Origin of the sequence: Paraoerskovia marina, from assembly GCF_900105445.1 — a bacterium.
Taxonomy (GTDB): Bacteria; Actinomycetota; Actinomycetes; order Actinomycetales; family Cellulomonadaceae; genus Paraoerskovia; species Paraoerskovia marina.
Genome location: NZ_LT629776.1, coordinates 1,078,203 through 1,193,545 on the forward strand (window position 1 = coordinate 1,078,203; position 115,343 = coordinate 1,193,545).

Here is a 115,343-nt window from a genome sequence, read left to right on the forward strand (position 1 = left end):
TCGACGACGTCGCGATCGGCGAGCTGGCCCTCGCCCGTGCCCGCGTGCTCTCGCCCGCCGGCCGGGACGCCGCCGCGCAGCGCTGGTACAACGGCGACCACGGGCCGACGTCCCGCGGCTCCCGCGCCAGCGCGCAGGCCTGCGGGTCGTGCGGGTTCCTCGAGCTGCTCCAGGGTTCGCTCGGTCAGGTCTTCGGCGTCTGCACCAACGCGTGGTCGCCCGACGACGGCACCGTCGTCAGCATGAACCACGGCTGCGGCGCGCACTCCGAGACGGACGCCCCCGAACGCCCGACGGACTGGCCCGAGCCGTCCGCGATCATCGACGAGGGCGCGATCGAGGTCGTGCGCACCACGCCGTCGGTCGAGCCGACGCCGGTCGAGCCTGTCGAGACCAAGCCCGTCGAGACCGGTTTCGACAAGCTCAACCAGCGTTCGTCGGTCGAGTCGAAGTCGTCGGTCGAGCCTGTCGAGACCAAGCCCGCCGACACCACCGAGGCACCGCCGACCCCGTGACCACCGACCTGCTGGGCGCCACCGAGCTCCGGCAGTCGGTGCTCGACGCGTGGCTCGCCTCCCCGACACGCTTCCGTGAGGACGCGAACCTCGAGGAGGACCACGCGCGCGGGCACTACCGCGACCGGGTCGTCGTCGAGCTGGCGCAGAACGCCGCCGACGCCGCGGCCGCAGCGGGAGTCCGCGGTGACGTCACGGTCGAGTTCCGGCCCGACGACGCCGTCCTGGTCGTCCGCGGGCCGGGGGTTCCGCTCGACCGCGCTGGTGCGGCGGCCCTCGCAGGGATGCGGGCGTCGGCCAAGCGCGACGGCGAGTCCGTGGGCCGGTTCGGGGTCGGGTTCAGCGCGGTGCGCGCGGTGGCCGACGAGGTCACGATCGCCTCGGGCGCCCCGGCGGCTGAGCCTGTCGACGCCCCGGAGGTCGAGCCTGTCGATACGGGTCTCGACGAGCTCGACCGGCCGGCGGTGGTTGAGCCTGTCGAAACTGGTCTCGACGAGCTCGACCGGCGGGCGGTGGTCGAGCCTGTCGAGACCACCGCCCCCTTTGTCGGTCTGACCTTCTCCCTCGCCCGGTCCCGTCAGCTCCTGCACGACGTCGCAGCCACCGGTGGCCCCGGCGGCGCCCGGTTGGCCTCGGCGGTCGACGAGCGCGACGGCGACCTGCCGGCACTTCGCCTCCCGTTCGCCGCCGCGCCCGAGGACCTCGGCGACGACGTCCCGGCACCGGGCGAGACCGTCGTCGTGCTCCGGCTGCGCCCGGGCTCGGTGCCCGCCGTCCGCGCGGCGGTCGAGGCGATCGACGACACCCTGCTGCTGGCCCTGCCCGGGCTCGACTCCGTGACCGTGGTGGAGGACGGCGTCGTGCGGCGGTTTGCCGACGTCGAGGACCGCTGGATCGTCGTGCGCGACGGCGGGGATCTGCCCGAGGCCCTGGTGGCGGACCGCCCGGTCGAGCAGCGCGGTACCCGCTGGTCGGTCACCTGGGCGTTGCCGCGCGAGGGTGCCGCGCCCTGCGTCATCCATGCCCCGACGCCGACCGACGACGCCTCCACGCTGCCCGCGCTGCTGGTGGCGACGTTCCCGGTCGACCCGGGGCGCCGTCGTACCACCCCGGGGCCGGTGACTGATGCGCTTGTTGCGCGCGCCGCGGCGTCGTACCCCCGGCTCGTCGCGCGTGCCGGAGAGGCCGGGCGGCACCCGCTGGACCTCGTCCCCGTCGGACTGCCCGGCTCGGAGCTGGACGCACGCCTGCACGCGGCGATCGTGGCGGCGGTGCGGACGGCGCCGGTGCTGGTCTCGGCCGGGGTTCGCGTCGCGCCACAGGACGCCCGCTGCGTGCTCGGCGGCATCGGCGAGGACCTCGACGCGCTGGCGCTGCTCGCCTCCGGGACGCCCGACCTCGTCGCCGTCCCTCCGCGCTGCCTCGCCGCGGCGCGGACCTGCGGTGTGACCGTGACGGACCTGGCGGACGCGGTCGGCGCGCTCCCGGACCGAGACCCCGCCGCATGGCGTGCGGCGTACGAGGTGCTGGCCCGCTGGGTGCACGAGCCCGGCGCACCGGAGGCGATGGCGACCCTAGGGGTGCCGCTGCGCGACGGTCGGACGATCCACGGGCCGCGCGGGGTGCTGGTGCCACAGGGTCGTGCGGCCGAGATTCCCGGGGTCCGGCTGGTGCACCCCGATGCTGCGCACCCGCTGCTCGAGCGGCTCGGGGCGCGGCCGGCGGACGCGTTCGACGCGTTGAACGAGCTGGGTCTCGAGGGGCTCGAGGAGTTCGATGGTCTCGACGGGCTCGACCGGCGGGCGTTGGCTGAGCCTGTCGAAGCCGGTTCTGGTCTCGACGGGCTCGACCGGCGGGCGTTGACTGAGCCTGTCGAAGCCGGTTCTGGTCTCGACGGGCTCGATGGTCTCGACAAGCTCGACCGGCGGTCTGGTCTCGACAAGCTCGACCGACGAACGCCGCTTGACCGACGAACGCCGCTCGACCTCGTCGCCGCCGCGCTCGCCGACCGTCCCGACCTGGACCCGGCCGACGCCCCGTTCTGGTGGGGCGAGCTCGAGGTGGAGTCCGACGACGGCCCGCTGCCGGCTCGCGACTGCCTCCTGCCGGGGTCGTGGGCGGACGGTGTCCTCGACCTCGAGCCGGTGGCCGCCGAGGAGGTCGACCGCCGCGGTCCCGACCTGCTGCGGATGCTCGGCGTCGCGTCGGACGTCGCGGTGCTGCGCGTGCCCGACGTCCTGACCCCGGACAGCGGCCCCGACCTCGCGGGTCTCGACGACGCCGAGAACGGCCCGGCCGACTGGCTCGACCACTGGGCCGAGTACCTGGAGATGCTGGCCGAGACGCTGGGGGAGAGCGTCGCGCTCGGCACGCTCGAGGCCGTGGCGGATCTCGACGTCGCGGAGCTCGGCCCGATGATGGCCCGGATCAGCGAGGACGAGCGTGCCCGGGCCGCGCTCTTGACGACCTTGCGGGCCCCCTCGACCGGAGGCCGCGCGCCGTCGTACACCGCCTGGTGGGTGCGGGACCATCTCGGCCGGCGGTTCGCGCTGCCGGGGCAGAGCGTCCCGCTCCTCGGCCCCGCGCCGGAGTTCCTGGAGGGTCTCGACGACGACGTTCTCGTGGCGTGCGGGGGAGTCTCGTCCCTCGCGGACCTCGACGATGCCGACTGGCGGGCCGTCCTCGAGGACCTCCCGCCGGTGGGCCGGTCGGTGCCGCCCGACGTCGCCGCGGAGATCTGGGACGGCCTCGCGGAGATGGGGGACGGCGTCGTGATCGACCGCCTGCCCGCCCAGGACGGCGACCGGCTCCGCATGGCTGCGCTGTCCGCCGTCGTGCCGGCGAACCACGTGTGCTGGGCGGCCCTGGGTCCGGTGATCCCGGCGCGGCTCGCCGGCCCGCTGGGGCTCGACGTCGTGGGGGACCGTGAGCCCGACGGCGCGGGGGAGCCCGAGGAGGTCGACGCGGCCGTGGTGCGGGTGACTTCTGGGCTCCCGACGACGTGGTGGGCGCACGACGAGCTGACGGTCGGCGGCGTGGACGTCGACTGGTGGATCGCGGACGGGCGGGTGCACGCCGCGACGACGGCGGGCCTCGCGGCCGGTCTCGCGGCGGCGGCAGGCCTCTGGGCCGACCGGCACCGGATCGAGCTGCTGCTCTCCGAGCCCGAACGGGCCGAGCTCGACGCCGCCCTGGACGCGTGGGTCGGGCCTGAACCGAGGCAGTAGAACGGCCGCGCACCAGGTATACATGGATCATGTCGTTCACCCAGCAGCGCCCCGCGCACGCGGCGCCGTCGCGAGGCAGGCCCGCGCCCCGCGTGACGTTCGTCGGGGTCCTGGGTGAGCTGATGATCACCGCGGGCGTGATCCTCGGGCTATTCGTCGTCTGGCAGCTGTGGTGGACGTCGGTGGAGGCAGACGCTGCCGCCGAGACCCAGCTCGAGGAGTACTACGAGCAGGACGTGATGACGCCGGTGGTCCGCGAGGTCGCGGAGCTCAACACCACCGACCCGCCGCCCGTGCCGGAACCCGTCGGGTATGGCGAGATGATGGGCGTGCTGATCGTGCCCACCTGGTACGGCAAGACCAACAACACGATGCCGATCCTCGAGGGCACGGGGCTCGACGTCCTCGACGGCGCCAACGCCGGGCACTACACCGAGACCGCGCAGGTCGGCGACGTCGGCAACTTCTCCCTCGCGGGGCACCGCCGCACCCACGGCAACTCGTTCCTGTACGTGCCCGACCTCGTCGAGGGCGACCAGGTGATCGTCGAGACCGCCGACACCTGGTACGTCTACGAGGTCACGACGCACGAGGTCGTGTCCCCGAGCCAGGTCGACGTCGTCGCGCCCGTCCCCGGCGACCCGACGGCCGAGCCCGTGGACCGGCTGCTCACCCTGACCACGTGCGACGACCCCGTCCTCGGGGCGTACGGCAACTCCACCCGCTGGATCACGCACGCCGAGTTCGTCGGATGGATGGACCGCGCCGACGGCATGCCCGAGCAAATCGTCGACGACCCGGGAGTCCTGTGATGTACGGCTGGATCTATCGACACCTGCCCGGACCCGCCGCACTGCGGGTGTTCATCATGCTCGCCGCGGCGGCGGGCGTCGTCGTGCTGCTCTTCGGGTGGGTCTTCCCCTGGGTGTCGGCGGAGATCGACTACTTCAACCCGGAGCTCGGGTAGTCACGAGGCGTTCGCTCGGCAAGGACGGATAGTTACCCAGCGCGCAACTTCTGGCACGATGTCGCGCATGGCGACGAGCACACAAAATCCACACCCCACCCAGGGTTCCTCCACGATCGACCGGTTCTTCAAGATCTCGGCCCGTGGATCGACCGTCGGCCGCGAGATTCGCGGCGGCATGGTTACCTTCTTCGCGATGGCGTACATCGTCGTCCTCAACCCGCTGATCCTCGGTACGACGCCGGACGGCACCGGTGCGTTCCTCGGCGGCGACGACGGCCTGGCCAAGATCGCCGCGGCCACCGCGCTCGTCGCCGGCCTGCTCACGATCCTCATGGGTGTCGTCGCGAACTTCCCGCTGGCGCTCGCAGCCGGGCTCGGTCTCAACGCGGTGGTCGCCTTCTCGATCGCCTCGATCGAGGGCGTGACGTGGGCCGACGCCATGGGTCTGGTGGTGATCGAGGGTGTCATCATCCTCGTGCTCGTCCTGACCGGGTTCCGCGAGGCGGTCTTCAGGGCCGTGCCCGTCGAGCTCAAGACGGCGATCAGCGTCGGCATCGGACTCTTCATCGCGCTCGTGGGCTTCGTCAACGGCGGATTCGTCTCGGCCGGGAGCGGCACGCCGCTGCAGCTCGGCACCAACGGGTCTCTGGCCGGGTGGCCGGTCTTCGTCTTCGTGATCGGCCTGGCGCTCGCCATCGTCCTTTCCGTCCGCAAGGTCCGCGGCGCGCTCCTGATCGCAATCGTCGCCGCGACGATCCTCGCCGTCGTCATCGAGGCCGTCACCAAGATCGGCCCGAAGGTCGGCGCGGACGGCACCGTCAACCCGGGCGGGTGGAACCTCAACAGCCCCGACCTGCCGGACCAGTGGGTCGCGATCCCGGACTTCTCCCTGATCGGGCAGTTCTCCCTGCTGGGCTCGATCCAGAACATCGGTGCCGTCTCCGCGATCCTGCTCGTGTTCTCGCTGCTGCTCGCCGACTTCTTCGACACGATGGGCACCATGGTGGCCGTCGGTGGCGAGGCGGACCTGCTCGACGAGGAGGGCAACCCGCCCAACACCCGCCGCATCCTGGTGGTCGACTCGATCGCCGCCGCGGCCGGTGGCGCCGCCTCAGTCTCCTCCAACACGAGCTACGTCGAGTCTGCGACCGGTGTCGGCGAGGGTGCGCGCACGGGCCTCGCCTCCGTCGTGACGGGTGTGCTCTTCCTGCTGACGACGTTCCTGTCGCCGCTGGTCGCGCTCGTCCCGTACGAGGCTGCGACGCCGGCCCTCGTCTTCGTCGGGTTCCTGATGATGACGCAGGTGACCGGGGTCCGCTGGAACGACTGGGAGATCGCCATCCCGGCCTTCCTCACGATCGTCCTGATGCCGTTCACCTACTCGATCACCGCAGGCATCGGCGCCGGCTTCCTCGCCTTCGTGCTGATCAAGATCGCCGTCGGCAAGGCGAAGGTGGTGCACCCGCTGATGTGGCTGGCGGCCGCTCTGTTCGTCGTCTACTTCACGATCGGCCCGATCGGCGACCTGCTCGGGGTTAACCTCTGACCCTATGACCGTGTATCGGCTCGAGAACGCGCTGCAGCGCTACGACTGGGGGTCCACCTCGGCGCTGCAGGGCGTTCTCGGGCTTCCGGTCGACGGCCGGCCGGCCGCCGAGCTGTGGCTCGGAGCGCACCCGCAGGGCCCGTCGGTCGTTCACCTGCCCGGTGGGCGCGACGTCGGTCTGGCGGAGCTGATCCGCGCCGACCCGTACGGCGTGATGGGTGCGGGCGTCGTCGACGCGTACGGGCCGCGCCTGCCGTATCTGCTCAAGCTGCTCGCGGCCGACCGCGCGCTCTCCCTGCAGGTCCACCCGCAACCGCACCGGGCCCGTGCCGGGTTCAACGCCGAGAACCGCCGTGGCATCGCGCTCGACGACCCGCAGCGGACTTACCGCGACGACCAGGCCAAGCCCGAGATGGTCGTCGCGCTCAGCCGATTCGAGGTGCTGAGCGGGTTCCGCCGCCCGCAGCGCATCCTCACCCTCCTCGACGGGCTGCCGGGTGACCTCGTCGCCAGCATCCGGGCCGCCCTGCAGTCCCGTCCGACGGCGGCCGGGATCAGCCAGGCGTTCGCGCTCGCCGTCCGCGCAGGGCAGTCATCCGACGGCGCCGCGGATCTCGCGCTGACCGTCGCCGCGGTCGCTGACCGGTTCGAGGCGGGCAGCGACTCCCCACGGGCCGACGAGACCGTCGTGGCTCTGGCGGAGCAGCACCCGGGTGATCCCGGCGCCGTGGTCTCGCTGATGCTCAACCGGCTGACGCTGCGCCCGGGGGAGGCGATGTTCGTGCCGTCCGGGCACGTGCACGCCTACCTCTCCGGGTGCGCGGTGGAGGTGATGGCGAGCTCCGACAACGTGCTGCGCGCGGGGCTGACCCACAAGCGTGTGGATGTCGACGCCCTGCTCGACTGCGCCGACTTCCAGCCTGGCCCGGCGGCGCGCCCTCGCACGGTGCCGCTCGGGGGTGATCTGGTCAACTATCGGGCCACGACGCGCGAGTTCGGGCTGGTCGTCGGTAGGCCCGGGGCCGACTCGACGACGCTGCCGGCACGCGGGCCGCGGGTCCTCGTCGTCGTCGACGGCGAGGTCGAGGTGACGACGTCGGGCGGGGTTCAGAAGTTTACGTCGGGCGAATCAATCGTCGTGCCGCATTCGGCTGGGTCGCTGACCGTGCGCGGTGGTGGTTTGCTAGCACTGTCCTACGTTCCGTGACTTTTCACGTAGTGGACAAGTGTAAGAAGTGCTGTGCGTAGCGCTAAGATACGAGGGCCGCACTGACGGCCATGAGGCCGACGTGGCTCGCGAAGACGCTTGGGGACACCGTGGAAAGCAAGGTTGCAACGCTGCGACGCGCTGCATGGCATCTGCGGACCGGTGGCATGTCCCAATTGCGCACTTTCATCCGGCGTCTAAAGGTTGGCGGACCAACAGCGACCGCGCACGCGTTCGAGGGTACGGTTTCGTTCGATCCTTGGCCCGTCCGTCCACAGGATCCTCGCCGGAACCTCCGCGTCGGGGTGATTCTCGACGACTTCTCGCGACTCGCATTCGGCTATGAGTGGGATCAAGTGCTCCTCGCCCCCGAGACGTTCCAGGAAGTGCTTTCGACTCGGCCCGTCGACCTGCTCTTCGTCGAGTCGGCATGGAACGGCAACGAAGGGGTCTGGCAGTATCACCTCGCCGGCCCGTCGGCACCGCGTCCGGCGCTCGTCGAGCTTGTCGAGACGTGCCAGAGCCTCGGAATTCCCACGGTCTTCTGGAACAAGGAAGACCCCGTGCACTTCGACGACTTCTTGGACACGGCACGCCTGTTCGACCGGGTCTACACGACCGACGTGAACCGAATCCCCGCGTATGTCGAAGCACTCGGGCACGACAGGGTCGGGGTCCTGCCATTCGCCGCGCAGCCGGCGATCCACAACCCGATCCGCTCGCACGGTGGCGGTCCGTCGCGCGACGTCGCGTTCGGCGGCATGTACTTCGCGCACAAGTACCCCGTGCGTCGCCAGCAAATGGATCTGTTGCTCGGCGGCGCCCTCGACGTCTCGCCGAAGATGCAGCACGGTCTCGAGATTTTCTCCCGGTTCGCCGGTGGTGACGAGAAGTACCAGTTCCCGTCGCCCCTCGACGAGCACGTCGTCGGGTCGCTGAACTACGAGCAGATGCTCACGGCCTACCGCGAGTACAAGGTCTTTCTCAACGTGAACTCCGTGGTCGGGTCGCCCAGCATGTGCGCACGCCGCCTGTTCGAGATCAGCGCTTGTGGCACACCGGTCGTCACCACGCCGAGCGAGGCGATCGGTGAGTTCTTCCCGCCGGACGAGGTCTTCGTCGTGGACTCCCGCGAGACGGCTGGCCACACCGTCCGTGCGCTGGTGAACTCGGCCGAGCTCCGCGACCGCGCCACACATCGCGCCCAGCGGCGGATCTGGCGCGAGCACACCTACGGTGCGCGCGTCCAAGGAGTTCTCCACGACGTGGGCCTGGCGAGTTCGGCCGAGCTCGAGCGCCCAACCGTGACGGCCATCGTCTCGACGAACCGGCCGCATCGGTTGAACGACGTGATCGAGACCGTCGCGTCGCAGGTGGACGTCCGGGTGCAACTCGCGCTGCTCACGCATGGATTCGAGATCGACGCCGATGACGTGCGTCTGCGCGCGAAGACGGCCGGCCTGGACGACGTGGTTCTTCTACATGCCGACGCCGATGTGCCCCTGGGCGCATGCCTGAACCGGCTGGTCGATGCGGCTGGCGGCGACGTCGTCGCCAAGATGGACGACGACGACTTCTACGGCCCCCATTACCTCGCAGACCAACTCGATGCACTGATGTACTCGGGTGCCGATGTCGTTGGCAAGCAGGCCCACTACATGCATCTCGATGGATCCGACGCGACACTGCTGCGCTTCGCCGAGCGGGAGCACCGGTACACGGATTTCGTGATGGGCCCAACGATCGTGGCACGACGTGCGGTGGCCGCGCGCTGCAGATTCGTTGAGTCGCGGTCGGGGGAAGACACTGGCTTCTTGCGACGTGTGTCTGAAGCGGGTGGGGCGATCTACTCGGCCGACCGCTTCAACTTCGTTCAACGGCGCTCCGACGATGGTGCGCACACATGGATGGTGAGCGACGCAGAGGTCCTCGCGACCGGCATCGTCCAGTTCTATGGGCCTTCAAACGTCCACGTCACATTCTGAGGTAGGAGAGTATGTCCATCAGTACTGTCGCGGTCATCGGACTCGGATACATCGGACTGCCGACCGCTGCGATCTTGGCGTCAAACGACGTCAAGGTCATCGGAGTGGATGTCAATACGGCGACAGTCGACGCAGTCAACCGAGGCGACGTTCCATTCGTCGAGCCCGATCTGGCTACCTACGTGGCAGGCGCCGTAACCCATGGAACGCTCCGGGCGACGACTACGCCCGAGCCCGCTGACGCTTTCATCGTTGCTGTGCCGACTCCCTTCACGGACGACATGAAGCCTGACCTTACGTACATTGAAGCCGCAGCCAAATCGATTGCCCCATGCCTTCGCGGCGGGAATCTCGTGATTCTTGAGTCGACGTCCCCGCCGAAGGCGACCGAGAGAATGGCGGCGTGGATTCTGGAAGAGCGTCCGGACCTCAGCCTCGACGGTACTGACAACAGGCCAATCATTCACTTTGCCCACTGCCCAGAGAGAGTTTTGCCGGGGCGCATCATGGTTGAACTGGTGACCAACGACCGCGTCGTCGGTGGCCTCACGGTCGAGGCCGCAGAAGTCGCACGCAATCTATATCGCGTCTTCTGCCAGGGTGAGATCCTACTGACTGATGCGACCACTGCTGAGATGACCAAACTCGCAGAGAACACATTCCGTGACGTCAATATCGCGTTCGCGAACGAACTCGCATCGATCTGCGAGAAAGTAGACGTCGACGTTTGGGAACTGATTCGTTTGGCGAATCATCACCCTCGGGTCGAAATCTTGAGACCTGGGCCAGGAGTTGGCGGACACTGTATCGCAGTCGATCCATGGTTCATTGTCGATGCTGCACCGAAGAGAGCTCGTCTAATTCGGCGAGCACGGAAACTTAATGACAGGAAGCCTCGGCAGGTTGCGAAAACCATCGCGCACGCGTCTATGCAAGCGAATGCTCAAAAGATTGCTTTGCTTGGCCTCGCTTTCAAGCCAGACATCGACGATCTCCGCGAGTCGCCCGCGGTACAGGTTTTGGAGAATCTCAGGACGCTTTCGCCACTTCCGATCCTCGTGATTGAGCCGCACATTGACCGTTTGCCAAACTCTCTCGCGAAACTTTCAAATGTACAGCTCGTGACTATTGATGGCCTGGAGCACGCCGATGTGGTAGCTCGGCTCGTCGCACATCACGAGTTCGATGACCTCCCACACGCCCTCTCCCATGCGAGTATAAGCCTCGATTTCGCAGGGCCAAGAAATTGGCAGCGATCTTGAGCCAGTGGCGCACTCCGCGCTGGATTCGGATTCTGCGGCACCGGGTCCTCGGGGCGCGAACTCGGAACCGCGTGAGTGTCGTGATGCCCTGCTACAACGCGAGCGCGCACGTCGAGTCAGCGGTACGGAGCATTCTGAACCAGAGTCATCGAAACGTAGAACTTATCGTCGTAGACGACGCGTCGACGGACAAATCACGCGAAATACTCACCGAGCTTGCACACCGCGACGTCCGGATAAGGCTAATCGCAAACTCAACGCGAAGAGGCCCTGGATTCTCAAGGAACATCGGCATCCAACGATCAACCGGAACGTACCTTGCGTTCTGCGACGCCGATGACAAGGTTCTGCCGAATGCATACACGAAGATGATTGAGACGCTCGAGGGATCAGGTTCGGACTTCGTCATTGGTGGATACCGTCGTCACGGAGAATCTGACGGGCATCGACCAGGGGTCGTTAAGCGCGTCCACAGAGAGCGTCTCGTCGGTATGAACCTGGACAAATTTCCACACATAATCGATGAGCCGGTCATCTGGAACCGGCTCTATGTACGGCAGTTCTGGACTACGTCAGGCGCAGTGTTTCCTGAGAATCTTAACTATGAGGACCAACTCCCCGCGCTGCGGACGGCACGAGTTGGGACATTCGATGTCCTCCAGGAGGACGTTTACTCGTGGCGTCTGCCTGATGGCAGGAACACACGATCCAGGGGCCGCCAATTGACCCGGAACCTCGTCGATCGGATCGAGATGTCTCGTCGGCTACGTTCTGAGGTGGCGCAGTCTAGCGACGACACGCGGAATTTCCTTGAACGGCGAATTAATTCTACCGACATGATGCTTCATGTTGAGGCCATACCGGCAGCGAATGACGAGTTCTTTAGGATAATCAAAAGCGCTCTTTCTGGGCACAGGTCCGGACACGATGAACTTAGATCCCTTGGCCTTCCCTTGAAGGCTCAACTGGCCTTATGGGCTGTTTCATCAATGTCCCGCCTGGACGTAGAGAGATTGCTTGGATTCTGGCAGGAGAATACGGGCAGCATTCCTGTCAGCGAGGACGCGAATGGATTCCTTGAGGTTGATGGATCGTGGATACGGCGCCTTGATCTCGACATACCGTCAGATGTTCGCAGAGTACGGGAGGAACAACTCCGGCTGAAAACCCGTTTCCTCTCATCGCGTAGAGTGGGACGAAAAATTGAGATCCGATTTAGCGCATATGTGGACGGGCTGCAGATCGGCGAGAATAGAGAGGTTCTCGTCGTGTCACCAGCAGGTGCCTATGTAGCGCGGACGGCAGAACCGGATCACGTGGTCAACCTGCACGCGGGAGACCCTTGGCGGGACTACTCAAATTCTGTCTTTACGGCAATAGTTGATGATGCTTCGGTTGCCGAATTGGCGCTACTTGTTCGATTCAAGAGCGCACAGATTGTGTTGGAGGAGCGCCTTTACCTGCCGAAGCCAATAGTTGATCTAGCCGTGAAGTCCTCGACAGCCGGGTCGCTGGTGTACGACGACGATACTGCGCCCCGAGCTATAGAGGTAGTCTACGGGGAGATTTCTAATGGATCCGTGCGATTGGGACTCCGAGCGCAGATTCCGCCATCAAGACTCGTCCTGAAGTCTCGATCACTACATAGGGTTTCTGAGTCCCCCCAATTGATTCGCGATGGCGAGTGGTACTACGAGTTCAGGTCAGAGCATCGGGCGCTCCCTAGCGGCGCCTTCTATGTTCATGCGGTTCCCAAAGGACGTGATAGTCACACGGCTGAGCGAGTCTCAGCTGCTCCAATTCTCTCATTAAGACCTATGGATGAGGTCAGTGAGTTCATGCGGCTAGCGGTTTCGGCCGATGCTAGAGGATCGGTGACCGTGTCTATCGGCCCCCCACTATCGTCGTTCGAACGCAGCCGATTCGGCAGACGGGTGCTCATGGAGAAAAATTGGGGAGTGCTCCGGCCCTCCATTTTCTTCGAGAGTTTCAACGGCAAGTCGATTTCGGACGTGCCTCTTGCCATATACGAGTCACTTACCTCGATTTCCCCAGGAATCGACACGCTTTGGTCGACTTCAGACTACGCACGAGATCTTGGCAGTGTGAGCAAAATCGTCTGTCAAGGTACGGAAGCCTGGTATGAGGCATTGGCTAGTTCACGAGTTCTCGTAAACAACAATCACTTTCCGGCCTCGTTCAGAAAGAATCAAGACCAATTCTATCTACAAACCTGGCACGGTACGCCCATTAAAAGGTTGCTGGGGCATATGAATGCGAACGAGGTTCCGCTGACGTATAGGCGAATAATGGAACGTGAGTCGAGCGATTGGGATCTACTTCTCGCCGAATCGGCATTGGCGGAGTCGAACCTGCGAACTGGTCTCGCCTATGCTGGTCCGGTACGGCGGATCCCTGATCCGAGGGCAGTCCTCCTTGATAGCGGGCCCGAGCGCGAGGAATTCCGCGAGCGCCTAGGCGTTGCGCGGGAGGAAATCGTCATCTTATACGCACCGACGTGGCGAAATGAAAGCGAATCTGGCGAGTGGCTTGTGGATACGAGACAATTGTCGGCTGATGTGGGAGTTCCCGTTCTCTTCAGGGCACACCACATGACCGCTCCAATCGACGCTTCTCAGGGCAGCTCAATCGATGTGTCAAGCGTCTCGCCGGTGGAGAAATTGATCAGTGCAGCGGATATTCTCGTCTCGGACTATTCATCCATTATCTACACGTGGGCCTACACTGGGAAGCCCATTTGTTTGCATCTACCTGATATTGATGCATACCGTTCCGATCGCGGTTTTGTTGTTGAATGGCCACCTCAAGAGTCTTGTGTCTCGCTGGACTACGACTCCCTTGTATCGAACTTGAACACTTGCGTACAAGAATTGCGAGGCGGCGCGCGACGGGGAGCAGTAGAAATGGCGGATGACGTGCGGTCGTCACTAGATAGCCTTATTCGCGATGTTATCGTCCCCGAACTAGTTGGTTTTTAGCACGAGTCCGACTCTGTAGCAGGGGCCGCAACACAGATTGATTGTACTGATTCATTTATTGGGCATGAACGAGAGAGGTGAGACTATGTCTTACGGAGCCAGTAGTCTTCTCGCGAAGTTAGGCCGGTTTCTTGAACGTAGTGCTAGGTACAAGCTTGCGAGACGCTTCTATCTCATGGCTGAACGGGTCTCCGGCGCTGGAGTCGCGTGTCTAGATTTGCCAAATATGTATTACAAGATTGGGGAGTTCAATGCCGCGGTGGAACTGTTTAGGTGTCGGATCGACACTTCGACGGATCCGCAGATGCTAAATAGATACGCGATTTCACTTGAGCGTAGTGGAGATTCTCAAGCCGCGATCGCAACATACCGGGGCGTGGTGGATATTGACCCCGATTCGGCCGAAAGGTGGCGGCGATACGCAGGGGCACTTGCACGGGCGGGCCACACGGCTGAGGCTCATGCAGCGTTTAAGACGGCCTATTCAATCGAACCTTCGAATAGCCTCGGGGAAGAGATTCTGCGGACGATCGACGTAGCGGCTCCAGCTTGGAAGCGCGCCGATTGCTTGTCATACCTTGAGCCGTTTCGTCGTACTGATCTCGAGTGGCTTAGAAACTATGCTCGAGTGCTTGGTAGCGCTGGAAGGAATCGCGAGAAATGCGAAGCTCTTCGCGCCGTCGCGGCCCAGTCCAAACTGTCCGCGGATCTTTTTGAACTTGGATACGCGCTAGACGAAATTGGCGCCACCGAGGACGCTAAGGCTGCTTATGAAGACGCTCTCAGTGTGACTCGGAACGCCGAGGCAAAGAAATGGGGGCTCGGAACGCTCCACGCGAAGGCTGGTAGGCCTGATCGTGCTGTCGCAGCATATACGGCTAGCGCGAAAGAGACATCTGAAGTTTGGAGGCAAGCTGGACTGTGGTTTCGGGCAGGCACATCCGCGGTCGACTATCTTGATTTCGAAAACGCGAGGCAGTGCTTTAGACGGGCGTGCTCGCTTCGGCCAGGATATACGTCCTGGGCTATCTCGGCGGGTGCGGCGGAGGAGCTCGCGGGTGAATATCAGAGTGCGCTAAGTTGGTATCAGTACGCAGGAAGGTTCATTGGGGACGTATCGTCTGAGTCGCTACGCGTGGCCATTGCACGCTGCCTCAATCGTCTCGGACGATTCGAGGAGTCGACTAGGTCAGCTTTGCCAGCCGAACCCGCGACGCGGGGGGCAGAATTGGGCATCGCCACGTCTGGTCCTGAGTGGAGTCCGTCCACGGAAACTCTAGACATCTTCGACGACTCGTCCAGCGACTACAAGGGCCTTGTTCAGCGCGCACGCATTGCGCAGGAAATTGAGTCCTCGTTGAAGGCCGCCAACTACTTTGATCGCGCGTTCCTTGTGGGGTCGAAAGCCGATGCGGCAGACGTGATGCAGTACGCACGACTGTTGGAATCGCTGGGTAGGTACGAGCGGGCATCAGAAGTCCTGCTATTCCACTCGGGCGACGACGGCCTGCGTGATTCCGCGGTTGCAGACGTGAACTTGACTAGCTATCAAGCACAGGTAGCTCGATATCTCGAGTGGCGGCAGAATATGTCGGTCCATGATGGGGTCGTTCTCTATGAGTCAAACCTCGGTCTCTCAGTTGATTGTAATCCGCTAGAGGTGTGCCGCGCGGCAATTTCAGAGTTCGGCCAGAGACTCACACATATTTGGGCGGTGAAAGGCTCCCAGCCACTTCCGGACGACCTCTTGCAGGCTGGGAACGTCTTTGTTATTCGAAAAGACTCTGATGCCTACGTGCGGCTCCTCGCAACTGCGAAATACTTGGTAAATAACTCGACCTTTCCGACCTATTTTACAAGGCGCTCAGGTCAGACGTACTTGATGACTTGGCACGGAACTCCCCTAAAGACGCTTGGCAAGAGGATGCCCGAGATTCTCCCCCATGCAAACATGGCGCGGAACATGCTTCAGGCCTCTGCCGTTGCGCTACCGAACCAGCACACGTTCGATGCACTCGTTGGCGATAGCGACATTGCAGATATCCTAGCGGACCGCTGTTGGATTACGGGCCATGCACGCGTGGATCCCATTATTCGTGTAGTCGACGATCGCGGTGCAGTGCTCGTGCCCGGTTCCCGCATCTTGGTTGCTCCAACTTGGCGGGAAGACGCTGCGATCGGCGAACAGGTTGACAGCGTGATCGGGATCGTCCAAGTGCTTGAAGGGGCTGGTTTGGATGTAGCGATACGTGCGCACCATTACGTCGAGGATCATCCAGCTATGCATGCACTCCGTGACCGCTTGGTGTCCCGACGCGTGCCGACGAACGATCTCTTGCCGGTGTTCGATGCGCTGGTGACGGACTATTCGTCGATCTACTTTGACTTCGCCGCCTCACGGCGTCCGATCTTCTTCTACATCCCGGACTGGGAGCAATACGTCAAAGCGAGAGGCACGTATTTCGGACAAGAAGAGCTTCCCGGAGTCGTCGCCCACGACCTAGCGGGGCTTGAATCGGCAGTGCTTGACGCATTTGATGCTCCGGTGATTCCTAATCAGGCATTCATCGACTCGTTCCTGCCGATGGAGGACGGTGAGAGCTCCCGGAGAACGCTTGGCTTGATCTTTCCACACGTCGCCCTTGACTGCGAAGACGCGCGACCTGTTGCGGAACTGCCGAAGCACCCAACGGTGATCATTCGGCAGAGTATGATTCCAAATGGAATGTCGAGTTCAATGCTCAATCTCACCCGTGAGCTAGCACAGAGTTGTTCGGTAAAGATCCTGACCGAAGCTGGCCCTTTGAGGTCGGAATCAAGTCGCCAAGAAACACTCTCAAAACTAGATCCGAAGGTAGGAGTGATCGGCCGCGTTGGTGCCATGCCGCGCACGCGGACTCAATTCTACGCTCAGAGGCTCGTGGACATGGGACTGCCTGAGAGCCAGGGAATATCCAAGGAGCTCGACTCGGCTTTTCGTCTAGAGGCTCGGCGGGTACTTGGTGAACATTCATACGACTTGGTGCTTGAATTTGATGGCTACTCAGAGTTCATGGCGCGCCTCGTGCTTGGAGTACAGAAAACGCGGTTGCGCGGTATATACCTGCACAATGACATTCAATCAGAGATTGAACTTCGTATGCCAGAACTTCGACCAATCGTGAGAATACTTGATCGTTTCGATTCAGTGATTTCGGTCTCTGCTGGCCTGAACGAGCGCAATCGAGAGCGTCTCGGCCGAAGGTATGGAATATGCACTGACGAATTCACCTTCGCGAGAAATGTTGTCGATTCGGCGACGCTCATCGAGCGCTCAAAGGAGGAACTTCCTTCTTACCTAGCGGAGCGCATGCACAAGGCGGCTCTCTCGGCCGTACACGTTGGTCGATTTTCACCGGAGAAAAACCATGTGTTTCTCTTGGATATTTGGGCGGGAGTCGTCGCGGTCGAGAGTTCGGCATTGTTGATTTTGTTGGGCGACGGGCCACTGTTCGGAGAAATGAAGGCTAAGGCCGACGCTCTTGGCATTTCGTCCAATATTGTTTTTATGGGTCGTTTGGATAACCCGTGGTCAATCATGTCACATTGCGACGTTCTCCTGCTTCCATCTCTCCACGAGGGTCAGCCAATGGTGATCCTTGAAGCACGAGCTCTTGGCGTTTCCGTTGTGGGTTCCAGTATCCCCAGTATTCGGGCGATGGGGGGCGCGGGTGCGGATCGGGTCCTTCCTCTGGTTGCGGAGGAATGGGTGTCAACTATTGTTGAAGGTCGTTGGGGAGGCGCGACGAAGAGCTTCGACGTGGGGGAGTATAATCTGGATGCGCTCGACGAATTCTATCGCGCAGTTGGCTGGACGACGATTGGCAGGAATTAGATTTGCGCCCCGTTGCATGCGTCTCGCGTTTCGCTCTGGAATTCGTTTCCGCTCTATAGTCGTATTTCTGAACTCTGTGTGGAGGTATTGTGCCTGTTTTCGTCAAGGGAGATCGTGGACTTTTGTTCGCCCATATCCCGAAGACTGGTGGTTCGTCTATAGAGAAGCATCTGCAGCGTGGTGGCTGGAAGATGTACCACCACGACGGTCGAGTTGGAAAGGGGACTAGCAATTATTTTAATTGGTGCACCCCGCAGCACATGCATGGTGAGATGCTAGAGCAGAGCTTCCGTCTAGCACGCTTTTCAGCGCGATTCGCTGTAGTTCGTAACCCGATTGCGCGATTTCAGTCCGAGTACGCGTGGAGGCTGGGCCGTGGCGTTGATGTTTCGAGCGATGCTGTAGAAAAATGGGGGTATGGTGTCCTAGATCGGTTCAACTCCAATCCGTTTATATTAGGCAATCATATTCGCCCACAAGTTGAATTTCTAGTCGGGGACATGGAGGTCTATCGGTTTGAGGATGGCTTGGACGGGGCGATGTCGAGATTGAATACTAAGTTTTCCCTAAACGTAGGTTCGTCTGTCGGGCGGGAACGCACGAGTGATGACTCCAGCGGTGTTTCAAGTTCTGCTGTTGAAGTCTCTCAGCGGCTTGAGGATAGGCTCCGAGAGTTCTACAAGGCTGACTTCCAAGCGTTTGGATACTAGTTGGCTCCGCGGGCGCTGCTCCTTGATTCGAGCGTCTTGTTGATTATGCGGATGTTCGTTGTTTGAGTTGCGTTCGTGGTGTGCAACGTATTGTAGTGTCCTGGCGACCGATTGGTTCTGAAGGTCTCGATGTTGGGGACTGCCCCGGATTCGGTTGACTCCTATCCTGTGAGGACTGCGGTCTGTGCTGGAAGAATGCTCATCGGGCCTCAAGCGTTCCTGGGAGAGTTCCGTGATGACGTGGTCGCGATCGCCCGGAAGGGTGAGCTGCCGATACGGCAGGTCGCGAAGGACTTCGGTGTGTCCGAGTCGTGTCTGCAGTGCTGGTTGAGGATCGCCGACATTGAGGACGGCAAACGTCCCGGCGTGACTGCGTCGGAGTCTGAAGTGTTGTGCGAGCTGACGAAGCGCAACCGTGCCCTCGAGCAGGAGAACGAGATCTTGCGCCGGGGTGCTGGGTACTTCGCCCGCGAGCTGCCCTCCAAAATGACGTACCCGCTGGTCCTTGACCTTGCCGACGACGGTGTCCCCGTTGCGGTGACCTGTAGGGTGCTGGGCTTTTCGAAGCAGGCGTTCTACACGTGGCGGGCCACCCCGGTGACCTGCCGCGACGTCGCCGACGCCTACGTGATCCACGCGGCCCTGCGGGCCATGACGATGATCCGGAGTTCGGGTACCGGTTCATCACCGTCGAACCCAACGCTGCTGGTGTGAGCGCCGGTCGCAAGAAGGTCGCCCGGCTGTGTCACGGGCGGGCGATCGTCTCGACGATCCACCGACGTCGCCGAGGCGCCAAGCGTCCCGGGCCCGCGGTCCACGGCGACCTCGTGAACCGTGATTTCGCCGCCGAGGGCCTCGATCAGGTCTGGCTGACCGACATCACCGAGCACTGGACCGACGAGGACCGCCTGGACTTGTGCGCGATCAAGGACGTGTACTCGAACAAGATCGTGGGCTACTCGATCGACTCGCGCACGACGTCGTCACTCGCCGTGAACGCCCTGGCCGACGCGATCACAGCCCGCACGCCCGAGCAGACGATCGTGCACCCGGACAGAGGATCTCAGTTCCGATCGCACGCCTACGTCGAGGCTCTGACCGCGGTAGTGCTGCGCGGATCGATGGGCGGCGTTCCCGCCACGGGCGACAACGCGGCGAGGCAGAACTTCTTCGCGCTACTGCAAAAGAACGTCCTGAACCGTCACCGCTGGACTACACGTGACGAGCTACGCCACGCGATCGGAACCTGGATTGAGAAGACCTACCACCGACGACGACGCCAAGAACGACTCGGCAGACTCACCCCGGTAGAGTTCGAACGCCTGACCCTGGCCCTCGCGGCCTGAACCACTCAACCCCGCGAGTCAACCGAATCCGGGGCAGTCCCTACAGTCCAACACTCGTACGCTCGACAAACGCTTGGGCCTCCCGCAAGTGTGGCACTACCGGACGGCTCAAGCCTGCCTGGCAATCCACGACCACGTGCGCGCGAGGCCCAAGCACTAACCCCGATACCGTCTAGAAGGCTGCGTTGGCGCGTTCGAGGTCTTCGTCGAAGTCGACCTCGACGGCATAGAGGTCGGAGATGTCGACCGGGGTGACCTTCAGCCCACCCTCACCGATACCGATCTCCAGACCACGCTCGAAGTAGTCCTGGTCACCGACCTCGCCGAGCTTGTCCACCAGCAGCGGCTTGTCCTGCGGGGCGATGTAGTTGATCCCCACCGCCTCGCCCAGCGCGACATCCGTCGGAACCTGCTTCGACAGGTCCTTGATGAACCCGTCCTCGTCGACCGTGTACTTGACCTCTTCCTCAGCCACAGACGCCGTGTTCACACAGACGAACGACTTCCGCTCGGCGACCAGCGGCTCAACGCGGCGCAACACGTCCGGGTGGAAGACGACGTCGCCGTTCATCCACAGCACACCCCGGTCCCCGGTCACCCGCAGCGCCTTCAGCAACGACTTCGACGTGTTCGTCTGGTCATACATCTCGTTGTAGGCGAACGACACGTCCGGAACGGCCTCCATGACCTGCTCCAGCTTGAAACCGACGACCACCAGGACCTCGGCGTACTTGCCGAACACACTCCGCACGTTGCCAAGCTGCTGGGCCATGATCGTGCGCCCGTCCTTCAACGGCGTCAACGGCTTCGGGAACGGACGCCCCAGACGCGTCCCCATCCCCGCCGCCAGAACCACAACCTGCACACTCATCTTTATCTCCACATCTGACCAGTTGCTGTGCTGCGATTGGCCGTCTCGATCTTGGAACTTCTGCGCTCGGCTACTTGAAGTAGCAAGCCGAAGCGCTACTGGTCGCCTGTCTCGCGTAGTAACGTGCCGCTCGCTCGTGCATGCCGTGGCCGGTGCGCCAGCGGCTTCACGGGGGCTTCAATTAGCACGCTCGTGGCCTTCTTCTCGGCTAGTGCCGTGTCGATGATCGCTTTCGCACGATCGGGTTTTCCCTTCGCGAGCGCCCAGGCGTACTTGCGATAGCGGAGGGCGACATCCTCTGCCGACCCGTCTAGGACCAAGCGGCCGTGATTGAGCCAGAGCGCGCGGGTGCACGTCTCTTCGATGGTCTGCGCAGCGTGTGAGACGAGGAAAACCGTTCCAGCATTCTCACGAAGACGTTCCATTCGTTTCTCGCTCCGCTCCTTGAACGCGGCATCACCTGTCGCTAGCGCCTCGTCGATGAGAAGGATGTGGGGGTTGGCTGCTGTCGCGATGGCGAATCGGAGCCGCGACCCCATGCCAGAGGAGTAGGTCTTCATCGGCCGGTGAATGGCCTTCCCGAGCTGTGCGAGTTCGATGACATCAGGGATCGCTTCGGCTGTCTCGTCGGGTGTGAGGCCCATGGCAAGACATCCGAGTCGGACGTTCTGGGCGCCAGACAGATCGGGTTGGAGCGCCGCGTTGACACCGATGAGCACGGGCGTGCTCTCGGCAAGAACCTGGCCCTTGGCTGGCTTCTCCAGTCCGGCAATGACGCGCAGCAGCGTGCTCTTGCCAGATCCGTTTTGCCCGACGAGACCGATCTGCTCCCCCGCCCTCGCGACGAACGAGATGCCCGACAGGGCTCGCACGACGACCTGTGGTTGCTGACCCAGGGCTGCGCGCGCGACGCGTGCGATTCGACCGGAGGTCCGAGCGCCATCGTCATCGGCTGGGGTCTTGTATCTCACGGTCACGTTCTGTACGGCGACAGTGGACTCGTCCAGAATATCAAGCGCGCCCATACGACTCCTCCGCCCGCCAGAAGACGACGTATCCGACAGCAAGCATCCCGAACGCCCAAGAGCCCAGGACGAGCCAGCTCGTGGTATCTGGAGTGACGCCATAGAGCATGCAGTCTCGGGTCATGTCGAGGACCCGAAACATCGGGTTGGCCTCCATCAAGTTGAGGACTGTCGGATGAGAAAGGAATCGGTCGTACGAGAAGAAGACGGCTGAGCCGTAGAGCCAGAGCCGCATTGCGAACTGCACGATCACCTTGACGTCGGGAACAGCGGCCGTCCACCGGGCAAGTAGCAGCGCGAGCCCCGTGCAGAAGATGACCTGCAGGGCGAAGATGAGAGGTACCAGCGTGACGCGCCACGTGGTGATCTCAGGTTCCGGAAGCGAGTAGATCAGGACGATCATGGCGAGGAAGACCCACACCATGTTGATGAGCTCGCGCAGAATCACGGCGATCGGTAGTGACGCCCGAGGGAACGCGAAGGCTCGAATCATGTTCCGTCCGGTCGCGATGGACTGCGCACCACCCGTCACGCAGCGCGAGGTGAACGAGAACATGAAGACACCGATGACCAGATAGCCGAGGAAGTTCCGGATCCCACGGTCAGTCTGGAGCAACAGGCCAAAAACCAGGTAGTAGGTCAGCCCGTCGAGTACTGGCTTCAGGATGAGCCATGCGGTGCCCAGGAGCGTCTCGCGGGTGCCAGCCGTGACCTTTGCCCGAGCCTCGGCGACGAGAAAGTGCCGCCGTTGCCACAGTTGGCGGGTGTACTCGTTCAGTGACGGGCGTTCGCCGACGGGGCGGAGTCGCCCGGTGGACACGACTTCTGTGCGAACGTCGGGACCGTCGAACAGGACGTTGAACAGGTCGCTCGTTGCGGCCGGGGAGGCATCTCGGGGGAGCATCGGAGCGGACATCACTTGAATCCTATGGTTCGTTCACAGGTTCCGCTGATCTGTTCGGCGAGACTCCGGTAGTCGGCCTCTGTGTAGTGGAACGGTGCCTCGCTCCATTGGTGTGTCGAGCTGGCGCGAGGAGTGACGACAGTCGTCGCGGGTATTGGAACAAGGTGGGCGATCGCTGCGAGGTATGGCTGTGCGAGCATGTTGAACTCAGACGCGTCCATCCCGAAGCTCGTCGGCGTTGCGTGACCCAGCTCGTTGTGTGTTGCCCACGGCACGGCAATCGGGACGACGCGAGCCAGGAGTCCTGCTGACCTGAGGTGTCCGACGAAGAGCTCGACGGCGCTGAGCCACTCGGCGAAGTGTTCCGAGGAACCAAAATGCCGAAGTGGATACTTCGCGGACAGTCGTTCCGGTGCGTCGGTGCGTAGGAGTTCCACCGTTCGGGTCAGGTGGCTTCCGTCTGGCCCGCACCAGGTACCCAGTCGTTCGTCGGTGATGTCCCAGAGGAGCAGGTCGATGTTGGCCGGCTTCGCTCTGGCGATCCGTCGTATCAGGTTCGAGTTCTTGTCGCCGTGCAGCATCCGCTGTTGGAACTTCGAATCGAACCCCGCGCGGGGTGCGTCTCCGGCCCAGGGGGGCGTCATGGCTGAGATCAAGGATTGGCGAGCAACGTAGTCGACGAGGGTGAATCCGTCGCCCAGGTACTCGAACGTGTCGCGGCTGACGCAGCTGCCGTAGATGAAGGTGCGAATCGGAGTTCTCATAAAGATCGGGCCGATACTAGACAGTTGTCGTAGACCTTGCGGTACGTGCCCGCGGCGCGGACCCACGTCCGGTCGTTCGCGATCAGGTGGCCCGCGGACACGAGACGATCTCGAAGGACCGGGTCGCGGAGGATCTCCTCGAGGCGATCGGCCCACTCGCGAGGATCGCCAGCAGAAGCCACAAGAGCGGCATTGGGACCCTCGGTTGTAGTCGTGACCTCGCGCAATGCAGGAAGGTCACTCACCACGACAGGTCGACCGACGGCCATCGCCTCGACAGGTTTGAGTGGGGTGACGAGCCTCGTCACTCGGTCCGCGCGACGAGGTACTGCGACCACGTCGAGCGCCGCAACGTATCTCGCGGCCGTGGCGCGATTCACTCGACCCGGGAGGTGCGCGACGCCTTGGAGTCCAAGCGAGCTCACGAGCCGAAGGAGATCCGGTCGGGCGACTCCGTCGCCGACGATCAGTGCGCCGACATCGAGGCCGCGAGATCGCAGCATCGCGACGGCACGAAGGGTGGTGTCGAGGCCCTCGTAGCCGACCAGGCTCCCGACGCTGCCGACGAGGGGGCGGTCGGGTGGGAGTCCGAGGGAGCTCCGCGCCCCGGACGGGTCGGGCAGGCCGGCGAGAGTGTCGACGTCAACGCTGTTCGCGATGACCGCGATGCGATCGGCGTCGACGCCGCGTGAGATGAGCTCTCCCCGCATCGTTGCGCTGAGCGTGATCACCGCATCCGCGGTGGCTGCGAGTTCAGTTTCCTTGTCCCGGATGAGGCGGTACCGGGTCGATTGCATGGCTGCGTCACGTCGTTCCACGGTTTCGTGGGAGGCAGCCCAGGTCTCCTCGGGTAGCCCGCGGACCTCGTGCACCCAGGGGAGCCCGAGGCGTGCTGCGGCGAGCCTGCCGGCCTCGCCGGTGGTCCAGGGAGTCGTCGTTTGGACGATCTGGCTGCCCGCCGCGGTGATCCGAGCGCAGAGGAGGTCTACCTCTGAGGCGAGGCGCTTGCGGTGATCCGGTTGAAAGGTCCAGGGGACGAGGCGCTCGTAGCGGATCGCATCGACCGTGTCTGAACCGGGCGCCAGTGGGACTCCGATGGTCGCGGGATACCCGAGACGCGTCGACACGCTGAGCTCGATCCCGGCTCGGCGCTGCGCGGTGAGAACGGAGTGAGACCGCTGCGTGTATCCGCTCAGCGTGTGCGGGAGCGAGTTGGTCAGGTGGTGATGGACACGGAGCGGTTCGCGGGGTGCGCTCGCACTCGACCGGGGATGTGCGGGCGCCGATCGGGCACGGAGTAGTTCCACCTGCTCCGTGACTCGAGCCTGGACCCGGGCCGCGGCGCGCGACGTCGCCACGGCATCGACGACGGCGGAAGCGTCTCCTCGAGCCCAGGCGGCCCGCAGCGACGCGGCACCGGCGGGGTCCTTCTCCTGGGAGACCCTGCGCTCCAGCCATCGGGCAGGTCGGCCCAGGACCGGACGAAGTCGCGACGGCGCGCGTTGGACGGCGTTGAGCATCAGCCATGCCGGGTCGTCGAGGACGGTTCGGGCAGCGAAGCTGAGAGCCAGGCTGAGCGACCGTAGACGCCCGGTCACAGCCCGCCGATCTCGTCGAGCGCCGTGAGGTACTGCTGCGCGAGCTGGTCGGGCTTGGCGTTCGCTTCCACCCATGCGAGCGCGCGCGTCGACGGCTTCGGGAGAACGCCCGCGTCGGCCCACGCGAGCCAGGCCTCGGCAAGAGCCTCCGAGTCCTCGGGAGGGACCACGACCCCGGCGTCGAGAGACTCGACGATCTCGGCGGCCTCGCCCGCGGCGGCCGCGGTCACCGGGTTCCCGGAGGCGATTACCTCGTACAACTTGGACGGGACCGTCCACTTCAGCGGCTCCCAGTCGCGCAGCGAGACGATCGACGTGTCGGCCCACGCATAGAGATCGACCATCTCCTCGCGGGAGACACGGTCGTGCAGCGTGACCGGCGCGTCGAGCGACTGGATCTGACGGCGCAGGGCGGGGACGTCGGCGCCGGCACCGACGATCCGGACCTCAAGCAGCAGCCCACGCTCAGCGGCGAGGGCGGCTGCCTCCACCACAGTCCCGAGACCCTGCGCCCGGCCGATCGTCCCGGCGTAGACGGCTCGAAGCGGACGATCGATGCCGGGACGACCTGCGGTGGGAGGCGGAGAGACTTCCGTCCAGGTGGTGCCGTTGCGGACAACCGCGACCTTGCGGACGCCCCGCTCGTGAAGGATCTCCGCGAAGCTCTCGGTGGTCGTCACGACGAGGTCGGCGCGTGACTGCAGGCGCGAGATCGAGCGGTGAGCGAGCGCCGTGATGTAGGCCTTGACCCTGCTCGGGCGCCGGCTCTCGAGAATCTTGCTCGGTTGAATCAGGTCGGGCCACGCGTCGCGCATCTCGACGACGAACGGCACCTTGAAGCGACGGGCGATGGCTGCTCCGGCGAACATGCTCGGGATACCGGGGACGGTGGCGATGACGACACTGGGCGGGGGCCAGGAGATGTCCCGGGATCGTTGGACGCTCGACCAGGCCGCGACCATCTGGTCGATCGTCCGCGACACGAGACGGGGCGAGTGCGGGCGGTACGCGACACGGACCACGCGTTCGCCGTGCTCGCCGCGATGAGACATGCCGGGCTGCTGGAGCGGGTTGTCCGTCTGCAACTGTCCCGTGGGGTAGTGCGGGGGCGGGGTCAGGACCGAGAGCGTCACGCCGGCCGCCGCGAAGTGCCGTGCCAACTCGTTCCACCGCGACTGTGGCGCGCCACGCTCGGGGGCGTAGTGGTGGGTCACGAGGACCACGTGACCCCGGCGGGTGGCGACGGTGCTCAAGAGAAACCTCGTGAAGAGTTGGTGGACGTTGTGTTTCGCGTCAAGCGTCCTAACGGATCGGCCCTAGACTACGCCACATGTCACAGACTGGCGGCGCAGAGCCGCGCCCTGACGCCACCACCGACGCCGCCCTTCGCCACGCGAAGAGCGACGGGAAGTCCGGGGCAACCAAGGCGCTCATCGGGTTGGCCGTTCTGCTGGGTGTGCTCGTCGCAGGTGGCGCCGCCGCGTACTTCTGGTTCCAGAACTCGCTCGCCAGCAACGTCGAGACGATCCCGGACCCCTTCGCCGGGGTCACCGATCGCCCGGAGGCTGCTCCTGTCGACGAGGAGTCGGGCGAGGAGCCGCTCAACTTCCTGGTGCTCGGCTCCGACAGCCGGATCTCGGCGGGCGATCCGTCGCAGTGGGAGGCCGGCGCGCAGCGCACCGACTCGATCATGCTCGTGCACCTCGCGGGGGACCGTGAGAGCGCCGAGGTCATCTCGATCCCTCGTGACTCCTGGGTCGAGATCCCGGGCTACGGGTACAACAAGATCAACGCGGCGTTCTCGTTCGGCGGCCCGACGCTGATGATCCAGACGGTCGAGGACCTGACGGGCGTGCGGATCGACCACTTCGCCGTCGCCGACTTCGAGTCGTTCGTCGAGCTGACCGACGCCCTCGGCGGCGTGGACATCCGGGTGGCCGACGGCGCCTCGGACGGGCAGGGCGGCACCTACGAGGGCGGCATTCAGCACATGGACGGCGAGGAGGCGCTCGCGTACACCCGTGAGCGGCACGACCTGGCCAACGGCGACTTCGGCCGTGTGCAACGCCAGCAGGCCTGGATGCGCGCCATCATGGCCGAGGTGAACAACAGCCGGGACGACCTAGTGACGATGACGAAGTTCCTCACCGCGGTGAGCGAGTCGGTCGCGGTGGACGAGGGGCTCGACATCGGTGAGATGCGGGACATCCTCGTGAGCTCGCGGAACATCGGTTCGAGCGACGTCGACTTCATCACGATGCCGTACGAGGGCACCGGGCGGAGCGCCGACGGGCAGTCGATCGTCGTGCTCGACGAGGCGAAGATGATTCCGCTGATGGATGCCGTCGCAGACGACACGGCGCACGAGTATGTCCAGGAGAACGCAGAAGAACTGAGCGTGCTTTCGCCCACCGTGAACTAGCCCACTCACCCTTTCTTTACGCAAGGTAATGACCTAGAGTCATTGCCATGACGACGAATGCTCCCACCGACCTTCCCGACCTCGCGGCAGAACTGCGCGTCGGCGTCGGACGGCTGCACCGGCGTCTTCGTCACCAGCGGGGGACCGTCGACCTGCCCGACCACCTGGTCGCCGTCCTCGGCCTGCTGAACCGGGCCGGAGCCCTGACGCCCGGCGCCCTGGCCGAGCACGAGTGCGTGCGCCCGCCGCAGATGACACGGTCCGTCAACGCCCTGGTCGAGTCCGGGTACGTCGCCAAGATGCCGCACCCGAGCGACGGCCGGCAGGTGGTCGTCGAGATCACCGACGCCGGCCGCGACGAGCTCGTAGAACTGCGCCGGCGCCGGGACGAGTGGCTGGCGGCGCAGCTCGCGACGCTCGACGACGCCGACCGGCAGGTCCTCGAGCAGGCGGCCCACATCTTGCAACGCATGGCGGGTGGCCGATGAGCGCCACCTTCGCCTCCCTGAAGTACCCGAACTACCGGCTGTGGTTCGGTGCTGCCCTCGTCGCCAACGTCGGCACGTGGATGCAGCGCGTCGCGCAGGACTGGTTGGTGCTGACGGTCCTCACCGACAACTCCGGGACCGCCGTCGGCATCACGACCGCGCTGCAGTTCCTCCCGGTCCTGCTGCTCTCCGCGTGGGCCGGGGTTCTTGCCGACCGGCTGCCCAAGCGCGGACTTCTCATCGCCACGCAGACGGCACAGGGCGTGCTCGCGGCCGGTCTCGGAGCGCTCGTGCTCTCCGGTGGCGCCGAGCTGTGGCACGTCTATCTCTTTGCTCTCGCCCTCGGTGTGGTCTCCGCCTTCGACGGCCCGGCCCGGCAGACGTTCGTCGCCGAGCTGGTGCCCCACGAGAAGCTGCCGAACGCCGTCGGCCTGAACAGCGCGTCGTTCAACGCCGCACGCCTGATCGGCCCCGGGATCGCCGGCCTGCTGATCGCCGCCGTCGGCACCGGGTGGGTGTTCATGATCAACGCCGTCTCGTTCGGCGCCACGATCATCGCCCTGCTCGCGATGAACACCTCGACGCTACGGACCATGCCACGGTCTCCGCGGGGCAAGGGGCAGATTCGCGAAGGCATCGCGTACGTGCGCAACCGCACCGACATCATGGTGATCATGGTGGTGATGGGCGTCGTCTCGATGCTCGGCCTCAACTTCCAGCTCACCTCGGCCATGATGGCGCGCGTCGAGTTCGGCAAGGGTGCGGGGGAGTACGGGGTGCTCGGCTCGATCCTCGCGATCGGCTCGCTGACCGGGGCGCTCCTCGCCGCACGGCGGGAGAGACCACGCGTGCGGCTCGTCATCGGTGCGGCGTTCGTTTTCGGCCTGTGCATGACGATCCAGGCGTTCTCACCGAATTACCTCACCTACGCACTCCTGTGCATCCCGGTCGGGTTCTCCTCGCTCACCATGCTGACGGCGGCGAACGCCACCGTGCAGACCTCCACCGACCCTGCGATGCGCGGGCGCGTCATGGCCCTGTACATGGTGGTGCTGCTCGGAGCGACACCCATCGGGTCGCCGATCGTCGGCTGGATCGCCGAGGCGTGGGGGCCACGGTGGGCCGTTGGCATCGGCGGCGTCGCCTCGATGCTCGTCGCACTGGCCGCCGCGCTCTGGGCCAAGCGGTCCTGGCAGTTCGAGGTGCACGTCCGGCGGCACAGCCGCCCGCACCTCGTGGTCATCCACCCCGAGGAGCAGCGGGCCGAGGCGGCGGCCCGGCTCGAGACGCAGGACGCGTCGCAGAAGTCCTCGACCGCCTGAGCCGATGGCCGGGCCGAGAGGTACGGTCAGGTCATGGTTGAAGAGTCCCGTGCGCTGAAGGTCATGACCGTCTACGGGACCCGGCCGGAGGCGATCAAGGTCGCCCCCGTCGTCCTGGGCCTCGAGGCCGACGACCGGTTCGAGTCGGTCGCCGTCGTGACCGGCCAGCACCGCGAGATGCTCGACCAGGTCAACGAGCTCTTCGGCATCACGCCTGACTTTGACCTCGACGTCTTCGAGCACGGCTCGAGCCTCTCGACGATCGTGGCGCGCGTGCTCGAGCGCCTCGACCCGATCCTGGTCAGCGAGGCACCCGACGCCGTGATCGTCCAGGGTGACACCTCGACGTCGACCGCTGCGGCGCTCGCAGCCTTCCACCGGCAGATCCCGGTGATGCACCTCGAGGCGGGCCTGCGCTCCGGGAACATCGACTCACCGTTCCCGGAGGAGGCGAACCGTCAGGTCACCACGCGACTGGCCGCGCTGCACCTCGCGCCGACCACGACGAGCCGCGACAACCTGCTCGTCGAGAACGTCGACCCCGCCCTCGTGCTCGTCACCGGCAACACCGTGATCGACGCCCTGCTCACCACCGTGGACAAGCACGTGCCGTTCACCGACCCGCAGCTCGAGGCGCTCTCTGACCCGGGTGCCCGGATCCTCCTCGTCACCACCCACCGGCGCGAGAACTGGGACCACATGGGGGCGATCGGCCGCGCCGTCGCGCGTCTGGCTCGCCAGTTCCCCGACGTGCAGGTGGTGCTCCCCGCGCACCGCAACCCCATCGTCCGCGAGGCGGTGCTGCCGCCGCTGGCCGGGCTCGACAACGTCACCGTCGTCGAGCCGCTGGCCTACGGCGAGTTCACCCGGATGCTCGCCATGTCGTCCGTGATCCTCACCGACTCCGGTGGCGTGCAAGAGGAGGCGCCGTCGCTCGCCAAGCCCGTTCTCGTGCTGCGCGAGAACACCGAGCGGCCCGAGGCGATGGAGGCCGGCACCGTTCGACTCATCGGGACCGACGAGCAGCGGATCGTGGACGAGGTCAGCCGGCTGCTCGCCGACGACGCCGCGTACGCCGAGATGGCCAACGCGACCAACCCGTACGGCGACGGCCACGCCACGCCGCGGATCCTCGACGCGATCGAGAAACTCCTCACCGGGCGCTGACGCGCGCCGCGCTCACGCCAGGGCGTCGACCACGTAGTCGATGCAGTCCGTGAGCGCGCGCACGTCGTCGGGGTCGATGGCCGGGAACATGGCGATGCGCAGCTGGTTGCGGCCGAGCTTGCGGTAGGGGAAGACGTCGACGATGCCGTTTTCCCGCAGCACCCGGACGACCTCGGTGGCGTCGATCGCCGCGTCGAGGTCGATGGTCCCGACGACGGCAGACCGCTCCTCCGGTGTCTCGACGAACGGCGTCGCCCAGTCGCGCGACTCGGCCCACGCGTAGAGGTGGGACGAGGACTCGGCGGACCGCGCCATCGTCCACCCGAGGCCGCCCTGGGCGAGCATCCACTCCACCTGGTCGGCGAGCATGATCAGCGTCGCGACCGCCGGGGTGTTGATGGTCTGGTCCGCGCGCGAGTTGGTGACTGCAGTCGTCAGGGACAGGAACTCCGGGATCCACCGGCCGCTCGACTCGATCTGGGCGGCGCGCTCGATCGCGGCGGGCGAAAGGACCGAGAGCCACAGCCCGCCGTCGGACGCGAAGGACTTCTGCGGCGCGAAGTAGTAGGCGTCGGTCTCGCTCACGTCGACCGGCAGCCCGCCCGCGCCCGACGTCGCGTCGATGACGGTCAGGGCACCGTCGCCCGGGACGCGGCGCACCGGGGCCATGGCGCCGGTCGAGGTCTCGTTCTGCGGCCACGCGTACACGTCGACGTCGTCGGCCGGCTGCGGGAGCGCGATGGTGCCGGGCGTGGCCGAGATGATCTGCGAGTCCGCCAGGAACGGCGCATTGCTCGTGGCCGCGGCGAACTTGCCGCCGAACTCCCCGAAGACCGCGTGCTGGGCCTTCTCGCGAACCAGGCAGAGCGTGGCGACGTCCCAGAACGCCGTCGACCCGCCGTTGCCGAGGACCACCTCGTACCCGTCCGGCAGGCTGAACAGCTCGGCCAGGCCCTCGCGCACGCGCCGGACGAGCGACTTCACGGGAGCCTGACGGTGGGACGTGCCCATGACCGTGGTGCCGGCCTCGACCAGCGCGTCGATCTGCGCACGGCGGATCTTGCTCGGGCCGGAGCCGAACCGGCCGTCGGCGGGAAGGAGACGGGCGGGGATGACGAGGGGCGTGGTCACCCCGTCACGATAGCCCGAGCGAGGTAGGCATCGACGAGGCTGCTCACGTCCGGGCGGATCTCGCGGATCGACTCGGCGGCCCGCTGCAGTGCCTCGATCGCCGGGGTCACGCCGTTCGCCGGTCGGAAGTCGTCGACCGGCTCCGCCGTCAGCGCGGACAGCAGGGTTTCGAACCCCTCGACCTGCACCGCGCTGTGCGCCCGAGGCTGGTACCGGTGCCGAGCCGGGTCGATCTGCTGGAGGAGACCAAGGTCCTGGAGAGCCTGCGCGGGGTCGGCGACGTGTCGCTCGTAGAGCTGGTGGACGGCCGCCTGCCGATGCTCCGCCGTGATCGAGCCGTTCGCATGGAGAGCGTTCATCGCCGCACGCATGTCTGCACCCCCGGGGAGCTCTGCATCGCCGGACCGCTCGGCCGCGTCGATGAAGTCGGGCAGCGTCACCGTGCCGTTGTGGAGCATGCGGAATCGCTCGTCGGAGAGACCGGGCTCTGCCTTTCCGTCAGGGTCGACTGCGTCTGCCACGCGAAGACGAATGCTGAGTCCAGGCCGGATGCACGGGCGGCCGCTCGTGCTCCCGTAGAAGTACGCCGAGTTCTTCGGCTCGTCGACGTGCCCGAGCAGATGGAGGAGGGTGAGGTCGTCCGCTCCGAGCCGGGTCTTGAACCACTGCCGCCAGTGTGCGCCCTCCGCGCTCACCGCCTCCATGGGCTGCAGCTGGACGGCCTCGACGTCGTCGTCCACCTGCTCCAGGGCCTCGCGGTCCACGGCGAGGCACTCGTCGACTGCGAGATGAGCGAGCCAGGAGGACCACGGCAGCGGGGCGAGAAGTACGCGGACCACGTTTGCGTTCGCGTTCTGCCGGACGGCGAGCTTGCCCGGGCGGCTTCCCTGCCAGTAGCCGTCGAAGCAGCGCACGAGCGTGACGCACGGCCGCTGGTCGAGGAACTCCTCGACCTCGGGCGACGGGGCGTCGAGAAAGACGAACATGTGGTCGGCGCCCGAGGAGAGATTGCCCTCGACGAAGTCGCGGACCGCGGCGAGCGGGGCGCTGATGGTGGACACGGTGTAGAGCACGTCTTCAGGCTACTGCGCCTGATGCGAACGGTCGGAGCCGTATCAGGCTCCGGGCACGGTCGTCCGGTCGATAGACTGGACGCTGGCCCGCTGGGGCACGACGGCGACGATGCGACAGGAGCGCGACGTGACGGACCTGATCGACACCACCGAGATGTATCTCAAGACGATCTACGAACTTGATGAAGAGGGCATTACCCCCCTGCGCGCGCGCATCGCCGAGCGCCTGGGGCACTCCGGCCCCACGGTCTCGCAGACCGTGGCGCGGATGGAGCGGGACGACCTGGTCGTGGTCACGGGCGACCGCCACCTTGAGCTGACCGAGACCGGCTGGACCAAGGCGCGTCGCGTCATGCGTAAGCACCGCCTCGCGGAGCGGCTGCTCACCGACGTGATCAAGCTGGACTGGGAGTTCGTGCACGTCGAGGCGTGCCGCTGGGAGCACGTGATGAGCGAGCTGGTCGAGCGTCGGCTGACGGAGCTGCTCGACCACCCGCACCACGACCCATATGGCAACCCGATCCCGGGGCTCGCGGAACTGGGGGAGCAGTTCGAGGACGTGAAGTTCCTCGAGGGCGTCACCGCACTTACCACGCGGGCGAACGGCCTGGCCGAGGGTGCAGACCCCGTCGAGCTGACCGTCGAGCGTCTCGCTGAGCCGCTGCAGACCGACGTCGAGCTCCTCGCCCGGTTCGCCGGTGCGGGGATCGTTCCGGGGGCGCACATCGGCGTCGAGCGCGTGGGGGAGGACTACGCCGTGAGCGACGTGAACGCCACCGACGGCGACGGCCTCGTGCTGCCCGAGGACCTCGCCCGGCACGTCTTCGTGACCACACGCTGAACGAGTTTTCCGCAGAATCCTCCTCTTCGGTGTCATGTGCGTGACCGGAACGTGACATTGAGGGGTTGGGTGATGTAGGTTCAACCTGCTTCGTCGGACAACCCTCTGATGAAGCCCTTGGACAGATGCTCAACTCTGTCGCTGCCCGAGGTACACGACGACCCGCATGACAGAGGCGGGGGACCCACTTCTGGGCATCTTCGGATGTCCTTGGGGTGAAGCCAGAAGGGCCTCGGCCCGGACGGCCGGATGTGACTCCCATCCGAACCCGACAGCTGACCCCGTAGGCGACCAAGGAGAGGCCACGCTGTGACCGCTAGCCAGACCCGCGCCCGCCACCGCGCCGCGCGCCGACCAGTTGCATCGCTCAGCAGCGCTGTAGCCGGCAACGTCTCATCGTTCAACCGCCGTACCGCCGTGGTCGCCGCATCCGGAGGCCTGCTGGTCTCGATGCTCGGTGTCGCCGGCCCGGCGAACGCTGCACCCGTCGACCAGGACTCCGGCAAGCTCAACGCCGTCGACACCTCGAACCTCACGGCTGAGGCTCGCCAGGCGCTCGAGGCTGCCCCTGCCGTGACGGTCGACAAGGACCTCAAGTGGGACCTCGAGACCGCCAAGGTCCAGGTCACCGCTGCGCCGGAGCCCGAGCCGGAGCCCGTCCGCGTCGAGGCTGCGGCCAGCCGCACCGAGGAGCGGACCGAGTCCACCTCGACGGCCGCTGCGACGACGACGAGCACCACCACCACCGAGACCGCTGCACCGGCAGAGGAGTCGACGGCCTCCGAGGCCCCCGCCTCCTCGGCAGGTAGCTCGATCATCTCGATCGCGGGCCGCTACGTCGGCACGCCGTACGTCTACGGCGGTACGACGCCGTCCGGCTTCGACTGCTCCGGCTTCACCAGCTATGTCTACGCACAGGCCGGGATCACCCTGCCGCGTACGTCGGGTGCCCAGGCCGCAGCGGGTACCACGGTGTCCCGCGCCAACGCGCAGCCCGGTGACCTGATCTACTCGCCCGGACACATCGCCATCTACGCCGGCGGCAACACGATGATCGACGCCCCTCGCCCGGGCAAGACCGTCCAGTTCCGCCAGATCTGGATGTCGAACCCCCAGTTCATCCGCATCTGATCGATGCTGTGAGCGAGAGCCCCGAACCGTCTGACGGTTCGGGGCTCTCGTCGTTCCAGGGCCCGGTGCGTTGGGCGCAGGGCAGGGGTGTGGGTAGGTTGGACCCATGAACAGGAAGAGCTGCTCATGAGCCGGCCGACGACCATTCTCGTGGGGGTCGACGGCTCCGCGCCGAGCCTCCACGCACTCGACTGGGCGATCGCCCACGCGCGGCGCATCGGCTGGTCCGTGCACGTGGTCTGCTCCTACGCGCTCCCGTCGTTCACGGCGGCCTCGCTCGACGGTGGGTACGCGGCTCTCGACGACGCGACGATCCAGGACGGCGCCCGTGCCGTCCTCGACGAGGCGATCGCGCGTGTGAAGGACTCCGGGGTCGAGGTGACGGCCACCCTCACCACCGGTGACGCCGCGGGCGTCCTCGTCGAGCTCAGCAAGGAGCACGGGCTCGCGATCGTCGGCACCCGTGGACGCGGGGGCTTCACGGAGCGGCTGCTCGGGACGACGTCGTCCGCGCTGCCCGCCCACGCCTACTGCCCGACGATCGTGGTCCCGTTCCGCGACGAGGCGGGCGAGATCCCGTCCGACGTCGACTCGATGCCGCCGGTGCAGCCGCTCCAGCGGATCGTCGTGGGGGTCGACGGTTCCCCGTCGGCGGAGCTCGCGCTGCAGGAGGCCATCGACGCAGCCGCCGCATGGAACGCCGAGGTCGTCGCGGTCGCGGGGGTCCCGGTCGGTGCCGGGGCCGGACTGCTGGCGTGGCTGCCCGCATCGATCGACCACGAGCAGGTGCTCGCCGACGTGGCCGAGGGCCTCAACGTCATCGTCGACCGCTTCGAGGCGGAGCGCCCCGGTCTGAAGGTGCGGCGGATCGTCCTCGACGGCACGGGCGCAGAGCTGCTGACCGAGTTCTCGCAGGCCTCGGACCTCCTGGTCGTCGGATCCCGGGGTCGCGGCGGTTTCGCGGGGCTGCTGCTCGGCTCGACGAGCCAGGCGGTGCTGCACCACGCACGCTGCCCGGTCATGGTGGTGACCAAGCGATGCGCGGACGAGCCTGACGCGGCAGAGGCCGGCTAGGACCGGTTCCGGTACAGCCGCATGGTGACGGGCGAGAGGATCGCGGTCATCGCCACGGACGCCACGAGCACCCACGCCACGCTGCTGAAGCTGGCCGACCCGCCCATGAGCTCCCGGGACGCCGTGACCAGGTGAGAGACGGGGTTGACGTTGACGAACCCCTGCAGGAAGTCCGGCATCGTCTCCGGGTCGACGAAGACGTTCGACGCGAAGGTCAGCGGCATGAGCACCATCATCGACACGCCCATCACGGCGTTCGGCGACCGCAGGACCAGGCCGAGGATCGTGAACACCCAGCTGAGCGCGAACGCGAAGATGAGCAGCAGCAGCACGGCGAGGAGCACACCGACGACGCCGCCCGTGGGGCGGAACCCGAGGATCAGCCCGAGCGTGAGGGTCACGGCCGAGGCGATCGTGTACCGGACGGTGTCGCCGAGCAGAGCGCCCACGATCGGGGCGGGTCGCCAGATGGGCAGGGATCGGAACCGGTCGAACACCCCCTTGGTGATGTCCGTGTTCATCGTGTACCCGGTGTAGACCGTGGTGAACAGGACCGACTGCACCAGGATCCCGGGCAGGAGGTACTGCAGGTACTGCTCGGTGCTCCCAGCGATCGCGCCGCCGAAGAGGTAGACGAACATCAGCGTGAAGATGATCGGCGAGACGGTGACGTCGAAGAGCTGCTCGGGAACGTGCTTGATCTTGAGCAGGGCACGGTGCGCGAACGTCAGCGTGCTCGAGACGGCGGACGGGCGGGTCGGACGCTCGTCGAGTGCGACGGCCTCGCGAAGCGTCGTCGCCTCCGGTGTGGTCATGCCGCTCGTCGCGGCGCTCGGCTCGGCCATCAGGCCACCTCCTCCGTCGATGTGTCGGCATCGTCGACGGGCTGACCCGTCAACGCGAGAAAGACCTCGTCGAGGCTTGGCTGACCGAGCGACATCTCGGGAACGGCGATGCCGGCGTCGACGAGGGCCGGGAGCACCCCGGCCACGGCGTCGGCACCCTCCTGAGGGACCCGTGCCGAGAGGCCGGTCGAGTCGTTGTCGAGCACCACCGGCGTCCCGAGCGCGCGCTCGACGATCTCGGCTGCCTCGGCGCGGCGGGCCGGGTCGGCCACGTGCAGCGAGAGAGCTCCCTCGCCGACCGAGCTCTTCAGCTCGGGAGCCGTGCCCTCCGCGATGACCTTGCCGCGGTCGATCACGGCGATCCGGTCGGCGAGCGCGTCGGCCTCCTCGAGATACTGCGTCGTCAGCAGGACGGTCGCCCCGTCGTCGACGAGGACGCGCACGATGTCCCAGACCTGGTTGCGGCTCCGGGGGTCGAGCCCCGTCGTCGGCTCGTCGAGGAAGAGGACGGACGGGCTCATCACGAGGCTGGCCGCCAGGTCGATCCGGCGGTGCATGCCGCCCGAGTAGGTCTTGACCGGCCGCGCCCCCGCGTCGGAGAGGCCGAACGCATCGAGCAGCTCGGCCGAGCGGGCACGCGCGCCGGCCGCCGAGAACCCGTAGAGCCTGGCGATCATCACCAGGTTCTCGGTGCCGGTCAGGTCCTCGTCGACCGAGGCGTACTGCCCGGTGAGCCCGACGGCGGAGCGCACCGCGTCGGCGTCCTCCACGACGTCGTGCCCCAGCACTCGGGCCGTGCCAGCGTCCGGGCGCAGGAGAGTGGCCAGCATCCGGACCGCGGTCGTCTTGCCCGCACCGTTCGGTCCGAGGACGCCGTAGACCGACCCCTGCGGAACCGCCAGGTCGATCCCGTCCACGGCGCGGGTCACGCTCTTGCGCGTGGTGAAGTGCTTGACGAGGCCCTCGGCCTCGACGGCGAGCTCGGTCACGATGTCCCCTCCGACGTCGACTCTCTACCCAACCATCATCGTCCGAGCCGGTGACATCGCACCCGGAAATCGCGCCGTCGTGCGGTTCGCTACGGGCGCGAGAGCGCGTCCCGGACGAGCTCGACCGCGTCGGCGACGTCCGTGGTCCCTGCGTCGATCGTCAGGTCGGCGTCGGTCGGCGTCTCGTACGGGGACGAGATTCCCGTGAAGTCCGGGATCTCGCCCGCACGTGCCTTGGCGTAGAGGCCCTTGCGGTCGCGTGCCTCGCAGACCTCGAGTGACGTGTCGACGTGGACGAGGACGAACTGCGCTCCGGCCGCGACGGCCATGTCGCGGATCGACGCCCTGCTCGCTGCGAAGGGCGCGATCGGCGCCGCGATCGCCGTGCCGCCGTGCGTCGCCACCAGGGAAGCGACGTATCCGATGCGCTCAAGGTTGAGGGCACGGTCGTGCTGGCTGAACCCCAGGCCCGCGGACAGGTGCTGGCGGACGACGTCGCCGTCGAGCAGGGTGACCGTGCGCCCGTCCGACTCCAGCCGTGAGGCGAGCGCCCGGGCGATGGTCGACTTTCCCGAGCCCGACAGGCCCGTGAACAGGACGACTGTGCCGGCGGACGCCGACGGCGTGGTCGCGGCGAGAAGCTCCTGCGCGGAGGCCGGTGGATACAGGTCCGTGACGAGCGTGTCGCGTCGTGCCGACAGCGTCGTGAGGGCCTCGCGGGTCTCGGCGCTCCGGGCCTCGTCGGCGTCGACGACCCGAGTCAGGCCGTACCCGGCGAGGATGTCTTCCCCGCCCTTGCCGCCGTCCTGCCGTCGCGTGGGGGAGGGGAGGACGAGGACGTCGACCGACCCGTCGACGTCGGCGGCGAGCGCCATCGCGGCCCGACACGTTGCGTTCGCCTGGGCCTGCCCCGCGCCGCGCGTGACAGGAACGACCAAGATCACGGCGCGCTCGGTCGCCAGCCCAGTGACGACGCGCCGCTCGTCCCAGGTGGGTGGGCCGTCCAGCACGACGGCGGTGTGCGGCGTCTGGGCGTACTGCGCTCGGACCTCGTGCGCCGGGCGCCGGAGTCGCGGGTCCCAGACCGGCGTGGGCTCGACGGCGAACGGACGGTCCGGCGTCAGCGTGCTGCCGTCCCACGTGGCGAGGGGTGTGTTCTCCGCGTCGGTGAGGACCGTCCCGGGGGAGATGTCGGCGTCGAGCGCGCGGACCAGGTCGGCGTGCGCGACCGCTCCGCCGAGGGCGAGCTCCAGAAGGTCCAGGGCGTGGTCGTCGAGAACTAGTCTGGAGGGCGTGGCGGTCATGGCGTGCTCGGTCCGTTCGGGTCGGGGGCGGAGGTCTTGTCGGCGGCCGCGGCGGCCAGGCTCCGGCGGACGTAGAACCAGATGACGTTCCCCAGGACCAGAGCGGCGAGGGCCGCGGCGAAGACGAACCAGGTGGGTGCGCCGATCAGCTTGAGGCCGGAGGCCAGGAGGAGGATCGCGAGCGCACGGCGGATGATGCCGCCCGGTGCCCGGGAGGAGACCTGGGCTCCCGCCCAGGCGCCGGGGATCGCGCCGATGAGCAGCGAGACGGTGAGGCCGAGCGAGAAGTCGCCGTACAGCAGGTGCCCGACCGAGGCGGCCGCGACCAGCGGGATCGCCTGGACCAGGTCCGTGCCGACGACCTGCGAGGCCTTCAGCGCGGGGTACATCAGGAGCAGGATGACGATGATGATCGAGCCGGCGCCCACCGACGTCATCCCGACGAGCAGGCCCGCGACGGCGCCCAGGATCACGGTCGCGGCGCGGCGGACGACGACGTCGGGAGCGGTCGGCACCGCGGGTCCCTCACCGGTGGGTGTGCGCCCGCGGGTCATCTGCAGCACCGCGCGGACGACCAGACCGGCGGCGGCCAGGAGCAGTGCGCAGCCGATGACGATCTTGAGCGCGTCGTCGAGGCTGTCGCCGAAGGGGAGCTTCTGGATCAGCAGCGCGCCGCAGAACGCGGCCGGCACCGAGCCGATGCACAACCAGAGGACGAGCTGGAGATTCACAGTCTTGCGGCGAAGGTGCACGATTGCCCCGGCCGGCTTCATGAAAAGGCTTGCAACGACGTCGGACGACACGGCGACGAGTGGATCGATCTTGAAGACGAAGATCAGCATCGGCGTCATGAGTGCTCCGCCGCCCATGCCGGTCAGGCCCACGACAAAGCCCACGAGCAACCCACCGACCACCAGGGCGATGTCGATATCCACGGTTCTCCCCACCGTTGTCTGAGACTTTCGGTCCCGTTGTTCCTACGCTGAAACGGAAAGTTCTTCGGCCCACGCGGAATGGTACGTTGAATCGCCCGTCGCCCCCTTGACGCCCATTCCGAGGACTCTTGTAACGATGACACCTGTCCGGTCAGAACTCGACGACCACGAGCTCGCCGTTCATCTCGCGGAAGGTGCAGGAGCCGTCCTGCTCGCCCTGCGCGCCGAGGTCGACGCCTCCGGAGGGGTCTTCGACCCTCGAGAGCTCAAGGACGAGGGCGACCGCCGCGCACAGGCGTGGTTGGCGGCGGAGCTCGCTGCCACGGCCGGCGACGACGCGGTGCTCTCCGAGGAGGCTGTCGACGGGGCCGCGCGCCTCGACGCCGACCGCGTCTGGATCATCGACCCGCTCGACGGGACGCGCGAGTTCGCCGAGCGCGCGGAGTCGGGCGAGTGGCGGGACGACTTCGCGGTCCACGTGGCGCTGTGGTGTCGTGGTTCCGGGCTGTGTGCCGGTGCGGTGGCCCTGCCGGCGCGCCGTCTCGTGCGGTCCACGAAGGACGCGGAGGCGGTCGATGCCGAGCGCCTGGCCGACGTCGCCGCCGGTCGACGGCCGCTCCGGATCGCCGCGAGCCGGTCCCGGCCGCCCGAGTTCGTGACCGACCTCGCCGCACGGGGCGACGTCGAGCTGGTCCCGATGGGATCGGCCGGCGTCAAGGTGATGGCCGTCGTCGACGGTACCGTCGACGCCTACGTCCACGGGGGTGGGCAGTACGAGTGGGACTCCGCCGCGCCCGTGGCCGTCGCACGGGCCGCGGGGCTCGAGTGCACCCGGCTCGACGGCACTCCGCTCGAGTACAACCGCGAGAACCCGTGGCTGCCAGACTTGTTCGTGACCCACCCGGTGCTTGCACCGCAACTGCGGGCGGCGTTGACTGCCGTCGGCGTTGACCAGAAAGGTTCTGTCTAGTGAACAACCGCGTGTTGAGCCAGCTGCGCTCTCTCGAGGCGGAGAGCATCCACATCTTCCGCGAGGTCGTCGCCGAGATGGAGAGCCCGTGTCTGCTCTTCTCGGGCGGCAAGGACTCGATCGTCATGCTGCACCTGGCGGCCAAGGCGTTCGCCCCGGCGCGGATCCCGTTCCCGATCATGCACGTCGACACAGGGCTGAACTTCCCGGAGGTCCTCGCGTGTCGCGACCGCTGGGTGGAACGCCTCGGGATCCAGATGGTCGTCGCCTCCGTACCCGACGCGATCGAGCGCGGGTTCGTCCAGCAGGAGCCGAACGGCTCGCGCAACCGGATCCAGACACCGGTGCTGCTCGACGCCGTCGAGAAGAACGGGTTCACCGCGCTCTTCGGCGGCGGTCGACGCGACGAGGAGAAGGCCCGCGCGAAGGAGCGGGTGTTCTCGTTCCGTGACGACTTCGGCCAGTGGGACCCCAAGAACCAGCGCCCGGAGATCTGGAACCTGTACAACGGCCGGGTTCACCAGGGCGAGTCGATCCGCGTGTTCCCGCTCTCCAACTGGACCGAGCTCGACATCTGGTCCTACATCGCGGCCGAGAACATCGAGCTCCCCGAGCTCTACCTGGCGGCCGAGCGCGAGGTCGTCGAGCGCGGCGGCATGCTGTTCGCCGTCAACGAGTTCACCCCCGTCGGTGAGGGCGAGACGTCCGAGATCCGCTCCGTGCGGTACCGCACGATCGGTGACGCCAACCTGACGGCCGCGGTGCCGTCGACGGCGTCGACGCTTCAGGCCATCGTCGAGGAGACCGCCGCCGTGCGGATGACCGAGCGTGGCGCGACCCGCGGTGACGACAAGGTCAGCGAGGCGGCAATGGAAGATCGCAAGCGAGAGGGCTACTTCTAAATCATGGCTACTGATCTGCTTCGTTTCGCGACAGCGGGTTCCGTCGACGACGGGAAGTCCACGCTGATCGGGCGACTGCTCTTCGACTCCAAGACGATCTTCGAGGACCAGCTCGAGTCCGTCGAGAAGGTCTCGAAGGCTCGCGGCTCGGACTACACCGACCTGGCGCTGCTGACCGACGGGCTGCGGTCCGAGCGGGAGCAGGGCATCACCATCGACGTCGCCTACCGCTACTTCGCGACGCCGAAGCGCAAGTTCATCATCGCGGACACCCCGGGGCACACCCAGTACACCCGCAACATGGTCACGGGGGCCTCGACGGCCGACGTCGCGCTGATCCTCATCGACGCGCGCAAGGGCGTGCTCGAGCAGTCCCGTCGGCACGCGTTCCTCGCGAGCCTGCTCGGTGTCCCGCACATCGTCGTGTGCGTGAACAAGATGGACCTGGTCGACTACTCGGAGCAGGTCTTCGAGGACATCCGGGCCGAGTTCACCGAGTTCGCCGCACGCCTGCGCGTCAACGACCTGTCGTTCGTCCCGATCTCGGCCCTGGCCGGGGACAACGTGGTGAACCGCTCCGAGAACATGGACTGGTTCGACGGTGCCCCGCTGCTCAGCAAGCTCGAGCGCATCCACGTCGCGAGCGACCGCAACCTCGTGGACGTCCGCTTCCCCGTGCAGTACGTGGTGCGCCCGCACCAGCACGAGCACCGGGACTACCGCGGGTACGCCGGGACCATCGCCTCGGGCGTCATGAAGCCGGGCGACCCCGTCGTCGCGCTGCCGTCAGGCCTGGAGACGACGATCGCGTCGATCGACACCGCCGACGGTCCGGTCGACGAGGCGTTCCCCCCGATGGCGGTCACGATCCGGCTGGCCGACGAGATCGACATCTCCCGCGGCGACATGCTGGCGCGTCCCAACAACACGCCGGCAGCCGTGCAGGACGTCGACGCGATGATCTGCTGGATGGACGAGAGCGCGGCCTTCGTGCCGGGCAAGAAGTACGCCATCAAGCACACCACCAACTGGGCGCGGGCCGTGGTCAAGGGCATCAACTACCGCGTGGACGTCAACACGTTGCACCGGGACGAGGAGGCCACTCAGATCGGGCTCAACGAGATCGGCCGCGTACAGCTGCGCGTCACCAAGCCTCTCTTCGTCGACTCGTACCAGCAGAACCCGCAGACGGGGTCGTTCATCCTCGTCGACGAGAGCACCAACAAGACGGTCGCCGCCGGCATGATCGGCACGCTGCCGCACTCCGCATGACCCGAGCGGGGTGACGCCGTCCGCGCGTCACCCCGCTCGGCCTCGGTGCAGGTCGTAGGCTTCCCGGACCTGACCACCGTCCCGGGAGGCCCGCATGCCCACGACCGTCACCGTTCTGCGCAACGCCCGGATCCCGGGCCGTGACGGCCTGGTCGACGTCGTCCTCGACGAGAGCTCCGTCGTCGCGCTCGTCCCGACGACGACGTCGGTGGTCACCGGCCCCGCGCCGATCGTCGTGGACGTCGAGGGTCGGTGGGTGATCCCCGGCCTCTGGGACGAGCACACGCACATGCTGCAGTGGTCCCTCGCGCAGGCACGCGTCGACGTCTCGGCCGCGCAGAGCGCCGCCGAGGTGGCGCAGGCGATCGGGTGGCACCTGGGAGTCCTCCCCGAGTCCGACGACGGCGCCGAGCACGTGCGCGACGTCGTCGTGGGCTTCGGATTCCGTGACGCGATGTGGCCGGACCGGCCGACACGCGCGCTGCTCGACGAGGTGGCGGGGCCCACACCCGTCGTGATCGCGTCCGGGGACGGGCACTGCGGGTGGGTCTCGACCGCCGCCGCGGAGCTGCTCGGTGCGGACGTCGACGCGTCCGGGATCCTGCGCGAGGACGACTGGTTCGACGTCTCGCGCCGGCTCGACCGGCAGGGCGAGAGCGACCTCGACGGACTCGTCGTCGTGGCCGGAACCTACGCGGCCGCGCGGGGGATCGTCGGGGTCGTCGACCTCGAGATGGCCGACAACACCCGCGCCTGGCAGCGGCGCGTCGCCGCCGGCGCCACCTCCCTGCGGGTCGAGGCCGGGTTCTACGCCGACCGCCTCGACGAGGTGATCGCGGCGGGCTATCGCGCGGGCGACGTCGTGCCGGACACCGGAGACCTGGTGCGGATCGGGCCGCTAAAGATCATGTCCGACGGGTCCCTGAACACGCGCACCGCGTTCTGCCGTACCCCGTACGTCGTCGCGCCGGTTGCGCCAGTCGCTACGGAGGTTGAGCCTGTCGATTCGGGGGTTGAGCTTGTCGAAACCGGCGACACGGAGGTTGAGCCTGTCGAAACCGTGGTCTCGACGGGCTCGACCGGCGTGTCCTCGACAGGCTCGACCGGCGTGGTCTCGACGGGCTCGACCGGCGGGGGCACGACCGCCGACCCCCACCACGGCGCCCTCGACGTCGACCCGGACGAGATGAAGCAGCAGATCGTCCGCGCGTTTGACGCCGGCCTCGACGTCACGGTGCACGCGATCGGCGACGCGGCGGTGCACCTCGTCCTCGACACGTTCGAGGAGATCGGGCGCGGCGGCCGGATGGAGCACGCCCAGCTCGTCGACCCCGCCGACCTCCCGCGCTTTGCGGCCCTCGGGGTGACTGCCAGCATCCAGCCGGAACACGCGATGGACGACCGCGACGTCGTCGACGCCTACTGGGAGGGAACGAGCGGCATCCCGTTCCCGGTCCGCTCGCTGGTCGACGCGGGGGCGACCGTGCGGTTCGGCTCCGACGCCCCGGTCGCGGCGCTCGACCCGTGGGCGACGATGGCCGCGGCCGTCCACCGCAGCCGCGACGACCGCGACCCGTGGCACCCCGAGGAGACCGTCGACGCTCGAACTGCCCTCGCCGCGCACGCCCGCGGCCGGGACGAGGTGCGTGCCGGGGACGTCGCCGACCTCGTGGTCGTCGACCGCGACCCGTTCGCTCCCGGGGAGCCGCTCCGTGACATGCCGGTCTGGGCGACGATGGTCGGCGGCCGCTGGACCTACCGGGCCTGAACGGACGCCTGAACGAGCGCCCGGACCTCGGCGGGGACGTCACCGTGCGCGTCGCTGTCCGGCACCGGATCGCCGAGGACTCGTCGCACGGGGACGTGTCCGCCCCAGATCCCGGCTGCGACGTCCTCCGGCTCGTCGTTCGGACCCCCGGACCGGACCTTGACCGACGCCTCGCGCAGCGGGACCGCGAGGACGGCGGTCGCCGCGAGCTCCTTGCGGGTGGACGGCCGCAGAGTCGCGGACCGGCCGGGGATCATCTGGTCGACGATCGCGTCGAGCGCGCGGTCCCGTTCTCCGACGTCGGTGACGTCGCGGGCGGTGCCGAGCACGACGGCGGAGCGGTAGTTCATCGAGTGGTGGAAGCCCGAGCGCCCGGCGACGAGCCCGTCGAGCTCGGTGACGGTGACGCAGACCGGCTGACCCGCCGCGCGGAGCCAGGGGGAGGCGACGGAGCCGTGCAGGTAGAGCGAGCCGCCGTCGTCGGGCCCGTCGAGGTCCACGCCGAACGCGGAGGGCAGCACCAGTGGGCCGTGCGGCGACGCGACGCCGACGTGCACGAGCAGCGCGTCGGCCAGCAGGGCGTGCAGTACCGCGCGGTCGGTGACGGCGCGCTTGCGGTTGCGGCGGACGGTCGAGCGATCGGTGGGTTCGAGAGTGTCCATAGCGGTAGCCTGGACGCCGAGTGGCCCGGTGTCATGGGCCAATCCTCGTCACTTTGTCCAGGCCACCGGAGGATCCGTGCACCCGACCCTGCCGATCGTCCTCCGGCGCGACGACGCCACCTCGCTCGGCACGCAGCTCGCCGGCCAGGTGCGAGCGCTCGTCACGGACGGCACCCTCGCGCGCGGTCACCGCATGCCGAGCAGCCGGGCGCTCGCGGCCGAGCTCGGGGTGGCGCGGTCCGTCGTCGAGCAGGCCTACGCCCAGCTGGTCGCCGAGGGGTGGCTCGCCGGACGGCACGGGGCAGGGACGTTCGTGGCCGCCGACGCCGCACCGGTGCCCCGGACCCGGACCTCACCACCAGAGGACGAGGCGCCGACGGTGCAACGACTCGGCGTCGGCGACGTCTGGTTCGACGCCGGGGCCCGCGCCGGGTGGCGGCGCGCCTGGCGCGAGGTGTCCGCAGCGCGCCCGCCCCGGGGGTACGACCACCCGCAGGGGCTCCCCGCGCTCCGGGCGGCGGTGGCCGAGCGCCTCGCCCGGACCCGCGGTCTCGCCGTCGACGCGTCCGAGGTGATCGTCACGGCCGGGACCACGGGGGCGCTGCGGCTCCTGCTCGCCGCGCTGCCCGCCGGTCCGGTGGGCGTCGAGGACCCCGGGTACCGGGCCGCGGTGGCGACGGTCCGGGCGGGCGGGCGCGACGTCGTCGACCTGCCAGCACTCGACCCGGCACGCGGCCTGCGGCCCGGCCTCGCCGCGTGCTACGTCACCCCCGCGCACCAGCACCCCCTCGGGCACGTGATGTCCGCCGCGCACCGGCTCCGGCTCCTCGACGCCGCACGCGTGCACGGGACGCTCGTCGTGGAGGACGACTACGACTCCGAGCTGCGGTACGACGTCGCGCCCGTCCCCGCGCTCGCCACGCTCGACCGGGACCAGGTCGCCTACCTCGGGACGGCGTCGAAGTCGGTGGTCCCCGGCCTGCGCCTCGGGTGGATGGTGGTCCCGCCGGACCTGCACGACGACGTCGTGGGCCTTCAGCACGTGCTGCACGACGTCGGTGCGTGGCCGGCCCAGCAGGCGATGCTCGCGCTCCTGCGCGACGGGTGGCTCGACACCACCGTCCGTGCGGCGCGGCGCGTGTACGGCGAGCGGGCGCTGCGGGTGGAGGCTGCGCTGGCCCCGTACGGGGTGCCCGCCGCGACGACGGCGGGCATGTACTCCACGTGGCTGATGCCCGCCGAGCGGGCCCGGGCGGCGCGCGACGGCGCGGCCGCGGCGGGGTTCGACCTTCCGCTCCTCGCGGACTACTGCCGCAGCGCCGAGATGACCGGCGTGGTGCTCGGGTTCGGCGGCGTGGACGACGAAGCCCTCGACCGGGCGCTGGAGGCGATCGGTCGAGGGCTCGCTGGTTGAGCTGGACCGCCGCTGGTTGAGCTCGTCGAAACCGGGGTCTCGACAGGCTCGACCCCCGCTGGTTGAGCTCGTCGAAACCGGGGTCTCGACAGGCTCGACCCCCGCTGGTTGAGCTCGTCGAAACCGGGGTCTCGACAGGCTCGACCCCCGCTGGTTGAGCTCGTCGAAACCAGGTCTCGACAGGCTCGACCGACGCTGGTCTCGACGGGCTCGAACGACGGTGGGCTCGCCGGGCTCGACCGGCGGTGGCTGATCTCGACCTACGCGAGCGCGGCCTCCGCGGCGGCGAGCAGCACGCACGTCGCCACGCCGTCCATCGCGACCTTGACGTCCTCGAGCGGCGGCATCGTGGGCGCGAGGCGGATGTTCCCGTCGAGCGGGTCCTTGCCGTAGGGGTAGGTGGACCCGGCCGGGGTCAGGGCGATGCCTGCCTCCTTGGCCAGCGCGATGACGCGCGCGGCGGTGCCGGGCACGACGTCGAGGCTGACGAAGTATCCGCCGGTCGGTGTGGTCCACTCGGCCACGCCGGTGCCGCCGAGGCGCTCGGTGAGGATCTGCTCCACGGCCTCGAACTTCGGCGCGATGATCTCGGCGTGCTGGCGCATGTGGGCGCGGACGCCGTCGGCGTCGCCGAAGAAGAGGGCGTGCCGCAGGTGGTTGACCTTGTCCGGCCCGATCGACTGGACGCCTAGGTGCTTCGTGAACCAGTCGAGGTTCGCGGGGGAGGCGCCGAGGAACGAGACGCCGGCGCCGGCGAAGGTGATCTTGGAGGTCGAGGCGAACAGCAGCACGCGGTCCGGGTTGCCGGCCTCGGCGGCGAGGCCCAGTGCGTCGGCGCTCGGTGTCTCGACGTCCGTGAGGTGGTGCACGGCGTAGGCGTTGTCCCACATGATCCGAAAGTCCGGGGCCGCGGTGGGCATGGAGACGAGGCGGCGCGCGACGTCGTCGCTCACGGTGGCACCGTCCGGGTTCGAGTGGGTGGGGACCACCCACATGCCCTTGATCGTGGGGTCGGACGCCACGAGCTCGGCGACGGCCTCCGCGTCCGGGCCCTCCGGCGTCATCGGGACGGTGATCATCTCGATCCCGAGCTCCTCGCAGAGCACGAAGTGGCGGTCGTAGCCGGGGACGGGGCAGACGAACCTGACCGTCTCCTCCTTGGCCCACGGCCGCTCGCCACCGGGGACGCCGAAGAGGGTCGCGAACGTCAGGGCGTTGTGCATCAGGGTCAGGGACCCGTTGCCACCGGCGAGCAGCTGCCCGACGGGGACGTTCAGCAGCTCGGCGAAGATCTCGCGCAGCGCCGCCGACCCCATCAGGCCGCCGTAGTTGCGCGTGTCGGTACCGCCGTCGCGGACGTTCCCCTCGCCCGGGAGGGCAAGCAGCGCGTTCGAGAGGTCGAGCTGCTCGGGCGACGGCTTGCCGCGCGTCACGTCGAGCGAGAGGTCGCGGGCCTGCAGGGCGGCGTACGCCTCCTGCTGCTCGGCGAGGACGGATGCGGCGACGTCGGGGGAGAGCGCGAGTGAGGTCACACCCCGGAGTCTATCGATCTCCGTCGTCAGAGCCAGACCTGGAGCGAGCCCGGGTCAGAGCGTCCAGCCGTGCGAGCGACACCCGCATGAAGACCTCGAGGAAGAGCCCGACGGCGGGGCGGGTCACCCGGGCAGGCAACGGCCCGGCCAGATAGACCGACTCCCACCACAGCACCCGGGAGCCGCCGTCGCGCAGGGCCCGGACCTCGAAGCCCGCGTCCCCGAGCAGGCCGGGACCGAGCTTGCGCACCTCGACGAGGCCCGCGCCGTCGGGCCCGGTGCCGTCGCCCGATGGCGGTCGTGTGTGGGTGGTGACCATCCGGTCCGGGAATCCCGGCACACCGCGGTGGACGAACGGCCCGGAGACCATCGTGAACGACTCGCCGCCGTTCGACTCCGCGCGCGTCATCGGGATCCAGTCGGGGTGACTGCGCCAGTCGAGGACGCGGGAGTAGGCCTCCTCGACCGGGATCGCGAGGTCCCGGGTGACCTGGACGCGCCGGGTCACGGCTTGCGTCCGAGCAGTCGGCGACGCGGCTTCTTGGTGTCCTCCGGCTCGACGACGAGCGCCTCGAGCGTGGGCACGTCGTCGGCGCCACCGCCCTCGACCACCTCGAGGATCCGGGGGAACCGCTCCGGCGGAGCGCCGAACGCCGTCCGGCTCTGCGCGATCACGCCGTGCCCCAGCGCTCGTCCGCCCGCCACACCGACCACGGCGCCGACGCCGAACGGGACGATCCGGCCCATCGCGAGCCCGCCCTGCTTGACCAGCTGCGTGCGCAGGAACCGGCTCGAGAGCGCCCGGTTGACCTGCTTGAGCGTGCCCTGCGGCATCTTGGTCACCAGTAGCTTGCCCCACGCGATCGTGGAACCGCCCGCCGCCTTCTCGACGTCGCGCGCCGCCTTCTCGCCGAGGACCGAGGCGAGCAGCAGCGCCCGGCGCCGCTCGACGTCGTCCACCGCGATCCCGTGCACGTCCGCCACCGCGAGCGAGAACGCCGCCGACGCACCGAAGAACGTGGCGACGTCGCTGCCGGTCAGCAGCAGCGCCGCCCCCGTGCCGACCGCCGGGATCGCCGCCGCCGCGCCCACGGCACCACCGGTCGTCGACACCACCGCGAGATACTCCCGCTCCAGCAGGTCCAGGATCTGCGCGGGCGAGGCACCCGGGTTGCGGCGGCGCACCGAGTCGACGTGCGCTCGGACCGCCGTCGACGGGATCGTCACCGCGCGGCCGAGCACGGCGTCCAGCACCGGCGTCGGACGGAACTTGGTGGGGGAGGCCTCGCGCTCGATCTCGCGGTCTGGCATGGGCGGTCCTTCCTGCAGGGCGGAGGCGGCGCCGCGGCGGTCAGCCGTGGACGCTACTGCTGGGTGTCGGTCGGGACGGACTCGAAGGTCAGGTCGACCGTCGCGCCCGCCTTGAGCGTGTTACCTACCGTGCACGTCTTGTCGATCGCTCGCTCGGCGACGGTCAGCAGGCGCTCGCGGGCGGCGTCGTCCAGGCCCGACAGGTCGAGCTCGAAGCGCTCCGAGAGCACCGGGTACCGGTCGTCGTTGAGATCCTTGATCCCGTCGAGGTGGACGGTGACGGCGTAGTCGTCGCCGAGGCGGCGGGCGAAGGAGACGTCCGAGGACATCGCGGCGCACGCGCCGAGCGCCAGCTTCATCAGCTCGCCCGGGGTGAAGACCGCGCCCTCGGAGGCGGGGCCGATCTCGATGCTGCCGCCACGCTCGGAGCGGCCGCAGTAGGTGCGCGACCCGGTGCGCTCGACCCACAGGGCGTCGGTCGGGGCCTGGGAGGACGGGGTGATCTCGTCGTCGATGCTCATGAGGGCAATCATCCCACTGCCGCGCCACGTCAGGTCGGTCCGGCAGCGGGCTGGCAGACTGTGCCCCGTGACCATTCCGACGCCCTACGAAGACCTGCTGCGCGACGTCATGACGACCGGCACCCCCAAGGGCGATCGCACCGGGACGGGGACCCGCAGCGTCTTCGGCCGCCAGATCCGGTACGACCTGTCCGCGGGCTTTCCGCTGATCACCACCAAGCGCGTGCACGTGCGGTCCGTCGTCGCCGAGCTCCTGTGGTTCCTGCGCGGCGACTCGAACACGGCCTGGCTCCGCGAGCAGGGTGTGACGATCTGGGACGAGTGGGCGTCCGACGACGGAGAGCTCGGTCCGGTCTACGGCGTCCAGTGGCGCTCGTGGCCCACGCCCGACGGCCGGCACGTCGACCAGATCAGCCAGGTGATCGAGCAGATCCGCAGCAACCCCGACTCGCGGCGGCACGTCGTCTCCGCGTGGAACGTCGCCGAGATCGAGAACATGGCACTGCCGCCGTGCCACGCGTTCTTCCAGTTCTACGTCGCGGACGGTCGCCTGAGCTGCCAGCTGTACCAGCGCAGCGCCGACATGTTCCTCGGGGTGCCGTTCAACATCGCGAGCTACGCGTTGCTGACGCACATGGTGGCCGCGCAGACCGGGCTCGAGGTCGGCGACTTCGTCTGGACCGGCGGGGACGTGCACGTCTACGACAACCACGTCGACCAGGTCGAGCGGCAGCTCGCCCGCGAGCCCTTCGAGTACCCGACGCTCCGCCTCGCGCACCGGGACTCGATCTTCGACTACACCGTCGACGACGTCGAGATCGTCGGGTACGAGCACCACCCCGGCATCAAGGCGCCGATCGCCGTATGAGCGGCGAGGTCGTCCTCGTCTGGGCCCAGGCGCACGACGCCGCGGGCCGCCCGGTCATCGGCGTCGCCAACACGATCCCCTGGGACGTGCCCGAGGACCGCCGGCACTTCCGGGAGGTCACGCTCGGGCTGCCCGTCGTCATGGGACGGCTGACCTGGGACTCCTTGCCGCCCCGGTTCCGGCCCCTGCCCGGCCGGCGCAACGTCGTCGTGACCCGGCAGCCCGACTGGGTGCCGGACGAGGGGGCGGACGCGGCCGACGTCGCGCACGACGTCGCGCAGGCACTCGCCCTCGCGCGCGCCTCCGCCGGTGGGGGCGGGGACGTCGCGGTGATCGGCGGCGAGCAGATCTACCGGGCGGTGCTCCCGTCCGCCACGCGGTGCGAGATCACCGAGATCGACGTCGAGGTCGAGGGGGACGCGTACGCGCCGGACCTGGGTCTCGACGGGGATGGTCGTTCGTCGAGCCTGTCGAGACGTGATGGTCGGTCGTCGAGCCTGTCGAGACGTGATGGTCTCGACAAGCTCGACCAGCGTCTCGACGGGGATGGTCGTTCGTCGAGCCTGTCGAGACGTGATGGTCTCGACAAGTTCGACCAGCGTCTCGACGGGGATGGTCGTTCGTCGAGCCTGTCGAGACGTGATGGTCTCGACAAGCTCGACCAGCTTCTCGACCAGCGGGAGTGGGAGCTCGACGGGCCGGGGGAGTGGGCCACGTCGTCGACGGGCGTGCGCTACCGCTTCCGCACGGCGACGCGCCGCTCCTGATCCACCGCTCCTGACCCCGGTCGGCGGACGCGGCCGCCCCGACCGGCGCTCAGAGCCCGAGCGGGTCGAGCCTCGTGACGACGGGGCCGGTGTGCTCGAGGGTCTCGACGGACTCGGCGGGTTCGAGCAGGCGCGCGACGGCGGCGTCCAGGTTCTCGACGATCGCGGCGACCAGCCCGTCGGCGTCCCGGGCCTCGAGCCGCTCGATCAGCGGGGCGTGCGAGGCGGGGGAGTCGCGGCGCACGGCGTAGTCGCTCGGCACCGAGTAGCTGCCGATCCGCACCTCGACGATCAGCGTCGACATGTACCGGCGCAGGTGCGCGTTGCCCGACGCCGAGACGAGCTCCCAGTGGAACGAGAGGTCGGCGTCGCCGATGGCGCGCGGGTCCTCGCTCTCGCCGGCGCGCACGAGCGTGTCGTACGCCGCACGCACGGTGGCGATCTCGGCGTCGCCCGCCTTCTCGACGGCGATGCGGGCCGCCGTCGTCTCCACGCCCTTGCGCGCGTCGTAGAGGTCGACGAGGTCGTCGGGCCCGATGCGCACGACGCTGAGCCCGCGCCCGGGCGTGGCGACGAGCAGCCCCTCCTGCACCAGTCGCTGGGCGGCCTCGCGGAGGGGACCGCGGCTGACGCCGAGCTGCCCGGCGACCTCGATCTCGCGCAGCGGTGAGCCGACGCGCAGGACGCCGGAGTAGATGGCGTCGCGGAGCTCGCGGGTGATCAGGTCGACCGTGGAGGGTCGCGTGACCGGGGCCATGACGGGGGTCGGGCCCAACGGGGCGCGGGAGGACGGAGCCATCGGTTTTCCTCTCGATACGGTCACGATCTCGCGCTCATCATCCCCTGGTCGACGCCCAATCCGTGCACTGAACTCCGCGGAACCACGCGGTTCGTGCACCACTGTAGACAATCCTACGGTCTGATTGCCATATTGTCGGTACGTCAGACATTCGCTAGCGTGACCGCGTCCAACCACCCCGCCGGGGCTGGAACCGGTGCATCAGCGCGCCGGAACCACCAGACCCGGACGTCCGGAAGGAACCCATGACTCTCTCCAAGACCTCCCGCGCAGTGTTCGCCACCGGTGCCGTGCTCGCGCTCGGCGCCGTCGCCGGCTGCTCCTCGACCGACACCGGGTCGGACTCCGACTCGGGCGACGGCAGCACGCTCTCCGCCATCCAGGAGGCCGGCTCCATCACGGTCGGCTTCGCGGGCGAGGCGCCGTACAGCTACCAGGACGACGCAGGCGAGCTCACCGGGGCGACCGTGGCGCTCGACAAGGAGATCTACTCCGAGCTCGGCGTCGACACGGTGGAGGGCACGCTCACCGAGTGGGGCTCGCTCATCCCGAACCTGACCGCCGACCGCGTCGACTCGATCAGCGCGGGCATGTCGATCCTGCCCGAGCGCTGCGAGAGCGCCGCCTTCGCCGAGCCGACGATCATGTACACGACGGCGTTCCTGGTGCCCGAGGGCAACCCGGACGGACTCAGCGACTGGCAGTCCGCCGTCGACGCCGACATCACGCTCGCCACCATGTCCGGGGCGATCGAGGCAGGCTACGCCGCGGACACCGGCATCGAGGCCACCGAGGTCGGCAGCCCGCAGGACGGCCTCGACGCCGTCACCACCGGCCGTGCCGACGCGTTCGCCCTGACCGGGATCTCGCTGCGCTCGCTCGCCGAGAGCACCGACGCCGCTGTCGAGGCGACCGACGCGTTCGTCGCCGAGATCGACGGCGTCCCGCAGATCGGCGCCGGCTCGACCGTCTTCCGCCAGGAGGACACCGAGCTCCTCGAGGCCTACAACGAGCAGCTCGCGCCCATCGTGGCTGACAAGGACAAGTACGAGGAGATCCTCGGCGAGTTCGGGTTCACCGACGCCGAGCGTCCCCCGGAGGGCCTGACGGCCGAGATGCTCTGCGAGGGTGACCTCGAGGCCATCGCCGACGAGCTGGGGCTGGGCGCCTGACCTCATGTCAGACGACCTCTCGACAGTCTTCGACAGGCTTCCGCGCCTCGGTGAGAGTGTCCTCGTCACGCTGGAGCTGACGATCGGTGGCGCGATCCTCGCCATGGTCGTCGCCCTGGTGCTCGGATTCGGCTCGCGCACCCGCACGCTGTGGGTGCGCGGGCCGTCCCGGGTGATCGTCGAGTTCTTCCGCGGCACGTCGCTGGTGGTCCAGCTCTTCTGGATCTTCTACGTGCTGCCGGAGTTCGGCTTCAAGATGGAGGCGCTCGCCGTCGGCATCGTCGCGCTCGGCCTCAACTACGGCGCGTACGCCGCCGAGGTGGTGCGTGGCTCCATCGAGTCCGTCCCCGCGGGCCAGTGGGAGGCGGCCACCGCGCTGAACCTCGGCTGGTTCCACCGCGTGCGCCGCGTGATCTTCCCGCAGGCGTGGGCGCTGATGATCCCCATGCTGACGAACCTCCTGATCCAGCTGATCAAGGGGTCGGCGCTCGCGTACTACATCACGCTGCACGATCTGAACTACTGGACGACGGAGCTGCGCCGCGCCACCAACGAGACGATCTTCGCGTACACGGTCGGCCTGCTCGTCTACTTCGCCATCTCGTACGTGCTGACGATGCTGATGAACTGGCTCGAGCGTCGTGCCAAGCGCCGGCTGGGTCAGCTGCCCCCGCGCGGCGGCTCGATGCCGACCGTCTCGGAGGCGCTGCGCCTCAAGCCCAAGGACCAGACGGAGCAGCTCGCCGGTGCCGTGGCCCCGGGCGGGCCCTCACGGAGCAAGGAGGTCTCGGCATGAGTGACATCTGGGACTGGGACCGCGCCTGGGAGGTGCTGCCGGACCTGCTCGAGGGGCTCAAGATCACGGTCTTCGCCACCGTCGTCGGCATGGTGATCGCCTCGATCCTCGGGTTGGTCTTCGCGCTCGTCCTGCGCAAGCACGTGCCCGTGCTCACGAAGCTCCTGAAGTTCGTCGTGGACTTCGTGCGGATGACGCCGCTGCTCGTCCAGCTCGTGTTCGTCTACCTGCTCTCGCCGCCGGAGATCCCCGCACTGGCGATCGGCTGCGTCGTGCTCGGGATCCACTACGCCACCTACATGTCCGAGGTCTACCGGGCAGGCATCGACGCGGTGCCGCCGGGCCAGTGGGAGGCGGCGACCGCGCTGAACCTCCCGAAGTCACGGACCTGGCGTGCCGTGATCCTGCCGCAGGCGATCCGCAACACGCTGCCCGGCCTCGGCAACTACGCGATCTCGATGTTCAAGGAGACGCCGTTCCTGTTCGCCATCTCCGTGGTGGAGATGTTCTCCGCCGCGCAGCGGTTCGGCGCCAACACCTTCTCCTACATCGAGCCGATCACGATGGTGGGTGTGCTCTTCCTCCTGGTGAGCTACCCGACGTCGCTGCTCGTCCGACGGATGGAGATCCGCCTTGCCTGACACCAACACCTCTGCAGGGAGCCACACCATGACCAGCGCCCCGGGTGACGTGCCCGCCATCGAGTTCCGCGACGTCGTCAAGCGGTTCGGCGACAACGTGGTGCTCGACGGCCTGAACTTCTCGGTCGCCCAGGGCGACCGGGTGACACTCATCGGGCCGTCCGGATCGGGCAAGACGACGATCCTACGCCTGCTGATGACGCTCGAGGAGTCGAACGGCGGCCTCATCCTCATCGACGGCGACCCCTACACCCACGAGTACAAGGGCAAGAAGTGGGTCGAGATCCCGGAGAAGCGTCGCCGGCAGGTACGCCGACGCGTGGGGATGGTGTTCCAGCAGTTCAACCTCTTCCCCAACATGACGGTTCTCGAGAACATCATCGAGGCGCCGATGCACGTGCTCGGCAGGTCCAGGAAGGACGCGATCGCCCGGGCCGAGGAGCTGCTCGAGCAGGTCGGGATGACGGAGAAGCGTGACTTCCGGACCACCGAGCTCTCCGGCGGGCAGCAGCAGCGCGTCGCGATCGCACGGGCGCTCGCGATGGACCCCGAGATCCTGCTGCTCGACGAGGTGACCTCCGCGCTCGACCCCGAGATCGTCGCGGACGTGCTCGAGGTGCTGCGCGACATCGCGAAGAACACCGACATCACGATGCTGCTGGTCACCCACGAGATGCAGTTCGCCCGTGAGGTCTCCAACCGGGTCCTGATGTTCGACCACGGTCGGATCATCGAGGAGGCGCCACCCGAGGAGATCTTCACCGACCCGCGCGAGGAGCGGACGCGGGAGTTCCTCTCCGCCGTCGTCAGCAACTGACTCACGGCGCCGTCCGCCACCCGGTAGGCTGTCCCGCGGCTCGACCCTGCGGGCCGCACGACTGGGTGGCGTCACGGTGCCGCCCACGCGCCTGTAGCTCAGGGGATAGAGCACCGCTCTCCTAAAGCGGGTGTCGGCAGTTCGAATCTGCCCAGGCGCACCAGGAAAGGGCCTGTTAGATGCGAATATGTGGTGATCTACCAGGCCTGAGGTCAGTGGGTACGCGTCTCCATCCACAGTCCGTTCAGACCGGTCGCCTCGTAAGCCCGCTGGCGCGCTCGCTTCGCGGCGTCTTCTGTGCCTTCGCGCGCATGGCCCCGAGCTTCGCTCCGATCCGATCCGTTTCGTCCGTGAACGGCCCCACGTAGATGTCCATGGTCGTCGAGGTCCTCTTGTGCTGAGGTACTTGCGCACTGCGCCGGGTGTAGCACCCTCCGTATTGTTGATGCTCGCGGCCGTGTGGCGCAGTAGGTTCGGCTTAACCTCGAAGGTGAATCCCGCGCATGTCGAATCTGGCTTCAGGACGTCGCGCCTGATATTGCGGTTTCCGATGTGGGTGCCAGCACGGGACGGGAATACCGGTGCGTCGCCATCCTTGCCCTGAATGCGCTCCCTGTGCATCCCAGTGAGGAACGGCATGACCCGAATCGTCCGATACTTCTTGCCCTTCGGTGCCTTTCAGCACGTCCTGCCCTCGAACTTGGATCGTGCAGCGTCGAGGACCGGTGCGGTTTTCACGGTTCCGTACTTGATCGACACGAGCTTCACCTTGAGTCTGAACCACTCGGAGTTCCGGAGGCCCGAGTATGCGAGGAACATCACCGCGTCGGAGTGGCCGTGAGCATGTGCGGCGAGGCGCTCGACTTGGATGGGGGTCAGGAGGGACTGCTGCACGGATAGATGACACCAGACCCGTGGTGCCTTCGGCTGCTGCTGGAAGGATGTGTCCCGTACCCAGACCCCACGCCATGGAGTTCTGCGATGACTTCGTGGCGATCGCCCGCCAGGGCGAGACTCCGATCGAGCAGGTCGCGAAGGACTTTGGCATCTTCGAGTCGTGCCTGCGCAACTTGATCCACCAGGCCAACGTCGCCGACGGCGCCAAGCCCGACGTGGCGGCCCCGGAGTCGGTCAGGCTGCGTGAGCTGCGGTGCCGCAACTGCCTGCTGGAGCAGGAGATCGAGGTATTGCGCCGCGCGGCGGCGTATCCGTCGGAGGCGCACCGGCCGGGAGAGTAATGCACCCGCTGGTCTGAGAGCTCGCCGCCGACGGGATCCCCGTCGCCGTGACGTGCCGCTTCCTGAACCTCGCTTGACAGCCCTACTACCGGTGGCTCGCCGCACCGGTCAGCCACCGCGAGCTCTCCGGGGTGCACCTGGTCAACGCCTTGTTCGACGCTCACGCCGATGCCCTCGAATTCGGGTACAGGCTGCTGGCCGACGAGGCTCGCGAGGACGGCCACCGGGCGTGTGACCGCACGATGGGCCGGGCCTGCCGGGACGGGCGCTGGCGGAGCGTGTTCGGCAAGAAGCGAGGGGCCACAGGCGGCAAGAAGCCCGGCCTGCCGGCGCACGACGACCTCGTCCGGCGCGACTTCACCGCCTCGACGCCGAACGAGCTGTGGCTGACCGACATCACCGAGCGTCCCACGGCGGAGGGCAAGGCCTACGTGTGCGCGATCAAGGACGTCTACTTCAACCCGATCGTGGGCTACTCCAGCAACGACCGCATGAAGTCCTCGCTGGCCCTGCGAGCGCGGGCGAGCGCCGTCGCCAGGCGGCCGTCGAGGTCCGCACGGGGCCGGCTGTATCGTCCAAAGCGACAAGGGCGGTCAATCTCGAAGCCGACGATTCCTGGCCGCGCTGTGCCGCCATGACCTGAGTGGGCCCATGGGGCAGGTCGCCTCCGCCAGCGACAACGCGGCCATGGAGTCCTTCTTCGCAATGCTTCAGAAGAACGTCCTGAACCGCCGTCGCTGGACCACCCTCGAAGACCTGCGCATCGCGATCATCACCTGGATCGATCGCACCTACCACGGGCGCCACCGCCACGCCCGTCTCGTACGCTTGACCCCCCATCGAGTACAAAGCCATCATCACCACTCAGGTCGCACTCGCTGCCTGACAGCCGCTGTCACCTATCCGTGCAGCAGTCCCATGGAATCGGTCTGGACGGCACGGGGCCCGACTCATTAAACGCCTTCTGATCTAGGGTGAGGCCATGAGTGCGTGGCCGCCGATCGACCGAGATGACCTGAGAGCCGCTGCTGCTACTGCGGGCTTCGACACCACTTTCCCGCTTCTCGTGAGGCGCCTGATAGCGGAGACCGGGAAGGGCCTGACGCGCATTGACATGCCAGGCGGGTCCGGAACTGCCGTAGGAGGCTTTGACGGTGTCGTGACGGCGAGCGAGGAGACGGCATTCGTGCCGGCAGGCACTTCGGTTTGGGAGCTCTCCGTAGGCGGGGGGCAGCGCAAGGCAAACGAAGACTACGAGAAGCGACTCGTTGGACCGGGTGAGGTGTCCGCCTCCGACGCCACATATATCGAGGTGCTACTTGACACCTGGTCGAAGTCGCGGTCTTGGTCAGTGGAAAAGTCTGCAGAGCGACGCTGGCGCAAAGTCGAGGGATACAACCTCGACCGAATCGATGCCTGGCTTGAGCAAGCGCCGGCTACGACTGTGTGGCTCGCGGAACAGGTCGGCAAGGTTACGGACGGTGTTCGATCGCTCACGACTTGGTGGGATCGTGCTTGGCTTCCATCGACCGTGCCTCACCTGGACGCACAGCTGGTGCTGTCTGGGCGGGAAGCCTCGGCAAGGCAACTTCTCGACCGGCTTCAGACCGGCTTATCCTGGACACGACTTGATGGCGACCTCCGCGCAGATGAGTTTCGGGCTTTTGTCGCGTCCGCGCTACAGAACGAATCAGCGGATGCTGACCACATTCTCGCCCGGTCGGTGGTCGTCACAGACGCAGCAACTCTTGCTCGACTGGCGGCATTGAATGAACCTCTCATTTTCGTGTTGGACGACCCTGCCATCGCACGCGATGTCGCGACGAGTGAAAGGCATCAGTTCGTCGTGGCCGTTCCGCGCGGCGGCGAGTCCGACATTGAAGTGCCGCGAGTCACCAGCTCGGAGGTGCATGCTCGGCTCGAGCAAGCAGGGCTCCACGGCGATGCCGCGGCGAAACTCAAGACCCTGGCCCGCAGAAGCTTGCTCGCGCTCCGCCGGGCCATCGCAGTGCACCCGGAAACACTCACCCCGCGGTGGGCGACGAGTCCTGACGCCATTCGGAGGCGCACGCTTCTTTTGGGCTCCTGGAACGGTGGCACTGAGGGAGACCAAAAGGTTGTCGCGCGGTTGCTAGGAGCACCGTACGAACAAGTTGAGGAGCAGCTCCTGGGTCTCCTAGAGGGCGAAGACATTCCATTCTTGGCACGCGTGGACAGTGTTTGGTTCGTCCTGGCCATTGAGGATGCGTGGGCGCTACTTGGGCGATCGCTTTCGCCGAGTGATCTCCAGTCGGTGTCTGATGCCGTCTTGGACGTTCTGTCTGAGCCCGACCCGGTGCTCGCCCTCGACACCGACAAGAGGTGGACGGCGGGGATCCGCGGCATTCGGCGACGGTACTCATCGACGATACGGAGGGGTCTAGCGGAAACCCTCGCCATTGCGGCCGCAACCAACATGCTCCTCGGTCCGCAAGAGGAGAGTGGTGAGCTCTGGGCGCGCTCCATTGTTCGCACCTTGTTTGCGAGCGCCAACGCGGACGAGTCATATTCACAATGGAGTTCCCTGTCAGATGTGCTCTCGCTTCTCGCTGAGGCGGCTCCAGGCGAGTTCTTAGAGGCAATGCGCGTAGGCCTGGACGGCGAATCCAAGCTTCATTCGGCGATGTTTCGGGACGCTGACAGTGGTCCATTCGGCTTCGGAAACAGCTCTCCGCACACCGCTGTGTTGTGGGCGCTTGAGATCGTCGCGTGGTCTCCCGACCACCTCAACGATGCTGTGGAGGTACTGGCCGCGCTTGCAGATCTCGATCCCGGCGGAAAACTGTCGAACAGGCCGTCAGCAAGTCTGCTCGGCATTCTGAGCGCTTGGAATCCCAACACGGCAGCGGGAATCGAGCTCCGCCTGCGGGCAATGGAACGCATCGTGGCAAAGCACCCCCAACTTTGTACTCGTCTTCTCTTGGGCCTGATCCCGGATACACACGAAACGCAAATAGCGCATCCCGGGCCGCGCTTTCGAGGCTGGAAGATCCCGCAACAGGTGACTAGAGGCCAGCTTGTGGAGACCGTGGGGCGGGCCGCAGATCTGGTTCTTGAGAACCTAACGGACAATGCCCATGACTACATCGAGGTTCTTGGCAAAATCGATCGCATGTCGCCTGCACACCGATCGTTGTTCGTCAAGAAGATGATCGAGTTTGCGGGCAGGCAGGACGGCGAAGCGCAGACGACTGAAGTCTGGAATGCGCTCCGCGACAAGATTTCGAACCACCGTGAGTACGAAGACGCCGGGTGGGCGTTGTCTACCGAAGAGCTCGCGGCCCTGGACGAAGCGTGTACGGTGCTGGCTCCAATGGATCCCGTGGCGCGGTCAGCTTGGCTATTCGATTCCGATTGGGTGACGCTCGGTGACTTCAAGCGACGCGATGATTTTTCAGCGTACGAGGCCGAAGTTGCTCGACGACGCACAACTGCGATCCACGAGGTACAAACCAACGGCGGAATCGACGCTGTCGAGCGGTTGGCGACTAAGGTCGATGCCCCGTACTTCGTCGGAAGCGCGCTTGCGAACGAGCCTCCAGAACTAGACCGGGAACTCCTTGGCTGGATTAGCGACGAGGCAGGCTCTCGCCGTGCCGTAGCGGAAGGCTACTTCGTGCGCCGCCTGAGCGGCGGCGACCTGGAACTCCGCAATGAGCTGATCGATCAGACCCCCGATCCGCGGGGCAAGGCGCGGATACTTCTGTATGCGCGCCAGCCTGAGCAAGCCTGGTCTGCATTGACCGAACTTGGCGCCGAGGTTGAGGCCATCTATTGGAGCGAGTTCAACTACTTCGGCCTGGGTAAGCACTTTGCTGGCGTCGAGGAGGCCTCCCGAAACCTGATTGCTGCGGGCCGGGCTGCTGCGGCATTGGACATGATTGGACTGTACTCGCACCCTGAAGAATCGGACAAGGCGGTCGCAGAACTCGTTGCCTCGGGTCTCGAAGCGTTGCTTGAAGAGTCTCAGGGTGAGGAAAGTTTCGGTCACCTCGATAACTACCACTTCCAGCGACTATTCGCCATTCTGGCGAACTGTCGAGAAGACTTGGGCGAGGCGCGTGTCGTAGGGCTCGAGTTTCAGTACTTCCCGGCGCTTGGCTTCGACGCCGACGCCCCGTCGCTACACCGAGCGATGCTCGAGGATCCAAGCTTCTTCGTCGAGCTGGTGACGCTTGCATATCGCGAGGACGATAAGTCGGGCTCCAGCGATCGCACTGCGGAAGGGGACGGCTCCGAGCGTCAACGTTCCATCGCGATTCGCGCCTACGAAGTGCTGCACTCTCTTCGGCAATGCCCAGGTGGGTCGCCTGAAGGTGATCTCGACGGTGAGGTTCTCGGCGAATGGATTCGTGACGCCCGTGAACAGCTCGTTGCTGTGGGGCGCAGCAGAGTTGGCGAGCATCAGCTCGGCCAGGTGCTTGCCCAAGCCCCGGCGGGAACAGGCGGTTCAGCAATCCACCCTGTCGTTCTCCAGATCGTCGAGGACCTGCATTCAGACGCAGTCGAGCGTGGGGTTGAGGTGGGCTTCTACAACAAGCGCGGGATCTCCACACGATCGATTCTTGAGGGCGGGACACAGGAGTGGGAGGCCGCTGAGGTGCTCCGGAGGCAGGCGGTGCAGGTGGGAGCCTCGCCACGCGCAAGGAATATGCTCAACCGTCTTGCCGACTCGTACGAGTCTAGCGCGCGACGCGAGGACCGGTCGGCCGAGCGACGTCACCAGGGCCTTGATTGGTAGTTTCGCCGTCGAGTATTTGCTCACATCGCCACGATCGAACACGAAGACCGGTGGGGCGCACGCGGCCTCGCTGCGCTTGACCCGTGAAGAATGCGTTGCAACGGTGTCTCTCCGCGAGCCTAGGTCCTGCCATCCACACGAGGTCGCGAAGAATCAGGCGAAACAGCCGTCAACTACGATCGGCTGAGGACGCACCCCTTGGGCAACCGCAGATAGTTACAGATGACGAAAGTGGACCGAATAGAAGGTAGAAGGCTCTCCCAAAGCGGGTGTCGGCCGTTCGAATCTGCCCAGGCGCACCATCAGCTCCGCCCGGTGCGGGGATGCTCTCAGGATCCGCCCGGCGCGCCGCGGTCGAGACCGAACGCCTCGGTCAGCATGCCCCGCAGCAGCCCCGGGACGTCGAGCGCGCCGGGGTGCAGCCCGTCGTAGAGGTGCAGGCCGTCCCAGGTCGCGACGATGAACGCGGCGCGCTCCTCGGGTGTCATCGGGTCGTCGGTGATGTCGAGCGCCGTGCGCTGGCGGCCGATGGTCCAGGCGATGAGCACGGTCAGCAGCTCGTGGCGGTGCTGGAGCGGCTCGCGCGCGGGGTGCTCGGGTGACGCGGCCTCGGCGGTGAGGATCGAGAGCAGCTGGGTCAGCCCCGGGACGCTGCGGTTGCGCTCGGCGGTGCTGACGATCGCGTTCGCGATGAACTCCGGCGTGATGTCCGCGGTGTCGAAGGACGGCAGGCTGCGCGTGTCGTGCCACTCGATGACGGCGAGCAGCAGGGCCGTCTTGTTGCCGAAGTGGTGGAGCAGCGTCGAGTGGTCGACGCCGGCCTCTCGCGCGATGCTGCGCAGCGACGTGCCGTAGAAGCCGCGTTCCCCGAACGCCTCTGCGGCGCGCTCGACGATCGACTGCTTGGTCGCGCGACCGGTGGCGTAGCCCTCGGTGCGTGCGTCGGTTCCCTCGTTGTCCCCCACGGCGATCCTCTCTCTGGGTGGAACTGTGCCCACCAAGTTCCACCACATGGTGGATGTTTGTTACGCTGGTGTTAACTTCCACCACCCGGTGGAACTTGATCAAGGGTAGCGATCGATGCAGACCGCAGACAATCACGAGCGAATCGTCGCCGAGATGACTCTCGCCGAGAAGGCCTCCCTGATGTCGGGCGCGAACTTCTGGAACACGAAGTCGCTCGACCGCCTCGGAGTTCCGTCGATCATGCTCACGGACGGACCGCACGGGCTGCGCAAGCAGGGCGGAGCCGCCGACCATCTCGGCCTCAACGCCAGCATTCCGGCCACGTGCTTCCCGACGGCGGCCACGCTCGCCGGCAGCTGGGACGTCACCCTCCTCGAGCGGGTCGGGCTAGCACTCGGCACCGAGGCCGCCGCGGAGCGGGTCAGCGTGCTGCTCGGGCCGGGGATGAACATCAAGCGCAACCCGCTGGGCGGCCGCAACTTCGAGTACTTCTCCGAGGACCCGCTGCTCACCGGTCGCCTCGCGGCGGCCATGGTCGCGGGGATCCAGTCGCGGGGCGTCGGCGCAAGTGTCAAGCACTTCGCGGTCAACTCCCAGGAGACCCACCGCATGAGCGTCGACGAGGTGGTCGACGTGCGAGCCCTGCACGAGATCTACCTCGAGGGCTTCCGCATCGCCGTCACGGACGCCGAGCCGTGGACCGTGATGAGCTCGTACAACCGGGTCAACGGCACGTACGCCAATGAGAACCGCGCGCTGCTGCACGACGTGCTCCGTGAGCGCTGGGGCTTCGACGGGCTGGTGGTCACGGACTGGGGCGGCAACAACGACCGCGTCGCCGGTCTCGTGGCGGGCAACGCGCTCGAGATGCCGTCCACCGACGGCGTCACCGACGCAGAGATCGTCCGAGCCGTCGAGGCCGGCACCCTGGACGAGGCCGTGCTGGACCGTCGCGTCGCCGAGGTGCTGACGCTCGTCGAGCGGACCGCGGCGGTGCGAGCGGCGCACGACGACGCAGCCGGGGCCGACCACGACGGTCACCACGCGCTCGCGGTCGAGGCGGCGCGGCGCTCCGCCGTCCTGCTGCGCAACGAGCGGGACGCACTGCCCCTCGGGCAGGACGCCGGGCGGGTCGCCGTGATCGGCGAGTTCGCCGCCGTCCCGCGGTACCAGGGCGCCGGCAGCTCGCTCGTCAACCCGACCCGCGTCGACACGGCGCTCGATGCGCTCCGACGCTCCGACCTGGACATCGTCGGCTACGAGCCGGGGTTCACCCGGCGGGACGCGCCGTCGCCGGTCCGTCTGCGCCGTGCACTGCGCCTGGCCGCGGACGCCGACACCGTCGTGCTCTTCCTCGGGCTCGACGAGTCGGCCGAGGCCGAGGGCGTCGACCGCGCGCACATGCGCCTCGCGCACAACCAGATGCTGCTCGCCCGCAAGATCGTCGACCTGGGCCGGCGCGTCGTCGTCGTGCTCGCCGGGGGAGCGCCGGTCGAGATGCCGTTCGCGCCCCACGTGGACGCGATCCTGCACACCTACCTGGCGGGCCAGGGCGGTGGTCAGGCGGTCGCAGATCTGCTGACGGGCCGTGCGAACCCCGCGGGTAAGCTCGCCGAGACGTACCCGCTGACGTACACCGACGTCCCGTCCTCCGTCGACTTCGGGCAGACCGAGGCGACGGCCGAGCACCGCGAGAGCATCTACGTCGGGTACCGCTACTACGACAAGGTCGGCATGCCGGTCCGGTACCCCTTCGGGCACGGGCTGAGCTACACCTCCTTCGTCTACTCCGACCTCGAGGTCGACGCCTCGCACGCACGTCTGACGGTGACCAACGCCGGAGACGCTGCGGGCACAGAGGTCGTGCAGGTCTACGTCGAGGCGCCGGGGGCGGCGGACGGCCGGTTCCGCGCGCCGCGTGAGCTTGCGGGCTTCACGACGGCGGAGCTCGCCCCGGGTGAGAGCGTGCGCCTCGAGATTCCCTTCGCCGAGCACGCGTTCGACGTCTTCGACCCCGAGACCTCCGCGTGGCGGACGGTCGGCGGCGACTACACGGTGCTCGCGGCGTCGTCGTCGCGGGACGTGCGCGCGAGCGCACCGCTGGTAGTCCGCGGATCCTCGCTCGACGCGCCCGAGGGCCTCGACCACTACGTCGACGGGCACGTCGAGTCCGTGGGCACCGCGGAGTTCGAGCGGCTGCTCGGACGCGCCGTCCCGTCTCCGCGCTGGCCGGCCGGACGTCCGCTGGGTCGTCAGGACATCGTCGCGCAGGCCGAGGGACGCGGCGGGTTCGCCGGTCTGCTGCACGGGACGATCGTCGTCGCGGGGAAGCTCCTCATGGCGATCGGGCGGCCCCACGCCGCCAACAACACACACTTCGCACTCGATCTGCCGTTCCGCTCCGTCTCTCGGATGAGCGCCGGAAAGGTGGACGAGGCGATGCTCGACGGCCTGCTGGTCATGGTCAACGGGCGCTTCTGGCACGGGCTCCGGCTCCTTGCCACCGCATGGAGGGCCCGTCGACGGGCCGCACGTGCACGATCAACGGAGACAACGACAGCACCGCAGGAGGGCTGATCGCGACATGGCAACACGACGAGAGATCAAGAGTGAGGCGGTCGCCCGCGTCGACGCCGAGCGCGCCGCGCGGCGTGAGCGCAAGGCCGAGCTCGAGGCGATGACGCCCGAGGACCGCAAGGTCGCGAAGGCGGAGGACAAGCAGAGGGCGAAGGACGCCGAGAAGGCGGCCAAGGCCGAGCGCAAGGAGCGCCGCAGCACCATGACGCGCGGCGAGCGGCGCGAGGACAAGCGCCGCGAGCGCGTCTACCGCAAGGTGAGCCACCGCCCGCGCCGCGCGGTCGGGTGGGGCGTGACCGGCGTGGCCGTCGTCGCGATCGGTGCGCTCGCCGCGCCGTGGGTCAGCGACCTGACACGGCTGACCTCGATGGAGTTCGACACCGAGACGGCCGAGGGCGTCGCCGCCCGCGAGAACGCGGCCGTCGTCTCCGAGAACGTCGCCGACGAGGGGATCGTGCTCCTCAAGAACGAGGACGCAGTGCTCCCGCTGGCCGAGCCCCGCATCAACGTCTTCAGCTTCGAGTCGTTCAACCTGCGGCTCGGCGGCGGCGGCAGCGGCGGCAGCAACCTGTCGACGGCGCCCACCCTCTACGAGGCGATGGACCAGGTCGGTGTCGAGTACAACTCCGAGCTCTACGCGACGATGGAGGACGCCGGCGCCGAGTCCGTCTCGGGCTCGTCGAACGGGTTCGTGCAGATCGTCGGGAGCCTCGTCGGTGGTGACGAGTCGGCCGAGCCCGAGCCCGACTACCTCACCGACGACGTCCTGGCGCAGGCGCAGGAGTTCTCGGACACCGCGATGATCGTGGTCGGCAACGACGGCGTGGAGGGCTCGGACATGACCGCCGAGCAGCTGCGGCTGGTGGACAACCAGATCGCGCTCCTCGACGTGGTGACGGAGCACTTCGACGACGTGGTCGTCGTCGTGAACTCGGGCAACCAGATGGAGCTCGGCTTCCTCGACGAGTACCCGCAGATCAAGTCCGCCCTCTGGATCGGGACTCCAGGACCGCAGGGTGCGGTCTCGCTCGCCAAGGTGCTCAACGGCGACGTCAACCCGTCCGGGCACCTGACCGACACCTACGCCTACGACGTGACCTCCGCGCCGTCGACGGAGACGTTCGGGGACTTCACGTACGACAACGCCGACCGCGGGTTCCTCAACTACAACGAGGGCATCTACGTCGGGTACCGCTACTACGAGACCCGGTACGTCGACGACGAGGCGGGCTACGACGCGGCCGTCCAGTACCCCTTCGGCCACGGGCTGAGCTACACCGACTTCACGTGGGACGCGGCCGACCCGGTCGTCACCGACGAGGAGATCAGCGTCGACGTCGACGTGACCAACGACGGCGACGTCGCGGGCAAGGACGTCGTGCAGGTCTACTTCTCCGCCCCCTACACGCCGGGCGGGATCGAGAAGTCGGCGATCGAGCTCGCGGGCTACGCCAAGACCTCGATGCTCGAGCCGGGCGACTCCGAGACGGTCACCGTCACGTTCGACACGCGGGACATGGCCTCGTGGGACTCCGAGAACGGCGGCGGCTACCTGCTCGAGGCCGGTGACTACGTCATCAGCGTCTCGAACGACGTGCACGACGCCGTCGCCGAGTTCACCACCGAGGTCGGCGAGGACGTCCGCTACGACACCGACGCCGACACCGGGGAGAGCCTCGAGAACCGCTTCGAGTACGCCGAGGGCGACCTGACCTACCTGTCGCGCGACGACTGGGAGGGCACGTACCCCGACGCCGACGACATGGACTTCACCGCCTCGGACGAGGTCCTCGAGCGGATGGACCCGACGATCGAGCCCGCCGAGGGCGAGGCTCCGACGACGGGCGCCGACAACGGCCTCATGTTCGCCGACCTCGAGGGTCTCGACTACGACGATCCGGCCTGGGACCTGTTCCTCGACCAGCTCACGCTCGACGAGCAGATCCAGATCTTCTCCCAGGGTGCGTACCTGACGGCCGAGGTCGAGCGCCTCGGCGTTCCGTCGGCCGTGCTCCTCGACAGCCCCGCCGGCCTGAACTCCCTGTTCAGCTCGATCGAGGCGGCGTCGTACCCGACCGAGATCGTCATCGCCTCCACCTGGAACGACGACCTCGCCTACGCGGTCGGTGAGTCGGTCGGCACCGAGGCCAACGCCTACGACGTCCAGGGCTGGTACGCCCCGGGGATGAACCTGCACCGCTCCGCGTTCGGCGGTCGCGACTTCGAGTACTACTCGGAGGACCCCGTGATCTCCGGGCAGATGGCGGCCGGGATGGTCAACGGCGCGCAGGACCAGGGCGTGCTGACGTTCATCAAGCACTTCGCGCTCAACGACCAGGAGGTCAACGCGCGCACCGGCCTGAACGTGTTCGTCGACGAGCAGGCGTTCCGCGAGGTCTACCTCCAGCCCTTCGAGATCGCCGTCAAGGACAGCGACCCGACGGGTGCGATGAGCTCGTTCATCAACATCGGCGGCAGCTGGGCCGGTGGCAACGAGCAGCTGCTCCAGGAGGTGCTCCGCGGCGAGTGGGGCTTCGACGGGGTGGTCTCGACCGACGCCGTCCTCGGTGGCTGGATGGACCCGGCGCTCGCGGTCCGGAACGGCAACGACCTGATGCTGGCGCCGTTCGCGCACACCACGATCGACGCGACCGAGGAGGCCTACGACGAGGACCCGGTCGGGGTGGGCGAGGGCCTGCGCGACCGCGTCCACACCGCGCTGTACGCCGTGCTCAGCACCTCGGCGACGGACTGACCGGGCGCAGCCTGGCACGCGCCGGCGCCCCGGACTCTCCGCGCGAGGGTCCGGGGCGCCGGCGTGCGCGCGCCCGGACGCGGAGTGTTTCGGCAGAGCGGGTGAATTTCTCCTGGAGGATCCGCGCTCCGGCGTTTGGGCATTCCTGAGTTGGACGGCTGTCCGTGTTGCTTGTGCACCCGCTGGGCCGCGACATCTCAACGGAATCTCGCCGGATAGTGGTCGAGTTTGACGCAGGGGTCCTCGACAGTGCACTATTTATCTCGACGGTACGGACCGCCTGCCCCCTGCGCGGTTCGTACCGTCTTTTCATGTCCGGACGCTTTTCCATCGCACGTCGGTGACGTAGGCCTGGACCCCACCCCGTACGGCGTGCCGTGTCCCGCCGGGCACCCCCGCCCGTTAGCGTTCTGTGGGTGAATGCAGCGTGGTCGTCCTCCGGACCCAGAACACTGGCCGAGCTCTCCCGCGCCGACGGGCGTGACGGGCCGAGCGGCGAGGATTCGCGCCCGCAGATCGTCGACGACCCCACGGACGCCGAGCTCGTGCGCTCCGTCGTCGCGACCTGGCGCTCGTCCCTCGTGGAGCACGCGGGCGGATCGTCGCTCGCCGACGTCGAGGTCCTCGGCGACGCCGTCATGGATCTGACGGGTGCGCACCCCTCGGGCGTCGCCCAGCTCTTTGCCGGACGCCCCACGCGACTGTCGAACATCTTCCGCGAGGCCGGGGGGCTGCTCCCGGTCGCACGCCGTCGAGCACGCGCCGTCGTCGCACGCTCCGGCGAGTACGGGCAGCGCTACGGGGTCCCGGCCACCTATCTCGCGATGGGAGTGGCCACCTGGGAGGCGCAGGACCCGACCTCGCAGACGGACGACGTCATCGCGCTGGCGCAGGTCACGCACCGGACGGGGGAGGCCTCCCCGGCGCAGCCCGACGACGGCGCACCCACGACGGACGGCGTCGACGGCTCCGCGCCGGAGACCGCGTCCGACGTCGCCACGGACGATTCGAGGGTCCCGTCCGGTGCGGCAGAGGTCGCCGTGCCGTCCGGTCCGGCGGACTCCGCGGGCGAGGAGCTCGACGAGGACGGGCCCGGGCCGGAGGCAAACGTCGTGCGGGCCCCCGTGCTGCTGCGGCCCATCACGGTGCGCCCGCTCGGAGCCGACGAGCGGGACTTCGAGCTCGTCCTCGAACCGACCGCCGAGATCAACCCGCTGCTCGCCCGCACCCTGCGGTCGCACGGGGCGCTCCTCGACCCGGGTGCCCTCGCCCGCAGCACCTTCACCCCCTCCGGGTTCGAGCCCGACGACGCCCTCGAACGCCTGGCAGCGCTCGGCGAGGCCGTGCTCGGCGACTTCGAGCTCACCCCCCGCGTCCTCGTCGGTGCGTTCGTGCACCCGGGACAGATGCTCGTCGACGACCTCGACGAGCTCGTCTCCGGTCTCGAGCGGCACGAGGTGGTCGGAGCCATCGCGGGCTCGGCCGAGGCCACGCGCACGACGCTCGCGTCGGTCCCGCCCCGACGGGACGGGGACGTCACTCCCGCGCAGGAGCGCGGTGCCGGTGACCTCGACCCGAGCCAGCGTCACGTCCTCGACACCCTCGGAACGGGATCCCACCTCTTCGTCGACGCCCCGGCGGGCTCCGACGTCGCGGGGACCGTGGCCGCGATCGTCGCCGAGGCCGCGGCCTCCGGGCGCAGCGTGCTCTACGTGCCCGGGCACCGCAGGTCCGCCGACCTGCTCGACGCCCGGCTGGCCGAGCTCGGCCTCGACAACCTCGTGCTCGACGTCCCGGCCTCGCCGGACTGGCGCGCCGTCGTCTCGCAGCGCCTGCTCTCCGCGATGGCGACCGAGGCGGAGCCTCCCGTCACGGAGGAGACGGAGCAGGCCCAGGACGCACTGCTCGGCGCGCGCAGCCGGCTCGCGCAGTACATCGAGGCGCTGCACGTCGTCCGTGAGCCGTGGCAGGTCTCGGCCTACGACGCGCTCCAGGGGCTCGCGGCCGTCACGTCGGCACGCCCTGCACCGTCCACGCAGGTGCGCCTCAAGCCGGCGGTGACCCTCGCCGTCGGACGGGAGCGCCGCGAAGAGATCACCCGTCAGCTCGAGCGCGCCGCGTCCCTCGGGGCGTTCACGGCCGAGGCCCGGGACACGCCCTGGGCCGGTGCCGAGCTCACCACCGACGAGGCCGCCCGCTCGGCGGTCCAACGCCTCGAGCGGCTCGTGAACCAGACCGTGCCGCAGCTGCGCGCCCAGGTGGCCCAGGTGGCCGCCTCGACGGGGCTCGAGCCCGCCGTCACGCTCGACGACTGGTCCGCCCAGCTCACGATGCTCGGCGGCATGCGGGGGACCCTCGACGTATTCCTGCCCGAGATCTTCGAGCGGGCCGCCGCCGACATGGTGCACGCCACCGCGTCCCGCCGGCAGCGCGCCGACGCCGGGATCGAGATGAGCTGGACGCACCGCCGCCGGCTGCGCAAGCAGGCCCGCGACATGGTGCGGCCCGGTGTCCGGGTGCCCGACATGCACACGGCCCTGACCCAGGTTGCCGCCCAGCGTGCCGTCTGGCAGCAGCACTGCCCCCGCGGAGGCTGGCCCGTCCTGCCCGCGGGACTCGCCTCGATCGAGGACACCGCCGAGGCCGTCCGGATCGACCTCGACGAGCTCGCACCGGTGCTCGCCGGCACCCGTGGCGGGTCCGACCTGACCGGCATGCGGCTGGACGAGCTCGCCACCCGGCTGAACGCACTGCTCGCCGACCGCGCCGCACTCGACCACCTGCCGCAGCGCACCGCGATCCTGCGCGGCGTCGGCGACTCGGGCCTGGGCGACCTCCTGGCCGACCTGGCCGCGCGCGAGGTCTCGACCGACGTCGTCGGCCACGAGCTCGAGCTCGCCTGGTGGAGCTCCGTGTTCGAGCAGATCCTCGACCAGGACCCGGCGCTCGCGGGTCAGGACTCCACAGGGCTCGACGCGCTCGCCGAGAGGTTCCGCACGCTCGACCGCCGGCACGTCGAGTCGCTCTCCGGGCCCGTCCGCGCGGCGGCCCGCGAGTACCTGGGTGAGGCGATGCGGGATTACCGCGACGAGGCCGAGGCCCTGTTCACCGAGCTGATCGAGGGCCGGCTCACCAGCGTCCGGATCTCCACGGAGACCTATCCGCACGTGATGCGCCGGCTGCGGCCCTGCATCGTCGCGACCCCGACGCTCGTGCCGCACATCGCCCCGGCGAGCCGGACCGTCGACGTGGTCATCCTCGACTCCGTCCAGCACACGCCGGTCGAGCTCGTCGTCTCCGCCCTGGCGCGCGGCCGCCAGATCGTCGTCGTCGGCGACCCACGCACCGCCTCCGGCAGCGCGGTCGCCGAGCTCAGCGACGTCCTGCCCGTGGTGCGGCTCGAGCCGCGTCCGTCGCGGCGCGACCCCGGGCTGACGCAGTTCCTGACCGACCACGGCTACGACGGCGTCCTCCAGGTCGCCCCGCTGCCTCGCCCCGACACGCTGCTCGTCCGCGATCTCGTGGACGGTCGCGGCATGCCGGACCAGCGGTCCGGCATCGTCGAGACCACGCAGGCCGAGGTCGAGCGGGTCGTCGAGATCGCGATCGACCACGCCCTGACGCGCCCGGACGAGACGTTCGGCATCATCGCGGGGACGGCGCTGCACGCCGACCGCATCCGGGAGTCGTTGCTCTCCGAGGTACGTGCGAACCCGGCTCTCGCGCCGTTCTTCGCCGGCTCACGGCCCGAGCCGGTGGTCGTGGCAGGGCTCCCGGACGTCGCCTCGCTCGAGCGGGACCGGATCGTGCTGAGCCTCGGTCTCGGCCGAACGCCGCATGGTCGCGTCCTGCACCGCTTCGGGCAGATCGCGGAACCCGGTGGTGACGCGATGCTCCTCGGGTCGCTGGTCGCGGCCCGCTCGCACCTGCACCTCGTGACCTGTCTCGAGTCGTCAGACCTCGAGCCCGAGCGCCTGCGCAGCGCCGGCTCTCGCCTGCTGCGCGAGGTCCTCGTGCTCATGGAGCGCCGCAACGGCGCGCAGGACCAGGTGACGCTCGGGACGGGCGGACCGTCGAGCGGCCCCGACCGTCTCGTCGTCGACCTCGCCGACCGGCTGTGGCGCGAGGGGCTGATCGTCGAGACCGACTACGGCATCGACGGCGGGCGCAGCATCCCGCTGGTCGTCGGGCACCCGGACCTGCCCGGCGAGCTGCTGGTCGCCGTCCTGACCGACGACGCCGCCTACGTCGCGGAGTCGAGCGTCCGTGCGCGCGACCGCCTCGTGGGGGAGCGGCTCGAGTCCCTCGGCTGGTCCGTCGTCCAGGTCTGGTCGGCCGCGGCCTTCCTCGACCCGGGCAAGGAGGCCGAGCGCATCCGTCGCGTCGTGGAGCGGGCGCGGGACGCGCGCGTGCCCGCACCTGCTGTGACGGCGGCGCCGACGAGCGCGCCGGTGCCCGTGGTCGTGGACGACACGATCGTCGAGGAGACCTTGGACTTCGAGGTCCCGTCGAATGACTGAGTCGCCCGAGGGTGCGACGGGCGCGTCCGACGGCGGCACACCCCCGAGGAGGCGCCGCCGCGTGGTCCGGCCCGGGACGGAGACGTCCGGCGGGGGCGGGTCCACGTCGGACGACGTGCCTGAGCCGAGTGAAAGACCGGACGACGCCAACGACGCACGCCTGCGCCGGGACGTCCCGCCGCACTGGGGCTAGTCGGTCGCCGCGGGGTCCTCGCGGTGTCGGGGCTCCGTGCCCCGCGCGTCGGAGAGGATGTCGCGGATCTCCCGCAGCGTCGACACCTCGTCCGAGATCTCCTCGGGCACCGGGTCCTTGAGCGCGGCCCGTCGGGCGGCGAGGGCGTTCATCGGCGCCACGATGACGAAGTAGACGGCGAGCGCGACCAGGAAGAACTGCAGGAACGCGTTCAGGATCATCCCGACCTGGATGGTGGCACCCTCGCGCAGGGTGATGTCCCACAGGTCGGAGAGGTCGGGCTTGCCGAAGATCGCGGCGATCAGCGGGTTGACGAGATAGTCGACGATCGCGGTCACGACGGCCCCGAACGCAGCGCCGATGACGACGCCGACGGCGAGGTCGACCGCGTTGCCGCGGAGGATGAATTCCTTGAATCCGTTGATCACGGTCCGATTCCCTTCGGTGAGCTGATGCTCGGCCGATCGTCTCCCGAACGCGGGGATGGTGCACGCGCTGCGCGATCCCCGGCTCAGGGGACGAAGACGGCAGCCAGCCGGGACGCGGTCGCGAGCGCCGGTGCCTCGGCGGGGGAGACCGCGACCAGCAGCGTCGTCGTGGTCTCGGGGGTCGAGCTCAGGAGTCCGCTCCCGGACGCGCCCAGGTCGGTGGTCCGCGGAAGGACGAGGGCTCCGCGAGCGAGGACCTCGGTGTCTTCCGGGTCGTCGGTGCCCGCGCCGAGGACGTCCGGCTCGGGTGGCGCGAGGAGGTCGACCCGGTCACCTGCGTGGAGCATCTCGGCCGTGTCGGGCAGCCGGACGGGGACGACGACCGTGTCCTCGGGTGCCAGGTCCGCGGGGCGTCCGGCACCGACCAGCGCCTTGGTGAGCACCTGGCCGGGGGTCAGCAGGACGGCGGTCTCCCGCCCGACCGCCTCGTCCAGCCCGTCCGCGCCGCGGAGTGGGTCGGGGGGACCGTCGAGGCCTGCCTCGTGGCGAGCTCGACGTCGTCCGCGGTCAGCACGCCGCCGGGGGCGAGGTCACGCACCGCGACGACGACCTCCGTCGTCGGAACGGGCGGTGGTCGGAGCGCGTGGGCCAGGACGAGGACGCCGAGCCCCGCACAGATCGCCGCCACGACGAACCGGAGGCGCCAGAGCGTCAGTCGAAGAGAGTGCACCCGAGCACGCTAGGTCGGGGCCGTGGATCTCTCGGCGGACCCACGGCTCGGTGTGGACGCGGGCGGCGCGGAGGACTTCTGTGGACGGAGCGGGCGCCCCGGATCTGCGCCGGAGCTGCCCGAAAACGACGTCGGCCGCTAGGCGGAGGCCGCGGACGACCCGGCGCTCGAGCTGCTCGACGAGCCACTCGACGAGCTCCCCGAGGACGAGCCGCCGGAGCTCGACGACGAACCCGACGACGAGCCGCCCGAGGACGACGACCCGGAGGACGAGGAACCCGAGGTGGAGCTCGCCGGCGCACTGCTCGACGAGACCGAGCTCGACCCGGAGGACTTGCGGGAGTCGGTGCGGTAGAACCCGGAACCCTTGAAGGTCACACCCACGGGGGAGAAGACCTTGCGCAACACGCCCGAGCACTCGGGGCAGACCGTGAGCGAGTCCTCGGCAAAAGACTGATGGACGTCGAACGCGTGGTCGCACTCGCTGCAGCGATAGGCGTAGGTAGGCACGAACTCTCCTGAAATCTGGCACTCCGGAATCCCGAGTGCTCATCATAGGGCGTCGTCGCCAAGGTAGTCTCAGCCACGTGTCTGACAGCGTTCCGTCCCCTGAGCCAGCCGTCGACGTCGACGCCTCGGAGCCTCCCGCCCCGATTCGCCGCACGTCACCCGTGACGCGCCGCATCGTCGCGGCGATCGCGATCCTCCTCGTCCTCGCCCTCGTGGTGGTGACCGTCTTCGCCGTCGTGTCGCTGCGCCGTCCGCTGCCGGACGTCAACGGTGAGGTCAACCTCCCGGGGCTGAGCGAGTCGGTCACCGTCACGCGCGACGCGCAGGGCGTCCCGGACATCACCGCCCAGACCGACCTCGACCTCTTCCGGGCCCAGGGCTACGTCCACGCCCAGGACCGGTTCTTCGAGATGGACTACCGCCGCCACGTGACCTCGGGCCGGATGGCCGAGCTCGTCGGGAACGTCCCCTCCGCGATCCAGGCCGACACCGTGACCCGGACCTTCGGCTGGCGCGCGGTCGCCGAGCAGGAGTGGGACCTCCTGGCGGACGACACCAAGACCTACCTGCAGGCCTACGCCGACGGCGTCAACGCCTACCTCGACGAGCGCGACCCGGGTGAGCTCGCCGTCGAGTACACGGTGCTCGGCCAGTCCGTCACGGTCGAGGACCCCGAGCGCTGGGACCCGATCGACTCCGTCGCCTGGCTCAAGGCGATGGCGTGGGACCTGCGCGGCAATTACGACGACGAGCTCGGCCGGGCGCTCGCGTACACCACCCTCGGGACCAGTGACAACGTCGAGAACAACGTCGCCGTCGTCGAGGAGCTCTTCCCGGCGTACCCCGAGGAGACCAACCAGCCGATCCTCACGGCCGACGAGATCAGCGGGACCCCGGCCGCGACCGTCTCGGCCGAGGGACTCGGCGACGACCTCGGGACCGAGGGGCTCGACGCCGCCATCGCCTCCGCCGAGGCCGCCCTCGACGCCGTCCCCGTCCTCGTGGGCCGGGGCGACGCGTCCGGGTCGAACTCGTGGGTCGTCTCCGGCGAGCACACCGAGAGCGGGATGCCGCTGCTGGCCAACGACCCGCACCTCGCGCTGGGCGCGCCCAGCATCTGGTCGCAGATCGGCCTGCACTGCGCCGAGCAGACGCCGGACTGCACGTTCGACGTCTCCGGCTTCTCGTTCGCCGGGTTCCCCGGCGTGATCATCGGCCACAACGGCGACCTTGCGTGGGGTCTGACCAACATGGGCGCCGACGTCACGGACTTCTTCGTGGAGCGGGTCCGCTCCGACACCTACCTGCGCGACGGCGAGTGGGAGCCGATCGACGTCCGCAAGGAGACGATCGTCGTCAACGGCGGGGACGACCTCGTGATCGAGGTCCGGTCCACGGTCCACGGCCCGCTGATGTCCGACGCCCTGCCCGAGCTCGAGTCCGCGACCTCGACGCCGCACGACGACCTGCGCCTCGGCTCCTACTCGGTCGCCCTGCAGTGGACCGCGCTGACCCCGGGCAACACCGCCGACGCGATCTTCGCGTTCGACCGTGCCCAGGACGCCGACGACATCCGGGACGCTGCGGCGCTCTTCGAGGTGCCCGCGCAGAACATCGTGTTCGCGACGACGGACGGCCACATTGGCTACCAGGCGCCCGGGAGCATCCCGGTGCGCAACGACGTCGACGGTGCGGTGCCGAGCGACGGGTCCTGGCCACGGCCCGGATGGGACAGCGACTACGACTGGCAGGGATACGTCGACTCCGACGACATGCCGTCCGTCCTCGACCCGGAGGACGGCATCATCGTGGCCGCGAACCAGGCCGTCCTGCCCGCAGGCGTCGGGCCGTTCCTGACCAACGACTGGGCCTACGGCTACCGGTCCGAGCGGATCCGCACCTTGCTGCAGAACGAGATCGACGCCGGCCGGCAGATCGACACGGCGACGATGAGCGAGATCCAGCTCGACGACTGGTCCGCGTTCGGGGCCACCCTGGTGCCGGTGCTCCTGGAGCAGGAGCTCGACGACGACTTCGTCGACGACGGCCAGGAGCTGCTCGCCGACTGGGACTTCCACACCGGCACGGACTCTGCTGCGGCGGCGTACTTCAACGCCGTGTGGAGCGACGTGCTGGAGCTCGCCTTCTGGGACGACGTGCCACCGTCGATGCGGCCGTCGGGCGGGAGCCAGTGGCTCCAGGTCGTGATCGGTCTGCTCGACGACCCGACCAACCCCCTCTGGGACGACCGAACCACGCTCGGCGTCGTCGAGACGCGCGACGAGGTGCTGAGCCAGTCCCTCGAGAACGCGCGTCTGGAGCTGACGTCCGAGCTCAGCAAGAGGACCGACGACTGGGAGTGGGGCAAGGTTCACCAGCTCCGACTCCAGCACCCGGTGCTCGGCGGCGAGGACATCCCCGGCGTGATCTCCGGCGTCTTCAACCCGGGCGCCGTCGAGCTGCCGGGCGGGACGTCGATCGTCAACGCCATAGGCTGGGACGCGTCCGCGGGGTCGTTCGACGTCACGACGGGACCGTCGATGCGGATGGTGGTCGACCTCGACGACCTCGACCGCTCGACGTGGGTGACCGTCACGGGAACGTCGGGGCACCCGGCGTCGTCGCACTACGACGACCAGCTCGACGCATGGGCGACCGGTGAGACGTTCGCGTGGCCGTTCAGTGCCGAGGCGCGGGACGAGAGCGCGGAGGACACGCTCGTCCTCCGCCCGTAGGCAGAGCGCGTCGAGGCGTCAGCCGAGCTCTCGCCACCCCAGCGGGGTGGCGACGCCGCTGACGCGGACGTCGTGCTCCTCGACGGGCAGCGGGTGCTCGGAGGCGTCGTAGATCTCCTCGGGGTAGACGAGCGCGAACGTCTTGACGCCGGGTCGCACGTACTCCAGCGCGCGGTCGTACCAGCCGCCGCCCTGGCCCAGCCGGACCCCCCGGGTGTCCACCGCCAGCGCGGGCGCCAGCACGACGTCCGCCTCGGCGAGAACCTCGGGGGGCATGCTCGGACCGCTCGGCTCCGGCGGCCTGCCAGGGGCCCGGACGGCGAGATCCTCCTGGCCCGCGTACTCGGCCCACTCCCGGCTGAGCCCGGCCCCGAGGACGGGCAGCAGGACCCGCGTGCCTCGGGCGGCGAGCAGGTCGAGCAACGGAGCCGTCCCGACCTCGGCCGGTCGGGCCGCGTAGCTGGCGACGCACCGGGCGGCCGCGACCTCGGGGATCTGGGCGACGACCTCCGCCACCGCCTGCGCCGCCTCGCCCCGAAGCCGGTCGGAGCGCATCTCGCGCGCGGCGCGGACAGCCTGGCGCATCGCGATCTTCGACTCCTCGACGTCGCTGCCGGGGAGGATGGGATAGGGCTGGGCCGGGCCGCTCATGCGTTCCATCATCGCAAACGGAGCACGGTCACCGCGAACGGTTCCACAGGGAGCGACCGACCGGCCCCGAGTGGTGCGGGCGCGGTGTGACGTGGTACACCCTTCTCGGTCCGACACGCGGGCCGGGGAGAAGGGTGGACCGATGACCGCAGGTGCGCGTGGGTGGGGACTCTCGCGCCCCTGGCCGGTGACGCTCACGGACGAGCTGAGCGGTGTCGTCCTCCGGCCCCTGCGTCGTCGCGACGGTATCGAGTGGAGCGCGCTGCGCGAGCGCAACGCCGCGTGGCTCGACGAGTGGGAGGCGACGTCGCCGACCGGACCGGGCACCGCCCCGACCTTCGGTGAGTACGTCCGGCTCCTGACCGCCCAGGCTCGTGCCGGGACCGCGCTGCCGTTCGCCGTCGAGCTCGAGGGTGAGCTCGTCGGGCAGCTCACGGTCTCGGGCATCACCTACGGGTCGTTGCGCGGCGCGGCGCTCGGCTACTGGATCGGGGAGCACGTCGCCGGACGCGGCGTGATCCCCACGGCCGTGGCGATGTCGGTCGACTACATGTTCACGGTGCTCGGGCTGCACCGCGTGGAGGTCAACATCCGGCCCGAGAACAGGCCGAGCCTGCGCGTCGTCGAGAAGCTCGGGCTCCGCGACGAGGGACTCCGCGAGCGCTACCTGCACATCCGTGGCGACTGGCGCGACCACCGGACCTTCGCGATCACCGCCGACGAGGTGCCCGACGGTCTCCTTGCGCGCCTCCGGTCTCGCGGCGTGTGACCAATACGCGACGGTCGCGTCCGACACGCCGCGACACATCCCGATGAGCGGACGTGGCCTCGCCTACCGTCGGTGAGGTGATCACGTCAGGGTTCGTCGCACTCGCCATCGTGGTGCTGTGGCTTGCCTACTACGTGCCGCAGCGGCTCTCGACGCGCCAGGATGCGCTCGACGCCAGCCTCTCGGACCGGTTCTCCGGCTCGCTGCGCGTGCTCGCGGTCGGTGGTGGCGCGCGGCTTCCGCGGATCGACTCCGCAGGAGCGTCCGTCGTGGCCCCTGCACTGGCGTCCGGGTCGCCCCGGGCGATGATCACGGGCAGTACGCTCGGCGAAGACCTGCCCACGACCACTCGCCACGGGAACATCCTCATGTCAGAGAGCGCGGACCGCACGACACCCGCACGCACCGTCCGGCCGCACGGTGGGACGTCGGCGTCCGCCGCGAGCACGCGCCGTACGCGGGCGCTGCCTCAGTCGCCTTCGCGGATCGCGCTCCTGGAGCGCCGCGCCGCGGCCGCGCGCCGCCGTCTGACCATCACCGTCGTCCTGCTCCTGGCCACGATCGGCACGTGGGTCGGTGTCGGGGTCGCCGGCTGGAGCGCCGTCGCCGGGGTCGTCCCGACGGTGCTGCTCGCCGGTGTGCTGGTGCTCGGGCGCAGGGCCGTCCTCTCGGCCCGCGCCGCCGACGCCGCCTGGGCCGCCGAACGTCGGGAGCGTGCCGCGGTGCGTGCCGCCCGCGGAGTGACCGGAGGGCCGGTCGAGCCGCGCAACACGGGCCGCGTGACCGGACGTGCCGTCTACGGGTCGGGCGTCGCCACGCAGATGATCCCGCGCGTGACCCCCGACATGCTGCGCGCGAGCGCTGCCTCAAGCGAGCGGGCGGGGGCGAGCCGCGGTGCGGCGTCTGCGCCCGAGACGAGCGGCGGCGCGGCCCAGCCCGCCGACGAGGAGCCCGCCCGAGGCGACGAGCGTCCCTCGTACGGCTCCTTCCGCCTCGGCGCCCCCACGGCCCCGCCGTCGCCCGCCCCGGGCGATGCGGACGTGCCGTCGACGTCGGCGACCGGCGCCACGACGACCGATGCGCCATCCGTGCCGTCCTCGTCGGACGCCGAGTCCGTCCCTGCTGCTCCGTGGGAGCCCGTCCCGGTGCCGCGTCCGACGTACACGATGAAGGCGGCCGCGCCGCGTCGGGAGCCCGCTCCGCTGCCGACGCCGTCCAGCCCCCCGGTCGCGGAGCGGCCCGACGAGTCCGCGTCGACGCCTGCCCCGGAGTCGACACCGACGGCCGACGCGGGCGCCACGCAGGACGATCCTCCGACCGACACGCTCGGCCTGAACCTCAACGAGATCCTGGCTCGCCGCCGTGCCGCGGGGCAGTGACGCCGGATTCACGGCCGGTCGCGATCAGGTGCTAACCTAGATTCTGCTTCTGGGGCTATGGCGCAGTTGGTAGCGCGTCTCGTTCGCAATGAGAAGGTCGGGGGTTCGAATCCCCCTAGCTCCACCCAGCGAAGTACGACGAAGGGCCCGGCCAGGCGGCCGGGCCCTTCGTCGTTCGCCCGGCACTGAGGGTCGTCGCCGGGATCGGCGGCGGCGTCGGGCGGGTGTGATCCCTCGTCGCGAAAGGTGGCAGACTGGGGCATCGTGGATCACCGACTTGCCCTGAAAGCCCCATTCGTCCAGACCGCCGGTGCGCTCGTCGCGGTCGCTCTGACGCTCGGTGGCTGCACGCAGGACGACGCGTCCACCGACGCCACGACCACCGCGGAGCCCGTGGCCGCGCAGGAGACGGCGGTCGCCGCCGCGCTCCCGGACGCCGCGACACTCAGCTCCGACGCCCCGGCCGAGCTCGCGCTCATGGCCTCCCAGCAGCTCTTCGAGTCGGCGCCCACCGTCGTCCTCGTCGGGGCGGAGGACGACGACGCGCTGGAGCTCGTCGGCGCCGTCGCGACCGAGGTCGCCGGGCCGGTCCTCGTGCTCGACGGGGCGATCGGCTCGTCCGCGGTCCGGACCGAGCTGGAACGTCTGGGCGCGCGCACGGCCGTCGTGGTCGGTGCGGTCGACCCCGCCGAGGTGGTCGACGGGTCCGCGGGCGAGGTCGAGGTGATCTCGGTGCGGGCCACCGACGCGGCCGGGGTCCCGACCGGGGTCGCCGAGGTCGCGCGCCTGCTGAGCGAGGTCCCCGACACCGGCGAGCCGACGCTCGCGGACGAGTCGCTGGTGCTGACGGACCCCGAGGACGACGTCGACCACCGGGCGGCGCTCGCGACCGCGCGTGCTGCAGGCGCGGTGCCGCTCGATGTCCCGGGGGGCGACCCGCGCGCCTCGGACGAGACCATCGGCGTGCTGCGCCAGGCGCAGGCGCTCTCGGTGGTGGCGCTGGGCGACTCGTTCGCCGACTCGGACGACCTGGCCGAGCAGGTGCGTGCGGCGTCGACCGGAGTCGAGCTGCCCGGAGGCGGCATGGTGCTGACCGACGGGCGCCGGTTCGTCGGGCTCTACGGCACGCGGATTAGCCCGAGCCTCGGAGCGCTCGGACAGCAGGACACCGACGCGTCGATCGAGCGTGCGCGGCGGGTCGCCGAGTCGACGGTCCCCGGCGCCGACGACGTCGTGCCGACCCTAGAGCTGCTCGTCACCGTGGCCTCGCCCGCCCCGGGGGCGGACGGCAACCACGCCAACGAGCAGGACCCGCAGGCCGTGCTCGAGTTCGCCGAGCGTGCCCGGAAGGCCGGGCAGTACGTGGTGCTCGCGGTCCAGCCGGGCAGTGCCACGTTCGTCGAGCAGCTCCGTGCCTACGACGACGCACTCGCACTTCCCAACGTGGGGGTCTCGCTCGAGACCGAGTGGAGATTCGTGGACAGCTCCTCCCCGGCGCTGAGCGGGACGATCCCGACCGGCGAGGTGAGCGACGTCGTCGACCACCTGCGCGACGTCGTGCGTACGGGGGCGCTGCCGCAGAAGCTCCTCGTGATCCGGGACAGCGCGCCGTCCGCCGTCGTGGACCCCGCGCAGCTGCCGGACGCGACGGAGGTCGGCGTCGTGATCGCGGGACCGGCCGGGCGCGAGCCCGACCTTGAAGAGTGGGGCGCCGAGACGGGCGTCGAGCCGATGTGGGGCGCGACCCGCTGGCTGCAGGGCGCCGACGTGCCGGCGGCCGAGCTGGGTGACGAGGAACAGCCGACGTACGTCGTGTACCGGTAGGGGTCTGCGGGGCACGGACCGGTTGTTCCGGGTCCTGCTGACCGGTCCGTGACAAGGGGTTGGCGACGCTGTCGAGATTGGCTACTGTTTCCTCTGTCCGATCGAATCGAAACGATTCGACCGCGAGGCCGCACTGCGGCTGGAACCAGCGACAGCGGAGTTCACGTGTTCTCACTCATTCCCCAGCCCCTCAGCCTCCAGGCAGGCGACGGCGCACCGTTCGCCCTCGCCGGAGCCGTGATCCGGGGCGGCGCCACCGAACCGGAGCAGCGCCTCGCGCGCCGGGCCGCGCAGACCCTCACCCGTGCCGCGGGGGTCGCGGTCTCGACGGGCTCGACCTCCGTCTCGGCGGGCTCGACCTCCGTCTCGGCGGGCTCGACCTCCGTCTCGGCGGGCTCGACCTCCGTCTCGGCGGGCTCGACCTCCGTCTCGGCGGGCTCGACGATCGAGCTGCGGCTCGACCCCGCGCTCGCCACGGACCGGCCGACATCGGACGACCGGTACGTCGTCGAGGTGACCGCCGACGGCATCGTCGCCCGCGCGGCCGCGGTCCCGGGGCTCCACCTGGCCGTCGCCACGATCGCGCAGCTGGTCCGTCCCGCGTCGGGCGAGACGCCCGCGCACGTGCCTGCCGTCGTCGTCGAGGACGAACCGCGCTACGCCTGGCGCGGCCTGTCGGTGGACATCGCGCGGAACTTCTTCGGGCCCGAGTCGCTGCAGCGGGTGCTCGACCTCGCGTCGTCGTACAAGCTCAACCGGCTGCACCTGCACCTGACGGACGACCAGGGCTGGCGCATCGACACACCCTCGCGCCCGCTGCTGACGGACATCAGCTCCAAGACCGCGATGAACGGCAACCCCGGCGGCTTCCTCACCCTCGACGAGTACGAGGAGCTGCAGGTCTACGCCGAGGACCGCGGGATCGTGATCGTGCCCGAGATCGACGTGCCGGGCCACGTCAACGCCGCGACCCACGCCTACGGCGAGCTGATGCCCGACGGCCGGGCCACCGACGCCTACGAGGGGATGGAGGTCGGGTTCTCCAAGCTGTCGATCGACCTGCCGGCCACCGAGCCGTTCCTGCGCGACGTCTTCGGCGACCTCGCGGCCGCGACGCACGGGGACTACCTGCACATCGGCGGTGACGAGGTGAAGCAGATGCAGGACGGCGAGTTCGGCAGGTTCGTCGACCTGCTCGAGCGCGTCGTGCTGGACACCGGCAAGAAGGTCGCCGCCTGGCACGAGGCCGCCCACGCCCAGGTGCGGCCCGAGACCCTGGTGCAGTTCTGGGACACCAATCACGTCCAGCTCGAGCCGCTGCAGCGTGCCGCGGCGAACGGCACGCGCTTCATCATGTCGCCGGGCAACCACGTCTACCTGGACATGAAGTACACGGCCGACTACGCGCTGGGGCAGGACTGGGCCGGGCTCGTCGAGCTCTCCGACGCCTACGTCTGGAACCCGGACGAGGCCGTCGAGGGGATCAGCGGTGACTCGATCGTCGGCGTCGAGGCGGCAGTCTGGACCGAGACGCTGACGACGCTCGACGAGCTCAACGACATGCTGATGCCGCGCCTGCCGGCGGTCGCCGAGGTCGCCTGGACCCCGCAGGACGCCAAGGACTGGGACGGGTTCCGCGAGCGCCTCGTCCGGCACGTCCCGGGCTGGGAGCGCGACGGCGTGGCGTTCCACCGCACCCCGCAGGTCACGTGGGAGTGAGCTAGATCCAGCTCTGGAACCACATGTGCGAGTGCCAGAACCAGTACGGCACGTTCCACCCGGTCCAGATCGGGTAGAAGAAGGCGCTGAAGCCGCCGATCACGACGAGGGTCGCCATGATCGCCCACTGCACCCAGGCACGGGCATCAGGGCGGCCCTCGGTGCGTTCGAGCAGCACGGTCATGACGTAGACGATCGCGAGGATCATCCAGGGCAGGAACGCGATCGTGTAGAACGTGAAGATCGTCCTGTCGGTGACGAGCCACGGCACCCATCCGCCGACGAGGCCGACGAGGACAGCGGTGGCCCGCCAGTCCTTCGCGACCACGAGCCAGACGACGGTGGCGACGAGGGCCGCCGTCGCGAGCCACCACAGCACCGGGTTGCCGAGCGACGTGATCGCCTCGGCGCACTTGGTGGTGGTGCACCCGTTCTCTCCCTCGGCGAACGAGCGGTAGTAGAACGACGTGGGCCGGGCCTGGACCAGCCAGCCCCACGGGTTCGACGCGTACGTGTGCTCGGAGTCGAGGCCGGTGTGGAAGTTCCACATCTTGACGTGGTACTCCCACAGCGAGCGCAGGGGTGCGGGCAGCCAGGTCACGCCCTCGCCCGGGTTCTCGACCGCCCACCGGCGCAGGTACCCGCCCTGCGTCGCGAACCACGGTCCCCAGGACGCGACGTAGGTGATCAGTGCCGTCGGGAGCATGATCAGCGCGGCGGGGACGGCGTCGACGAGGAAGGCGTCCTCCCACCAGCGCTTGATCCCGACCCGCCGTCGTGCGCTCGCGTCCCAGAGCACGGACAGCAGGGCGAACGCCGCCAGGAAGTAGAGGCCGGACCACTTGACGCCGACGGCGAGCCCGAGGCTGACCGCGGCCGCGAACCGCCACCAGCGCCAGCCGAGCCGCGGCCCGTAGCGTCCCACCTGGCCTCCGGCGTCGAGGATCGCCGAGACCTTGTCCGCCAGGCGCAGGCGGGCCTGTTCTCGGTCGCGCAGCAGGCACCAGAACGCGATGAGCGCGAAGACCATGATGAACTCGTCGAGCAGGGCCGTGCGCGCGTGCACGATCCCGGCCCCGTCGACGGCCAGCAGCGCCCCGGCGACGATGCCCATGGCGGTCGAGGCGAACAGGCGCCGCGCGACGCGCGCCAGGAGGAACACCATGAGGGTCCCGGCGAGCGCGGGCACCAGCCGCCAGAAGAAGGAGCTCTCCGCGCCGCCGACCGCCATCCCGAGCGCGATCAGCATCTTGCCGACCAGCGGGTGCACGACGAAGGCGGGGTCCGTCGTGTAGATGTCGACCTCGCCGGCCTCGAACCGGTCGTTGGGCTCCTCGGGCCACTCCGAGGAGTACCCGAGGTTCAGCAGCGTCCAGGAGTCCTTGACGTAGTACGTCTCGTCGAAGACCAGCTCGTGCGGGTGGGCGAGGTTCCAGAACCGCAGCAGCCCGGCGGCCACCGCCACGATCAGCGGGCCCAGCCAGCCCCACATCCGGTCGTGCGCCGTCATCCCGAGTGTCAGACGGCGCGCCCCGAACAGTTTGACGAGCAGCGCCTCCCGGTTGGTCGGCCCCGCGGCGCGCGGAAGTTCGCCGGCACGGGCGGGCGGTTCGGTCACGTCGACGTCGGCGGTCACGGGCGCAAGCCTAGAGCCACCGACGGCTTCCGCCCCCGTCCCCACGACGAAGTGCGGGGAAACCCGTACGCCCGGCTCTCGCCCCTCGTGCCCGCGTAGGCTCGCACGGTGAGCACCGAGACGACCGACCCCGCAGACCGCCCCGACGACGCCGCCCGGCCCCTGTCGGAGCGCGACGGGGCCGGCGCGCTGGTGCTTGCGGGCACCCCGATCGGGAACACCGACGACGCCTCCGCCCGGCTGCTCCGGCTGCTCGAGACCGCCGACGTCGTCGCGGCCGAGGACACCCGTCGCCTGCACGGGCTCGCGCAGCGTGCGGGCATCCACGTCAGCGGGCGTGTGGTCAGCCTGCACGAGCACAACGAGGCGGAGAGGTCCGACGACGTGCTCGACGTCGTCGCGGAGGGTGGCACCGTCGTCGTGGTCACCGACGCCGGCATGCCGGCCGTCTCCGACCCCGGGTACCGGATCGTCGCGCGAGCCGTGGACAGGGGCCTGCGAGTGACCGCCGCGCCCGGGCCCAGCGCGGTCCTGACCGCGCTCGCGCTCTCCGGGCTGCCGACCGACCGCTTCGCGTTCGAGGGCTTCCTGCCGCGCAAGCCGGGGGAGCGCTCGCGCGTCCTGGCGGGTCTGGCCCGCGAGCGCCGGACGACGATCTACTTCGAGGCCCCGCACCGCGTGGTCGACGTGCTCGCCGCGATGGCCGACGCGTTCGGGTCAGACCGGCGGGCCGCCGTCTGCCGGGAGCTGACGAAGACCTACGAAGAAGTGGTGCGCGGGCCCCTCGGCGAGCTCGTCGGTCGGGCGCACGACGACCCGTTCCGGGGCGAGATCTGCATCGTGGTCGATGGCGCCCCGGCCGAGAGGTCCGCCGACCCCGTGGACCTCGTGCCCGAGGTGCTCGCGCGGGTCGACGCGGGGGAGCGGCTCAAGACCGTCGTCGCCGACGTGGCCGAGACCGCAGGCCTGCCCAAGCGGGACCTGTACGCGGCGGCGCTCGCGGCCCGCAAGGCGTAGGCGCGCGACCGCCTCGTCGCTATAGGTCGACGTCGGCGGAGTCGAGGAACGTCACGCCCGCCTCGCGCATCGCCTCACGGGCGGCGACGCCGAGCTCTTCCGAGACGGGCGCGGTGAGGTCGCGGAGCACGCGCGTGTCGAGCCCGCGCCGGGCGGCGTCGATCGCGGTGTCCTTGACGCAGTGCGACTCGGCCAGGCCGACGACGTCGACGGCCGACACGCCCGCGGCGGCGAGGATCTCCTCCAGGGGCTTGCCCGCGGCGTCGGCCCCCTCGAAGCCCGAGTAGGCCGCCTGGAACTCGCCCTTCTTGACGCTCGCGTCGAACTCGATGCCGTCGAGCGCCGGGTGCAGGGCCGCCTCGACGGTCCCGGCGATGCCGTGCGGGGGCCAGGTGTCCACGAAGTCGGGCTCCTCGGGCGGCGTCGCGAAGTGGGGGCCGGGGTCGATGTGCCAGTCCTGGGTCGTCACGACCAGGGCGTACTCGTCCTGCCGGTAGCGGACGAAGTCGGCGACGTCCTGGGCGACGTCGTTGCCGCCCTCGACAGGGAGTGCGCCGCCCTCGCAGAACGTGGGCTGGACGTCGACGACGATCAATGCGCGGGGCTGACCCGTTCCGGTGTCCATGCTCGACACTCTGCCACGGACGTCCGGTTCTCGACCGTCCGGCCCTCCGTGGCGTCCGGATGACATGCGGCGACGTCGACCGCGTGCGCCGTCCTAGGATGTGCCCATGCCCGAGTCTGCCTTTTACGCCACCACGCCGATCTACTACGTCAACGACGCCCCGCACATCGGGCACGCGTACACGACCGTCGCGGCCGACGTCGTCGCGCGCTGGCACCGGCAGCGCCAGGAGGACGTCTGGTTCCTCACGGGCACGGACGAGCACGGGCAGAAGGTGCTGCGCACCGCCGAGGCGAACGGCGTGAGCCCCCAGGCGTGGGCCGACCGCCTGGTCGAGGCCGAGTGGGAGCCCGTCCTCGACACCATCGACGCGTCGAACGACGACTTCATCCGCACCACGCAGGAGCGTCACACCACGCGCGTCCAGGCGTTCATCAGCGACCTGCACGACAAGGGCGAGATCTACGCCGGGTCGTACGAGGGCCCGTACTGCGTCGGGTGCGAGGAGTACAAGCTGCCCGGCGACCTGGTCGAGGGCACCGGCGAGTACGCGGGCGAGCAGCTCTGCCCGATCCACGGCAAGCCGGTCGAGATGCTCGCGGAGCAGAACTACTTCTTCCGGATGAGCGCGTACGCCGACCGCCTGCTCGCCCTCTACGAGGAGCACCCCGAGTTCGTGCAGCCTGCGTCGGCGCGCAACGAGGTCGTCGGGTTCGTCAGGCAGGGTCTGCAGGACCTGTCGATCTCGCGCTCGACCTTCGACTGGGGCGTCCCGATCCCGTGGGACGACAAGCACGTCCTCTACGTGTGGTTCGACGCCCTGCTCAACTACATGACGGCCGTCGGCTACGGCAGCGAGGACTCCGCCGACCAGGAACTGTTCGCGCGTACGTGGCCCGCCGACGTGCACTTCGTCGGCAAGGACATCCTGCGGTTCCATGCCGTCATCTGGCCCGCCATGCTGATGGCCGCCGGCCTGCCGCTGCCGACGACGGTCTTCGCGCACGGGTGGCTGCTCGTGGGCGGCGAGAAGATGAGCAAGTCCAAGCTCACCGGCATCGCGCCCGCGCAGATCACCGACCACTTCGGCTCGGACGCCTTCCGCTACTACTTCATGCGCGCGATCGCGTTCGGTCAGGACGGGTCGTTCTCCTGGGAGGACATCAGCGCCCGGTACACGTCCGAGCTCGCGAACGGCCTGGGCAACCTGGCCTCGCGCGTCGCCGCCATGATCGGCAAGAACTTCGGCGGTGCGCTCCCCGCCGGCGGCGCGCGGACCGACGCGGAGACCGCCCTTGAGGCCGTCGCGGCCCGCGCGGTCGGCGACGCCGAGGCCGCCATCGACCGGTTCGCGATCCACGAGGCGCTCGCCGCCGTCTGGACGCTGGTCGAGGAGACCAACGGGTACCTGACCGTCCAGGAGCCGTGGAAGGTCGTCAAGACCGAGAAGGACGACGACGGCGCGCTGTCCGACGACGGTCGTGTCGCCACGGTCCTGGGTACGGCCGCCGAGGCGCTGCGCTCTCTCGCCGTGCTGCTCAACCCCGTGATGCCGCAGGCGTCGGCCAAGCTCTGGGACCTGCTCGGTGCCGAGGCCGCGCTCGGGGCGCTCGCGGAGCAGCCCGTCGCGTCGGCCGGCACCTTCGGGGCGTTGCCCGCGGGCACGGTCGTCACCAAGGGCGAGTCGTTGTTCCCGCGTCTCGAGGACCCCGAGGCCTGAGTCACGCTGGGCATCACGCCGGTCGAGCCATCACGCCGGTCGAGCCATCACGCTGGTCGAGCCATCACGCCGGTCGAGCCATCACGCTGGTCGAGCCATCACGCCGGTCGAGCCATGACGCCGGTCGAGCCATGACGCCGGTCGAGCCTGTCGAGACCCCGCACCTTCGAGACTGAGAGGACCGCCCGATGCCCAAGCCTCGTGAGCGCGGCTGGCCGGCGGCGCCCGAGGCGCTGCCCGCCGTCGCCGTCGACAACCACACCCACCTCGACGCGATCGCGCCGTACGCGCAGGGCGTCCGCGACCGCCTGCGGGTGGCCGAGGCCCGACGTCGCGGGCACGAGGTTCCGGCCGGCGCCGACGACATGGACCTGGTCGAGGTGCCGATCCGGGTGCCGTCGGTCGCCGACGTCGTGGCGGACGCCGCCGCGGTCGGTGTCACCCGCATGGTGCAGGTCGGGTGCGACCTGGACGCGGTCCGGTGGACCGACGACCTCCTGAACGAGACGGCCGGTACCGCGGTCGGCGGCGCACTGCTCGGCGCGGTCGCGATTCACCCGAACGAGGCCCCGCTGCACGGCCTCGGCCCGGATGCGGCGGAGGATCGCCTCGAGATCGGCCCCGACGGGCTGCTCCCGACGCTCGAGCCCCGGCACGCGACGTCCCTCGACGACGCGATCGCGCAGGTCGCGGCCGTCGTCCGCGCCAACCCGCGCATCCGGGCGATCGGCGAGACCGGGATGGACCTCTTCCGGACCGGGCCGCGCGGTGTGGAGATCCAGCGTGCGTCCTTCCGTGCGCACGTCGCGCTCGCCAAAGAGCTCGATCTCGCGCTCCAGATCCACGACCGCGACGCGCACCAGGAGGTCATCGACGTGCTGCTCGCCGACGGGGCCCCGGAGCGTACGGTCTTCCACTGCTTCTCCGGCGACGCCGAGATGGCGCGGATCGCGCGCGAGCAGGGCTGGTACCTCTCCTTCGCCGGTCCCGTGAGCTTCGCGGCGAACGACGACCTGCGGGCGGCGCTGCGCGTCATGCCGCTCGACCACGTCATGGTCGAGACCGACGCACCGTTCCTCACCCCGCATCCGTATCGTGGTCGGCCCAACGCCCCGTACCTGCTGCCGCATACGGTGCGAACCGTCGCGAAGGTCAGTGGTATGCCGCTCGACGAGGTCTGTCGCGTGACGAGCTCGACCGCCCAGCGGGTCTACGGCGACTGGTAGGGCACTACCGCCGACGGCGCGTCTCGACTACGGTCGTGCGCGACGCCTTCGCCGCGTCCTCCGCCCCCGTCTCCAGAGGATTCCTGTCCATGTCTCGTCGTCACCCGCAGAACGCAGCAGTGCGTCTCGGTGCACGGTCGTTGGTGATCGTCGGGATGCTCGCGGTGTCGGCGACGTTCGCCTCGATGCACAAGGCGGTGACGATCGACTACGACGGTCGGGTCGAGACCGTCGGGGCGTACGGGCACACGGTGGACGAGCTGCTGGCGAGCCAGGGCGTCGACGCCGGCCCGGACGACCTGGTGCAGCCGGGGCTCGACGCCGTTCCGTCCACGGGCTCGCTGATCGTCGTGCGCTCCGCCCACGACGTCGAGGTCGAGATCGACGGCGAGGCGAAGACGGTCCGCACGACGGCGAAGACGGTCGGTGAGTTCCTCGCGACCCTGGGGGAGCGGGGCAACGGGGCGGTGACCTCAGGCTCGCGGTCGGACCCCATCGGCCGTGACCTGCTGCGCGTCACCACGATGAAGGACGTCCACATCTCCGTCGACGGTGCGATGCAGGCGATCACGACGTCCGCAGAGTCCGTCGGGGACGTGCTCGCCGAGGCCGGCATCACGCTCGCACCCCTGGACGAGACGTCGGTCCCCCAGGGTGCCGCGGCGGTGGACGGGATGATCGTCGTCGTCTCGCGCGGAGGCAGCGACGCCGACACGGTGACCGAGGTCGTCCCGTTCGACGTCACCGAGGTCGAGGACCCGTCGCTTCCCGAGGGGCACCGCGTCGTCGTGCAGCAGGGCTACGTCGGGGAGGCCGTGACGTCGTACGCGGTCAAGATCCTGGACGGCCAGGAGGTCTCCCGTTCGGTCGTGGCTCAGCGGATCACGCAGGAGGCGCGCGAGGAGATCGTGCACGTGGGCACGATGACGATCGCGGACGTCGTGGTGGACCCCGGCTCGGCCCGAGCCGTCGCGAAGGCGAAGGTCGCGGACCGGGGCTGGGGCTCGGACCAGTTCCAGTGCCTCGACAAGCTGTGGCAGAAGGAGAGCGGCTGGCGCGTCGACGCGGCGAACCCGTCGTCGTCGGCGTACGGGATCCCGCAGGCTCTGCCGGGGTCGAAGATGGCCTCGGCCGGCGACGACTGGCGGACGAACGCGGCGACGCAGATCGAGTGGGGCCTGGGGTACATCTCCGGTCGGTACGGCACCCCGTGCGACGCCTGGGCGCACTCCGTCTCGGTCGGCTGGTACTGACCCGGGCCGAGGCCGTCCGGCGCCAGAACCGGAGGACCCGGACATTGCGGTCCGGGGGATCGAAGACGCGGCGCACGGGTGTCGAGGACCTCGTGAAGCAATCGTGAATCGGCCCCGCGGCGGTGGACGCGTCACCTAGGGTCGCTCGGAGCGGTGGCACGGCCCCGCGATCGGCGCACGACGCCACCCGACGATGCCCCGGACGATCCCGAGGGCTGAGGGGCTCCCCCCTGACTGACTGGAATCCTCGTGAAGCACATCCCTGCGCACAGGCAGAACTCTGCCCGGCCGAAGGACGCGCACACCGAATCGATCACGATCGACGGCACTGAGCCTGCGCCCCGGCACCCGCGTCGCCGCAAGGCGGTCGCGCTCGTCGCCTCCGCCTTCGTCCTGGCCGGCGGCGGCACCGCCGCCTACGCCTCGACGGTGAAGACGGTCGACCTCGACGTCGACGGCAAGACCGCCACGGTCTCGACGGCGGCCGGGAGCGTCGGTGGCGTTCTCGCCTCGGAGGGCATCGACGTCGACACCCGCGACCTCGTCGCTCCCGGCGTGGACACCGCGCTGGAGGACGGCGACGAGATCGTCGTGCGGACGGCGGACGAGGTCACGATCGAGCAGGACGGCGACGAGCGCTCGATCCTGACGACGTCGGTCGACGCCGAGGAGACCATCGAGCGGTACTCCGAGCGCGCGGGCGAGGACGTCCGTCTGGTCGCGTCGCGCTCTGACGCCGACGGCCGTGCCGAGCTGCCGATCGAGCTCGACACCGACGCGCCGGTGACGGTCGAGGCCGACGGGGACTCCGTCGAGGTCGACGACTCCCAGGACGTCGACACGGTGCTGGACGAGGCTGGCGTCGAGCTCGGGGACGCCGACCGTGTCGTCGTCGAGCACGACGACTCCGATGCCGAGACCCCGGTCTCGGTGGTCGTGGAGCGGGTCGAGTCGAGCCAGGAGGAGCGCACCGAGACGATCGACTTCGAGTCGACGACCGTCGAGGACCCGGACATGTATGTCGGCGAGTCGGAGGTCCGCACCGAGGGCGAGGCCGGCGAGCGGACGATCGTCGAGGACGTCGTCACCCGCGACGGCGAGGAGATCTCCCGCGAGGAGGTCTCGAACGAGGTCACGACGGAGCCGGTCGACGAGGTGATCGCCGAGGGGTCCAAGGAGCTTCCGGGCGGGACCCCGGCGTCGAACAAGGAGCTGGGCCTCCAGATGGCGGCCGAGCGTGGCTGGACCGGGTCCGAGGCCACGTGCCTCGACAGTCTGTGGACGCGCGAGTCCGGCTGGGACGAGAACGCCGCGAACCCGACGTCGAGCGCGTTCGGGATCCCGCAGGCGCTGCCCGGCTCGAAGATGGCCTCGGCCGGTGCTGACTGGGCCACCAACCCCGCGACGCAGATCGCGTGGGGTCTGGACTACATCGCCGGCTCCTACGGAAGCCCGTGCTCCGCGTGGGCACACTCCGAGTCCGTCGGCTGGTACTGATCCCTCTATTCCGGGCAGACCGCTCGCAACGGAATTATCGGACTTGAAGTCTGAAACTTCCCACCTTAGCCCTATCGGGCTTGGCAGCGTGTAACGAATCGGTTACGGTCGAATGCCGCCGCATCTTCAGGCGGACACCGAGCGGGCATCCACCGTTCGGCCGCACGGCCGCTGACCACAGTCGTGGAACCACGCGCCTACCTACGGATGACTGGATGAATGTGAACAACATCAACGACGCCGGCAACCCCGACGCACCCGAAACCGCACCCCTGGACCTGAGCGCCGTCGCGCCCGCCGAGTCCGAGGCCGAGGCGGCACCGGCAGCGCGACGTCGCCGCCGCTGGCCCCTCGTGGCCGGTCTGGCCGCCGTGGTCGTCACCTCCGGTGGCGCCATCGCCTACGCCGACGCCCGCAAGACGATCGAGCTCGACGTCGACGGCGAGGTCACCACCGTGACGACGATGGCCGGCTCCGTCGACGGACTGCTCGAGGAGCAGGGCGTCGACGTCGACAACCGTGACCTGGTGGCCCCCGCGGCCGACACCTCCCTCGAGGAGGGCGGCGACGTCGTCGTGCGCTACGCCAACCAGGTCGGCGTGCAGGCCGACGGCGAGCACGAGGACGTCTGGACGACGGCGCTCGACGCGGACGAGGCGCTCGACGCCTACGCCTCGCGCGGTGACGACGTCCGCCTCGTCGCGTCGCGCTCCGACGCCGAGGGTCGCGCCGACATCCCGCTGCGTCTCGACGTGGACGGCCCGGTGAACCTGGTCGTCGGCGGCGAGACCACCGTGGTCGACGACGGCTCGGTCGGTGTCGAGGCCATTCTCGACGAGAACGACGTCGAGCTGGGCGAGGACGACCTCGTCTCCGTCGTGCGCGACGACGAGGCCGCCGCGGCCGAGGGCGTCCCCGCCGTCTCCGTGCTGGTCGAGCGCGTCGAGGTCAAGACCGAGACCGAGACCGAGGAGATCGACTTCGAGACGAAGACGGTCGAGGACCCGGACCGGTACACGGACGAGGGCACGGCCGTCGAGTCCGAGGGCGCCAAGGGTGAGCGCACCATCAAGACCGAGGTCACCTACCGTGACGGCGAGGTCCAGTCCGAGGAGCTGATCTCGGACGAGGTCACCACCGAGCCGCAGGACCGCGTCCTCGTCGAGGGCACCAAGGTCCGTCCGGAGCCCGAGCCGGAGCCCGAGCCCGAGCCCGAGGCGACGACGTCCTCGAGCTCGTCCAGCTCCTCCAGCTCGTCGTCCTCCGCGTCGCAGGGCTCGGCACCGGCCGGTGTCTGGTCCCAGCTCGCACAGTGCGAGTCGGGCGGCAACCCCGCGACCAACACGGGCAACGGCTACTACGGCCTCTACCAGTTCTCCCTGCCGACCTGGCAGGCGATGGGCGGCAGCGGCCTCCCGAGCGAGGCGTCGGCCGCCGAGCAGACGCAGCGCGCACAGGCGCTGCAGGCTCAGTCGGGCTGGGGCCAGTGGCCCGGGTGCGCCGCGAAGCTGGGTCTTCTCTGACAGACCCGCACCCTCACTGGGGCATCCGTTCTGGGGACGGACGCACGACGACGGGGTGGGACTCCTGCGGGAGTTCCACCCCGTCGTCGTACCCCGAGACGCATCGGTAGGCTCAGGGCATGACCGACACCTCCCCGGGCCTGCTGGGCCCCGCCGAGATCCGCGCCCTCGCGGAGCGCCTCGGCGTGCGCCCCACCAAGACGCTGGGGCAGAACTTCGTGCACGACGGCGGTACCGTCCGCAAGATCGTGCGCGCAGCCCGCGTCGAGGCCGGCGACCGGGTGATCGAGGTCGGCCCCGGGCTCGGGTCGTTGACCCTCGGCCTGCTCGACGCCGGGGCGAGCGTCGTCGCCGTCGAGATCGATCCCGTGCTGGCGGGCCGGCTGCCGCAGACGGTCGCGGAGCGCCGGCCCGACCTGGCGGACCGGCTGACGGTGATCCTCTCCGACGCGATGGACGTGACCGAGCTGCCGGGCGAACCGCCCACGGCGCTCGTCGCGAACCTGCCGTACAACGTCGCCGTCCCCGTGCTGCTCACCGCCCTCGAGCGGTTCCCATCCCTGGAGACGGTGCTCGTCATGGTGCAGGCCGAGGTGGCCGACCGCCTCGCGGCGCCTCCCGGCAGCCGGACCTACGGCATCCCGTCGGCCAAGGCGGCGTGGTACGCCTCCGCACGTCGCGCCGCGGCCGTGGGCCGCAACGTCTTCTGGCCCGTGCCGAACGTCGACTCCGCGCTCGTCGCCCTCGAACGCCGGGACCCGCCCGAGACGACCGCGACGCGTGAACAGGTCTTCGCCGTCGTCGACGCCGCCTTCGCCCAGCGCCGCAAGACCCTCCGGTCCGCGCTGGCGGGGATCGCCGGTTCGCCCGCCGCCGCGCAGGAGGCCTGCGAGAAGGCGGGCGTCGACCCCGGCCTGCGTGGGGAGCGGCTCGACATCACCGGGTTCGCCCGCATCGCCGAGGCCCTCGGATGACGCGGGTGCACGTGCGTGCGCCCGGCAAGGTCAACCTCTCTCTCCGGGTCGCGGCGCTGCAGGACGACGGCTACCACCCGCTCGTGACGACCTTCCAGGCCGTCTCGCTGTTCGAGGACGTGGAGGTCGGCGACACCGAGCCGGGCGCGGGGATCTCGATCTCCGTCACCGGGCCCCATGCCGACGTCGTCCCGACCGACAGCAGCAACCTCGCCTGGCAGGCGGCCGAGCTCGTCGCCGCGGCCGCGGGGGTGGACCCCGACGTGCACATCGAGATCACCAAGGGCGTCCCCGTCGGCGGCGGGATGGCCGGCGGGTCGGCCGACGGTGCCGCGACGCTCGTGGCGTGCAACGCCCTGTGGTCGGCGGGCCTGTCCCAGACGGACCTGTCTGACCTCGCCGCACGCCTCGGCTCCGACGTGCCGTTCGGGCTCGTCGGGAACACCGCCGTCGGCACCGGGCGCGGGCACCTGCTCACCCCGGCGATGTCTCGCGCCGACCTGCACTGGGTGTTCGCGGTCCGGGACGAGGGCCTGTCCACCGGCGCCGTCTACCGGGCGTACGACGAGCACGTCGGCGGACCCGCGCACGTGAGCCCCGACGACGACGCGGCCCTGCTCGCGGCACTCCGCTCCGGGGACGCGGCCGCCGTCGGGGCCGCCCTGCACAACGACCTGCAGGCCGCGTCGCTCACGCTCGCGCCGCACCTGCGGCGCACCCTCGACCTCGCGACCGAGGCCGGCGCGCTCGGCGCGCTGATCTCCGGGTCCGGGCCCACGGTCGCGGCGCTCGCCGGGGACCTGCGGCACGCGCACGCGATCGCCGCCGCCTGGAACGCCGCGGGCGTCGCCGACCAGGTGCACCTGGCCACCGGCCCGGTCCACGGAGCGCGTATCGTCACGCACGTCGGCCCCGAGCGTCACCCCTGACGCGACCGCCCGCGCCGACCACTCACCACCACCAGGACGGACACGCATGGCTCACCTGCTCGGCGCCGACGGCATCTCACTGACCGTCGGCACCCGCACCCTGCTCGACGGCATCTCCCTCGGGCTCGACGACGGCGACCGGATCGGCGTCGTCGGACCCAACGGTGCCGGCAAGTCGACGCTGCTCCGTCTCCTCGGCGGCACCCAGGCGCCGGACGCGGGCCGTGTCACGACCGCCGGGGGAACCCGCGTCTCGATGCTCGTCCAGCGTGACGAGTCGCCCGCCGGCGCCACCATCCGCGACCTCGTCCACGGATCCGCCCAGACCCACGAGTGGGCCTCGGACGCCGGGATCCGTTCGGTGCACGAGGGGCTGCTGGCCGACCTCGACCTCGACGCGCCCGCCACGCACCTGTCCGGCGGGCAGCGGCGCCGGGTGGCGCTCGCGGCGCTGCTCGTCGACGACCCCGACGTGCTGCTGCTGGACGAGCCGACCAACCACCTCGACGTCGAGGGCGTCGCGTGGCTCGCCGACCACCTGGCACGCCGCTACGGCCGCCCCGGTGCCCGCGGGGCGCTCGTCGTCGTCACCCACGACCGCTGGTTCCTCGACGCCGTGTGCGAGCGCACCTGGGAGGTGCGCGGCGACGGCGAGATCGACGCCTACGACGGCGGGTACGCCGCCTACATCCTGGCGCGCGCCGAGCGTGCCCGGGCGGCCGCCGTCGTCGCGGAGAAGCGCAACAACCTGCTGCGCAAGGAGCTTGCCTGGCTCAAGCGCGGTGCCCCGGCCCGGACGTCGAAGCCGAAGTTCCGGCTCGACGCCGCGGCCGCGCTGATCGACGACGAGCCGCCGCCGCGCGACTCGATGGAGCTGACCCGGACGGCGACCAAGCGGCTCGGCAAGGACGTGCTGGACCTCGAGGACGTCACCGTCCGCGTCCAGCCGCGCACCGAGGCCGAGCGCGAGCGGACGCTCCTCGACGACGTGACGTGGCGCCTCGGGCCGGGGGACCGGTACGGCGTCGTCGGGGTCAACGGCGCGGGCAAGACGACGCTCCTCGCGCTTCTCGCGGGGCGGCGGCAGCCCGACGAGGGCAGGGTCAGGCGGGGCAAGACCGTCGTCGTGGCCGAGCTGACGCAGGACGTCGCCGAGCTGGACGACGTCGGGCACCTCAAGCCCGTCGAGGTGCTCGAGCGGGAGCAGGGGACGGTCGTCGTCGACGGCAAGGAGCTCACCGCGGGGCAGCTGACCGAAAAGCTCGGGTTCACGCGCGACCGCGCGCACACCGCCGTCCGCGAGCTCTCCGGCGGGGAGCGTCGCCGGCTGCAGCTGCTGCGGCTGCTGGTCGCGGAGCCGAACGTGCTGCTGCTCGACGAGCCGACGAACGACCTCGACACCGACACGCTCGCCGCGCTCGAGGACCTGCTCGACGGGTACCCGGGCACGCTGATCGTGGTCTCGCACGACCGGTACCTGCTGGAGCGCGTGGCCGACCGCCAGGTGGCCCTCTTCGGGGACGGCTCGATCCGTGACCTGCCCGGGGGCGTCGAGCAGTACCTGAGGATGCGCGCCGACGGGGTGGGGGCGTCGGGGGACGCGTCGACGGCGGCAGCCGCCGCTCCCACCGCCGCGCCCGCCGCCGTGCCCGCCGAGGCAGCGGGCCCGACACCGGCGGAGGTCCGTGCGGCGAAGAAAGAGATCGCCCGGATCGAGCGTCGTCTGCAGCGGATCTCGGAGGCCGAGGCCAAGCTGCACGCCAAGATGGCCGAGCAGGCGACCGACCACGCCGCCGTGACGGCGCTGAACGAGGAGCTGCGCGCGCTGTCCACCGAGAAGGAGTCGCTCGAGGAGCAGTGGATGCTCGCGGCCGACGTCGCGGGCTAGGACGTGACCTCGACCTCGGCCTGGTAGGCGGCGCACGAGCCCTCGTCGGTGCATTCGTCGAACGCGCTGCCGGTGACGACCACGGACGCCGGTCCGCCGGGGAAGGCGCTCGGGACGGGAATCTCCGTCGAAAAGCTGCCGTCCGCCGCGACGTCGGTGACGACGGGCTCGGTCGACGTGTCGGTCCGGACCTCGCTGTGCAGCACCAGGGCGTACGTGCGGTCGGTGCCCGTCGCGCACGCCGCGGCGGGGCTGCTGACGATCACGCTCTCGCCCGGGGCCACGGTCGCCGACGAGACCTCGAGCGGCTCGGGCAGGCAGTCACCGGGGGAGGCGCTGCAGGCCGTCAGGGTGCACGCCACGACGGCCAGGACGCTCGCGACCGCGACGCTCCGTCTCATGCGCTCAAGGTAGCGAGATGCGGTGCTGCTGTCCCGGCGTGACCGTCATCGTCATCGCCTCGTGCCCTCGCGCGGGGTGGCGAGCAGGCCGGCGGCCGTCATGACCAGGAGCACGCCGAGCAGCAGGAGCAGGGACGCCGTCCAGCCTCCCGAGGCCTCGTGCGCGGCACCGAAGAGCGACGGCCCCGTCGCGGCGATCGCGTAACCGACGGTCTGCACGACGGCTGAGGTCTGGCGGGCCTCGCCGACGGTCCGGGCGCGCTGCACGATCACCGTGAAGATCACCGTGAAGTTGCCGCCCTGGGCGGCGCCGGCGAGTCCGACCCAGAGAGGCCAGAAGGCCGGGGCGACCAGAAGGCCGACGGGGAGCGCGACCCACGCGGCGGCGATCACCACGAACACGGGCCGTGCACCGACCCCGCGCCCGAGGGCCAGGGGGACACCGAGAGCCCCGGCCACCGCGAAGAGCTGGAAGAGCGACGCAGCACCCCCGGCCGCGCCCGCCCCGATGCCGAGGATGTCCTGCAGCAGGGACGGCATCCACGCGGTCGCCGCGAAGTACCCGAAGGACTGGCCGCCGAACATCACCGCGAGGATCCACGTCATCGGCCGACGGAGCACCGACCCGGTCTCCGCGTCGACCGGGGCGAGGCGTGGGGGCTGCACGGCCCCGACCCGCTCGGCACGCTGCCGTGCGGCGAGCCGCCAGGGGATCCAGGCGACCGGGACCAGCACGGTCCAGGCGACGAGTGCCCACTGCCAGCCGACGGCCTCGGCCAGCGGTGCCGTGAGCGCCGTCGCGAACACGGAGCCGATGTTGAGCGCGGACGTGTACATGCCCGTGACGGTGCTCGCGGACCCGGGGAAGTCGCGGCGGATGACGGTCGGGACCGCGATGTTGCCCGCCGTGATCGCCACGCCGATGAGGGTGGTACCGACGACCGCTCCCGCGAACGAGCCCGACGACCGCAGGATCGTGCCGAGCAGGATCGTCAGGAGCGACAGGGAGACGACCTTCTCGATGCCGAGGCGCTCGATCAGGGCCGAGGCCGCCGGCGCGGCGACCGCGAAGCAGAGGACGGGCAGCCCTGTCAGGACCCCGACCCCGGCGGCGGAGAGGCCCAGGCCCACCGCGACGTCGTCGACCACCGGGGCGAGCGCGGTGATGGGTGCGCGCAGGTTGAGGGCGTAGAGGAGGACGGCAGCGAGGAGGAGCCCCTGGACGCCGCCGGGCGGCAGTCGTGGGGATCGACCGGTGGTGGGCGGGTCAGCCGTCGAACTGTCCGACGACGGTGCGCAGCAGGTCCGCGAGCCGCGGGCGTTCGGCCGGGTCCAGGGCGTCGAGGATCCGGGACTCGACGTCGAGGAGGTCGCTCATCGCGGCGTCGACGCGGGCGCGCCCCTCGGGCGTGAGCTGGACGAGCACCCCGCGGCGGTCGTCGGGGGACCGGTGGCGTTCGACGAAGCGGCGCGCCTCGAGCCGGTCGATGCGGTTGGTCATGGTGCCGCTGGTCACGAGGGTCTGGGTGATCAGCGCCCCGGGGGAGAGCCGGTACGGGTCGCCCGACCGGCGCAGGGCCGACAGGACGTCGAACTCCCACGTCTCGAGCTGCTCGCGGGCGAACGCGCTGCGTCGTGCGAGGTCGAGGTGGCGCGCGAGGCGAGAGACGCGCGAGAACACGGTCAGGGGTTCGACGTCCAGGTCCGGGCGTTCGCGCTGCCAGGCGTCGACGATGCGGTCGACCTCGTCGGCCCCGGCTGCGTGCGTGTCCATGCGGGTGAGCCTAACCCAGGTCTCTTGATGTCAAGAGTCTTGACAGTGCCTATGCGGCGCGCAGGGCGTCCTTCACCTTGATCCGAGCGCCGCTGCTGAGCACCGCGCCAGCGTAGATCCGGCTCGCCAGCCAGATCACGACCGGGATCGTCGCGAGCGCGAGCCCGACCGAGACGGCGATCTCCCAGCCGGCGACGCCTCCGACGGCCATCCGCACCGGCATCAGCAGGGGCGAGCAGAACGGCACCAGGGAGAGCCAGGTGACGACGGGGCTGTCCGGGGCGTAGGGGGCGATCGAGACGCCCACGATGTACGGCACCATCATCAGCGCGGTGAACGGGGCCAGCACGGCGCCGACGTCCTCCTGGCGCGAGACCAGCGAGGCGGCACCGCCCAGCGCGAACGCGTACGTGACGAACCCGATGAGGAACCACACGACGGCCCACGCGGCGGTCGCCCCGAGGTCCACCACGTCGGGGTCGACGAGATCGAGCGCGACCGCCGTGCCCGCACCGGCGCCGACGACGAGCACCACCTGGACGAGGGCCACCAGCCCGATGCCCGCGACCTTGCCCACCATGAGCTGCCACGGCCTGAGCGTGGAGAGCAGGATCTCGACGACGCGACTCTGCTTCTCCTCGACCACGCCCTGCGCGATCAGCTGCCCGGAGGTCATGATCGCGACGAAGATGAGGATCCCCGTGGCCAGCGCCGAGATGAATCCTGCGGGGTCGAACTCGTCCTCGGCGTCGAGCGCGGTCACGGTCGGTGCCGACTCTGCGACGCTGCCGGTCACGGCCGCCGGGTCCCCACCCAGCTCCTCGATCGCGGCCGTGAGGGTCTGCTGCTGCGAGACCGCCGCGACCGTCGCCTCGAGGGCCGGGTCGACGGAGGAGTCGACGACGATCTCCGTGCCCGCGCCCGTGACGTCGACCAGGGCGTCGAGGTCGCCGTCGGTCACGGCCTGCTCCCCGGCGGCTCGGTCCTCGACCGCGCTCGTCGTCACGTCCGTGCCGCCGGCGGCGCTCGCGGACTCGACGCCCGCCGTCAGCGACGACGCCGCCGGCGTGAACCCGACCTGCTGGCCCTCGTCGTCCCCGCCGACGAGCGAGAGCGCGACCGGCCCGAGCACCACGGCCGCCACGAGGAGCACGGTGGTGACGATGTACGCCTTGGAGTGCAGCAGGCGCTGGATCTCACGGCTCGCGACGAGTCGGATCGCGGGCCAGGTGCGGTCGCTCATGCGGAGGCCTCCGTGGCGGTGGTCGGGTCGGTCGGGCGGTCGGCGTCCACGCGCACGACGTCGCGGTAAAGCTCGGTCAGCGGGCGGCGCACGCGGGCGAACTCGGTGACGTCCCCCTGGGCGAGCGCGGCGCGCAGCACGGTCTGCTCCGAGCCGGGCGTGCGGGGCTCGAACGTGATCCGCGACCCCGACCGCCCGACGACGCGGACGTCGTCGGGGACCCAGGCCGGCGTCGACGCGTCGCTCGTGCCCGGCACGTCGACCACCCACTGAGGGTTTCCGATGCTGCGGAGCTCCTCGACGGTGCCGACGGCGTCCATCGCGCCGGCGGCGATGATGCCGACGCGGTCGCACAGCGCCTCGACGAGCTCGAGCTGGTGGGAGGAGAACAGCACCGGGACGCCCGCGTCGGCGCGCTCGCGCAGGACGCCGCTCATCACGTCGACCGCCACCGGGTCGAGACCGGAGAACGGTTCGTCGAGCACCAGAATCTCGGGGTCGTGCACGAGGGCGGCCGCGAGCTGCACGCGCTGCTGGTTACCGAGGGAGAGCTTCTGCACCTCGTCCTCGCGGCGCTCGTCGACACCCAACGTGCTGGTCCAGCGCTCCATCGAGGCGACGGACTCGGCCTTGGACAGGCCGTGCAGCCGGGCGAGGTAGACGAGCTGCTCGCCCACCTTCATCTTGGGGTAGAGGCCCCGCTCCTCCGGCATGTAGCCGATGCGACGTCGGAGGGCGTGGTCCACGGGACGGCCCGCCCAGCGGACCTCGCCCGCGTCGGGCATCAGGACGCCGAGCACGATTCGCATGGTGGTCGACTTCCCGGCGCCGTTCGAGCCGACGAAGCCGAAGATCTCGCCCGAGCGGACGTCGAACGACGTCCCTCTCAGCGCCTTCCGGCTGCCATAGCTCTTGGTGAGGCCGTCGATCTCGAGGGTGCCCATGCCACGGATCCAACCATGTGCCGGTGGTGAGGCCAACCCGCCGTCCGGCGCCTGTGGACCGTCAGCCGCGGACCTCGGGCCCGAGGGGCTCGCCGGTCAGCGTCGGCTTCCGCTCCATCCCCGACAGCCCGTTCCAGGCCAGGTTGACGAGGTGTGCCGCCACCTCGGTCTTCTTCGGCTTGCGCACGTCCAGCCAGTACTGCCCGGTGAGGGCGACCATGCCCACGAGCATCTGTGCGTAGAGGGGCGAGCTCGCCGGGCTCAGCCCGCGCCGTTTGAACTGGTCCGCGAGCAGATGCTCGACCTGTGTCGCGACGTCGCCGATCAGGCTCGAGAACGTGCCGGTCGCCTGCGCCACGGGGGAGTCTCGGACGAGGATCCGGAACCCGTCCTCAGATGTCTCGATGTACTCCAGGAGCGCGAGCGCCGTGCGCTCCAGCAGGATCTTGGGGTGCCCGCCCGCTTCGAGAGCACCCGTGAGGACACCCGTCAGGGCCTGCACCTCGCGGTCGACCACGACGGCGTAGATCCCCTCCTTGCCCCCGAAGTGCTCGTAGACGACCGGCTTGGAGACCCCGGCGCGCGAGGCGATCTCCTCGACGCTCGTCCCGTCGAAACCCTTCTCCGCGAACAGCACGCGGCTGACCGAGATCAGCTGTTCACGGCGTTGACTGGCAGTCATGCGGGAGCGGACGGGACGCTTCGATTCGGATGCCACGTCCCCATGATGCCGTAGGAGCCTGGTGGGGGCCGGGGCTGTCCGGCGCACTCGTCGAGACCTGGCAGACTAGGGGAGGACGTTCGCCGTCCGGTCCGCCTTGGTGTAATCGGCAGCACACGGGTTTTTGGTGCCCATGGTCCAGGTTCGAGTCCTGGGGGCGGAGCGTGCACCACAGTCGTCGATGGGAGCTCATGTGACCAGCGCACCACCCCCCGCAGCGGTCGTCGTACTTGCTGCAGGCCAGGGAACCCGGATGCGGTCCGCCGTCCCGAAGATGCTTCACGAGGTGGGCGGTCGTTCCCTCGTCGGGCACGTCGTGGCCGCCTCGCGAAGCCTCGACCCGGAGCGGCTCGCCGTCGTCGTCCGCCACCAGGGCGAGGCCGTGGCCGACCACGTCCTCGCGCTCGCCCCGGAGACGGTGATCGTCGACCAGGACGAGATCCCGGGCACCGGGCGGGCCGTGCAGTGCGCGATGGCCGAGCTCGACGCCCGCGCCCTCGCGGCTGCGGCCGCCGAGGGGATTCCGGAGGGCCAGGAGGGTCGCGGCGCGGGCCGAGGGCTCGCCGGGGCGGTCGTCGTGGTCGCCGGTGACACGCCGCTCGTCGACGGCGACGTCCTCGCGGACCTTCTCGCCGCCCACCACGCCGAGGCGAGCGCCGTCACCGTCCTCACCACCGTCGTCGAGGACTCGACCGGCTACGGACGGATCGTGCGCGACCACTCGACGGGCGACGTCGTGCGGATCGTCGAGCACAAGGACGCCACCGAGGTCGAGCGCGAGATCCGCGAGATCAACTCGTCGATCTACGTCTTCGACGCCGCGGTGCTCCGCGACGCCCTGGGCAGCCTCGGCAGCGACAACGCGCAGGGCGAGGTCTACCTGCCCGACGTCCTCGAGATCGCCCGCGACGCCGGCGGTGCCGTGCGCGCCGTCGTCGCCCCGGACCCGATGACGGTCGAGGGGGTCAACGACCGCCGCCAGCTGGCGGCACTCGGCGCCGAGATGAACCGTCGGGTGCTGGACCGCTGGATGGCGGCCGGCGTCACCGTCGTCGACCCGGCCACCACCTGGATCGACGTCGACGTCGACCTGGCCCAGGACGTCACGATCCTGCCCGGCACCCAGCTGCACGGGGCCACGAAGGTCGCCACGGGCGCCGTCATCGGCCCGGACACGACGCTCACCGACGTCGAGGTCGGCCTGAACGCCACCGTCGTGCGGACCCACGGGTCGCTCGCGGTGATCCGCGAGGGTGCCAGCGTCGGGCCTTTCGCCTTCCTGCGCCCCGGAACCGACCTCGGCAAGAACGGCAAGATCGGGACGTTCGTCGAGACGAAGAACGCCGAGATCGGCGAGGGGTCCAAGGTCCCGCACCTCTCGTACGTCGGGGACGCCACGATAGGCGAGCACACGAACGTCGGTGCCGCGTCGATCACGGTCAACTACGACGGCGTGAAGAAGCACCGCACGGTGATCGGCTCGCACGCCCGCACGGGTGCGGACAACATGTTCGTCGCCCCCGTCACGGTCGGAGACGGCGCCTACACGGCAGCAGGCTCCGTGATCCGCCGCGACGTCCCCTCCGGTGCGCTCGGCGTCAGTGCCGGCTCGCAGCGCAACATCGAGGGGTGGGTGGCACGCCGCCGCCCCGGAACCGCCGCCGCCGAGGCCGCCACCGCGGCTCTCGCGGGAGACACGGAAGACGGCGCGACGTCGGTCCTGGGCGCACAGGCGCAGGCCGAGCACGCTGGACGCACCGCAGCGGCGGCCGCCGCCGCGGACAAGCCGACACCCCCGCCCCCCAGCCCCGGTGTCGCCACCCTTGACGGACTCAGCGAAGGGCCTGACGCACGATGACCACCATGCTCCCCGGTACGAGCGAACGCTCGCTCGTCCTCGTCTCCGGCCGTGCACACCTCGAGCTGGCGCAGGACGTCGCTCAGGAGCTCGGCATCGAGCTGCTGCCCACCAGCGCCTACGACTTCGCCAACGGCGAGATCTACGTGCGGTTCGGCGAGTCGGTGCGCGGCGCGGACGTGTTCGTGCTGCAGAGCCACACGTCGCCGATCAACCAGTGGATCATGGAGCAGCTGCTCATGGTCGACGCCGCCAAGCGTGCCTCGGCGAAGACCGTGACCGTGGTGCAGCCGTTCTACGGGTACGGCCGCCAGGACAAGAAGCACCGCGGGCGCGAGCCGATCTCGGCCCGCCTCATGTCCGACCTCTTCACCACCGCCGGCGCGGACCGTCTGATGAGCGTCGACCTGCACGCCGCCCAGACCCAGGGGTTCTTCGACGGGCCGGTCGACCATCTGTGGGCGATGCCGATCCTGACGGACTATGTCCGCACCCGGGTCGACACCAACAACGTCACCGTCGTCTCCCCGGACGCCGGCCGTATCCGTGTTGCCGAGCAGTGGGCCGCGCGTCTCGGCGGCGGGCCGCTGGCGTTCGTGCACAAGACCCGCGACGTGACCCGGCCGAACCAGTCGGTCGCCAACCGCGTCGTCGGCGACGTCGAGGGCCGCGACTGCGTGCTCGTCGACGACCTGATCGACACCGGCGGCACCATCTCGGAGGCCGTGAAGGTCTGCAAGGCTGCCGGCGCGAACTCGGTGATCGTCGCCGCCACCCACGGCGTGCTCTCCGACCCGGCCGCTCAGCGGCTGTCGGAGTGCGGGGCGAGCGAGGTCGTCATCACCGACACGCTGCCGATCGCACCGGAGAAGCGCTTCTCCCAGCTGACCGTCCTGTCCATCGCCCCGCTGATCGCCCGCGCGATCCGCGAGGTCTTCGACGACGGTTCCGTGACCTCGTTGTTCGACGGCAACTCCTGACCGCACCCGCCGGTGGAAGCCTCCGCCGATCGGGTGGAGGATGCTACGTAGGTGTTCTCACGCATTGACCCTCGTCGCGCCGACGGGTGACAGTGGGGCATGCCTGTCGACGGAGGAGGACACATGCGCGTCAGCGTGATCGTCCCGACGTTCAACGAAGAGCCGAACGTCGAGGCGCTGGTGCGCCGTGTGGAGGACGTCGTCCCCGTCGACGACGCCGAGATCGTCTTCGTGGACGACTCGACGGACGGAACCCCTGAGGAGATCGAACGGGTCGCCGCCACGTCGTCGATCCCGGTGCGGATGATCCACCGGGACGACCCCGTCGGCGGGCTGAGCGGTGCGGTGGTCGCGGGCTTCCAGAGCTCGACGGCCGACTGGTGCCTGGTGATGGACGGGGACCTGCAGCACCCGCCGGAGATGATCCCGGTGCTGCTCGAGACAGGTGCTCAGACGCAGGCGGACGTCGTGGTGGCCTCCCGCTACGTCGGCGGCGGCAGGGCCGACGGGCTGAGCGGCTGGGTGCGCCACCTCGTCTCCCGCGGGTCGATCGCCCTCGCCCGGTCGATGTTCCCGGTGCGCCTGCGCGACTGCACGGACCCGATGACCGGGTTCTTCGCGATCCGCCGGTCCTCGATCGACATGGATGCGCTCCGACCCCGCGGGTTCAAGATCCTGCTCGAGCTGCTGACGCGCAACCGGCTCAAGGTGGTCGAGGAGCCGTTCGTCTTCGGCGAGCGGCACGCCGGGGACTCGAAGGCGAACGTCCGCCAGGGCATGGACTACCTGCACCAGCTCGCGTCGCTGCGGTTCGGCCGGATGTCGCGCTTCGCCGTCATCGGCGCGACCGGCGCGGTCCTCAACCTCGCCATCATGGCCGGCCTGATGTCCCTCGGCGTGGTCTACGTCTGGGCGGCCGTGGTCGCCGCACTGGTGACGATCACCGGGAACTTCCTGCTCCAGGAGCGGTTCGTCTTCCGCGACCTGCGCGAGGGACGGTCGGTCTGGCGGCGCTTCGCGGAGTCGTTCTCGTTCAACGCCACCGAGGCGGCGGTCCGTCTGCCGTTCCTCGTGTGGATCGTCGAGGCGACGACGGTTCCCGCGGTGCTCGCCCAGGCCGTCACGATCGCCGTCGCGTTCCTGCTGCGGTTCGTCTTCCACGCCCGGGTGGTCTACCGCCAGGGCCGGACCAGCCCGACCAGCCCCCTCCTGTCGTCGACCGAGTCGGTGCACGACGACACGGTCCGGGGTGCTCGGCGAGCCGAGTAGCACGCTGCTGAGACGCCGTCGCACGGTTTCGCTCGGGGCCTTCTGCCAGGTACAGTGGCTAGGTTGCCTCGGCGAGGGACGTCTGACGGGCCAAGAACTGCCGGTCCGTGCGGCTCCGTGATCGACTGGGCGGTCAGCTTTCTCTGCTGCGAGCGTCCGTCGCGCGTCCCACGCCGACGCAACCGCCACGTCGTGGCGGCTTTCCCCAGCCGTTCATGACTGCCGAGCGCTCCCACTCGCTCTCGGCCCGCACATATTGCAGGAGTAATCCACATGCCTGAGATCAAGCTTGACGCCGAGACCCGCACCGAGTTCGGCAAGGGCGCTGCCCGCCGCATCCGTCGCGCCGACAAGATCCCCGCCGTCCTCTACGGCCACGGCGAGGCTCCTCGTCACATCACGCTCGAGGGCCACCAGACCATGATGGCGATGAAGCACTCGAACGCGCTCTTCGCGGTCCAGGTCGACGGCGGCAGCCAGCTCGCGATCGCCAAGGACGTGCAGCGCGAGGCCATCCGCGGCTTCATCAAGCACATCGACTTCCTCGTCGTGAACAAGGGCGAGAAGGTCGAGGTCGAGGTCGACGTGCACATCACGGGCGAGTCCGCGCCGGGCACGATCCACGTCGTCGAGAGCCAGTCGCTCACGATCGAGGCGGACGCCACCAACCTGCCCGAGTTCGTCGAGGTCTCGATCGAGGGTCTCGAGGAGGGCGCGAACGTCACCGCCGGCGACGTCACGCTCCCCGAGGGTGCCGAGCTCGTCACGGACCCGACCCACACGGTCGTCACGATCTCGGTGCCGCGCGCCGAGGTCGCCGCCGAGAACGAGGACGCCGCCGCGGACGAGGCGCCCGCAGCCGACGAGGCCTGATCCTCGCCGCACGTACGCTGACGAACGCCCGGACCGCACGGTCCGGGCGTTTCGTCGTCGCCGCCCGACCACGGGCACCCGAGAAGGAGCGCGCATGAGCGAGCGGTGGCTCGTCGTCGGTCTGGGCAACCCGGGCCCCACGTATGCAGGCAACCGGCACAACGCCGGGCAGATGGTGCTGGACGAGCTCGCGCGCCGGTGCGGCGCGACCTTCAAGGCGCACCGGGCCAACGCCGTCGTGGCCGAGACTCGGCTGGGCACGCTGCCCGGCGGGGCCCCCGGGCCGCGGGTGGTGCTCGCCAAGCCGCTGACGTACATGAACACCTCGGGCGGTCCGGTCTCCGCGCTCTCGAAGTACTACGACGTCCCGCCGGAGCGCGTCGTCGTCGTCCACGACGAGGTCGACATCCCGTTCGGGACGATCCGGCTCAAGGCTGCCGGCGGCGAGGGCGGTCACAACGGGCTGCGTGACATCTCGAAGGCTCTCGGCACCCGGGAGTATGTTCGGGTGCGGGCGGGCGTCGGTCGTCCTCCCGGTCGGCAGGACACCGCCGACTACGTGCTGAAGGACTTCGGGACGGCGGAGCGCAAGGATCTTCCGTTCCTCCTCGACGACGCGGCCGACGCCGTCGAGACCGTCGTCACCCAGGGCCTGCTCGCGGCTCAGGGAACGTTCCACGCGAAGGGCTGACATGGACCTCACCGGACTGCTGGCGCCACTGCTCGAGGACGCGGGCGTCCGCGCCGCGGTCGCCGAGGTGCGCTCCCGGGGCGCCGTCGACGTCGTCGGGCCGGCCGGCGTACGTCCGCCCCTGCTCGCCGCGATGTCGGCCAGGGAGACGGGCCGCCCGCTCGTCGTCGTCACCGCCACCGGGCGCGAGGCGGACGAGATGGCCGCCAACATCCGCAGTTTTCTGCCCGACGCCGAGTACGACGACGTCGCGGTGCTCCCCAGCTGGGAGACCCTCCCGCACGAGCGCCTGTCGCCGCGCAGCGACACCGTCGCCAAGCGGATCGCCGTCTTCCGCCGCCTCGCGCACCCGACCTCCGAGCGTGGTCAGGCCGGGCCGATCCGCATCCTCGTGATGCCGGTGCGAGCGCTGCTGCAGCCCGTGGTCGACGGGCTGGGAGAGCTGGAGCCCGTCGAGGTGCACGTGGGACAGACCGCAGATCTCACCGACGTCGCCGAGCGCCTCACCGCCGCGGCGTACACGCGCGTCGACATGGTCGAGCGCCGCGGCGAGTTCGCGGTCCGCGGGGGCATCCTCGACGTCTTCCCGCCGACGGAGGACCACCCGCTGCGCGTCGAGTTCTGGGGCGACGAGGCCTCCGAGATCCGCTGGTTCTCGGTGGCCGACCAGCGCTCGCTCGAGGTCTGCGACCACGGGGTCTGGGCCCCGCCGTGCCGCGAGATCCTGCTCACCGAGGACGTGCGGCAGCGTGCCGCCGCGCTCGTCGAACGGCTGCCCTCCGCCACGGAGATGCTCGACCGGATCGCCGGCGGCGTCGCGGTCGAGGGCATGGAGTCGCTCGCCCCCGTGCTCGTCGACCGCATGGTCCCGGTCCTCGACCTCGTCCCCGACGACGCCCTGCTCGTCCTCGACGAGTCCGAGAAGGTGCGGCGGCGTGCGCACGACCTGGTCGCGACGACCGAGGAGTTCCTCGCCGCCGCGTGGACGGGTGCGGCGGCGGGCGGATCGACGCCGATCGACCTCTCGGCAGCGTCCTTCCACACCTTCGCCGACGTCCGTGCCGTCTCGGCGCGGCGCGGGCTCGGGTGGTGGACGCTCAGTGCGTTCGGCATGGATCCTGACGGGGTCTCGACGGGCTCGACCGACGGGGTCTCGACGGGCTCGACCGACGGCTCGTCGGTCGAGCCTGTCGAGACCAGAACGACCGCCGATCCGCAGGTCGAGTCGGTCGAGACCGGCACCACGTTCGTCGTCGGTGCACGCGAGGTCGAGTCGTACCGTGGCGACCTGCAGCGGGCGCTCGACGACGTCCGTCGCCTGCAGCGCGACGGTTGGCGTCTGGTGATGACCACCGAGGGCAGCGGGCCCGCGCAGCGGATGGTCGAGCAGCTCTCGGGCGCGGACTGCGCGGCACGGCTCGTCCCGCAGCTCACGGACGCGCCGGACGGCGGGGTCGTCTCGGTCACTCCTGCCGCACTGCGCCCGGGCTTCGTCGCACCGGACCTCCGGCTCGCGGTCTTCTCCGAGGCCGACCTCACGGGCCGTCCGGGCACCAGCACCCGGGACATGCGCAAGATGCCCTCGCGGCGGCGCAACGTCGTCGACCCGCTGGCGCTCAAGACGGGCGACTTCGTGGTCCACGAGCAGCACGGCGTCGGACGCTTCATCGAGCTGGTGCAGCGGTCGATGGGCGCGGGGGCGAACGCGGCGACGCGCGAGTACATGGTCGTCGAGTACGCGAGCTCCAAGCGGGGCCAGCCGGGCGACCGGCTGTTCGTCCCCACGGACCAGCTCGACCAGGTGACCAAGTACACCGGTGGTGAGTCGCCCAGCCTGAACAAGATGGGTGGGTCCGACTGGCAGAAGACCAAGTCGCGGGCGCGCAAGCACGTCAAGGAGATCGCCTCCGAGCTGATCCGTCTCTACTCGGCCCGGCAGGCGACGCAGGGTCACGCCTACGGTCCGGACACGCCCTGGCAGCGTGAGCTCGAGGACGCGTTCGCCTACGTCGAGACGCCCGACCAGCTCAGCACCATCGACGAGGTGAAGGCGGACATGGAGAAGTCCGTGCCGATGGACCGCCTGGTCTGCGGCGACGTGGGGTACGGCAAGACGGAGATCGCGATCCGGGCGGCGTTCAAGGCCGTCCAGGACGGCAAGCAGGTGGCGATCCTCGTGCCGACGACGTTGCTCGTCCAGCAGCACTTCGACACGTTCTCCGAGCGGTACGCGGGGTTCCCCGTGAACGTCGCGGCGCTGTCGCGGTTCCAGACGCCCAAGGAGTCCGAGGCGACGGTGGAGGGGCTCCGGGACGGATCGGTCGACGTCGTCATCGGGACCCACCGCCTCATCACGGGGTCGGTGAAGTTCAAGGACCTTGGCCTGGTGATCATCGACGAGGAGCAGCGGTTCGGCGTCGAGCACAAGGAGACGCTCACGCAGCTGCGGACGAACGTCGACGTCCTCGCGATGAGTGCGACGCCGATCCCGCGGACCCTGGAGATGGCGGTCACGGGGATCCGCGAGATGTCGACGCTCGCGACCCCGCCCGAGGAGCGGCACCCGGTCCTCACCTACGTCGGTGCGTACGAGGAGAAGCAGATCTCGGCCGCCCTGCGCCGGGAGCTGCTGCGCGAGGGCCAGGTCTTCTACGTGCACAACAAGGTCGAGTCCATCGAGCGGACGGCCGCACGGCTGAACGAGCTCGTGCCGGAGGCCCGGATCGGGATCGCGCACGGCAAGATGAACGAGCACCAGCTCGACCGGGTGATCCGTGCCTTCTGGGAGAAGGAGCTCGACGTCCTCGTCTGCACGACGATCATCGAGACGGGCCTGGACATCTCCAACGCGAACACCCTGATCCTGGAGCGCGCCGACCAGCTCGGGCTCTCGCAGCTCCACCAGCTGCGTGGCCGCGTCGGCCGTGGCCGCGAGCGCGCGTACGCGTACTTCCTGTACCCGCCCGAGAAGCCGATGACGGAGACGGCGCACGACCGGCTCGCGACGATGGCCGCGCACACCGACCTGGGTGCGGGCATGCAGATCGCGATGAAGGACCTCGAGATCCGGGGCGCCGGCAACCTGCTCGGCGGCGAGCAGTCCGGCCACATCGCCGGCGTCGGTTTCGACCTCTACGTGCGGATGGTGGGGGAGGCCGTCGCCTCCTTCAAGGGCGACGCGGAGGCCGAGGCGCCCGAGGTCACCATCGAGCTCCCCGTGGACGCGCACATCCCGGAGAGCTACATCGCCCACGAGCGGCTCCGGCTCGAGGCGTACAAGAAGATCGCGACGGCCCAGGACGAGCCGGCGCTCGCGGAGGTGCGGGCCGAGCTGGTCGACCGGTATGGCAAGCCGCCGGAGATGGTGCAGGCGCTGTTCGACGTCGCGGACTTCCGCAACCACGCGCGTCGCGCGGGTCTGGCCGACATCACGGCCCAGGGCAAGTACGTGCGGTTCGCGCCCGTCGACCTCGCGGAGTCGGCGCAGCTCCGGCTGCGGAGGCTCTACCCGGGCACGGTGCTCAAGCCGGCGATCCGGGCGGTGCTCGTGCCGTTCCCGATGACCTCGCGGCTCGGTGGACGTCCGCTGCGCGGCTCGGAGATCCTGCAGTGGTCGCGTCAGCTGATCGACGCCGTGATCCTCGGGGACGTGTCCGCGGCGAGCCAGGTCGGGGCGACGGGACGGACCACCCCCGCGCAGCGGTGATACTTGGTGTGTGCCTGAAGATTCAGCGGTCGCCGCGACCGCCTCGGACGAGACGTTCGAGCGGTATGCCCGCCTCGCGCAGGCGTACCTCGGTGCGCCGGCGACCCTCGTGTCGTTCCTCGACGACACCGGCGTGCGGATGCCGGGGGCCACGGGACTGAGCGGCCCGATCGACGAGCACCGCAGGATCGACCGCACCCACTCGTACTGCCCGCACGTCGTCGCGTCCGACGCGCCGCTCGTGATCGAGGACGCGCGCGAGCACGAGTACTTCCGCACCCAGCCCGTCGTGACCGAGCTGGACGTCGTCGCCTACGCGGGGTACCCGTTGCACGACGTCGACGGCCGCACCGTGGGCGCACTGTGTGCCTTCGACCGGGATCCGCGCGCGTGGACGCCGAACGACCTGTCGGTGCTCGCCGATCTCGCCGCCTCCTGCACGGCCGAGATCCGTCTGCGCGGCGAGGCGCTGCGCGTCCAGGCCGAGCGAGACCGCGCCGAACGCTCCGCGCTGATATCCAGTCTCATGCGCGAGGTGGGCGAGGTGTTCCTCGACACCCTGCTCGTGGACGAGGTGGTCGACGCCGTCGCGCGGTGCGCCACGTCGATCCTCGGGGTCGTCCACACCTCCGTCGCGCTGCTCTCCGACGACCGACGGAGCCTGTACTGGCCCGCCCACGAGCCGATCGCGGGGGTGCCCGCGGAGCTCTGGGAGTTCATGGACCTCGACGACGACCGGTACCCGGCCGTCCGCGCCGTCCGTGACCGGTCGCAGGTCTTCCTGGAGGACGGGCCGACCGTGGTCGAGCGGTTCCCGCTCCTGGCCGAGTTCGGTGCGGGCGCCGAGGGTCTGTGGATCCTGCCGTTCGTCACACCGGGGGCCGTCTACGGCGCGCTCGCCCTGCGCTGGAGCGACGCGGTCCCGATCGCCCTGGACCTGAAGGAGGTGACGGTCGCGCTCGCCGGGAACGCGGCGCTGGCGTTGGAGCGTGCGTACCTCCTCGAGCACCGCCGAGAGGTCGCCAGCGTCCTGCAGGCGGCGATGCTCACGGACCTTCCGACGCCCATGGGCCTGGCCGTCGACGCTGCGTACGCCCCGGCGTCGGTGACGGAGGAGGTCGGCGGTGACTGGTACGACGTCCTCGAGCGGACCGACGGCAGCGTGGCGCTCGTCGTCGGGGACGTGACCGGGCACGACATCAACGCCGCGTCCCAGATGGGGCAGGTCCGCTCGACGCTCCGCACGCTCCTCTGGGAGCACGACGACGCCCCGTCCCGGGTGCTCGAGCGGCTCGACGACGTCGTGGTCGGCACCGGCATGGCGGCCGTCGCGACGATCGTCCTGGCGATCGTGTCGCCGACCGCCCCGGACGGCTCGCGCGAGCTCACGTGGTCGCTCGCCGGCCATCCACCACCGCTGCTGCGCACGTCGGCCGGTGAGGCGCGCTTCCTTGCGGCCACGCCGGGCCTCCCGGTCGGCATCGAGACGACCCGTGAGCGGCCGGACGGTTCGGCGCATCTCGTGGCGGGGGACCGCCTGGTGCTCTACACGGACGGGCTCGTCGAGACGCGGACCGTCCCGCTGTGGGACCGGCTCGAGGCGCTGCGGTCGTCCGTCGGCGACCAGGAGCCCGCCTCTGCCGACGAGCTCCTGGACCGGATGGTCCGGGCCGAGGACCGCGGGGACGACGTCGTCGTCCTCACGGTCTCGGTCGGGTCGCCGCAGCCGTAGGGGAGACCGCGGTCAGGTCCGCGCGGCCGGCGTCAGCTCGCTGACGGTCCCGCCTGCTATCCGCAGTCGGCGCTCCGCGCGCCGGGCCACGGCTGAGTCGTGCGTCACCATCACGACCGTCAGGCCGTCGTGCCACAGGCCCTCGAGAAGCTCGACGATCTCGTCGCGTGTCTCCTCGTCCAGGTTTCCGGTCGGCTCGTCCGCGAGCAGCACGGCCGGGTTCTTCACCAGTGCGCGCGCGATCGCGACCCTCTGCTGCTGGCCGCCCGAGAGCTCGACGGGCAGGTGGTGGCCCCGATCTCCGAGGCCGACCGACGCGAGGGCCGCCCGTGCCCGTTCGGCACGCTCGGCACCGGGTACGCGGGCCGGGACGAGGGCGGTCTCCACGTTCTCCTGGGCCGTGAGCGTCGGGATCAGGTTGAATCCCTGGAACACGAACCCGATCGTGCGGGCCCGGACCTCGGCAAGAACCCTGTCCGAGGCGGTCGTGAGGTCGGTGCCGTCGAGGACGACGGTCCCGCTGCTCGGGCGGTCCATCGCGCCGAGCATCTGCAGGAGCGTCGACTTCCCGCCGCCCGTCGGGCCCTGGACGGAGACGAGCTCGCCCGCGCCGATCCTGAGCGAGACCCCGTCCAGCGCACGGACGGTCCTCCCCTGGGCCGCGTAGGTCTTGGTGAGGTCGGTGATCTCGTACATCGTGGTCCTTTCGGTGGTGGGCGCGGGCGTGCTCATGCGACGCTCCGCAGAGCCTCGGCGGGACGCAGTCGTGCGGCACGGGCACCACCGACGATCCCCGCGAGCAGTCCGCCCAGGACGGCGATGCCGATCGCGATCGCGACGACGGTCGGGCTGACCGGGGCGTGCAGGACGACGTCGACGGCTCCGGCCGCCTGGTCGACGGCGTTCCCGAACGGCCCGCCGGCCGCCTCGCCCGCCCCGGGTCCACCGCCCGCGGCGCCCGTTCCGGGGCCACCGCCGGTGCGCTCCTGCCCCCCGATCGCGAACCCGCCGGTCGTCCCGGAGAGCGTGATGCCGAGAGCGTTGACGACGGCGATCGCGACCAGCCCGAGGACCAGGCCGACGGCTCCGCCGAGCAGACCCTGCACCAGGGACTCGCCGGCGACCTGTCCGACCACCCGACGGCCGGGCCAGCCCAGCGCCTTGAGGGTCCCCAGCTCGCGCGTCCGGCGGGTGACGCCCGAGACGGTCAGCAGGATCGCGATGCCGACCGCCGCGACCAGCACGACGACCGAGAGCCAGAGGCCCAGGGTCGAGACGAGGTCGGAGGCGCTGGCCAGAGATCCCGTCACCGACGAGGCGAGGTCGGACTGGGTCGAGACCGTGACCTCGGG

91 protein-coding genes, 3 tRNA genes, 3 pseudogenes and 1 riboswitch (2 of these 98 cut by a window edge) are annotated in these 115,343 nt (G+C 69.2%); of the genes and pseudogenes, 62 read left to right on the forward strand and 35 right to left on the reverse strand.

Annotated features, from left to right (window positions below; genetic code table 11):
- The 13 genes and pseudogenes from BLU20_RS04885 to BLU20_RS04940 all read left to right on the forward strand — a co-directional run.
- Positions 1–515 carry the 3' portion of a DUF3027 domain-containing protein gene (locus tag BLU20_RS04885; RefSeq protein WP_231959300.1) on the forward strand. It extends 448 nt beyond the left edge of the window, so only the last 515 of its 963 coding nucleotides appear in the window; its start codon lies off the left edge, out of view; it ends in the stop codon at positions 513–515.
- The gene (locus BLU20_RS04890; protein ID WP_083371797.1) at positions 512–3,742 is read left to right on the forward strand and encodes a sacsin N-terminal ATP-binding-like domain-containing protein; all 3,231 of its coding nucleotides are present in this window, start codon (positions 512–514) and stop codon (positions 3,740–3,742) included. The genes BLU20_RS04885 and BLU20_RS04890 overlap by 4 nt, the downstream gene beginning before the upstream one ends.
- A 29-nt stretch (positions 3,743–3,771) precedes the next feature.
- Positions 3,772–4,554, forward strand: coding sequence for a class E sortase (locus tag BLU20_RS04895; RefSeq protein ID WP_083371798.1), 783 nt, complete (start codon positions 3,772–3,774; stop codon positions 4,552–4,554).
- Positions 4,554–4,709: a hypothetical protein gene (locus BLU20_RS13910; protein WP_043109761.1), complete on the forward strand. Its 156-nt coding sequence runs from the start codon at positions 4,554–4,556 to the stop codon at positions 4,707–4,709. The genes BLU20_RS04895 and BLU20_RS13910 overlap by 1 nt, the downstream gene beginning before the upstream one ends.
- 67 nt (positions 4,710–4,776) lie before the next feature.
- Complete coding sequence (locus BLU20_RS04900; RefSeq protein ID WP_083371799.1) at positions 4,777–6,258, forward strand: NCS2 family permease; 1,482 nt, start codon at positions 4,777–4,779, stop codon at positions 6,256–6,258.
- 4 nt (positions 6,259–6,262) lie between these two features.
- Entirely contained in the window at positions 6,263–7,465 is a 1,203-nt protein-coding gene (gene manA / locus BLU20_RS04905) for a mannose-6-phosphate isomerase, class I (protein ID WP_083371800.1), read from the forward strand.
- Positions 7,466–7,536: 71 nt separating this feature from the next.
- Positions 7,537–9,450 carry a glycosyltransferase family protein gene (locus BLU20_RS04910; protein ID WP_083371801.1) on the forward strand — a complete coding sequence of 638 codons (1,914 nt, stop codon included), beginning with the start codon at positions 7,537–7,539 and terminating at the stop codon, positions 9,448–9,450.
- Positions 9,451–9,461: 11 nt separating this feature from the next.
- Positions 9,462–10,712, forward strand: a complete 1,251-nt coding sequence (wecC, locus tag BLU20_RS04915) for a UDP-N-acetyl-D-mannosamine dehydrogenase (RefSeq protein ID WP_083371802.1) — start codon at positions 9,462–9,464, stop codon at positions 10,710–10,712.
- A gap of 80 nt (positions 10,713–10,792) precedes the next feature.
- On the forward strand, positions 10,793–13,711 hold the full coding sequence (locus tag BLU20_RS04920) for a bifunctional glycosyltransferase/CDP-glycerol:glycerophosphate glycerophosphotransferase (protein ID WP_269457236.1): 2,919 nt from the start codon (positions 10,793–10,795) through the stop codon (positions 13,709–13,711).
- A 304-nt stretch (positions 13,712–14,015) separates the two neighbouring features.
- A pseudogene (locus BLU20_RS14395) lies at positions 14,016–14,588 on the forward strand (tetratricopeptide repeat protein); the annotation flags it as partial.
- 351 nt (positions 14,589–14,939) lie between these two features.
- Entirely contained in the window at positions 14,940–17,585 is a 2,646-nt protein-coding gene (locus tag BLU20_RS13700) for a glycosyltransferase (protein ID WP_231959301.1), read from the forward strand.
- Positions 17,586–17,674: 89 nt separating this feature from the next.
- Entirely contained in the window at positions 17,675–18,295 is a 621-nt protein-coding gene (locus BLU20_RS14400; protein WP_172829020.1) for a sulfotransferase family 2 domain-containing protein, read from the forward strand.
- Between the two features lie 195 nt (positions 18,296–18,490).
- Positions 18,491–19,641, forward strand: a protein-coding gene (locus tag BLU20_RS04940) for an IS3 family transposase (protein WP_157270565.1) whose coding sequence is annotated in 2 segments (ribosomal slippage) — positions 18,491–18,944 and positions 18,944–19,641 — 1,152 coding nt in all. Because the reading frame shifts where the segments join, the coding sequence is not laid out codon by codon here.
- Between the two features lie 172 nt (positions 19,642–19,813).
- Here BLU20_RS04940 and BLU20_RS04945 read toward each other — a convergent pair.
- The 6 genes from BLU20_RS04945 to BLU20_RS04970 form a co-directional block, all read right to left on the reverse strand.
- The gene (locus BLU20_RS04945) at positions 19,814–20,512 is read right to left on the reverse strand and encodes a phosphocholine cytidylyltransferase family protein (RefSeq protein WP_083371805.1); all 699 of its coding nucleotides are present in this window, start codon (positions 20,510–20,512) and stop codon (positions 19,814–19,816) included.
- 95 nt (positions 20,513–20,607) lie between these two features.
- Positions 20,608–21,537, reverse strand: coding sequence for an ABC transporter ATP-binding protein (locus BLU20_RS04950; protein WP_083371806.1), 930 nt, complete (start codon positions 21,535–21,537; stop codon positions 20,608–20,610).
- Positions 21,524–22,453 carry an ABC transporter permease gene (locus BLU20_RS04955; protein ID WP_231959302.1) on the reverse strand — a complete coding sequence of 310 codons (930 nt, stop codon included), beginning with the start codon at positions 22,451–22,453 and terminating at the stop codon, positions 21,524–21,526. The genes BLU20_RS04950 and BLU20_RS04955 overlap by 14 nt, the downstream gene beginning before the upstream one ends.
- The gene (locus tag BLU20_RS04960) at positions 22,453–23,205 is read right to left on the reverse strand and encodes a DUF6270 domain-containing protein (RefSeq protein WP_083371807.1); all 753 of its coding nucleotides are present in this window, start codon (positions 23,203–23,205) and stop codon (positions 22,453–22,455) included. The genes BLU20_RS04955 and BLU20_RS04960 overlap by 1 nt, the downstream gene beginning before the upstream one ends.
- The gene (locus tag BLU20_RS04965) at positions 23,202–24,878 is read right to left on the reverse strand and encodes a glycosyltransferase (RefSeq protein WP_083371808.1); all 1,677 of its coding nucleotides are present in this window, start codon (positions 24,876–24,878) and stop codon (positions 23,202–23,204) included. The genes BLU20_RS04960 and BLU20_RS04965 overlap by 4 nt, the downstream gene beginning before the upstream one ends.
- A complete protein-coding gene (locus BLU20_RS04970; RefSeq protein ID WP_083371809.1) occupies positions 24,800–26,056 on the reverse strand; it encodes a glycosyltransferase family 4 protein in 1,257 nt (418 codons plus the stop codon). The genes BLU20_RS04965 and BLU20_RS04970 overlap by 79 nt, the downstream gene beginning before the upstream one ends.
- 77 nt (positions 26,057–26,133) lie before the next feature.
- Here BLU20_RS04970 and BLU20_RS04975 point away from each other — a divergent pair, with 77 nt between their 5' ends.
- The 4 genes from BLU20_RS04975 to wecB are packed head-to-tail and all read left to right on the forward strand — an operon-like array spanning position 26,134 to position 30,202.
- Positions 26,134–27,225 (forward strand): LCP family protein, encoded by a 1,092-nt coding sequence (locus tag BLU20_RS04975; RefSeq protein ID WP_083371810.1) that lies wholly within the window; start codon positions 26,134–26,136, stop codon positions 27,223–27,225.
- A gap of 47 nt (positions 27,226–27,272) precedes the next feature.
- Positions 27,273–27,713, forward strand: coding sequence for a MarR family winged helix-turn-helix transcriptional regulator (locus BLU20_RS04980; protein WP_083371811.1), 441 nt, complete (start codon positions 27,273–27,275; stop codon positions 27,711–27,713).
- Positions 27,710–29,035, forward strand: coding sequence for an MFS transporter (locus BLU20_RS04985; RefSeq protein WP_083371812.1), 1,326 nt, complete (start codon positions 27,710–27,712; stop codon positions 29,033–29,035). Before BLU20_RS04980 ends, BLU20_RS04985 begins: the two co-directional genes overlap by 4 nt.
- Positions 29,036–29,068: 33 nt before the next feature.
- Entirely contained in the window at positions 29,069–30,202 is a 1,134-nt protein-coding gene (wecB, locus tag BLU20_RS04990; protein WP_231959303.1) for a non-hydrolyzing UDP-N-acetylglucosamine 2-epimerase, read from the forward strand.
- 12 nt (positions 30,203–30,214) lie between these two features.
- On the opposite strand, the gene serC is transcribed toward wecB, so the two are convergent.
- Complete coding sequence (gene serC, locus BLU20_RS04995; protein WP_083371813.1) at positions 30,215–31,333, reverse strand: phosphoserine transaminase; 1,119 nt, start codon at positions 31,331–31,333, stop codon at positions 30,215–30,217.
- Entirely contained in the window at positions 31,330–32,406 is a 1,077-nt protein-coding gene (locus BLU20_RS05000; protein WP_083371814.1) for a glycosyltransferase family 2 protein, read from the reverse strand. Before BLU20_RS05000 ends, serC begins: the two co-directional genes overlap by 4 nt.
- A gap of 127 nt (positions 32,407–32,533) precedes the next feature.
- Between BLU20_RS05000 and BLU20_RS05005 the strand changes: the two genes are divergently transcribed.
- From BLU20_RS05005 to BLU20_RS05015, 3 genes are all read left to right on the forward strand, one after another.
- Complete coding sequence (locus BLU20_RS05005) at positions 32,534–33,247, forward strand: metal-dependent transcriptional regulator (protein WP_083372919.1); 714 nt, start codon at positions 32,534–32,536, stop codon at positions 33,245–33,247.
- Between the two features lie 145 nt (positions 33,248–33,392).
- A riboswitch (cyclic di-AMP (ydaO/yuaA leader) is annotated at positions 33,393–33,553 on the forward strand.
- 111 nt (positions 33,554–33,664) lie between these two features.
- Positions 33,665–34,378 (forward strand): C40 family peptidase, encoded by a 714-nt coding sequence (locus tag BLU20_RS05010; protein WP_331713073.1) that lies wholly within the window; start codon positions 33,665–33,667, stop codon positions 34,376–34,378.
- A gap of 126 nt (positions 34,379–34,504) precedes the next feature.
- Positions 34,505–35,452: a universal stress protein gene (locus tag BLU20_RS05015; RefSeq protein ID WP_083371816.1), complete on the forward strand. Its 948-nt coding sequence runs from the start codon at positions 34,505–34,507 to the stop codon at positions 35,450–35,452.
- Here the strand turns inward: BLU20_RS05015 and BLU20_RS05020 are convergent.
- The 4 genes from BLU20_RS05020 to BLU20_RS05035 form a co-directional block, all read right to left on the reverse strand.
- Entirely contained in the window at positions 35,449–36,297 is an 849-nt protein-coding gene (locus BLU20_RS05020; protein WP_231959304.1) for an ABC transporter permease, read from the reverse strand. The genes BLU20_RS05015 and BLU20_RS05020 overlap by 4 nt on opposite strands.
- Positions 36,297–37,289: an ATP-binding cassette domain-containing protein gene (locus BLU20_RS05025; protein ID WP_407946480.1), complete on the reverse strand. Its 993-nt coding sequence runs from the start codon at positions 37,287–37,289 to the stop codon at positions 36,297–36,299. The genes BLU20_RS05020 and BLU20_RS05025 overlap by 1 nt, the downstream gene beginning before the upstream one ends.
- 86 nt (positions 37,290–37,375) lie before the next feature.
- Positions 37,376–38,590 carry an adenylyl-sulfate kinase gene (cysC, locus tag BLU20_RS05030; RefSeq protein ID WP_083371818.1) on the reverse strand — a complete coding sequence of 405 codons (1,215 nt, stop codon included), beginning with the start codon at positions 38,588–38,590 and terminating at the stop codon, positions 37,376–37,378.
- Positions 38,587–39,525 carry a sulfite exporter TauE/SafE family protein gene (locus BLU20_RS05035; protein ID WP_029252973.1) on the reverse strand — a complete coding sequence of 313 codons (939 nt, stop codon included), beginning with the start codon at positions 39,523–39,525 and terminating at the stop codon, positions 38,587–38,589. The genes cysC and BLU20_RS05035 overlap by 4 nt, the downstream gene beginning before the upstream one ends.
- 136 nt (positions 39,526–39,661) lie before the next feature.
- Between BLU20_RS05035 and BLU20_RS05040 the strand changes: the two genes are divergently transcribed.
- The 4 genes from BLU20_RS05040 to BLU20_RS05055 all read left to right on the forward strand — a co-directional run bounded on the left by BLU20_RS05040 (position 39,662) and on the right by BLU20_RS05055 (position 44,437).
- A complete protein-coding gene (locus BLU20_RS05040) occupies positions 39,662–40,495 on the forward strand; it encodes a 3'(2'),5'-bisphosphate nucleotidase CysQ (RefSeq protein WP_083371819.1) in 834 nt (277 codons plus the stop codon).
- Entirely contained in the window at positions 40,495–41,397 is a 903-nt protein-coding gene (cysD, locus tag BLU20_RS05045; RefSeq protein WP_083371820.1) for a sulfate adenylyltransferase subunit CysD, read from the forward strand. Before BLU20_RS05040 ends, cysD begins: the two co-directional genes overlap by 1 nt.
- Positions 41,398–41,400: 3 nt before the next feature.
- Complete coding sequence (gene cysN, locus BLU20_RS05050; RefSeq protein WP_083371821.1) at positions 41,401–42,669, forward strand: sulfate adenylyltransferase subunit CysN; 1,269 nt, start codon at positions 41,401–41,403, stop codon at positions 42,667–42,669.
- A gap of 94 nt (positions 42,670–42,763) precedes the next feature.
- Positions 42,764–44,437 carry an amidohydrolase gene (locus tag BLU20_RS05055; protein WP_083371822.1) on the forward strand — a complete coding sequence of 558 codons (1,674 nt, stop codon included), beginning with the start codon at positions 42,764–42,766 and terminating at the stop codon, positions 44,435–44,437.
- On the opposite strand, the gene BLU20_RS05060 is transcribed toward BLU20_RS05055, so the two are convergent.
- Complete coding sequence (locus BLU20_RS05060; RefSeq protein WP_083371823.1) at positions 44,425–45,099, reverse strand: pyridoxamine 5'-phosphate oxidase family protein; 675 nt, start codon at positions 45,097–45,099, stop codon at positions 44,425–44,427. The genes BLU20_RS05055 and BLU20_RS05060 overlap by 13 nt on opposite strands.
- A gap of 76 nt (positions 45,100–45,175) precedes the next feature.
- Between BLU20_RS05060 and BLU20_RS05065 the strand changes: the two genes are divergently transcribed.
- Entirely contained in the window at positions 45,176–46,513 is a 1,338-nt protein-coding gene (locus tag BLU20_RS05065; protein ID WP_083371824.1) for an aminotransferase-like domain-containing protein, read from the forward strand.
- A 260-nt stretch (positions 46,514–46,773) separates the two neighbouring features.
- Here the strand turns inward: BLU20_RS05065 and BLU20_RS05070 are convergent, their stop codons facing one another.
- Genes BLU20_RS05070 through BLU20_RS05085 form a run of 4 tightly spaced genes read right to left on the reverse strand, consistent with a single transcriptional unit; the run spans position 46,774 to position 49,877 of the window.
- Positions 46,774–48,045 (reverse strand): aminotransferase class I/II-fold pyridoxal phosphate-dependent enzyme, encoded by a 1,272-nt coding sequence (locus BLU20_RS05070; protein WP_083371825.1) that lies wholly within the window; start codon positions 48,043–48,045, stop codon positions 46,774–46,776.
- A gap of 10 nt (positions 48,046–48,055) precedes the next feature.
- On the reverse strand, positions 48,056–48,553 hold the full coding sequence (locus BLU20_RS05075) for an SRPBCC family protein (protein ID WP_083371826.1): 498 nt from the start codon (positions 48,551–48,553) through the stop codon (positions 48,056–48,058).
- Positions 48,550–49,356 carry a hypothetical protein gene (locus BLU20_RS05080; protein ID WP_083371827.1) on the reverse strand — a complete coding sequence of 269 codons (807 nt, stop codon included), beginning with the start codon at positions 49,354–49,356 and terminating at the stop codon, positions 48,550–48,552. Before BLU20_RS05080 ends, BLU20_RS05075 begins: the two co-directional genes overlap by 4 nt.
- 53 nt (positions 49,357–49,409) lie before the next feature.
- On the reverse strand, positions 49,410–49,877 hold the full coding sequence (locus BLU20_RS05085) for an OsmC family protein (protein WP_231959305.1): 468 nt from the start codon (positions 49,875–49,877) through the stop codon (positions 49,410–49,412).
- Between the two features lie 67 nt (positions 49,878–49,944).
- On the opposite strand from BLU20_RS05085, the gene BLU20_RS05090 reads away from it, so the two are divergent.
- Positions 49,945–50,745: a thymidylate synthase gene (locus BLU20_RS05090; RefSeq protein WP_269457226.1), complete on the forward strand. Its 801-nt coding sequence runs from the start codon at positions 49,945–49,947 to the stop codon at positions 50,743–50,745.
- Positions 50,742–51,512, forward strand: coding sequence for a dihydrofolate reductase (locus BLU20_RS05095; protein WP_083371829.1), 771 nt, complete (start codon positions 50,742–50,744; stop codon positions 51,510–51,512). The genes BLU20_RS05090 and BLU20_RS05095 overlap by 4 nt, the downstream gene beginning before the upstream one ends.
- Before the next feature lie 49 nt (positions 51,513–51,561).
- Here the strand turns inward: BLU20_RS05095 and BLU20_RS05100 are convergent, their stop codons facing one another.
- Entirely contained in the window at positions 51,562–52,311 is a 750-nt protein-coding gene (locus tag BLU20_RS05100; protein ID WP_083371830.1) for a GntR family transcriptional regulator, read from the reverse strand.
- 245 nt (positions 52,312–52,556) lie between these two features.
- Here BLU20_RS05100 and BLU20_RS05105 point away from each other — a divergent pair, with 245 nt between their 5' ends.
- The 5 genes from BLU20_RS05105 to BLU20_RS05125 all read left to right on the forward strand — a co-directional run bounded on the left by BLU20_RS05105 (position 52,557) and on the right by BLU20_RS05125 (position 55,900).
- Entirely contained in the window at positions 52,557–53,483 is a 927-nt protein-coding gene (locus BLU20_RS05105; protein ID WP_083371831.1) for a transporter substrate-binding domain-containing protein, read from the forward strand.
- A 4-nt stretch (positions 53,484–53,487) separates the two neighbouring features.
- Positions 53,488–54,279: an ectoine/hydroxyectoine ABC transporter permease subunit EhuC gene (ehuC, locus tag BLU20_RS05110; RefSeq protein WP_083371832.1), complete on the forward strand. Its 792-nt coding sequence runs from the start codon at positions 53,488–53,490 to the stop codon at positions 54,277–54,279.
- The gene (gene ehuD / locus BLU20_RS05115) at positions 54,276–54,920 is read left to right on the forward strand and encodes an ectoine/hydroxyectoine ABC transporter permease subunit EhuD (RefSeq protein ID WP_029252989.1); all 645 of its coding nucleotides are present in this window, start codon (positions 54,276–54,278) and stop codon (positions 54,918–54,920) included. The genes ehuC and ehuD overlap by 4 nt, the downstream gene beginning before the upstream one ends.
- Positions 54,921–54,948: 28 nt before the next feature.
- Positions 54,949–55,737, forward strand: coding sequence for an ectoine/hydroxyectoine ABC transporter ATP-binding protein EhuA (gene ehuA / locus BLU20_RS05120; RefSeq protein ID WP_029252990.1), 789 nt, complete (start codon positions 54,949–54,951; stop codon positions 55,735–55,737).
- An 87-nt stretch (positions 55,738–55,824) separates the two neighbouring features.
- Positions 55,825–55,900 (forward strand) — tRNA-Arg (locus BLU20_RS05125).
- A 515-nt stretch (positions 55,901–56,415) separates the two neighbouring features.
- On the opposite strand, the gene BLU20_RS13705 is transcribed toward BLU20_RS05125, so the two are convergent.
- On the reverse strand, positions 56,416–56,631 hold the full coding sequence (locus BLU20_RS13705) for a site-specific integrase (protein ID WP_157270324.1): 216 nt from the start codon (positions 56,629–56,631) through the stop codon (positions 56,416–56,418).
- A gap of 47 nt (positions 56,632–56,678) precedes the next feature.
- Here BLU20_RS13705 and BLU20_RS05135 point away from each other — a divergent pair.
- A pseudogene (locus BLU20_RS05135) lies at positions 56,679–57,861 on the forward strand (IS3 family transposase).
- A 96-nt stretch (positions 57,862–57,957) separates the two neighbouring features.
- The gene (locus BLU20_RS13710; RefSeq protein WP_157270326.1) at positions 57,958–61,755 is read left to right on the forward strand and encodes a hypothetical protein; all 3,798 of its coding nucleotides are present in this window, start codon (positions 57,958–57,960) and stop codon (positions 61,753–61,755) included.
- 329 nt (positions 61,756–62,084) lie between these two features.
- Here BLU20_RS13710 and BLU20_RS05150 read toward each other — a convergent pair whose 3' ends face one another.
- The gene (locus BLU20_RS05150) at positions 62,085–62,720 is read right to left on the reverse strand and encodes a TetR/AcrR family transcriptional regulator (protein WP_172829022.1); all 636 of its coding nucleotides are present in this window, start codon (positions 62,718–62,720) and stop codon (positions 62,085–62,087) included.
- Positions 62,721–62,874: 154 nt separating this feature from the next.
- On the opposite strand from BLU20_RS05150, the gene BLU20_RS05155 reads away from it, so the two are divergent.
- From BLU20_RS05155 to BLU20_RS13715, 4 genes are all read left to right on the forward strand, one after another.
- Complete coding sequence (locus tag BLU20_RS05155; protein ID WP_231959306.1) at positions 62,875–65,298, forward strand: glycoside hydrolase family 3 C-terminal domain-containing protein; 2,424 nt, start codon at positions 62,875–62,877, stop codon at positions 65,296–65,298.
- 7 nt (positions 65,299–65,305) lie between these two features.
- On the forward strand, positions 65,306–68,053 hold the full coding sequence (locus BLU20_RS05160) for a glycoside hydrolase family 3 protein (protein WP_083371838.1): 2,748 nt from the start codon (positions 65,306–65,308) through the stop codon (positions 68,051–68,053).
- A gap of 416 nt (positions 68,054–68,469) precedes the next feature.
- On the forward strand, positions 68,470–72,573 hold the full coding sequence (locus BLU20_RS05165) for a hypothetical protein (protein ID WP_083371839.1): 4,104 nt from the start codon (positions 68,470–68,472) through the stop codon (positions 72,571–72,573).
- Positions 72,566–72,766, forward strand: coding sequence for a hypothetical protein (locus BLU20_RS13715; RefSeq protein ID WP_157270327.1), 201 nt, complete (start codon positions 72,566–72,568; stop codon positions 72,764–72,766). The genes BLU20_RS05165 and BLU20_RS13715 overlap by 8 nt, the downstream gene beginning before the upstream one ends.
- Here the strand turns inward: BLU20_RS13715 and mscL are convergent.
- From mscL to BLU20_RS05185, 4 genes are all read right to left on the reverse strand, one after another.
- A complete protein-coding gene (gene mscL, locus BLU20_RS05170; RefSeq protein ID WP_029252997.1) occupies positions 72,763–73,194 on the reverse strand; it encodes a large conductance mechanosensitive channel protein MscL in 432 nt (143 codons plus the stop codon). The genes BLU20_RS13715 and mscL overlap by 4 nt on opposite strands.
- An 83-nt stretch (positions 73,195–73,277) precedes the next feature.
- Positions 73,278–73,637, reverse strand: a complete 360-nt coding sequence (locus BLU20_RS05175) for an RcpC/CpaB family pilus assembly protein (protein ID WP_083371840.1) — start codon at positions 73,635–73,637, stop codon at positions 73,278–73,280.
- 11 nt (positions 73,638–73,648) lie between these two features.
- The gene (locus BLU20_RS05180; RefSeq protein ID WP_083371841.1) at positions 73,649–73,924 is read right to left on the reverse strand and encodes an SAF domain-containing protein; all 276 of its coding nucleotides are present in this window, start codon (positions 73,922–73,924) and stop codon (positions 73,649–73,651) included.
- Positions 73,925–74,062: 138 nt separating this feature from the next.
- Positions 74,063–74,434, reverse strand: a complete 372-nt coding sequence (locus BLU20_RS05185) for an FmdB family zinc ribbon protein (RefSeq protein ID WP_083371842.1) — start codon at positions 74,432–74,434, stop codon at positions 74,063–74,065.
- Positions 74,435–74,511: 77 nt separating this feature from the next.
- On the opposite strand from BLU20_RS05185, the gene BLU20_RS05190 reads away from it, so the two are divergent.
- Positions 74,512–77,169 (forward strand): penicillin acylase family protein, encoded by a 2,658-nt coding sequence (locus BLU20_RS05190; protein WP_407946471.1) that lies wholly within the window; start codon positions 74,512–74,514, stop codon positions 77,167–77,169.
- Positions 77,170–77,187: 18 nt separating this feature from the next.
- On the opposite strand, the gene BLU20_RS05195 is transcribed toward BLU20_RS05190, so the two are convergent.
- Complete coding sequence (locus BLU20_RS05195) at positions 77,188–77,820, reverse strand: 5-formyltetrahydrofolate cyclo-ligase (protein ID WP_083371843.1); 633 nt, start codon at positions 77,818–77,820, stop codon at positions 77,188–77,190.
- 142 nt (positions 77,821–77,962) lie between these two features.
- Here BLU20_RS05195 and BLU20_RS05200 point away from each other — a divergent pair, with 142 nt between their 5' ends.
- From BLU20_RS05200 to BLU20_RS05220, 5 genes are all read left to right on the forward strand, one after another.
- Positions 77,963–78,589 (forward strand): GNAT family N-acetyltransferase, encoded by a 627-nt coding sequence (locus tag BLU20_RS05200; RefSeq protein ID WP_083371844.1) that lies wholly within the window; start codon positions 77,963–77,965, stop codon positions 78,587–78,589.
- 53 nt (positions 78,590–78,642) lie between these two features.
- Positions 78,643–79,968: a hypothetical protein gene (locus BLU20_RS05205; protein ID WP_083371845.1), complete on the forward strand. Its 1,326-nt coding sequence runs from the start codon at positions 78,643–78,645 to the stop codon at positions 79,966–79,968.
- Positions 79,969–80,019: 51 nt separating this feature from the next.
- Positions 80,020–80,092: transfer RNA gene (locus BLU20_RS05210), tRNA-Ala, on the forward strand.
- Positions 80,093–80,232: 140 nt separating this feature from the next.
- Positions 80,233–81,792 carry a hypothetical protein gene (locus tag BLU20_RS05215; RefSeq protein ID WP_157270329.1) on the forward strand — a complete coding sequence of 520 codons (1,560 nt, stop codon included), beginning with the start codon at positions 80,233–80,235 and terminating at the stop codon, positions 81,790–81,792.
- Between the two features lie 165 nt (positions 81,793–81,957).
- Positions 81,958–83,511 carry a family 20 glycosylhydrolase gene (locus BLU20_RS05220; protein WP_172829023.1) on the forward strand — a complete coding sequence of 518 codons (1,554 nt, stop codon included), beginning with the start codon at positions 81,958–81,960 and terminating at the stop codon, positions 83,509–83,511.
- A 1-nt stretch (position 83,512) separates the two neighbouring features.
- On the opposite strand, the gene BLU20_RS05225 is transcribed toward BLU20_RS05220, so the two are convergent.
- On the reverse strand, positions 83,513–85,147 hold the full coding sequence (locus BLU20_RS05225; protein WP_231959307.1) for a dolichyl-phosphate-mannose--protein mannosyltransferase: 1,635 nt from the start codon (positions 85,145–85,147) through the stop codon (positions 83,513–83,515).
- Between the two features lie 108 nt (positions 85,148–85,255).
- Here BLU20_RS05225 and rsmI point away from each other — a divergent pair, with 108 nt between their 5' ends.
- Positions 85,256–86,164 (forward strand): 16S rRNA (cytidine(1402)-2'-O)-methyltransferase, encoded by a 909-nt coding sequence (rsmI, locus tag BLU20_RS05230; protein ID WP_083371848.1) that lies wholly within the window; start codon positions 85,256–85,258, stop codon positions 86,162–86,164.
- A gap of 19 nt (positions 86,165–86,183) precedes the next feature.
- On the opposite strand, the gene BLU20_RS05235 is transcribed toward rsmI, so the two are convergent.
- Complete coding sequence (locus tag BLU20_RS05235) at positions 86,184–86,789, reverse strand: isochorismatase family protein (RefSeq protein ID WP_083371849.1); 606 nt, start codon at positions 86,787–86,789, stop codon at positions 86,184–86,186.
- 106 nt (positions 86,790–86,895) lie between these two features.
- Here BLU20_RS05235 and metG point away from each other — a divergent pair, with 106 nt between their 5' ends.
- From metG to BLU20_RS05275, 9 genes and pseudogenes are all read left to right on the forward strand, one after another.
- A complete protein-coding gene (metG, locus tag BLU20_RS05240) occupies positions 86,896–88,509 on the forward strand; it encodes a methionine--tRNA ligase (RefSeq protein WP_083371850.1) in 1,614 nt (537 codons plus the stop codon).
- A gap of 188 nt (positions 88,510–88,697) precedes the next feature.
- Positions 88,698–89,735, forward strand: coding sequence for a TatD family hydrolase (locus tag BLU20_RS05245; protein WP_083371851.1), 1,038 nt, complete (start codon positions 88,698–88,700; stop codon positions 89,733–89,735).
- A gap of 35 nt (positions 89,736–89,770) precedes the next feature.
- Positions 89,771–90,988 carry an aggregation-promoting factor C-terminal-like domain-containing protein gene (locus BLU20_RS05250; protein ID WP_231959308.1) on the forward strand — a complete coding sequence of 406 codons (1,218 nt, stop codon included), beginning with the start codon at positions 89,771–89,773 and terminating at the stop codon, positions 90,986–90,988.
- Between the two features lie 249 nt (positions 90,989–91,237).
- Positions 91,238–92,485: an aggregation-promoting factor C-terminal-like domain-containing protein gene (locus BLU20_RS05255; RefSeq protein WP_231959309.1), complete on the forward strand. Its 1,248-nt coding sequence runs from the start codon at positions 91,238–91,240 to the stop codon at positions 92,483–92,485.
- Positions 92,486–92,700: 215 nt separating this feature from the next.
- Complete coding sequence (locus tag BLU20_RS05260) at positions 92,701–94,008, forward strand: resuscitation-promoting factor (protein ID WP_083371853.1); 1,308 nt, start codon at positions 92,701–92,703, stop codon at positions 94,006–94,008.
- Positions 94,009–94,127: 119 nt separating this feature from the next.
- Entirely contained in the window at positions 94,128–94,982 is an 855-nt protein-coding gene (rsmA, locus tag BLU20_RS05265) for a 16S rRNA (adenine(1518)-N(6)/adenine(1519)-N(6))-dimethyltransferase RsmA (protein ID WP_083371854.1), read from the forward strand.
- Entirely contained in the window at positions 94,979–95,911 is a 933-nt protein-coding gene (locus BLU20_RS05270) for a 4-(cytidine 5'-diphospho)-2-C-methyl-D-erythritol kinase (RefSeq protein ID WP_083371855.1), read from the forward strand. The genes rsmA and BLU20_RS05270 overlap by 4 nt, the downstream gene beginning before the upstream one ends.
- Before the next feature lie 46 nt (positions 95,912–95,957).
- Positions 95,958–96,449: pseudogene (locus tag BLU20_RS14405) on the forward strand (ATP-binding cassette domain-containing protein); the annotation flags it as partial.
- On the forward strand, positions 96,450–97,799 hold the full coding sequence (locus BLU20_RS05275; RefSeq protein WP_407946481.1) for an ABC-F family ATP-binding cassette domain-containing protein: 1,350 nt from the start codon (positions 96,450–96,452) through the stop codon (positions 97,797–97,799).
- Here BLU20_RS05275 and BLU20_RS05280 read toward each other — a convergent pair.
- The 6 genes from BLU20_RS05280 to BLU20_RS05305 form a co-directional block, all read right to left on the reverse strand.
- Positions 97,796–98,200, reverse strand: coding sequence for a hypothetical protein (locus BLU20_RS05280; protein ID WP_083371857.1), 405 nt, complete (start codon positions 98,198–98,200; stop codon positions 97,796–97,798). The genes BLU20_RS05275 and BLU20_RS05280 overlap by 4 nt on opposite strands.
- Positions 98,201–98,251: 51 nt before the next feature.
- Positions 98,252–99,439, reverse strand: a complete 1,188-nt coding sequence (locus tag BLU20_RS05285) for an MFS transporter (RefSeq protein ID WP_083371858.1) — start codon at positions 99,437–99,439, stop codon at positions 98,252–98,254.
- 28 nt (positions 99,440–99,467) lie between these two features.
- Positions 99,468–99,974, reverse strand: a complete 507-nt coding sequence (locus BLU20_RS05290) for a MarR family winged helix-turn-helix transcriptional regulator (RefSeq protein WP_029253019.1) — start codon at positions 99,972–99,974, stop codon at positions 99,468–99,470.
- A gap of 49 nt (positions 99,975–100,023) precedes the next feature.
- A complete protein-coding gene (locus tag BLU20_RS05295; RefSeq protein ID WP_083371859.1) occupies positions 100,024–101,217 on the reverse strand; it encodes an ABC transporter permease in 1,194 nt (397 codons plus the stop codon).
- Complete coding sequence (locus BLU20_RS05300; protein WP_083371860.1) at positions 101,214–102,161, reverse strand: ABC transporter ATP-binding protein; 948 nt, start codon at positions 102,159–102,161, stop codon at positions 101,214–101,216. Before BLU20_RS05300 ends, BLU20_RS05295 begins: the two co-directional genes overlap by 4 nt.
- A 61-nt stretch (positions 102,162–102,222) precedes the next feature.
- Positions 102,223–102,843, reverse strand: coding sequence for a TetR/AcrR family transcriptional regulator (locus BLU20_RS05305; protein WP_043109775.1), 621 nt, complete (start codon positions 102,841–102,843; stop codon positions 102,223–102,225).
- Between the two features lie 130 nt (positions 102,844–102,973).
- On the opposite strand from BLU20_RS05305, the gene BLU20_RS05310 reads away from it, so the two are divergent.
- From BLU20_RS05310 to BLU20_RS05345, 8 genes are all read left to right on the forward strand, one after another.
- Positions 102,974–103,045: transfer RNA gene (locus BLU20_RS05310), tRNA-Gln, on the forward strand.
- An 18-nt stretch (positions 103,046–103,063) separates the two neighbouring features.
- Positions 103,064–104,740, forward strand: coding sequence for a bifunctional UDP-N-acetylglucosamine diphosphorylase/glucosamine-1-phosphate N-acetyltransferase GlmU (gene glmU, locus BLU20_RS05315; RefSeq protein WP_083371861.1), 1,677 nt, complete (start codon positions 103,064–103,066; stop codon positions 104,738–104,740).
- Complete coding sequence (locus tag BLU20_RS05320; protein WP_029253024.1) at positions 104,737–105,720, forward strand: ribose-phosphate diphosphokinase; 984 nt, start codon at positions 104,737–104,739, stop codon at positions 105,718–105,720. The genes glmU and BLU20_RS05320 overlap by 4 nt, the downstream gene beginning before the upstream one ends.
- A 123-nt stretch (positions 105,721–105,843) precedes the next feature.
- The gene (locus tag BLU20_RS05325; protein ID WP_083371862.1) at positions 105,844–106,989 is read left to right on the forward strand and encodes a glycosyltransferase; all 1,146 of its coding nucleotides are present in this window, start codon (positions 105,844–105,846) and stop codon (positions 106,987–106,989) included.
- Between the two features lie 273 nt (positions 106,990–107,262).
- Entirely contained in the window at positions 107,263–107,862 is a 600-nt protein-coding gene (locus BLU20_RS05330) for a 50S ribosomal protein L25/general stress protein Ctc (protein ID WP_029253026.1), read from the forward strand.
- Between the two features lie 94 nt (positions 107,863–107,956).
- Positions 107,957–108,553, forward strand: coding sequence for an aminoacyl-tRNA hydrolase (pth, locus tag BLU20_RS05335; protein WP_083371863.1), 597 nt, complete (start codon positions 107,957–107,959; stop codon positions 108,551–108,553).
- A gap of 1 nt (position 108,554) precedes the next feature.
- Positions 108,555–112,259 carry a transcription-repair coupling factor gene (gene mfd / locus BLU20_RS05340; protein ID WP_083371864.1) on the forward strand — a complete coding sequence of 1,235 codons (3,705 nt, stop codon included), beginning with the start codon at positions 108,555–108,557 and terminating at the stop codon, positions 112,257–112,259.
- 10 nt (positions 112,260–112,269) lie between these two features.
- Positions 112,270–113,991, forward strand: a complete 1,722-nt coding sequence (locus tag BLU20_RS05345; RefSeq protein WP_083371865.1) for a GAF domain-containing SpoIIE family protein phosphatase — start codon at positions 112,270–112,272, stop codon at positions 113,989–113,991.
- A gap of 12 nt (positions 113,992–114,003) precedes the next feature.
- Here BLU20_RS05345 and BLU20_RS05350 read toward each other — a convergent pair whose 3' ends face one another.
- The gene (locus BLU20_RS05350; protein ID WP_029253030.1) at positions 114,004–114,687 is read right to left on the reverse strand and encodes an ABC transporter ATP-binding protein; all 684 of its coding nucleotides are present in this window, start codon (positions 114,685–114,687) and stop codon (positions 114,004–114,006) included.
- Positions 114,688–114,719: 32 nt separating this feature from the next.
- Positions 114,720–115,343, reverse strand: the 3' end of a protein-coding gene (locus BLU20_RS05355; protein ID WP_083371866.1) for an ABC transporter permease. 921 nt of this gene lie beyond the right edge of the window; only the last 624 of its 1,545 coding nucleotides appear in the window; its start codon lies off the right edge, out of view; its stop codon occupies positions 114,720–114,722.

Excerpts from the sequence above, each read along its gene's own strand:
- BLU20_RS04895 (WP_083371798.1), top strand. The coding sequence starts at position 3,772 with ATGTCGTTCACCCAGCAGCGCCCCGCGCACGCGGCGCCGTCGCGAGGC.
- BLU20_RS13910 (WP_043109761.1), top strand. The coding sequence starts at position 4,554 with ATGTACGGCTGGATCTATCGACACCTGCCCGGACCCGCCGCACTGCGG.
- BLU20_RS04900 (WP_083371799.1), top strand. The coding sequence starts at position 4,777 with ATGGCGACGAGCACACAAAATCCACACCCCACCCAGGGTTCCTCCACG.
- manA (WP_083371800.1), top strand. The coding sequence starts at position 6,263 with ATGACCGTGTATCGGCTCGAGAACGCGCTGCAGCGCTACGACTGGGGG.
- BLU20_RS04910 (WP_083371801.1), top strand. The coding sequence starts at position 7,537 with ATGAGGCCGACGTGGCTCGCGAAGACGCTTGGGGACACCGTGGAAAGC.
- wecC (WP_083371802.1), top strand. The coding sequence starts at position 9,462 with ATGTCCATCAGTACTGTCGCGGTCATCGGACTCGGATACATCGGACTG.
- BLU20_RS04945 (WP_083371805.1), bottom strand. The coding sequence starts at position 20,512 with ATGAGTGTGCAGGTTGTGGTTCTGGCGGCGGGGATGGGGACGCGTCTG.
- BLU20_RS04950 (WP_083371806.1), bottom strand. The coding sequence starts at position 21,537 with ATGGGCGCGCTTGATATTCTGGACGAGTCCACTGTCGCCGTACAGAAC.
- BLU20_RS04955 (WP_231959302.1), bottom strand. The coding sequence starts at position 22,453 with ATGTCCGCTCCGATGCTCCCCCGAGATGCCTCCCCGGCCGCAACGAGC.
- BLU20_RS04960 (WP_083371807.1), bottom strand. The coding sequence starts at position 23,205 with ATGAGAACTCCGATTCGCACCTTCATCTACGGCAGCTGCGTCAGCCGC.
- BLU20_RS04965 (WP_083371808.1), bottom strand. The coding sequence starts at position 24,878 with ATGGGTGGAAGCGAACGCCAAGCCCGACCAGCTCGCGCAGCAGTACCT.
- BLU20_RS04975 (WP_083371810.1), top strand. The coding sequence starts at position 26,134 with ATGTCACAGACTGGCGGCGCAGAGCCGCGCCCTGACGCCACCACCGAC.
- BLU20_RS04980 (WP_083371811.1), top strand. The coding sequence starts at position 27,273 with ATGACGACGAATGCTCCCACCGACCTTCCCGACCTCGCGGCAGAACTG.
- BLU20_RS04985 (WP_083371812.1), top strand. The coding sequence starts at position 27,710 with ATGAGCGCCACCTTCGCCTCCCTGAAGTACCCGAACTACCGGCTGTGG.
- wecB (WP_231959303.1), top strand. The coding sequence starts at position 29,069 with ATGGTTGAAGAGTCCCGTGCGCTGAAGGTCATGACCGTCTACGGGACC.
- BLU20_RS05015 (WP_083371816.1), top strand. The coding sequence starts at position 34,505 with ATGAGCCGGCCGACGACCATTCTCGTGGGGGTCGACGGCTCCGCGCCG.
- BLU20_RS05020 (WP_231959304.1), bottom strand. The coding sequence starts at position 36,297 with ATGGCCGAGCCGAGCGCCGCGACGAGCGGCATGACCACACCGGAGGCG.
- cysC (WP_083371818.1), bottom strand. The coding sequence starts at position 38,590 with ATGACCGCCACGCCCTCCAGACTAGTTCTCGACGACCACGCCCTGGAC.
- BLU20_RS05040 (WP_083371819.1), top strand. The coding sequence starts at position 39,662 with ATGACACCTGTCCGGTCAGAACTCGACGACCACGAGCTCGCCGTTCAT.
- cysN (WP_083371821.1), top strand. The coding sequence starts at position 41,401 with ATGGCTACTGATCTGCTTCGTTTCGCGACAGCGGGTTCCGTCGACGAC.
- BLU20_RS05055 (WP_083371822.1), top strand. The coding sequence starts at position 42,764 with ATGCCCACGACCGTCACCGTTCTGCGCAACGCCCGGATCCCGGGCCGT.
- BLU20_RS05060 (WP_083371823.1), bottom strand. The coding sequence starts at position 45,099 with ATGGACACTCTCGAACCCACCGATCGCTCGACCGTCCGCCGCAACCGC.
- BLU20_RS05080 (WP_083371827.1), bottom strand. The coding sequence starts at position 49,356 with ATGCCAGACCGCGAGATCGAGCGCGAGGCCTCCCCCACCAAGTTCCGT.
- BLU20_RS05085 (WP_231959305.1), bottom strand. The coding sequence starts at position 49,877 with ATGAGCATCGACGACGAGATCACCCCGTCCTCCCAGGCCCCGACCGAC.
- BLU20_RS05095 (WP_083371829.1), top strand. The coding sequence starts at position 50,742 with ATGAGCGGCGAGGTCGTCCTCGTCTGGGCCCAGGCGCACGACGCCGCG.
- BLU20_RS05100 (WP_083371830.1), bottom strand. The coding sequence starts at position 52,311 with ATGGCTCCGTCCTCCCGCGCCCCGTTGGGCCCGACCCCCGTCATGGCC.
- BLU20_RS05105 (WP_083371831.1), top strand. The coding sequence starts at position 52,557 with ATGACTCTCTCCAAGACCTCCCGCGCAGTGTTCGCCACCGGTGCCGTG.
- ehuC (WP_083371832.1), top strand. The coding sequence starts at position 53,488 with ATGTCAGACGACCTCTCGACAGTCTTCGACAGGCTTCCGCGCCTCGGT.
- ehuD (WP_029252989.1), top strand. The coding sequence starts at position 54,276 with ATGAGTGACATCTGGGACTGGGACCGCGCCTGGGAGGTGCTGCCGGAC.
- ehuA (WP_029252990.1), top strand. The coding sequence starts at position 54,949 with ATGACCAGCGCCCCGGGTGACGTGCCCGCCATCGAGTTCCGCGACGTC.
- BLU20_RS13710 (WP_157270326.1), top strand. The coding sequence starts at position 57,958 with ATGAGTGCGTGGCCGCCGATCGACCGAGATGACCTGAGAGCCGCTGCT.
- BLU20_RS05155 (WP_231959306.1), top strand. The coding sequence starts at position 62,875 with ATGACTCTCGCCGAGAAGGCCTCCCTGATGTCGGGCGCGAACTTCTGG.
- BLU20_RS05160 (WP_083371838.1), top strand. The coding sequence starts at position 65,306 with ATGGCAACACGACGAGAGATCAAGAGTGAGGCGGTCGCCCGCGTCGAC.
- BLU20_RS13715 (WP_157270327.1), top strand. The coding sequence starts at position 72,566 with ATGACTGAGTCGCCCGAGGGTGCGACGGGCGCGTCCGACGGCGGCACA.
- BLU20_RS05195 (WP_083371843.1), bottom strand. The coding sequence starts at position 77,820 with ATGAGCGGCCCGGCCCAGCCCTATCCCATCCTCCCCGGCAGCGACGTC.
- BLU20_RS05200 (WP_083371844.1), top strand. The coding sequence starts at position 77,963 with ATGACCGCAGGTGCGCGTGGGTGGGGACTCTCGCGCCCCTGGCCGGTG.
- BLU20_RS05235 (WP_083371849.1), bottom strand. The coding sequence starts at position 86,789 with ATGGACACCGGAACGGGTCAGCCCCGCGCATTGATCGTCGTCGACGTC.
- metG (WP_083371850.1), top strand. The coding sequence starts at position 86,896 with ATGCCCGAGTCTGCCTTTTACGCCACCACGCCGATCTACTACGTCAAC.
- BLU20_RS05245 (WP_083371851.1), top strand. The coding sequence starts at position 88,698 with ATGCCCAAGCCTCGTGAGCGCGGCTGGCCGGCGGCGCCCGAGGCGCTG.
- BLU20_RS05260 (WP_083371853.1), top strand. The coding sequence starts at position 92,701 with ATGAATGTGAACAACATCAACGACGCCGGCAACCCCGACGCACCCGAA.
- rsmA (WP_083371854.1), top strand. The coding sequence starts at position 94,128 with ATGACCGACACCTCCCCGGGCCTGCTGGGCCCCGCCGAGATCCGCGCC.
- BLU20_RS05270 (WP_083371855.1), top strand. The coding sequence starts at position 94,979 with ATGACGCGGGTGCACGTGCGTGCGCCCGGCAAGGTCAACCTCTCTCTC.
- BLU20_RS05280 (WP_083371857.1), bottom strand. The coding sequence starts at position 98,200 with ATGAGACGGAGCGTCGCGGTCGCGAGCGTCCTGGCCGTCGTGGCGTGC.
- BLU20_RS05290 (WP_029253019.1), bottom strand. The coding sequence starts at position 99,974 with ATGGACACGCACGCAGCCGGGGCCGACGAGGTCGACCGCATCGTCGAC.
- BLU20_RS05295 (WP_083371859.1), bottom strand. The coding sequence starts at position 101,217 with ATGAGCGACCGCACCTGGCCCGCGATCCGACTCGTCGCGAGCCGTGAG.
- BLU20_RS05300 (WP_083371860.1), bottom strand. The coding sequence starts at position 102,161 with ATGGGCACCCTCGAGATCGACGGCCTCACCAAGAGCTATGGCAGCCGG.
- BLU20_RS05305 (WP_043109775.1), bottom strand. The coding sequence starts at position 102,843 with ATGACTGCCAGTCAACGCCGTGAACAGCTGATCTCGGTCAGCCGCGTG.
- glmU (WP_083371861.1), top strand. The coding sequence starts at position 103,064 with ATGGGAGCTCATGTGACCAGCGCACCACCCCCCGCAGCGGTCGTCGTA.
- BLU20_RS05320 (WP_029253024.1), top strand. The coding sequence starts at position 104,737 with ATGACCACCATGCTCCCCGGTACGAGCGAACGCTCGCTCGTCCTCGTC.
- BLU20_RS05325 (WP_083371862.1), top strand. The coding sequence starts at position 105,844 with ATGCGCGTCAGCGTGATCGTCCCGACGTTCAACGAAGAGCCGAACGTC.
- BLU20_RS05330 (WP_029253026.1), top strand. The coding sequence starts at position 107,263 with ATGCCTGAGATCAAGCTTGACGCCGAGACCCGCACCGAGTTCGGCAAG.
- pth (WP_083371863.1), top strand. The coding sequence starts at position 107,957 with ATGAGCGAGCGGTGGCTCGTCGTCGGTCTGGGCAACCCGGGCCCCACG.
- mfd (WP_083371864.1), top strand. The coding sequence starts at position 108,555 with ATGGACCTCACCGGACTGCTGGCGCCACTGCTCGAGGACGCGGGCGTC.
- BLU20_RS05350 (WP_029253030.1), bottom strand. The coding sequence starts at position 114,687 with ATGTACGAGATCACCGACCTCACCAAGACCTACGCGGCCCAGGGGAGG.